102 protein-coding genes, 2 tRNA genes, 1 pseudogene and 1 riboswitch (2 of these 106 running past the window's edge) are annotated in these 115,343 nt (G+C 70.3%); of the genes and pseudogenes, 53 read left to right on the forward strand and 52 right to left on the reverse strand.

From position 1 onward, the window contains the following. Window positions 1-999: the 3' portion of a hypothetical protein gene (locus ACIQGQ_RS08510; protein WP_402392346.1), read on the forward strand. Its footprint begins 399 nt before the window's first position; the window shows 999 of its 1,398 coding nt (coding positions 400-1,398); its start codon lies off the left edge, out of view; its stop codon occupies window positions 997-999. Window positions 1,000-1,100: 101 nt separating this feature from the next. Here ACIQGQ_RS08510 and ACIQGQ_RS08515 read toward each other — a convergent pair. Then, a tRNA-Ser gene (locus ACIQGQ_RS08515) sits at window positions 1,101-1,191 on the reverse strand. Window positions 1,192-1,477: 286 nt separating this feature from the next. On the opposite strand from ACIQGQ_RS08515, the gene ACIQGQ_RS08520 reads away from it, so the two are divergent. Both ACIQGQ_RS08520 and ACIQGQ_RS08525 read left to right on the forward strand, forming a co-directional pair. After that, window positions 1,478-1,939: an SSI family serine proteinase inhibitor gene (locus tag ACIQGQ_RS08520; protein ID WP_402392348.1), complete on the forward strand. Its 462-nt coding sequence runs from the start codon at window positions 1,478-1,480 to the stop codon at window positions 1,937-1,939. 169 nt (window positions 1,940-2,108) lie between these two features. Further along, window positions 2,109-6,056 carry a PAS domain-containing protein gene (locus tag ACIQGQ_RS08525; RefSeq protein WP_402392350.1) on the forward strand — a complete coding sequence of 1,316 codons (3,948 nt, stop codon included), beginning with the start codon at window positions 2,109-2,111 and terminating at the stop codon, window positions 6,054-6,056. 114 nt (window positions 6,057-6,170) lie between these two features. Here the strand turns inward: ACIQGQ_RS08525 and ACIQGQ_RS08530 are convergent, their stop codons facing one another. From ACIQGQ_RS08530 to ACIQGQ_RS08570, 9 genes are all read right to left on the reverse strand, one after another. Next, window positions 6,171-7,817 (reverse strand): long-chain fatty acid--CoA ligase, encoded by a 1,647-nt coding sequence (locus ACIQGQ_RS08530; RefSeq protein WP_402392353.1) that lies wholly within the window; start codon window positions 7,815-7,817, stop codon window positions 6,171-6,173. A gap of 148 nt (window positions 7,818-7,965) precedes the next feature. Further along, entirely contained in the window at window positions 7,966-8,571 is a 606-nt protein-coding gene (locus ACIQGQ_RS08535) for a SigE family RNA polymerase sigma factor (protein WP_402392355.1), read from the reverse strand. 170 nt (window positions 8,572-8,741) lie between these two features. Further along, window positions 8,742-9,908, reverse strand: coding sequence for a lipid-transfer protein (locus ACIQGQ_RS08540; protein WP_402392358.1), 1,167 nt, complete (start codon window positions 9,906-9,908; stop codon window positions 8,742-8,744). Continuing rightward, complete coding sequence (locus ACIQGQ_RS08545; RefSeq protein ID WP_402392361.1) at window positions 9,905-10,336, reverse strand: MaoC family dehydratase; 432 nt, start codon at window positions 10,334-10,336, stop codon at window positions 9,905-9,907. Before ACIQGQ_RS08545 ends, ACIQGQ_RS08540 begins: the two co-directional genes overlap by 4 nt. Then, window positions 10,333-11,367, reverse strand: a complete 1,035-nt coding sequence (locus ACIQGQ_RS08550) for an acyl-CoA dehydrogenase family protein (RefSeq protein ID WP_402392364.1) — start codon at window positions 11,365-11,367, stop codon at window positions 10,333-10,335. The genes ACIQGQ_RS08545 and ACIQGQ_RS08550 overlap by 4 nt, the downstream gene beginning before the upstream one ends. A 1-nt stretch (window position 11,368) precedes the next feature. Next, on the reverse strand, window positions 11,369-12,343 hold the full coding sequence (locus ACIQGQ_RS08555; protein ID WP_402392366.1) for a bifunctional MaoC family dehydratase N-terminal/OB-fold nucleic acid binding domain-containing protein: 975 nt from the start codon (window positions 12,341-12,343) through the stop codon (window positions 11,369-11,371). Then, complete coding sequence (locus ACIQGQ_RS08560) at window positions 12,340-13,530, reverse strand: acyl-CoA dehydrogenase family protein (RefSeq protein ID WP_402393398.1); 1,191 nt, start codon at window positions 13,528-13,530, stop codon at window positions 12,340-12,342. The genes ACIQGQ_RS08555 and ACIQGQ_RS08560 overlap by 4 nt, the downstream gene beginning before the upstream one ends. A gap of 196 nt (window positions 13,531-13,726) precedes the next feature. Continuing rightward, window positions 13,727-15,322 (reverse strand): ABC transporter substrate-binding protein, encoded by a 1,596-nt coding sequence (locus ACIQGQ_RS08565; RefSeq protein WP_402392369.1) that lies wholly within the window; start codon window positions 15,320-15,322, stop codon window positions 13,727-13,729. Window positions 15,323-15,914: 592 nt separating this feature from the next. Next, window positions 15,915-16,217, reverse strand: a complete 303-nt coding sequence (locus tag ACIQGQ_RS08570) for an SCO4225 family membrane protein (protein WP_402392371.1) — start codon at window positions 16,215-16,217, stop codon at window positions 15,915-15,917. Window positions 16,218-16,373: 156 nt separating this feature from the next. Here ACIQGQ_RS08570 and ACIQGQ_RS08575 point away from each other — a divergent pair, with 156 nt between their 5' ends. After that, window positions 16,374-16,763, forward strand: coding sequence for a hypothetical protein (locus tag ACIQGQ_RS08575; RefSeq protein WP_402392373.1), 390 nt, complete (start codon window positions 16,374-16,376; stop codon window positions 16,761-16,763). Between the two features lie 238 nt (window positions 16,764-17,001). Here ACIQGQ_RS08575 and ACIQGQ_RS08580 read toward each other — a convergent pair. Both ACIQGQ_RS08580 and ACIQGQ_RS08585 read right to left on the reverse strand, forming a co-directional pair. Further along, window positions 17,002-17,088, reverse strand: a tRNA-Ser gene (locus tag ACIQGQ_RS08580). A 74-nt stretch (window positions 17,089-17,162) separates the two neighbouring features. After that, on the reverse strand, window positions 17,163-18,647 hold the full coding sequence (locus ACIQGQ_RS08585) for a S1C family serine protease (protein ID WP_402392375.1): 1,485 nt from the start codon (window positions 18,645-18,647) through the stop codon (window positions 17,163-17,165). A 279-nt stretch (window positions 18,648-18,926) separates the two neighbouring features. On the opposite strand from ACIQGQ_RS08585, the gene ACIQGQ_RS08590 reads away from it, so the two are divergent. The 3 genes from ACIQGQ_RS08590 to ACIQGQ_RS08600 all read left to right on the forward strand — a co-directional run bounded on the left by ACIQGQ_RS08590 (window position 18,927) and on the right by ACIQGQ_RS08600 (window position 21,706). After that, complete coding sequence (locus ACIQGQ_RS08590; protein WP_402392377.1) at window positions 18,927-19,775, forward strand: glycerophosphodiester phosphodiesterase; 849 nt, start codon at window positions 18,927-18,929, stop codon at window positions 19,773-19,775. Window positions 19,776-19,828: 53 nt separating this feature from the next. Further along, window positions 19,829-20,464 (forward strand): ATP-binding protein, encoded by a 636-nt coding sequence (locus ACIQGQ_RS08595; RefSeq protein WP_402392380.1) that lies wholly within the window; start codon window positions 19,829-19,831, stop codon window positions 20,462-20,464. A gap of 276 nt (window positions 20,465-20,740) precedes the next feature. Further along, on the forward strand, window positions 20,741-21,706 hold the full coding sequence (locus tag ACIQGQ_RS08600; protein WP_366288353.1) for a DUF5926 family protein: 966 nt from the start codon (window positions 20,741-20,743) through the stop codon (window positions 21,704-21,706). A gap of 840 nt (window positions 21,707-22,546) precedes the next feature. On the opposite strand, the gene ACIQGQ_RS08605 is transcribed toward ACIQGQ_RS08600, so the two are convergent. After that, complete coding sequence (locus ACIQGQ_RS08605; protein ID WP_402392383.1) at window positions 22,547-23,260, reverse strand: bifunctional DNA primase/polymerase; 714 nt, start codon at window positions 23,258-23,260, stop codon at window positions 22,547-22,549. Between the two features lie 646 nt (window positions 23,261-23,906). Between ACIQGQ_RS08605 and ACIQGQ_RS08610 the strand changes: the two genes are divergently transcribed. Together ACIQGQ_RS08610 and ACIQGQ_RS08615 are read left to right on the forward strand one after the other, a co-directional pair. After that, entirely contained in the window at window positions 23,907-25,253 is a 1,347-nt protein-coding gene (locus ACIQGQ_RS08610) for a PP2C family protein-serine/threonine phosphatase (protein WP_402392386.1), read from the forward strand. 112 nt (window positions 25,254-25,365) lie between these two features. Next, on the forward strand, window positions 25,366-26,829 hold the full coding sequence (locus tag ACIQGQ_RS08615; protein WP_366288359.1) for an aminopeptidase P family protein: 1,464 nt from the start codon (window positions 25,366-25,368) through the stop codon (window positions 26,827-26,829). Window positions 26,830-26,860: 31 nt separating this feature from the next. Here ACIQGQ_RS08615 and ACIQGQ_RS08620 read toward each other — a convergent pair whose 3' ends face one another. Continuing rightward, a complete protein-coding gene (locus ACIQGQ_RS08620) occupies window positions 26,861-27,400 on the reverse strand; it encodes an ATP-binding protein (protein WP_402392389.1) in 540 nt (179 codons plus the stop codon). Between the two features lie 503 nt (window positions 27,401-27,903). Between ACIQGQ_RS08620 and ACIQGQ_RS08625 the strand changes: the two genes are divergently transcribed. The 9 genes from ACIQGQ_RS08625 to ACIQGQ_RS08665 all read left to right on the forward strand — a co-directional run bounded on the left by ACIQGQ_RS08625 (window position 27,904) and on the right by ACIQGQ_RS08665 (window position 37,790). Continuing rightward, the gene (locus ACIQGQ_RS08625) at window positions 27,904-28,704 is read left to right on the forward strand and encodes a hypothetical protein (protein ID WP_402392391.1); all 801 of its coding nucleotides are present in this window, start codon (window positions 27,904-27,906) and stop codon (window positions 28,702-28,704) included. 166 nt (window positions 28,705-28,870) lie between these two features. Then, on the forward strand, window positions 28,871-29,596 hold the full coding sequence (locus ACIQGQ_RS08630; RefSeq protein WP_402392393.1) for a YcnI family protein: 726 nt from the start codon (window positions 28,871-28,873) through the stop codon (window positions 29,594-29,596). A gap of 44 nt (window positions 29,597-29,640) precedes the next feature. Further along, window positions 29,641-30,294, forward strand: coding sequence for an SCO family protein (locus ACIQGQ_RS08635; protein ID WP_402392396.1), 654 nt, complete (start codon window positions 29,641-29,643; stop codon window positions 30,292-30,294). After that, window positions 30,291-30,740 (forward strand): copper chaperone PCu(A)C, encoded by a 450-nt coding sequence (locus ACIQGQ_RS08640; RefSeq protein ID WP_402392399.1) that lies wholly within the window; start codon window positions 30,291-30,293, stop codon window positions 30,738-30,740. Before ACIQGQ_RS08635 ends, ACIQGQ_RS08640 begins: the two co-directional genes overlap by 4 nt. Before the next feature lie 14 nt (window positions 30,741-30,754). Continuing rightward, entirely contained in the window at window positions 30,755-32,740 is a 1,986-nt protein-coding gene (locus tag ACIQGQ_RS08645) for a copper resistance protein CopC (protein ID WP_402392402.1), read from the forward strand. 8 nt (window positions 32,741-32,748) lie between these two features. Continuing rightward, complete coding sequence (gene efeB, locus ACIQGQ_RS08650; RefSeq protein ID WP_402392404.1) at window positions 32,749-34,137, forward strand: iron uptake transporter deferrochelatase/peroxidase subunit; 1,389 nt, start codon at window positions 32,749-32,751, stop codon at window positions 34,135-34,137. Window positions 34,138-34,173: 36 nt separating this feature from the next. After that, on the forward strand, window positions 34,174-35,109 hold the full coding sequence (pheA, locus tag ACIQGQ_RS08655) for a prephenate dehydratase (protein WP_402392406.1): 936 nt from the start codon (window positions 34,174-34,176) through the stop codon (window positions 35,107-35,109). A gap of 588 nt (window positions 35,110-35,697) precedes the next feature. After that, on the forward strand, window positions 35,698-36,987 hold the full coding sequence (gene serS, locus ACIQGQ_RS08660; protein ID WP_402392408.1) for a serine--tRNA ligase: 1,290 nt from the start codon (window positions 35,698-35,700) through the stop codon (window positions 36,985-36,987). Then, entirely contained in the window at window positions 36,984-37,790 is an 807-nt protein-coding gene (locus ACIQGQ_RS08665) for an HAD family hydrolase (RefSeq protein WP_402392411.1), read from the forward strand. The genes serS and ACIQGQ_RS08665 overlap by 4 nt, the downstream gene beginning before the upstream one ends. Window positions 37,791-37,861: 71 nt before the next feature. Here ACIQGQ_RS08665 and ACIQGQ_RS08670 read toward each other — a convergent pair whose 3' ends face one another. The 5 genes and pseudogenes from ACIQGQ_RS08670 to ACIQGQ_RS08690 form a co-directional block, all read right to left on the reverse strand. Next, the gene (locus ACIQGQ_RS08670; RefSeq protein WP_402392413.1) at window positions 37,862-38,560 is read right to left on the reverse strand and encodes a hypothetical protein; all 699 of its coding nucleotides are present in this window, start codon (window positions 38,558-38,560) and stop codon (window positions 37,862-37,864) included. 298 nt (window positions 38,561-38,858) lie between these two features. Next, window positions 38,859-39,578, reverse strand: a complete 720-nt coding sequence (locus tag ACIQGQ_RS08675; protein WP_402392416.1) for an ABC transporter permease — start codon at window positions 39,576-39,578, stop codon at window positions 38,859-38,861. A gap of 30 nt (window positions 39,579-39,608) precedes the next feature. Further along, complete coding sequence (locus tag ACIQGQ_RS08680; RefSeq protein WP_402393401.1) at window positions 39,609-40,520, reverse strand: ABC transporter ATP-binding protein; 912 nt, start codon at window positions 40,518-40,520, stop codon at window positions 39,609-39,611. Continuing rightward, window positions 40,517-41,425, reverse strand: coding sequence for an ABC transporter permease (locus tag ACIQGQ_RS08685; protein ID WP_366288387.1), 909 nt, complete (start codon window positions 41,423-41,425; stop codon window positions 40,517-40,519). Before ACIQGQ_RS08685 ends, ACIQGQ_RS08680 begins: the two co-directional genes overlap by 4 nt. Beyond that, a pseudogene (locus ACIQGQ_RS08690) lies at window positions 41,421-42,417 on the reverse strand (ABC transporter ATP-binding protein); the annotation flags it as partial. The pseudogene ACIQGQ_RS08690 and the gene ACIQGQ_RS08685, both read right to left, overlap by 5 nt. Before the next feature lie 274 nt (window positions 42,418-42,691). Here ACIQGQ_RS08690 and ACIQGQ_RS08695 point away from each other — a divergent pair. The 5 genes from ACIQGQ_RS08695 (at window position 42,692) to ACIQGQ_RS08715 (ending at window position 47,486) form a co-directional block, all read left to right on the forward strand. Next, on the forward strand, window positions 42,692-43,543 hold the full coding sequence (locus ACIQGQ_RS08695) for a M24 family metallopeptidase (protein ID WP_402392419.1): 852 nt from the start codon (window positions 42,692-42,694) through the stop codon (window positions 43,541-43,543). After that, a complete protein-coding gene (locus ACIQGQ_RS08700) occupies window positions 43,540-45,318 on the forward strand; it encodes an SDR family oxidoreductase (RefSeq protein ID WP_402392422.1) in 1,779 nt (592 codons plus the stop codon). The genes ACIQGQ_RS08695 and ACIQGQ_RS08700 overlap by 4 nt, the downstream gene beginning before the upstream one ends. Continuing rightward, window positions 45,315-46,295: a MerR family transcriptional regulator gene (locus ACIQGQ_RS08705; RefSeq protein WP_402392424.1), complete on the forward strand. Its 981-nt coding sequence runs from the start codon at window positions 45,315-45,317 to the stop codon at window positions 46,293-46,295. The genes ACIQGQ_RS08700 and ACIQGQ_RS08705 overlap by 4 nt, the downstream gene beginning before the upstream one ends. Window positions 46,296-46,484: 189 nt before the next feature. Beyond that, a complete protein-coding gene (locus ACIQGQ_RS08710) occupies window positions 46,485-47,027 on the forward strand; it encodes an RNA 2'-phosphotransferase (RefSeq protein ID WP_402392427.1) in 543 nt (180 codons plus the stop codon). Window positions 47,028-47,240: 213 nt separating this feature from the next. Next, a complete protein-coding gene (locus ACIQGQ_RS08715) occupies window positions 47,241-47,486 on the forward strand; it encodes an LLM class flavin-dependent oxidoreductase (protein ID WP_402392430.1) in 246 nt (81 codons plus the stop codon). Between the two features lie 98 nt (window positions 47,487-47,584). On the opposite strand, the gene ACIQGQ_RS08720 is transcribed toward ACIQGQ_RS08715, so the two are convergent. After that, window positions 47,585-47,818 carry a hypothetical protein gene (locus tag ACIQGQ_RS08720; RefSeq protein WP_402392433.1) on the reverse strand — a complete coding sequence of 78 codons (234 nt, stop codon included), beginning with the start codon at window positions 47,816-47,818 and terminating at the stop codon, window positions 47,585-47,587. Then, window positions 47,818-48,204, reverse strand: a complete 387-nt coding sequence (locus tag ACIQGQ_RS08725) for a hypothetical protein (protein WP_402392436.1) — start codon at window positions 48,202-48,204, stop codon at window positions 47,818-47,820. Before ACIQGQ_RS08725 ends, ACIQGQ_RS08720 begins: the two co-directional genes overlap by 1 nt. 208 nt (window positions 48,205-48,412) lie before the next feature. Between ACIQGQ_RS08725 and ACIQGQ_RS08730 the strand changes: the two genes are divergently transcribed. Beyond that, window positions 48,413-49,321 carry an LLM class flavin-dependent oxidoreductase gene (locus ACIQGQ_RS08730; RefSeq protein ID WP_402392438.1) on the forward strand — a complete coding sequence of 303 codons (909 nt, stop codon included), beginning with the start codon at window positions 48,413-48,415 and terminating at the stop codon, window positions 49,319-49,321. Window positions 49,322-49,472: 151 nt separating this feature from the next. Next, a complete protein-coding gene (locus ACIQGQ_RS08735) occupies window positions 49,473-50,339 on the forward strand; it encodes a Cof-type HAD-IIB family hydrolase (RefSeq protein ID WP_402392441.1) in 867 nt (288 codons plus the stop codon). Between the two features lie 29 nt (window positions 50,340-50,368). Here ACIQGQ_RS08735 and ACIQGQ_RS08740 read toward each other — a convergent pair whose 3' ends face one another. From ACIQGQ_RS08740 to hisC, 5 genes are all read right to left on the reverse strand, one after another. Next, window positions 50,369-52,078, reverse strand: coding sequence for a GAF domain-containing sensor histidine kinase (locus tag ACIQGQ_RS08740; RefSeq protein WP_402392443.1), 1,710 nt, complete (start codon window positions 52,076-52,078; stop codon window positions 50,369-50,371). 52 nt (window positions 52,079-52,130) lie between these two features. After that, complete coding sequence (gene cydD / locus ACIQGQ_RS08745; RefSeq protein WP_402392445.1) at window positions 52,131-55,658, reverse strand: thiol reductant ABC exporter subunit CydD; 3,528 nt, start codon at window positions 55,656-55,658, stop codon at window positions 52,131-52,133. Between the two features lie 85 nt (window positions 55,659-55,743). Further along, on the reverse strand, window positions 55,744-56,745 hold the full coding sequence (gene cydB / locus ACIQGQ_RS08750; protein ID WP_402392447.1) for a cytochrome d ubiquinol oxidase subunit II: 1,002 nt from the start codon (window positions 56,743-56,745) through the stop codon (window positions 55,744-55,746). A gap of 17 nt (window positions 56,746-56,762) precedes the next feature. After that, entirely contained in the window at window positions 56,763-58,271 is a 1,509-nt protein-coding gene (locus tag ACIQGQ_RS08755) for a cytochrome ubiquinol oxidase subunit I (protein WP_402392450.1), read from the reverse strand. A 271-nt stretch (window positions 58,272-58,542) separates the two neighbouring features. After that, entirely contained in the window at window positions 58,543-59,622 is a 1,080-nt protein-coding gene (gene hisC, locus ACIQGQ_RS08760; protein ID WP_366288409.1) for a histidinol-phosphate transaminase, read from the reverse strand. A 371-nt stretch (window positions 59,623-59,993) separates the two neighbouring features. On the opposite strand from hisC, the gene ACIQGQ_RS08765 reads away from it, so the two are divergent. The 3 genes from ACIQGQ_RS08765 (at window position 59,994) to ACIQGQ_RS08775 (ending at window position 63,350) form a co-directional block, all read left to right on the forward strand. Continuing rightward, window positions 59,994-61,106: a LacI family DNA-binding transcriptional regulator gene (locus ACIQGQ_RS08765; RefSeq protein ID WP_352274006.1), complete on the forward strand. Its 1,113-nt coding sequence runs from the start codon at window positions 59,994-59,996 to the stop codon at window positions 61,104-61,106. Window positions 61,107-61,263: 157 nt separating this feature from the next. Then, a complete protein-coding gene (locus tag ACIQGQ_RS08770; protein ID WP_402393403.1) occupies window positions 61,264-62,346 on the forward strand; it encodes a metallophosphoesterase in 1,083 nt (360 codons plus the stop codon). A gap of 182 nt (window positions 62,347-62,528) precedes the next feature. After that, window positions 62,529-63,350, forward strand: coding sequence for a hypothetical protein (locus tag ACIQGQ_RS08775; RefSeq protein WP_402392454.1), 822 nt, complete (start codon window positions 62,529-62,531; stop codon window positions 63,348-63,350). A 161-nt stretch (window positions 63,351-63,511) separates the two neighbouring features. Here the strand turns inward: ACIQGQ_RS08775 and thiC are convergent, their stop codons facing one another. Next, entirely contained in the window at window positions 63,512-65,287 is a 1,776-nt protein-coding gene (gene thiC / locus ACIQGQ_RS08780; protein WP_402392456.1) for a phosphomethylpyrimidine synthase ThiC, read from the reverse strand. Next, window positions 65,280-65,413, reverse strand: a riboswitch (TPP riboswitch). It overlaps the preceding gene by 8 nt. A 31-nt stretch (window positions 65,414-65,444) precedes the next feature. Here thiC and ACIQGQ_RS08785 point away from each other — a divergent pair. Then, the gene (locus tag ACIQGQ_RS08785; RefSeq protein WP_402392458.1) at window positions 65,445-66,884 is read left to right on the forward strand and encodes a YibE/F family protein; all 1,440 of its coding nucleotides are present in this window, start codon (window positions 65,445-65,447) and stop codon (window positions 66,882-66,884) included. A gap of 80 nt (window positions 66,885-66,964) precedes the next feature. Here the strand turns inward: ACIQGQ_RS08785 and ACIQGQ_RS08790 are convergent, their stop codons facing one another. From ACIQGQ_RS08790 to ACIQGQ_RS08805, 4 genes are all read right to left on the reverse strand, one after another. Next, a complete protein-coding gene (locus ACIQGQ_RS08790) occupies window positions 66,965-67,402 on the reverse strand; it encodes an SsgA family sporulation/cell division regulator (RefSeq protein ID WP_366288420.1) in 438 nt (145 codons plus the stop codon). A gap of 101 nt (window positions 67,403-67,503) precedes the next feature. Then, entirely contained in the window at window positions 67,504-68,274 is a 771-nt protein-coding gene (locus ACIQGQ_RS08795) for a helix-turn-helix domain-containing protein (RefSeq protein ID WP_366288422.1), read from the reverse strand. A gap of 247 nt (window positions 68,275-68,521) precedes the next feature. Next, on the reverse strand, window positions 68,522-68,731 hold the full coding sequence (locus tag ACIQGQ_RS08800; protein WP_366288424.1) for a DUF5326 family protein: 210 nt from the start codon (window positions 68,729-68,731) through the stop codon (window positions 68,522-68,524). A gap of 222 nt (window positions 68,732-68,953) precedes the next feature. Continuing rightward, complete coding sequence (locus tag ACIQGQ_RS08805; RefSeq protein ID WP_352274014.1) at window positions 68,954-69,271, reverse strand: cupin domain-containing protein; 318 nt, start codon at window positions 69,269-69,271, stop codon at window positions 68,954-68,956. Between the two features lie 68 nt (window positions 69,272-69,339). Here ACIQGQ_RS08805 and ACIQGQ_RS08810 point away from each other — a divergent pair, with 68 nt between their 5' ends. The 6 genes from ACIQGQ_RS08810 to ACIQGQ_RS08835 all read left to right on the forward strand — a co-directional run bounded on the left by ACIQGQ_RS08810 (window position 69,340) and on the right by ACIQGQ_RS08835 (window position 74,426). After that, window positions 69,340-69,717 carry a phage holin family protein gene (locus ACIQGQ_RS08810; RefSeq protein WP_352274015.1) on the forward strand — a complete coding sequence of 126 codons (378 nt, stop codon included), beginning with the start codon at window positions 69,340-69,342 and terminating at the stop codon, window positions 69,715-69,717. Between the two features lie 72 nt (window positions 69,718-69,789). Further along, entirely contained in the window at window positions 69,790-70,914 is a 1,125-nt protein-coding gene (locus ACIQGQ_RS08815; protein WP_402392463.1) for a cystathionine gamma-lyase, read from the forward strand. A gap of 179 nt (window positions 70,915-71,093) precedes the next feature. Continuing rightward, window positions 71,094-71,573, forward strand: a complete 480-nt coding sequence (locus ACIQGQ_RS08820; protein ID WP_402392465.1) for an NUDIX domain-containing protein — start codon at window positions 71,094-71,096, stop codon at window positions 71,571-71,573. A 269-nt stretch (window positions 71,574-71,842) separates the two neighbouring features. Next, a complete protein-coding gene (locus ACIQGQ_RS08825) occupies window positions 71,843-72,712 on the forward strand; it encodes a GNAT family N-acetyltransferase (RefSeq protein ID WP_402392468.1) in 870 nt (289 codons plus the stop codon). A gap of 69 nt (window positions 72,713-72,781) precedes the next feature. Further along, window positions 72,782-73,234: a GNAT family N-acetyltransferase gene (locus ACIQGQ_RS08830; RefSeq protein WP_402392470.1), complete on the forward strand. Its 453-nt coding sequence runs from the start codon at window positions 72,782-72,784 to the stop codon at window positions 73,232-73,234. 28 nt (window positions 73,235-73,262) lie between these two features. Further along, complete coding sequence (locus ACIQGQ_RS08835; protein WP_402392473.1) at window positions 73,263-74,426, forward strand: winged helix DNA-binding domain-containing protein; 1,164 nt, start codon at window positions 73,263-73,265, stop codon at window positions 74,424-74,426. A 115-nt stretch (window positions 74,427-74,541) separates the two neighbouring features. Here the strand turns inward: ACIQGQ_RS08835 and ACIQGQ_RS08840 are convergent, their stop codons facing one another. After that, window positions 74,542-75,930: a serine hydrolase domain-containing protein gene (locus ACIQGQ_RS08840; protein WP_402392476.1), complete on the reverse strand. Its 1,389-nt coding sequence runs from the start codon at window positions 75,928-75,930 to the stop codon at window positions 74,542-74,544. A gap of 165 nt (window positions 75,931-76,095) precedes the next feature. Beyond that, window positions 76,096-77,118 carry a hypothetical protein gene (locus ACIQGQ_RS08845; RefSeq protein WP_402392478.1) on the reverse strand — a complete coding sequence of 341 codons (1,023 nt, stop codon included), beginning with the start codon at window positions 77,116-77,118 and terminating at the stop codon, window positions 76,096-76,098. A 198-nt stretch (window positions 77,119-77,316) separates the two neighbouring features. On the opposite strand from ACIQGQ_RS08845, the gene ACIQGQ_RS08850 reads away from it, so the two are divergent. After that, a complete protein-coding gene (locus tag ACIQGQ_RS08850) occupies window positions 77,317-77,862 on the forward strand; it encodes a DUF2087 domain-containing protein (protein ID WP_402392481.1) in 546 nt (181 codons plus the stop codon). Between the two features lie 43 nt (window positions 77,863-77,905). On the opposite strand, the gene ACIQGQ_RS08855 is transcribed toward ACIQGQ_RS08850, so the two are convergent. Together ACIQGQ_RS08855 and ACIQGQ_RS08860 are read right to left on the reverse strand one after the other, a co-directional pair. After that, on the reverse strand, window positions 77,906-78,334 hold the full coding sequence (locus ACIQGQ_RS08855) for an SgcJ/EcaC family oxidoreductase (RefSeq protein ID WP_402392482.1): 429 nt from the start codon (window positions 78,332-78,334) through the stop codon (window positions 77,906-77,908). Window positions 78,335-78,498: 164 nt separating this feature from the next. Further along, window positions 78,499-78,912 carry a DUF4345 domain-containing protein gene (locus ACIQGQ_RS08860; protein ID WP_402392485.1) on the reverse strand — a complete coding sequence of 138 codons (414 nt, stop codon included), beginning with the start codon at window positions 78,910-78,912 and terminating at the stop codon, window positions 78,499-78,501. Between the two features lie 105 nt (window positions 78,913-79,017). On the opposite strand from ACIQGQ_RS08860, the gene ACIQGQ_RS08865 reads away from it, so the two are divergent. Together ACIQGQ_RS08865 and ACIQGQ_RS08870 are read left to right on the forward strand one after the other, a co-directional pair. After that, window positions 79,018-79,638 carry a TetR/AcrR family transcriptional regulator gene (locus ACIQGQ_RS08865; protein WP_402392488.1) on the forward strand — a complete coding sequence of 207 codons (621 nt, stop codon included), beginning with the start codon at window positions 79,018-79,020 and terminating at the stop codon, window positions 79,636-79,638. Window positions 79,639-79,825: 187 nt separating this feature from the next. Then, the gene (locus ACIQGQ_RS08870) at window positions 79,826-80,392 is read left to right on the forward strand and encodes a dihydrofolate reductase family protein (RefSeq protein ID WP_402392491.1); all 567 of its coding nucleotides are present in this window, start codon (window positions 79,826-79,828) and stop codon (window positions 80,390-80,392) included. 225 nt (window positions 80,393-80,617) lie between these two features. Here ACIQGQ_RS08870 and ACIQGQ_RS08875 read toward each other — a convergent pair whose 3' ends face one another. Continuing rightward, window positions 80,618-81,124: a cyclic-phosphate processing receiver domain-containing protein gene (locus ACIQGQ_RS08875; RefSeq protein WP_402392493.1), complete on the reverse strand. Its 507-nt coding sequence runs from the start codon at window positions 81,122-81,124 to the stop codon at window positions 80,618-80,620. Here ACIQGQ_RS08875 and ACIQGQ_RS08880 point away from each other — a divergent pair. After that, window positions 81,040-81,417, forward strand: a complete 378-nt coding sequence (locus tag ACIQGQ_RS08880) for a hypothetical protein (protein WP_402392496.1) — start codon at window positions 81,040-81,042, stop codon at window positions 81,415-81,417. The two genes, ACIQGQ_RS08875 and ACIQGQ_RS08880, sit on opposite strands and share 85 nt — an antisense overlap. Window positions 81,418-81,427: 10 nt before the next feature. On the opposite strand, the gene ACIQGQ_RS08885 is transcribed toward ACIQGQ_RS08880, so the two are convergent. Further along, window positions 81,428-81,691, reverse strand: coding sequence for a LysR family transcriptional regulator (locus ACIQGQ_RS08885; protein ID WP_402393406.1), 264 nt, complete (start codon window positions 81,689-81,691; stop codon window positions 81,428-81,430). An 84-nt stretch (window positions 81,692-81,775) separates the two neighbouring features. Continuing rightward, window positions 81,776-83,254: a replicative DNA helicase gene (gene dnaB / locus ACIQGQ_RS08890; RefSeq protein WP_402392498.1), complete on the reverse strand. Its 1,479-nt coding sequence runs from the start codon at window positions 83,252-83,254 to the stop codon at window positions 81,776-81,778. Between the two features lie 458 nt (window positions 83,255-83,712). On the opposite strand from dnaB, the gene ACIQGQ_RS08895 reads away from it, so the two are divergent. Beyond that, on the forward strand, window positions 83,713-85,050 hold the full coding sequence (locus ACIQGQ_RS08895; protein WP_402392501.1) for an MATE family efflux transporter: 1,338 nt from the start codon (window positions 83,713-83,715) through the stop codon (window positions 85,048-85,050). A gap of 133 nt (window positions 85,051-85,183) precedes the next feature. Here ACIQGQ_RS08895 and rplI read toward each other — a convergent pair whose 3' ends face one another. The 4 genes from rplI to rpsF form a co-directional block, all read right to left on the reverse strand. After that, a complete protein-coding gene (gene rplI / locus ACIQGQ_RS08900) occupies window positions 85,184-85,630 on the reverse strand; it encodes a 50S ribosomal protein L9 (protein ID WP_352274030.1) in 447 nt (148 codons plus the stop codon). Window positions 85,631-85,648: 18 nt separating this feature from the next. Next, the gene (gene rpsR, locus ACIQGQ_RS08905) at window positions 85,649-85,885 is read right to left on the reverse strand and encodes a 30S ribosomal protein S18 (RefSeq protein ID WP_003967857.1); all 237 of its coding nucleotides are present in this window, start codon (window positions 85,883-85,885) and stop codon (window positions 85,649-85,651) included. A gap of 43 nt (window positions 85,886-85,928) precedes the next feature. Next, window positions 85,929-86,522, reverse strand: coding sequence for a single-stranded DNA-binding protein (locus ACIQGQ_RS08910; RefSeq protein WP_366288456.1), 594 nt, complete (start codon window positions 86,520-86,522; stop codon window positions 85,929-85,931). Window positions 86,523-86,598: 76 nt separating this feature from the next. Continuing rightward, window positions 86,599-86,889 carry a 30S ribosomal protein S6 gene (gene rpsF / locus ACIQGQ_RS08915; RefSeq protein WP_030115097.1) on the reverse strand — a complete coding sequence of 97 codons (291 nt, stop codon included), beginning with the start codon at window positions 86,887-86,889 and terminating at the stop codon, window positions 86,599-86,601. Window positions 86,890-87,165: 276 nt separating this feature from the next. Here rpsF and ACIQGQ_RS08920 point away from each other — a divergent pair, with 276 nt between their 5' ends. The 3 genes from ACIQGQ_RS08920 to ACIQGQ_RS08930 all read left to right on the forward strand — a co-directional run bounded on the left by ACIQGQ_RS08920 (window position 87,166) and on the right by ACIQGQ_RS08930 (window position 90,025). Beyond that, window positions 87,166-87,480 (forward strand): hypothetical protein, encoded by a 315-nt coding sequence (locus ACIQGQ_RS08920; RefSeq protein WP_402392506.1) that lies wholly within the window; start codon window positions 87,166-87,168, stop codon window positions 87,478-87,480. A 204-nt stretch (window positions 87,481-87,684) separates the two neighbouring features. Further along, complete coding sequence (locus ACIQGQ_RS08925; protein ID WP_352274033.1) at window positions 87,685-88,803, forward strand: peptidoglycan bridge formation glycyltransferase FemA/FemB family protein; 1,119 nt, start codon at window positions 87,685-87,687, stop codon at window positions 88,801-88,803. A 190-nt stretch (window positions 88,804-88,993) separates the two neighbouring features. Further along, the gene (locus tag ACIQGQ_RS08930) at window positions 88,994-90,025 is read left to right on the forward strand and encodes an alanine racemase (protein WP_352274034.1); all 1,032 of its coding nucleotides are present in this window, start codon (window positions 88,994-88,996) and stop codon (window positions 90,023-90,025) included. 60 nt (window positions 90,026-90,085) lie between these two features. Here the strand turns inward: ACIQGQ_RS08930 and ACIQGQ_RS08935 are convergent, their stop codons facing one another. Further along, window positions 90,086-91,576 carry a glycosyltransferase family 87 protein gene (locus tag ACIQGQ_RS08935; protein ID WP_402392511.1) on the reverse strand — a complete coding sequence of 497 codons (1,491 nt, stop codon included), beginning with the start codon at window positions 91,574-91,576 and terminating at the stop codon, window positions 90,086-90,088. A gap of 96 nt (window positions 91,577-91,672) precedes the next feature. After that, on the reverse strand, window positions 91,673-94,381 hold the full coding sequence (locus tag ACIQGQ_RS08940) for a transglycosylase domain-containing protein (RefSeq protein WP_402392513.1): 2,709 nt from the start codon (window positions 94,379-94,381) through the stop codon (window positions 91,673-91,675). A 417-nt stretch (window positions 94,382-94,798) separates the two neighbouring features. Between ACIQGQ_RS08940 and ACIQGQ_RS08945 the strand changes: the two genes are divergently transcribed. The 3 genes from ACIQGQ_RS08945 (at window position 94,799) to ACIQGQ_RS08955 (ending at window position 98,065) form a co-directional block, all read left to right on the forward strand. Continuing rightward, window positions 94,799-95,506 (forward strand): helix-turn-helix transcriptional regulator, encoded by a 708-nt coding sequence (locus tag ACIQGQ_RS08945; protein WP_352274037.1) that lies wholly within the window; start codon window positions 94,799-94,801, stop codon window positions 95,504-95,506. A 61-nt stretch (window positions 95,507-95,567) separates the two neighbouring features. Further along, window positions 95,568-96,650: an inositol-3-phosphate synthase gene (locus ACIQGQ_RS08950; RefSeq protein ID WP_402392517.1), complete on the forward strand. Its 1,083-nt coding sequence runs from the start codon at window positions 95,568-95,570 to the stop codon at window positions 96,648-96,650. Between the two features lie 125 nt (window positions 96,651-96,775). Then, window positions 96,776-98,065, forward strand: coding sequence for an MFS transporter (locus tag ACIQGQ_RS08955; RefSeq protein ID WP_402392519.1), 1,290 nt, complete (start codon window positions 96,776-96,778; stop codon window positions 98,063-98,065). A gap of 72 nt (window positions 98,066-98,137) precedes the next feature. Here ACIQGQ_RS08955 and ACIQGQ_RS08960 read toward each other — a convergent pair whose 3' ends face one another. After that, complete coding sequence (locus ACIQGQ_RS08960) at window positions 98,138-99,580, reverse strand: CCA tRNA nucleotidyltransferase (RefSeq protein WP_402392522.1); 1,443 nt, start codon at window positions 99,578-99,580, stop codon at window positions 98,138-98,140. 183 nt (window positions 99,581-99,763) lie between these two features. Here ACIQGQ_RS08960 and ACIQGQ_RS08965 point away from each other — a divergent pair, with 183 nt between their 5' ends. The 7 genes from ACIQGQ_RS08965 (at window position 99,764) to trxA (ending at window position 109,367) form a co-directional block, all read left to right on the forward strand. Continuing rightward, entirely contained in the window at window positions 99,764-102,061 is a 2,298-nt protein-coding gene (locus ACIQGQ_RS08965; RefSeq protein WP_402392524.1) for a DUF6049 family protein, read from the forward strand. A gap of 49 nt (window positions 102,062-102,110) precedes the next feature. After that, window positions 102,111-104,270: a murein biosynthesis integral membrane protein MurJ gene (gene murJ / locus ACIQGQ_RS08970; RefSeq protein ID WP_402392527.1), complete on the forward strand. Its 2,160-nt coding sequence runs from the start codon at window positions 102,111-102,113 to the stop codon at window positions 104,268-104,270. A gap of 128 nt (window positions 104,271-104,398) precedes the next feature. Further along, the gene (locus ACIQGQ_RS08975; RefSeq protein ID WP_402392530.1) at window positions 104,399-106,111 is read left to right on the forward strand and encodes a protein kinase family protein; all 1,713 of its coding nucleotides are present in this window, start codon (window positions 104,399-104,401) and stop codon (window positions 106,109-106,111) included. A 163-nt stretch (window positions 106,112-106,274) separates the two neighbouring features. Continuing rightward, window positions 106,275-106,979, forward strand: coding sequence for an RNA polymerase sigma factor SigM (gene sigM, locus ACIQGQ_RS08980; protein WP_402392533.1), 705 nt, complete (start codon window positions 106,275-106,277; stop codon window positions 106,977-106,979). Beyond that, window positions 106,976-107,893 carry a hypothetical protein gene (locus ACIQGQ_RS08985; protein WP_402392536.1) on the forward strand — a complete coding sequence of 306 codons (918 nt, stop codon included), beginning with the start codon at window positions 106,976-106,978 and terminating at the stop codon, window positions 107,891-107,893. The genes sigM and ACIQGQ_RS08985 overlap by 4 nt, the downstream gene beginning before the upstream one ends. 132 nt (window positions 107,894-108,025) lie before the next feature. Next, window positions 108,026-108,988, forward strand: a complete 963-nt coding sequence (gene trxB, locus ACIQGQ_RS08990; protein ID WP_402392539.1) for a thioredoxin-disulfide reductase — start codon at window positions 108,026-108,028, stop codon at window positions 108,986-108,988. Window positions 108,989-109,034: 46 nt separating this feature from the next. After that, window positions 109,035-109,367 (forward strand): thioredoxin, encoded by a 333-nt coding sequence (trxA, locus tag ACIQGQ_RS08995; RefSeq protein ID WP_352274046.1) that lies wholly within the window; start codon window positions 109,035-109,037, stop codon window positions 109,365-109,367. A gap of 75 nt (window positions 109,368-109,442) precedes the next feature. Here trxA and ACIQGQ_RS09000 read toward each other — a convergent pair whose 3' ends face one another. The 7 genes from ACIQGQ_RS09000 to yidD form a co-directional block, all read right to left on the reverse strand. Further along, the gene (locus tag ACIQGQ_RS09000) at window positions 109,443-110,060 is read right to left on the reverse strand and encodes a GNAT family N-acetyltransferase (RefSeq protein WP_402392542.1); all 618 of its coding nucleotides are present in this window, start codon (window positions 110,058-110,060) and stop codon (window positions 109,443-109,445) included. Window positions 110,061-110,291: 231 nt separating this feature from the next. Next, window positions 110,292-111,443 (reverse strand): ParB/RepB/Spo0J family partition protein, encoded by a 1,152-nt coding sequence (locus ACIQGQ_RS09005; RefSeq protein WP_402392545.1) that lies wholly within the window; start codon window positions 111,441-111,443, stop codon window positions 110,292-110,294. After that, the gene (locus ACIQGQ_RS09010) at window positions 111,440-112,516 is read right to left on the reverse strand and encodes a ParA family protein (protein WP_402393409.1); all 1,077 of its coding nucleotides are present in this window, start codon (window positions 112,514-112,516) and stop codon (window positions 111,440-111,442) included. The genes ACIQGQ_RS09005 and ACIQGQ_RS09010 overlap by 4 nt, the downstream gene beginning before the upstream one ends. Before the next feature lie 209 nt (window positions 112,517-112,725). Further along, on the reverse strand, window positions 112,726-113,442 hold the full coding sequence (gene rsmG, locus ACIQGQ_RS09015; protein WP_402392547.1) for a 16S rRNA (guanine(527)-N(7))-methyltransferase RsmG: 717 nt from the start codon (window positions 113,440-113,442) through the stop codon (window positions 112,726-112,728). Window positions 113,443-113,550: 108 nt separating this feature from the next. Further along, on the reverse strand, window positions 113,551-114,060 hold the full coding sequence (locus ACIQGQ_RS09020) for a R3H domain-containing nucleic acid-binding protein (protein ID WP_352274050.1): 510 nt from the start codon (window positions 114,058-114,060) through the stop codon (window positions 113,551-113,553). Window positions 114,061-114,074: 14 nt separating this feature from the next. Continuing rightward, a complete protein-coding gene (gene yidC, locus ACIQGQ_RS09025) occupies window positions 114,075-115,334 on the reverse strand; it encodes a membrane protein insertase YidC (protein WP_402392551.1) in 1,260 nt (419 codons plus the stop codon). Between the two features lie 3 nt (window positions 115,335-115,337). Beyond that, window positions 115,338-115,343: the 3' portion of a membrane protein insertion efficiency factor YidD gene (gene yidD, locus ACIQGQ_RS09030; protein WP_402392553.1), read on the reverse strand. It continues 354 nt past the right edge of the window; the window shows 6 of its 360 coding nt (coding positions 355-360); the start codon falls outside the window, past its right edge; it ends in the stop codon at window positions 115,338-115,340.

Here is a 115,343-nt window from a genome sequence, read left to right on the forward strand (position 1 = left end):
TACACCGGCACATACACCGTCCCGGCCGGACAGACCCTGACGCGCTTCGCCTTCCGGTCCGTCTCCGCGGCCGGCGGCAACCAGAGCATCGGGAACTTCCTGGACGGCATCTTCTTCGGCACCGCCCCGTACGTCGTCCTCACCAAGGACGCCTCCCCGACCGGGCCGCTGGACGTGGGCGACGTCATCACCTACCGGATCAACGCCCGGAACGAGGGCGGCGGCGCGGCCGAGAACCTCGTGCTGACCGACGCCGTCCCGCCGGGGACGACATACGTGCCCGGGTCGCTGCGCATCGTCGACGGGCCGAACGCCGGGGCGAAGACGGACGCGCACGACGGCGACCAGGCGTACTACGACGCCCGGGGCGGCAAGGTCGTCTTCGGGCTCGGCAACGGCGCCACGGCCGGGGAGGGCGGCAGCCTGCCCAACACCGAGACCCTGCCCACCGGCACCACGGCCGAGTACCGGGTCACCATCGACCGCGCCTCCGGCGGCCGGCAGATCGCGAACACCGCCACCGCCACGTACGAGAACCGGCTCGGCGACACCCCGGAACCACTGACCGCCAACTCCAACGACCGGGTCACACAGGTCAACCCGGCCGCCGATCTGAGCGTGGTCAAGGCGGCCGACGCGACCACCGTCACCGTGGGCCAGACCGTGACGTACCGGATCACCGTGCAAAACGCCGGACCGAACCGGGCCACCGGCGTCACCGTCACCGACCGGCTCCCGGACACCCTCGCCCTCCTCTCCGCCGAGGGCCCCGGTGACTACGACCCGGCCACCGGGCGGTGGACCGTGGGTGTCCTGGACGACGGCGCCCGGGCCACTCTCGTCCTGCGTGCCAAGGCCACCGCGCCCGGCCGGATCACCAACTCGGCCACGGTCCGGGGCAACGAGAAGGACCCCGATCCCGGGAACAACACCGACTCCGTCACCATCTGCGTCGAGCCGGCCCCGAACTGCTGCGACCCCTGCGCCACTCGTCCGTAGTCCCCGCAGTCCCCGCAGTCCCCGTAGTCCCCGAAGGAGAAAGATCCCGGAAACGACTCAGGGAGTTCAGCCGCTGTGGGCCGAACTCCCTGATCGAAGGGCGGAGGCGGAGGGATTTGAACCCTCGATGGGCTTTAAGACCCAAACCGCATTAGCAGTGCGGCGCCATAGACCGGACTAGGCGACGCCTCCATGCACGCTTCGCGCGAGCGCGAATGGTGCGTGCAGATGATGACACAGCCAAGCGGTGCGTCACCAATCGGTGCCCACGGTACTAGGCAGTCGGGTGCGAGGGCAAAGCGCTTCCCGACGCGCAACGCCACGGCGTGCGGAGCGTTAGGGAGAGAGGGCAAGAAAACGGGCGAAACGGGAAGCCGGCTTCCCGTGCCCTGTGTCCCCCTGCCCCCGTCCCGTGCCCCGTGTCCCGTTCATCCTGTCCGTCGGCAGCTCGCCGACGGGCCTGAGCCCAGGAGCCCGCATGTCCCACGCGTCCAGCGCGTCCCACGCGTCCCGTATGGCGCGCCGCCTCGCCCCCGCCGCCCTCGTGTCCCTCGTCGCCGTCACGGCCCTCGCCGCTCCGGCGAGCGGTACGGAGGGCGCCCACGCTCATGCCCGCACCCTGTTGACGATCACGGTCTCCGGCTCGGGACACGCCGGGGCCGACGGCGTTTTCCGGCTCCGTTGCGCCCCGTCGGGCGGCAGTCATCCGGCGGCCCGGGCGGCCTGCGACCGGCTGGACGAGCTGGCGGGCAGAGGAGTGGATCCGTTCGCCCCGGTGCCCCGGGACGCGCTGTGCACCATGCAGTTCGGCGGCTCGGCCACCGCCCGGATCACCGGAACCTGGCGCGGACGGGGCGTCGACGCGGCGTTCGACCGGAGCGACGGCTGCGAGATCTCGCGCTGGAACACGCTGCGGCCGGTGCTCCCCGAGGCCGGATGAGGGACGGGTTCGTACACCGTATGCACAGGACCTTGGTGAGAGCTCCCCCTCATCCACAGCCCCGCGGCGCCGCTCTGCCCTTAGAATCCCTCAGTGACAGGCTGCGGCCCGAGGGGCAAGATGGGGCCCGCTGTCAGCAAGGTGCGGTAATCAGGGAGGAAGCGTCGTCGTGAGCAGCAGGCCATCCCGGGGCGCTGCTCGCCTCGCAGCCATACTCGATGCACTCCCCGACGGGCTGCTGCTCGTCAACTGCAACGGCACGGTCGTCAACGCCAACACGATCGCGCTCGGCATGTTCGAGGCGCCGGGCACCGCGCTCGTCGGGCGCGGGCTCCTGGATCTGCTGCCGGAGTTCGACTCCAAGCTGATCCCGGGTTCGATGCGGCGCCCCGAGGAAGCCGACGAGCGGGGCCGTACGAAGCCGAAGCGGATGACCGCGCGGCGGACCGACGGCACCGAGTACCCCGCCGAGGTCACCAGCGCCAGCCTGGAGGACGGGCAGGCCGCGTACACCGACCTCCAGGGCGGCTACGGCGGCGGGTACACCGGCGACGAGCTGCTGATGCTCGTCGTGCGGGATCTGTCGGGCACCGTGGACACCGAGGCCGAGCTGGCCCGTTCGCAGCGGCAGACCGAGATGATCCTGCGGGCCGCGGCCGAGGGTGTGGTCGGCACGGACACGGACGGCCGGGTCGTGCTGGTCAACCCCGCCGCCGCGCAGATCCTCGGTTTCCGGGCCAGCGACCTGGGCGGTCAGGAGCTGCATCCGCTGATCCTGCACTCGCGGTCGGAGGGCGAGCCGTTCCCGTACGAGGAGTCGCCGCTCGCCGACACGCTCCGCTCCGGGCGCAAGCACCGGGTGCGCGGCCAGGTCCTGTGGTCCAAGAGCGGTGCGCAGGTGCCGGTCGACCTGACCACCGCGCCGGTCCGGGAAGGGGACCAGCTGGTCGGTGCCGTCATGACGTTCACCGACCGCAGGCCCTACGAGGAGCTGTCCTCGCGCCATCGTGACGAGCTCGCCGAGCTGACCGAGAGCCACACCGCGGAGCTGGCCGAGCTGACGGAGCGGCACAGCGCGGAGCTGGCCGACCGGTCCGAGCGGTACGCGGTCGAGCTGGAGGAGCAGGGCGACCGGCTGGCGGCGGTGACCGCCCGGCACGGCCAGCTCACCGCCGTGCTCGGTGAGTCGCTGCGCGGTCCGCTGGAGGAGCTGCGCGGCGAACTGGCCACGCTCGCCGCCGACCCGGCGGGCCAGCTGTGGCCGGAGGCGAACCAGATCCTGCACCACCTGGCCGCGGGCTACGCCCGGATGACCACCCTGGTCGACAACGTGCTCGGCTACCAGCGTCTGGACGCCGGTTCCGAGAAGCTGGTCAAGACGAACGTGCTGCTCGACTCGGTCGTGACGGCCGGTATCGACGCGGCCGTCGAGCTGATCGGCCCCGGGCGCGCGCAGTTCGCGGTGCACGCGCCGCCGATCGAGGCGGAGGTGGACGCGGACCGGCTGGTGACCGCGCTCGCCCATCTCGTCGCGGACGTCGCCGGCGTCGACTCGACGGGCAAGGCCCGGCCGGTGCCCGGCGGCGGGTACGTCGACTCCACGGTCGTCGTCGCGGCGGCGCAGCGCGGCGAGGTCGTCCGCATCGAGGTGCGCGGTCCGTACGCCGGGGGCGACCCGGTGCACGAGCCGATCGTGCGCGGGATCGTGCGGGCCCACGGCGGTGTGCTCCAGACGCACGAGGTGCCGGGCATGAGCGGCAGCGCGTATGTGCTGGAGGTGCCGCTGGGTACGGGGTCGGGGACCGTGTCGGCCGCCGCGCCCGAGCAGGTGCCCCTTCCCGCTCCCGCTCCCGTTCCCGTTCCCGTTCCCGAGCAGGGTTCCGAGGCCGGTGCGGAGCCTGTGCCGTCGTCGGTCGACGAGGGCGCGCAGGCGCCCGTCGCCGGGGCTCTGCCGGAGCCGGAGGGCGCCGGGTCGCAGCCGGGGAGCGGGCGGCGGCGGGCGCGCCGGTCGTCCACCGACGCGTTCCTGGAGAGCCCGGTGGGCGGTTCCGGGGCGGGTGGCGAGCAGGCGGCGGCCGAGCCGCCGACCGGGCGGCGGCGGGCGCGCCGTGAGCCCGACCAGGACGAACAAGCGCTCCAGGCGGCGGCCGGGGCGCAGGACACGCAGGGTGGTTCGGGGCGTCGGCGGGGACGGCCGAGCCCGGCCGAGGCCGGTGTCCAGCCCGGTGCGCGGCCGCAGTCGGCCGGACAGGCGCTGGCCCTGCCCGCCGCCGCTTCCGCGCCCGCTCCTGCCGAGGGTGCCGTGGTGACGGCGGCCGAGGGGGCGCAGGGCGGGGGTCGGCCGCAGCTCGGCCGGGCCGTGCCGCCGCAGGGCGTTCCGGCCGGCGACCCTCGCGGACCGGGTACGGCCGAGGGTCCGGGCGGCCATCGCGCGTCGCAGGGCGCCGAGGGCCAGTTGGCGCTGCCCGCCGCGCCGTCGGCCCCCGTAGCGGCTCCGGTGCCCGCTCAGGGACCGGGCGCCGACAGCTCCGCGCCCCATCCGAATCAGGCGCCCCAGGGCCCGCAGACACCTCAGGCGTCCCAGGCGGCCGCGCAAGCGCCGCAGGGGCGTCGGGCCCGGCGGGCGCTCGCCGCGGACCGGGAGCGGGCCGCCCAGGCCGAACCCACCGGACCCCGTACCGCGTTCGCGCTGCCGCCCGCCGAGGCCGACCGGTCGCCCGTCGCGGCCGGTGCCACCGACACCCCGCACCCGGCCCGTCACGACGCGGTGCGCACCGCGCCCGGCGACGACCACACGCCGCCGCAGCCGCACCCCGTGCCCGCCGCGCCGAGCGGCCGCCGCCGGGCCCGCCCCGCCGAGGCGCCCGCTCCGGTGACCGGCGAGGGGGCGGAGGAGCCGTCCGCCGGGCCGACCGCGCACGCCACCGGCACCGCCCCCGTCCCGGCCCCCGAGCCCGCCGCCCTCCCGCAGGACGCCGCGCCGCTGCCGGACGCGCGTAGCCGGCCGCTGCCCGCGGAGACCCCGGCGCCGGGCGTGTCCCCGGACTCGACGCAGGGGCGCGCGTTCAGCGTGCGGACGCTCGGGCAGGGCGTGCCCTTCGCCCAGCACATCGCGCACCAGCAGAACCAGACGCTCGGCGGTGCCGGTCGGCGCCGCAAGCTCGCCGCCCCGCCCGAGGAGGAGCACGCCCCGCAGACCGCCCCGTCGGCGTCCGCGTTGGCCGTCCCGGCGCAGTCGCGTACCGCGCCGGAGGCCGAGGCCGAGGCCGAGGGCCGGGCGTACGCGATAGGCGCGCCCGACGAGGGCGCCGAGGGGCCGGAGCCGCTGGACGGTCCGGGTGGCGCGGTCGAGGTCGCCAACCGTCCCTCGCCGCTCCCGGTCGACGACGAGCTGCCCCCGGAGCCGCTGGACAACCCGCGTCGGCTGCTGGTCTGGCCCGCGCCCGACGTCTCCACCCAGCAGGCGTTGAGCGACCGGGGCTACCGGCCGGTGATCGTGCACTCCCGCGAGGAGGTGGACGCCCAGATCGCGGCGTTCCCCGCCGCGCTCTTCGTCGATCCGCTGACCGGCCCCATCACCCGCAAGGCCCTCCAGTCGCTGCGCCAGGCCGCGGTGGCGGCGGAGGTTCCGGTGCTGGTGACGGCCGGTCTGGGGCAGGCCTCGCGGGAGGCGGCGTACGGGGCCGACCCGGCCGTTCTCCTCAAGGCGCTCGCCCCGCGCGACAGCGAGCAGCATCCGCCCCGGGTGCTGCTGATCGAGGAGCACGAGGAGATCGCGCTGGCGCTGACGGAGACCCTGGAGCGCCGCGGCATGCAGGTGGCGCGGGCGGCCACCGACAGCGAGGCGGTGGCGCTCGCCGGGCGGACGCGGCCCAACCTGGTGGTGATGGACCTGATGCAGGTGCGCCGCCGCCGGGCCGGGATCGTCGACTGGCTGCGGGCGAACGGCCAGTTGAACCGCACCCCGCTGGTCGTCTACACCTCCGCCGACATGAGCGGGGCCGAGCTGCCGAGGCTCGGCTCGGGCGAGACGGTCCTCTTCCTGGCCGAACGGTCCACGAGCGACGAGGTCCAGTCGCGCATCGTCGACCTGCTGGCGAAGATCGGCACGAACTGAGGCGGTCGTTCCCGAACGACCGGGGGCGGTACGGGAATCCCCGTACCGCCCTCGTCGTTCCCGCACTCCCAGTAGTTCCAGCCGGTTAAGCCGGTCCTGCCGTTCCCGGGCGGCTCAGAGCCGGGTGATGTCCAGCTCGCCCTCCGCGTACTGCCTGCGGATCACCTTCTTGTCGAACTTGCCGACGCTGGTCTTCGGCACGGACGGGATGATCGTCCAGCGCTCCGGGAGCTGCCACTTGGCGATGCCGGACGCCGCGAGGAACTCCCGCAGCGCGGTGTAGTCGACGGCCGCGCCGTCCTTGAGGACCACGGTCGCCAGCGGGCGCTCGCCCCACTTCTCGTCCGGGACGGCGACGACCGCGGCCTCGGCCACGTCCGGGTGGGCCATCAGCGCGTTCTCCAGCTCGACGCTGGAGATCCACTCGCCGCCGGACTTGATGACGTCCTTGGCCCGGTCGGTGAGGGTGAGGAAGCCGTCCTCGCTGATCACTCCGACATCGCCGGTTTTCAGCCACCCGTCCGCGCTGAACTTGTCCTCGGGGCGCAGCGGTTCCTCGTCCGGGCCGCCGTGGTACGCGCCGGCGATCCAGTTGCCGCGCACCTCCAGCTCACCGGCGGACTTGTTGTCCCAGGGCAGGTGCTCGCCGCCGGGGCCGACCAGCCGCGCCTCGACACCGGCCGGGAAGCGCCCCTGGGTGACGCGGTAGGGCCACTCCTCCTCCGCGGTCAGCCCGGCGGGCGGGTGGGCCATGGTGCCGAGCGGCGAGGTCTCCGTCATGCCCCAGGCGTGGCAGAGGCGGACGCCCAGCTTGTCGTACGCCTCCATGAGGGAGGGCGGGCAGGCGGCGCCGCCGATGGTGACCTGGGCCATGGAGGTCAGGTCGCGGGGGCGGGCGGTGACCTCGGCGAGCAGTCCCTGCCAGATGGTGGGGACGGCGGCGGCGTGGGTCGGCCGCTCGCTCTCGATCATCTCGGCGAGCGGGGCGGGCTGGAGGAACCGGTCCGGCATGAGCATGCTGATGCCGGACATGAACGTGGCGTGCGGCAGACCCCACGCGTTCACATGGAACTGGGGCACGACGACCAGCGTGGTGTCCTGGTCGGTCAGCCCCATCGACTCGGCCATGTTGACCTGCATGGAGTGCAGGTAGATGGAGCGGTGGGAGTAGACGACACCCTTGGGGTCGCCGGTGGTGCCGGAGGTGTAGCAGAGGGCGGCGGCCTGGCGTTCGTCCAGTTCGGGCCAGTCGTAGTGGTCGGGCCGGCCGGCGATCAGCTCCTCGTAGTCGTGCACCCGGGGCGTGGCCCCGTCGAGGAGGGAGAGGTCGCCCGGACCGGCGACGACCACGTGCTCGACCGAGGGCATCTGCGGCAGGAGCGGGGCGAGGAGCGGCAGCAGGGAGCCGTTGACGATGACGACCTTGTCGTCGGCGTGCGCGACGATCCAGACCAGTTGTTCGGCGGGAAGCCGCAGGTTGAGCGTGTGCAGCACCGCACCCATGGACGGAATCGCCAGGTATGCCTCGACATGTTCCGCGTTGTTCCACATGAGCGTGGCCACACGCTGGTCGGCGTCGATGCCGAGGTCGTCGTGGAGCGCGTGCGCGAGCCGCGTCGCCCGCCGGCCGGTCTCCGCGAAGCTGCGACGCCGCGGCCCGGCCTCGGTCCAGGTCGTGACCTGCGACTTCCCGTGAATGGTCATCCCGTGGTGGAGGATGCGGGTGACGGTCAGCGGTACGTCCTGCATGGTGCTCAGCACGGCGTCCTCCCGGTGGGCGCTACGCGGCAGTAGGGTTGGCCTGATTCTGCGCACATACCACTCGGTATGTCACTACTTCCGGGAGTACGAATCAGTTTCGTTCGACTTTTTCGTTCGATTCACCCACCCGCTGGTCCCGCGTGTGCCGTCACCGCACCGGAGCCAGCTCCGGGTCCTCCCTGAGCTTGCCGAGCGCCCGCGAGACCGCGCTCTTGACCGTACCGACGGAGACGCCGAGGACCTCGGCAGTCTGGGCCTCGCTCAGGTCCTCGTAGTAGCGCAGCACCACCATCGCGCGCTGGCGGTCCGGCAGCCTGAGCACGGCGCGCCACATCGCGTCACGCAGCACCTGGTGCTCGGCCGGGTCCGGACCCTGGGCGGTCTCCGGCTCGGGCAGCTCCTCGCAGGCGAACTCGTCGACCTTCCGCTTGCGCCACTGCGAGGTCCGGGTGTTCACCAGCGCCCGGCGGACGTATCCGTCGAGCGCCCGGTGGTCCTCGATCCGGTCCCAGGCCACGTAGGTCTTGGTGAGCGCGGTCTGCAGCAGGTCCTCGGCGTCGCTCGGGTTGGCGGTGAGCGAGCGCGCGGCGCGCAGCAGCACCGGCCCCCGCGCCCGGACGAAGGAGGTGAACGACGGATACGGGGCCCGCGAGGCGTGCGCGGGCCGTGCGGCACGCGGTACGTGCCCGGAGTACGGGCGGTGCCCGGTGGTGACGGCTCCCCCGGAGCCGCCCGTGCAGACTGGCGTGGTCATGCCTTCCACGCTATGAGCGGGCGCCGCCACGGGGATCGGCCCCAGGTCCCGAAAACGCGTCCGACTCAGGACGTAGGGGTGGGGACTGCCCCACCTCCTGTAGGTGGAGTCCGCGCTGGCCCGGATCAGGGGGCGCCGTCGGGGTCCGGAGGGCACGGGCGGGCCCGGGATCAGCCGTCCGCGCCCAGGACCAGACCGGACGTGGGGACGCCGGTGCCCGCGGTGACCAGGGTTCTCGCGGCGCCCGGGACCTGGTTCACCGACGTTCCGCGGATCTGCCGGACCGCCTCCGCGATCCCGTTCATCCCGTGGAGGTACGCCTCCCCGAGCTGGCCCCCGTGCGTGTTCAGGGGCAGCGCGTCCGCCGCGACGAAGTCGGCCGCCTCGCCCGGCCCGCAGAAGCCGAACTCCTCCAGCTGCATCAGGACGAACGGGGTGAAGTGGTCGTAGAGGATGCCCACGTCGATCTCGGCGGGGGAGAGGCCGGAGGTGCGCCAGAGCTGCCGGGCGACCACGCCCATCTCCGGCAGCCCGGCCAGGTCGTCGCGGTAGAAGCTGGTCATCTGCTCCTGCGCACGCCCGGCGCCCTGCGCGGCGGCCACGACCACGGCGGGCGGCCGGCGCAGGTCCCGGGCCCGTTCGGTGCTGGTGACGACGATCGCCTGCCCGCCGTCGGTCTCCTGGCAGCAGTCCAGCAGCCGCAGCGGTTCGACGATCCACCGCGAGGCGGCGTGGTCGGCCAGGGTGATCGGCTTCCCGTAGAAGTACGCGGCCGGGTTCCGGGCGGCGTGGCGCCGGTCGGTGACCGCGACCTGGCCGAAGGCCTCCGGCGTCAGCCCGTAGGTGTGCAGGTAGCGCTGGGCGGCCATGGAGACCCAGGAGGCCGGGGTGAGCAGCCCGAAGGGCAGGTTCCAGCCGAGCGCGGTGCCTTCGGCGGTGGGCTCCCGCCGCTGCACGCCGGAGCCGAAGCGGCGCCCGGAACGCTCGTTGAACGCGCGGTAGCAGACGACGACGTCGGCCACCCCGCACGCCACGGCCATCGCCGCCTGCTGCACGGTGGCGCAGGCCGCGCCGCCGCCGTAGTGGACGCGGGAGAAGAACGACAGCTCGCCGATCCCGGCCGCCTGGGCGACGGTGATCTCCGGGCTGGTGTCCATGGTGAAGGTGACCAGCCCGTCGACGTCGGCGGGGGTCAGCCCGGCGTCGTCCAGGGCGGCCCGGACCGCCTCGACGGCCAGTTTCAGCTCGCTGCGCCCGGAGTCCTTGGAGAACTCCGTCGCGCCGATCCCGACGACGGCGGCCCGGCCGCCCAGCCGGTCGGCCCCGCGTACGCTCATGCCGCCGCCCGCCCCTCGTCCATGCCGTCCGTGTCCATGCCGTCCGGATCCAGCTCCACCGTCACGGTTCCGGTGACGTGGCGGCCGATCCCGTTGGTGCCGACGACGGCGATCTCGGCCGTCCCGTCGCCGCCCACGGCGGTGACCGTGCCGCTCAGCACCATCGTGTCGCCCGGGTAGTTGGGCGCGCCCAGCCGGATCGCGACCCTGCGGAGCACCGTCCGGGGCCCGAGCCGGTCGGTGATGTACCGGCCGACCAGGCCGTTGGTCGTCAGGATGTTCATGAAGATGTCCGGGGAACCCTTCTCCCGGGCGAGTTCCGCGTCGTGGTGCACGTCCTGGTAGTCGCGGGAGGCGATCGCACCCGCCACGACCAGGGTGCGGGTCACCGCGATCTCCAGCGGTGCGAGCTCGTCACCGGCCTTCACTCCATGCCCTCCTTCACCAGCGCGTCACCGAGTTCCTGGAGCACCGCGCCGCCGCACCCGAGATACGCGTCGAGCTGGCGCCCCCAGAGGAAGTGGCGGTGCACGGGGTGGTCGAGGTCCGCGCCGGTGCCGCCGTGCAGATGCTGTCCGGCGTGCACCACCCGCTTCCCCGCCTCCGACGCCCACCAGGCCGCGGTCAGCGCCCGGTGGGCGTGGGGCAGTCCGGCGTCGTGGCGCCAGGCCGCCTCGTACGCGGTGACCCGGATGGCCTCGGTGTCCATATGGGCGTCGGCGGCCCGCAGCAGCACCCCCTGCTTGGTGGCCAGCGGACGCCCGAACTGCTCCCGGGTGTTCACATGCGCCACGGCACGGGCCAGCGAGCCGGCGCACACCCCCGCCTGCACCCCGGCGAACGCCGTCCGCGCCATCGCCAGCACGCCCGCGTACGCCCCCTCGCCGCCGAGCCGCTCCCCTGCCGCCCCGTCCAGCACCAGCCGCGCCGCCGACCACGGCGCGGTCGTCTCCACCGGCTCGGCCAGCACCCCGGGCCCGCCGGCCGGGACGAGCCAGAGCCGCCGCTCCCGGTCCGGGACGAGCACCAGCGTCGCGTCCCGCAGCCACGGCACGTACGGCACGCTCCCGGTCAGCCGCCCGTCGCCGTCGGACCGTACGCCGCCGCGCTCGGGGAAGGCCCCGGTGGCGACGGCCGTGCCGTCCCGGAGCGCGGGCAGCAGCCGCTCCCGCTGCTCGTCGCTGCCGTGCGCGGCGACCGCCAGCAGCCCGTGGACGCAGCTCGCCGCGAACGGCACCTGCGCCGTCGTGCGCCCCTGCTCCTCCAGCAGCAGTACCAGGCCCAGCAGCCCGATCTCCTCGACGGCCGCGGTCAGTCCGGCCGCGCACAGCTCCTTCCACAGCTCGGCGTCCGTGCCGGTGCCCGCGACCGCCAGCCGCTCGGGCGTCGACAGGTCGCCGAAGATCCGGGCCGCCAGCCGTCGCGCCTCGGACTGCTCCTCGGTGGGTGCGAAATCCATCTCAGCCCTCACCTCCCCGGAACACCGGAAGCTCCAGCTCCGGGTCCGTACGCAGGAATTCGAGCCGCACCGGCATACCGATGCGGACCTTGTCGTACGGCACCCCGACGACGTTGCTGACCATCCGCACCCCTTCGGCCAGCTCGATCAGCGCGACCGCGTACGGACCGCCCCCACCGTCCGGGGCGAAGGCGGGGAACGGCGGATGGTGCATCACCACATGGCTGTGGACGGTGCCCTCGCCGCTCGCCTCGACCGTGTCCCACTCCTGGCCGCCGCAGGCGTTGCAGCCGGGCAACCAGGGGAAGCGGAGCGTGCCGCAGCCGCCGCAGCGCTGGATCAGCAGCCGGTGCTCGGCCACACCCTGCCAGAACCCCGCGTTGTCGCGGTTGACCACGGGCCGGGGGCGCACCGCCTTCTTCGCGGGCTCCGGTCTCCCCCTCTCCGGGGATTGCGGTTTCGCGGCGGGCGCGTACTTGAGGATGCGGAAGCGGTGCGTGCCCGCGAGTTCCCCGTCCGCCCGGACGTCCATGCGCGTGGTGACGAAGTGGCCGGTGCCCAGCTTCGTCGTCTTCCGCTCCGAGACGGCCTCGATCACCGCGTCGAAGGAGATCCGGTCCCCGGGCCGCAGCGGCCGCAGGTACTCCTGCTCGCAGTCGGTCGCGACCACCGAGGTGTATCCGGCCCCGTCGAGCAGCCCGAACAGCTCCTCGTACGCCGCCGAGCGGTCGGTGTGGCCGGAAAGTCCGCCCATCGTCCACGCCTGGAGCATCGTCGGCGGGGCGATCGCGTCCGGCCCGGTGTACGCCGGGTTCCCGTCGCCCATCGCCTCGCACCAGTGCCTGATCATCGGTGCGTTGACCGGGTCCTTGCCGGTGCCGGCGGTCGCCGCGGGCCGCCCCTCGAAGGCCTTGAGCCGCCCGTACAGCTCGTCGTTCCCCGGGCCCGCCTCGTTCCCCTCGCGCACCACCGTCACCGCCTACCCCTCGTCATGCCGAGCCGCATCGTGGCGACGATCTCCCGCTGCACCTCGCTCACCCCGCCCCCGAAGGTGTTGATCTGCGCCGCCCGGTTCATCCGCTCCAGCTCCCCGTCCCCGAAGGCCCCGGGCGAGCCGCCCCTCAGCAGCCCGGCCTCCCCGACGATCTCCTGGCACATCCGGTACACCTCCACGGCGCTCTCGGTCCCGGCGAACTTCACCCCGCTCGCCTCGCCCGGCGCCGGCGACCCCGCCCCGACCTCCGCCACCAGCCGCCAGTTGAGCAGCCGGGTCGCCGCCAGCCGGGCGTACGCCTCGGCCAGCCGGGCCCGCACCCACGGCTCGTCGGCCGGACGCCGGCCGGTCTCCGGGTCCGGGGTACGGGCATGGGCGAGCGCCGCCTCGTAGAAGTCCTCGGCCTGCATCCCGATCGCCGCGAGCGCCACCCGCTCGTGGTTCAGCTGGTTGGTGATCAGCCCCCAGCCCCCGTTCTCCGGCCCGACGAGATGGGTGGCGGGCACCCGGATCCCGTCGTAGTAGGTGGCGGTCGTGGTCAGTCCGCCCACGGTCTCGATCGGGGTCCAGGAGAAGCCGGAGGCGTCGGTCGGGACGAGCACGATCGAGATGCCGCGGTGCTTGGGCGCCTCGGGATCGGTACGGCAGGCGAGCCAGATCCAGTCGGCGTTCTGGGCGTTGCTGGTGAAGATCTTCTGCCCGTCGATCACCCAGTGGCCGCTCCCGTCGGCGTCCTGCCCGCGCACCGCCCTGGTGCGCATCGAGGCGAGGTCCGTCCCGGCCTCCGGCTCGCTGTAGCCGATGGCGAAGACGAGCTCGCCACTGAGGATCCGGGGCAGGAAGTACGCCTTCTGCTCCTCGGTCCCGTACTTCATCAGCGTCGGGCCGACGGTGTTGAGGGTGACCATCGAGACGGGGGCGCCCGCCCGGTACGCCTCGTCGAAGAAGATGAACTGCTCGTCCGCGCCACGCCCCTGGCCGCCGTACTCGACCGGCCAGCCGAGCCCGAGCATCCCGTCGGCGCCGATCGCGCGCAGGACGCGCCGCTGCTCGTCGGGGTCCGCCGCTCCCGGGGCCGTACCCGCACTCCTCGCGGGCATCACCTCACGGAAGTACGCGCGGAGTTCGGCGCGCAGCCGCAGCTGGCGCTCCGTCGGGGCGAGGTGCACGGCGGCCGCCTCCCGGATCAGGGTGCTCACGGATCAGGGTTTCTGACTGTCCGTCAGATACGTGGTTCCTGTCAAGGTCACCGACGCCCGGCGCCCCTTCCATGGGGCGGGAACGACGAACGGCCCGCACACGGTGCCGAAGCACTCGCGCACGGGCCGTTCCACGACGTCCCGGCAGAACCCCGAGGAGACGGGCCTACCCCGCCGAGCTGAGCTCCCAGAACCGGAAGACCGTCGACGTGTCCAGGCAGTTCTGCAGCCCCCGGACGTTGTCCTTGGCGACGGCGTACTGCTTCCCCTGCCAGAGCGGCAGGAGCGGCAGATCGCGGGCCACGGTGTCCTGGAGCTTGATGAACGCCGACCGGGCGCTCGACCGGTCGGTCATCGACGAGGTCTGCGGAATGATCTCCTTGGTGATGTCGCTGTTGTCGTAGTTGTTCGACAGGACGTTTCCCTCACCGAAGAACGGCTGGGTGAAGTTGTCGGGGTCGGGATAGTCCGGCACCCAGCCCTTCACGTAGACGCCGTACTTTCCTTCGGCGATCCCCTTCTCGTACTCACCGAAGGGGACGGACCTCATATTGGCGTCGAAGAGCCCGCTGGCGTTGAGCTGATCGGCGATGGTCTGGAATTCGTCGTCGGTGGCCGGGCCGTACCGGCTGGGCGTGGACCAGAGGACCAGCCGCACCTTCCCGGTAATTCCGGCGTCCCGCAGAACCTCTTTCGCCTTCTGCGGCTGCGGCTTGTCCCCGTACACGTTGAAGAAGGAGTTGCCGTGCCCGGTGATGCCGACCGGGACGATCGAGTACAGCGGGGTCGCCGTGGACTCGTACACCTTGCTGACCAGGGCGTACCGGTCGATGAGGTAGGCGATGGCCTTGCGCACGGCGAGCTTGCCGATCACCGGGTCGTCGACGTTGAAGACCATGTGCTGGACTTCCGCGCTGCTGCCCTGGACGACGTCGAGACCGTCCTTGTCGGCAGTGGGCGAGGTGTCCAGGTCGGCTATCGTCTTGGCGGTGAGACCGCGGTACGCGATATCGACATCGCCCTTCTCCAGGGCGGACTTGAGTGCCTGCTGATTTCCCCGGTAGAGCTTCATCGTCACGCCGGAGTTCTTCATCTGGGCGGTTCCGTGATAGCCGGAGTAGACCGAGAAGTCGGCCTGCTCCTTGTCTATGGAATCCAGCTTGTACGGCCCGGACCCGACCGTCTTCCCGCTCGTGAGCAGAGCGTTCTTGGGATACACCCGGCTGTCCACGATGGAGCCGGCGCCCGAGGCGATCTTGCTGGGGAACGTGGCGTCGGGCACCTTGAGCCGGAACACGACGGTCTTGTCGTCCGGAGTGCTGATCGAGGCGATGGTGGAGAGCAGCGGCGCCGGTCCCGCCGGGTGGTTGATCTTGATGGCCCGGTCGAAGGAGTACTTGACGTCCGCCGAGGTGAGGCTGTGGCCGTTGCTGAACTTCAGTCCGTCGCGCAGCGTGCAGGTGTACGTCTTGCTGCCGTCCGAGAACCCGCACTCGTCGGCGGCTTCCGGCACCGGGGTGGAGCTTCCGGGCGGGAAGCTCAGCAGCGACTGGAAGACGTTGTTGAAGAGCAGCCAGGAGCCGGGGTCGTACCCCGCGGCCGGGTCCGTCGACAGAATGCCGTCGGACATCCCGACCACCATCCGGTCCTTGCCGCTCTCGAACGGCCAGATCTGGTTCTCCGAGCCGCACCCCGTCAGCAGCAGCACCGCCGCCAGTCCGCCGGACATCAACGCGGCCGATCGTCTCGTACGAACCTTCACAGAACGTGCCTCATACTCTCGGCCGGAGGTGTGGGGACCCCGGACAACCGGATCAGGTCAGAACTACTGCTAACGTCGCGACCATCCAGCTCTGTCAGCCCGGCCGTGCGCGGCGGTACAGGTGCACAGCCTGCCCGGACATGGTGTTCACCAGGACTCTCTCTAGTGACGGGCCGCCAAATGACAGCTGATGAACGGCGGGATGCGGAACATGATCGGTCGCGTGGCGCTTTGACAATCTAGTAGGAGGTGGCGTCATGTCGCGCCCCCTCTTTCAACAAGACCGATCACTTCCGACCGGCTCGATCGCACCAGATGGCTGATATCGAACGGTCCCCGCCGCAACTTCCCCCGTCCGGCGGCCCCCACACCGCTGGTCAGCGAAGACTCCTCCGCCAAACGTGATATAGGCCTCCCCGCCGTAGCACCTTCGACGGCCCCCACTCCGTCCGGAATCCACCCCTCCCCCGCACCCGCCCGCCCCGGCGGCACATTCCACGAAACAGCGGGCTATCAGACCATCCGGAACCCTTTCCCGCCACGCCCGCACAGCCAACTCACAGACTCTGCACGGGCGTTGACGACCTCCGGTTCAGCCCTGAGCCGGGCGCACCCGCCCCGGCCGACCACGCAGCGCACTCCACAGCGCCCCCAGCGCGAACGACTGGACCAGAGCACCCACGACGGGCGCGACGAACAGGGGCCAGGCCGACGAATCCGCCCCCCAGACCGCTTCCGTAGCCCCCACGACCACCAGCGAGGTGGGCGCGGTGAGCAGCACGGGCCACACGCCGACCATCCCCGGATCCCCGAACAGCACGACGGCAAGCTCGAACAAGAAGGCCGCGCCGACGATCCCCAGATAGACGGCCGAAGCGGCATTGCAGAAGGTCATACGGACCAGAGCACGAACGTTCATCGGTTTCCCCCGAAGTTGTTGGTGCCTCCATGCTCGCGACGGACCCGAACTCCCGTCCCGAGTACCCGTACTCACGTTCTACTCAACTCGCCCCCATGAGCACACCGGACAACACCCCAGCAGGAGGAACCAGTGCCGCACCCGCGACCTCTGACCCCCGAGGAGGAACTCGCCGACGCGAAGAGGCTGTTGAACCTCCCGCGTATCGTCGTGGTCTGCGGCTCCACCCGTTTCATGGCCGCGATGACCGAGGCCGATCTACGGGAGACCATGGCCGGAAGGATCGTCGTCAAGCCTGGCTGCGACATGAAGTCGCCGCACGAGCTCTGGTCCGATCCTGTCGAGGCCGCGGCGCTGAAGGTTCGACTCGACGATCTGCACCGGGCGAAGATCCGGCTCGCCGATGAGGTGCTCGTGGTCGGCGACTACATCGGAGACAGCACCCGGGCCGAAATCGCCTACGCCCGGTCGCTGGGCAAGCCCGTACGGTTCACACACCCCGAAGTCGACCCCGCCGCCTGACCGTCCGCCCCCGCCCCGGTCATGCCCCGCGCTGCGATGCTGGAGGCCGACCGGAAGGGGCCGGCCGCAGCGATGCGGCGGAAGAACCACGGGAGGCTCACCCCCGCGCGGCCCACGCCTCGCCCACACACAGGTCGGAGACGAGACGCGGGCAAGTACGGGAGAGACGACCTGAACGCGGAGGGCGGGCCCCGGAACCCGGAGCCCGCCCTCTGACCTGCTGCTTTCTGACCTGCGGCGGTGGGTGTGGGATTTGAACCCACGGTGACATCGCTGCCACGACGGTTTTCAAGACCGTTCCCTTAGGCCGCTCGGGCAACCCACCCCTCCCCACCCGTGGCGGGGGCCTACAGCGTACCGGCTGATCGAATGCGGCGGGGCATCACAGTCGGCCGGTCATCAGTTGTCGCCGCTGCGCTCTCCCAGGGTCACCTGGGCCGTTTCCGTGCGGCCGTCCCGCTTGTAGGTCAGGGTCACGCGGTCGCCGGGCTTGTGGGTCCAGATCTCGCCGATCAGGGTCGGGCCGCTGTCGATCACGGTGTCGTTGAACTTCGTGATGACGTCGCCCGCCTTGAGGCCGGCCCGGTCCGCGGGGCCGTCCTTCGCCACGGCCTCCGTGCCGCCCGCGCCCCGGTCGGAGATGACCGCGCCGCCGGTCTTCTCGGTCATGGTGACCGTGGCACCGATCACCGGGTAGACCGGCTTGCCGGTCTTGATCAGCTGCTGGGCGACGTTGGTCGCCTGGTTGATCGGGATCGCGAAGCCGAGGCCGATGGAGCCGGCCTGGCTCTGGCCCATGCTGCTGCCGGTCGACTGGATGGCCGAGTTGATCCCGATCACCGCTCCGCGCGCGTCGAGCAGCGGACCGCCGGAGTTGCCCGGGTTGATCGAGGCATCGGTCTGCAGGGCGCTCATGTACGAGTTGCTGCTGCCGGAGCCGTCGCCGGAGGCGACCGGGCGGTTCTTCGCGCTGATGATGCCCGTGGTGACCGTGTTGGACAGACCGAACGGGGCCCCGATCGCGATCGTGGAATCGCCCACCGCGACCTGGTCCGAGTTGCCGAGGGACAGCGGGGCGAGGCCCGACGGCGGGTTCTTGAGCTTCAGGACGGCGACGTCGTACCCCTGGGCCCGGCCGACCACTTCGGCGTCGTACTTCTTCCCGTCGGAGAACGTCGCCGTGAGCTGGCCGCTGTCCGCGGCGGAGGCCACCACGTGGTTGTTGGTGAGGATGTGGCCTTCCTTGTCGTACACGAAGCCGGTGCCCGTGCCGCCCTCGCCGTCACCGCTCTGGGCGTCGATGGTGACCACACTGGGCAGCGCCTTGGCCGCCACCCCGGCGACCGTGCCGGGGTCGCGCTTCAGGCTCTGCGGGTTGGACGAGGCCGCGACCGTCGTCGAACCGGATCCGCCGTTGCGGTCGGCCGCCCAGAAGCCGAGGGCGCCGCCGATGCCACCGGCGACCAGTGCCGCGACCACCACCGCCGCGACCAGGCCGCTCGACCCGCGCCGCTTGCGCGGGGCTTCCGGACCGTACGGCTCGGACGGGGCGCCCCAGACCGGGCCGCCACCCCCGGCACCACCCGCACCGGCACCGCCCGCACCGGCGGAGGCGTATGCCGGAACGGCGGGCGGCGGCCAGTTCGCCTCGGCGGCCGACAGAGGAGCGTGCGGCGCCTGGGGCGCGGGAGGCATCTGCGGCGGCGCCGCCGGGGCGGGCGGGGTGTCCGGCGTCGCCGCGGCGACGGGCGGAGCGTCCTGCGCCGCCGGGGCGGCGGCCGGTTCGGTCCCGGGCGGTCCCTGAGGAGCTTCGGCCGGCACGGGAGGTGCGGACGGAACGGCCTCGGCCGCAGTGCCCTCGTTGCCCTCGTTCTCTGTGCTCACAGCTCTTTACTCCTCGGGTTCCACATCAAAAGTTCGGCAAGGGATCCGCTGTGTAGGTGTCCGGTAACAGCTTTTCCCAAGACACGTCAGGCCACTGTAAACAGGACCTGTGCATCCGCACACCAATCTTTACATCGGGCAAAACGTGCACTGGGCGCATGACGCACCATGACCACACGTGCCCCGCGTACCCCCGCGCGCCCCGCCCGCCCCGCGGAGCGCCCCCGTCCGCCGTGCGGGGTGCGTACGGCGGCCTCCGCTCGGTGACACCATGACGCGGTGACCCACGCACGGCAGCAATCCGCCCACCAGTCCATCCAGGTGATCGCCCATCGGGGCGCCTCCGACGACGCCCCCGAGCACACCCTGGCCGCGTACCGGAAGGCGATCGAGGACGGCGCCGACGCCCTGGAGTGCGATGTGCGGCTCACCGCCGACGGGCACCTCGTGTGCGTGCACGACCGCCGGGTGAACCGCACGTCCAACGGCCGCGGCGCCGTCTCCGCGCTGGAGCTCGCCGAGCTCGCCGCCCTCGACTTCGGGTCCTGGAAGGCCCGCGAGGAGTCGGGGGCCCCGGTCGCGGAGTCCCCGGACTGGGATCCGGTGCCGGGGGAGCTCACCTCCGTACTCACCCTGGAACGGCTGCTCGAACTCGTCGTCGAGACCCGGGCCGCCGGACGCCCGCTCCAGCTGGCCGTCGAGACCAAGCACCCCACCCGCTGGGCGGGGCAGGTGGAGGAGCGGCTGCTGCACCTGCTGAAACGGTTCGGGCTCGATGCCCCGCCGGCCGAGGGTCCGTCCCCGGTGCGCGTGATGAGCTTCTCGGCGCGCTCGCTGCACCGCGTCCAGGCCGCGGCCCCCACCCTGCCCACCGTGTACCTGATGCAGTTCGTCTCGCCCCGCATGCGCGACGGACGACTGCCCGCCGGGGCCCGGATCGCCGGACCGGGGGTGCGGATCGTGCGCAACCACCCCGGCTACGTCGAACGGCTGCACCGGGCGGGGCACCGGGTGCACGTCTGGACGGTGAACGAGCCGGAGGACGTCGAGCTCTGCGTCGGCCTGGGCGTCGACGCAATCATCACGAACCGCCCGAAACAGGTCTTGTCACAACTGGGGCGCTCTTAACGCCAGTTACACGGAGTGCACCGGCGCATTCGAACTGTATTCGATCGTTACGAGTGCGTCACCGGCGGTCCATCGGCCGGTTTCCGGTCCAGCTCAGGGGGGCATCCACACCGTGGCGTGGGGCAAAGGAGGTCTCGGGGGTGGCGTTGGTGGTGGCACAGAAGGTGCCCACGTCGTCGAGCATGGCCGTACCCCATGGCCCTGCGGGCGTGGGCCAGGCGCGGCACCGGATGCGCGAGCAGTTGCGCAGTCACGGGGTGTCGGATTCGGTCGTCGACGATGCAGTACTGATTCTTTCCGAACTTCTCAGCAATGCCTGCCGGCACGGCAGACCGCTGGGGCGGCACGCAGAAGTGGGGGACGGCGACGTCCGCGCCGCATGGCATGTGGACCGGACCGGAGGGCTGACCGTCGAGGTGACGGACGGCGGCGGCCCGACGCGCCCCGTTCCGGCCACGCCGTCGGTGACGGCACGCGGCGGGCGGGGGCTCAACATCATCAGCGCGCTCGCCGAGGAGTGGGGCGTACGTGACAGCTCGTCCGGCGAGGTGACCGTCTGGGTGCTGGTCAACGAGGGGCACGGGCGGGCGTCCGGGCTGCGGGGCGGCCCTGCGGCGCCGATCGCCCCGGGGCCGGGCATGTCGCTCGACGGACTGGGCTTCCCGGACCTCCTCGACGACGTGGGCTGACCCTCCGACCCCCACGGGGGACGCACCGGCAGGGGAGCGGGGCGTCGCCCACACCGGTGCGGCCACGCATGCGGCGGGCGGCACTCGCACCCGTGCACCGCTACGGCTACGGCTACGGCTACGGCTACGAGTACGGCGGGCAGCGCCCGCGCCGGCCCGGGAGGCGCCGGTGCGGGGTGCGGCGAACACGGGAGCGGGCGCCTGTGTTCGGTATCCGCCGGGGGCGGCTAGGCTCGCGGCCCAGACCGCACTGTCGCACTCGGGAGAAAGCCCACCATGGCCAAGAAGCGCCCTCAGTCCAAGGCCGGGAAGCCGCAGCTCAAGGACGGCGAGATCCCGGTGGTCGGGGCCCGCGAGCCCTGCCCGTGCGGTTCGGGCCGCCGCTACAAGGCCTGTCATGGCCGCGCCGCCGCCCAGGCCGTGACCGAGCTCGTCCACCGCCCCTTCGAAGGGCTGTCCGGCGAGTGCGACTGGGTCGCGCTGCGCGAGCTGGTGCCCGCCGCGACGGTCGAGCTGACCCTCAAGGACGGGCTGCCCGAGGGCGTTCCCTCGGTGTCGCTCGCGACCGTCCTGCCGATGGCCTGGCCCGCGCTGCGCCGCGACGACGGCTCGGTGCTGCTCGCCCTGCAGAACGACACCCCCTCCGGTGACCTCAGCCGGGACCTCGCGGACACGCTGCGCCAGGCGCTGGACGCCGAGCCCGGTTCGCCGGTGACGGCGCGCCGCGCCCCGGCCGACGGCCCTCGGCTCCAGGACCTGCTCGACCCGGGCGCGGCGTTCGAGCCCGTCGTCCACAGCGGGTTCGAGTTCTGGGTCCCGGACGCGGAGAACGCCGCCCCCGAGGTGAGCGCATCCCTGGAACGCGCCAACGAGGCGGCGATCCCCACGACCCGGCTCGCCGGGGTGGACGCCGCGTACTGGTGCGAGACGCCGGAGAAGAACCACCTGCGCTGGGTCATGCCGCACGCCGAGGAGCAGCTGCTCGACGCGCTGGCCCGGCTGCACGCCGCCGGGACCTCCTCGCTGGGCGAGGGAACCAGGCTGGTCGGCTCCTTCCGGGCGCACGGCCTGATGGTTCCCGTCTGGGACCTGCCGAGCTCGATGGGGGCCGAGGAGTGCGAGAAGCCCGCGGCCGAGTTCGCCGAGCGGCTGGCCGGGGCGCTCGCCTCGGACGCGCCGCTCAGCGCCGAGGAACGCCGGGCCCGCGGCGGGCTCACCAACCGCCAGGTGACCCTCAACTGACGGCGGTTGCCCCCGGCCCCACCGGGGGCAACCGAGTGACTCGCGTCACAAACACCCGTACCCACAGGTAAATCCCTGTCCGAATACGCGAGATCGAATTTGCGAACGGCAGATCTCTTGTTACCGTTCTAGAAGCCCGGTCGCTGGTGCATCCCCCGTCGCCAGCGATCGGGCATCCTTATTTCCGGGTACGGCGCACAGCGCGCGATGCCGGAGCACGGGCCCGCGCGCAATCCCTTCCCACGCGCCCCCGAACGCCCTTCGGGCCCCGCGATCACCGCGCGCCACATCCCGGACCGACGCCGCCCCGGACTCTTCACTCTCTCCGTCCGGATGTCCGGCAGCAGTCTCCGCTCAGCTCCAACACCCCTGCCGTCCAGGGACGATGCCCGCACGGCGCGCACCAGCCGTCCGCACCCGTCGGCCACCCGGACAGCGGATGACCGACGTCGAATATCGGACAGCGGGTATTCGGCGATAGAGAGACAAGAGCACATACCCGTACCCCGGAGGGGCTTCCGCAATCCGATCCGAGAGCCTTTCCCTGCCCGGAATACTCGAATGATCATTCGATCAAATCCGAGTGGCGCATTGCGGGATGATCTACGGAAAGCCCATCAGACACACTTCCGAAGCCGGGCTTTGCAGCGGCAGACTTTGCGCAGTGCGTTCGAGGCCGGGATTCATCCAGGATTCGGCCGGGATTCGAGCCGGAGTCATGATTCCGGGCGGGCTCCCCGGGCGGACTTCCCCGCCGCGTCTCCGGCCGGGAAGTCCGCCCGGAGGCATGAAGCGCGAATCCGGGCCGGAAAACGGAACGGAATCGCGGCGGCACGGCCGTCAGTACGCGAGCCTGCTGCCCCCGTCGGGCGCTTCCGTGCTCGCCTCGACCAGCGCGTCCAGCACCGTCCCGACATCCGGCAGCCACGGGGCGGCGGCGGCCGCGCCCCCGTCCCGGCCCCATACCCGCGGCGACCGGGCGCGCGGGGCGGGAGGCCGCTCCCAGCGGACCTGCCCCGCGCCCACCGCGGACGGCGGCAGGACGACGTAGCCGCCCTCGCCGTGGAACCGCAGCGAACTGGGCACCCAGTCCTGGGCGTACAGCAGCTCCCCCAGCCGTTCGAGGTCGTACGGGGCGACCAGGATCGACCACCGCGTCGGCGTCGCCACCACGGGGCCGAGCCGGACGCCCATCCGGTCGAGTGCCGCCAGCGCCCGGACGGCGGCCACGGCCGGCAGGCTCAGCGCGCACGGGGCGCGCCCGCCGGTGGCCAGGACGATCGGGGCACCCGGCCGGTTCGTCCACCACCAGCGCACCATGCGCTCGTCGGTGGTAGCCGCGAGGAGGCCGGGGTCGAAGGGGTGCGCGCCGGGGACGGCGCACTCGGGGTCGGGGCAGCCGCAGCCGCCGTCGCTCCGGCCGCCGCCCGCTCGCGGCCCCACTCCGGGCAGTACGGGCCACCGCCATGCGGTGGCGCAGGTCAGGGCCGCGTCGAGCGGGGCGGTCCTTCCCCCGCGCCGGAGCCTGCGTCGCCTTCCGAGGATCTCGCGCATGAGCGCTCGTTCCTTTCCGTTGAACGCCGAGGGTCCACATCACACCACGTGCGCATTGCTGTACGTATGCCTTGCTTCACTGTGCGTACATGCTCTTCGGGTCTGCGGTACAGGTGGTTCGTCGATACCGAGCATGGGCCGAGCAGGTGCGGGACGGGCCCGGACGGACGGTCCGGACACGCATGGCGAGGAGCGGCGCATCTGTCGCGCCCGCGGTCCAAGGTGCGAACCCCGCCACTCGGGGGTGGGGGCGTGGCCGTCATCAGAGAGGACGCCCGAGCCGCCTGCCGGGTTCCGGGGCGGTCGGAACTGCCCCTGGCCTTCGTCGGTTACGTACCCAGCATGCCCGAAATGACGCTCTCTCCGGGACTTCACCCGAGTAACACCTCTTGGTCGAGCACGCCCAGTCGACCGCAATTGACGGTCGTAAGCTGCAATTTTTAGCCAACTTGACGCTCCCTTGGACACCATATTTCCCGTGGGGACAATGCTGGACATCGCCTTACATGTACGTGTACATGTGGTGCTGCGTGTCCGTCTGGACGCACAGATAGCGGCGCAGAATGACATGGGGGTTTGCGATGCTATTCCATAGAAAGCGCTGGTCGGAAAGCCGGAAGCCATGAGTGCCCCGCACCTTCCGAAAGTGGCTGGAATCGATCCTGATGTTTCGGTTTCAGCGCACACTGCCGGGCCCCTGCCCGATGTTCCGTCCGCTCCGGGGACCTTCCTCCAGGACCGGCTCGCCGGCTGGATCTCCGATCTCACCGCGCTGCACGAGCTCACCGAGCGGCTGGCCGGGACCGCCACCCTCGACGACGCCCTGCACGAACTGCTGGACGCCGGGGCCACCCTGGTCGGGGCCCGCCGCGGCCTGGTCGTCCTCGAACCCTCCGACCGCCGCGGCCCGGTGCGCACCGTCGGCCTCGGGCTCAGCCACGCCGAGCTGGGGCTGATCGAGACGGTGCCACGCGCCGCCACCTCGTACGGGCGCATCCTGGAGGGGTTCCCGGACACCGAGGCCGCGCCGGCCACCCCCGATCTGCTCGGCGACACCGGCCTCGACCCCCGCCGCCGCGAGGTCGCCGCCCTGCTCGGCTACGCCGCGAGCTACGCCGTACCGCTCGCCACCGGGGCGACCGGTCCGCTCGGTGCCGCGGTCTGGCTGTACGACGAACCCGCCGAACCGCTGGAGCGCCGCCGCCATCTCGTCGGCCTCTACGCCCGGTACGCCGGTGAGCACCTGGCCCGACTGGTGGAGCTGGAGCGGGCCCGGGCCGATGTCGCCACCGTCACCGAGGAGCTGCTGCCCAGCAGGCTCCCCCGGGTACCGGGCGTGCAGCTGGCGGCCCGGCACCACCGCGGACCGCAGGGCGGCGGCGACTGGTACGACGCGCTGGCGCTGCCGGAGGGCGCGCTCGGTCTCGCCGTGGGCTCGGTGGAGGGCTCCGGGCCGGGCGCGCTGGCCGCCATGGGCCGGCTGCGGGCCGGGCTGCGGGCGTACGCGGTGATGGAGGGCGAGGACCCGGTCGCCGTCCTCTCCGATCTGGAACTGCTGCTCCGGCTCACCGAACCGGCCCGGACCGCGACCGCGCTGTTCGCCCACTGCGAACCGGCCGGGCGCCGGATCCTGCTGGCGGGCGCGGGCCACACCCCGCCCCTGGTCATCGGCGAGCGGCGCACCGAGTTCGTCGAGACCTCGGTCTCCGCGCCGCTGGGCATGCTGGCCTGCTGGGAGGCGCCCAGCGTGGAGATCGCCCCGGCACCAGGAGAAACCGTCCTGCTCTGCACCGACGGGCTGCTGCGCCGCACCGGCGAGCCGACGGACCGGGCCTTCGCCCGGCTCCACGCGGCGGCCGCGTCCGTGCCGGGGGCGGTGCGCCACGACGCCGGGGCCGTCGCCGACCACGTCCTGCACGCCATGCTGCCGGACGGGCCCGACCACGGCGACGCCACCCAGGACGTGGTCGTCCTGGCCGCCCGCTTCGACTGACCGGCGGTTCGGTAGCGGGGTGTTCGCGTAACAGGTCCTCCGGCCCTGTGCCCCCTATCCGCACGCCCGTACGATGGACGGGGTCCAGTGTCGTATCAAGGAGAGACAAATCGTGGCTGAGGAGCTCACCCCGGAGAACCCGGAGACCGAGGAAGAAGAAACGGTCAAGCAGCGGAAGAACGGCCTGTACCCGGGCGTCTCCGACGAACTCGCCGCGAACATGAAGTCGGGTTGGGCCGACACCGAGCTGCACGGGCTCGAACCGATCGCCCAGGCCGCGCACACGGCCGACCGCCGTGCCGCGCTGTCCGCGCGGTTCCCCGGTGAGCGGCTGGTCATCCCCGCGGGCAACCTGCGGACCCGCTCCAATGACACCGAGTACGCCTTCCGTGCCTCCACCGAGTACGCGTACCTGACCGGCGACCAGACCCAGGACGGCGTCCTCGTCCTGGAGCCGACCGCCGACGGCCACGAGGCCACCATCCACCTGCTGCCGCGCTCCAACCGCGAGAACGGCGAGTTCTGGCTCGACGGCCAGGGCGAGCTGTGGGTCGGCCGCCGCCACTCGCTGACCGAGGCCGAGCAGCTGCTGGGCATCCCGGCGAAGGACGTGCGCGAGCTGCCCGCCGCGCTGACCGAGGCCACCGGCCCGGTCCGCAACGTGCGCGGCCACGACGCCGGCATCGAGGCCGCGCTGACCGACAAGGTCACCGCGGAGCGCGACGAGGAGCTGCGCGTCTACCTCTCCGAGGCCCGGCTGGTGAAGGACGCCTTCGAGATCGCCGAGCTGGAGAAGGCCTGCGACGCCACCGCGCGCGGCTTCGAGGACGTCGTGAAGGTCCTGGACAGGGCCGAGGCGACGAGCGAGCGCTACATCGAGGGCACCTTCTTCCTGCGCGCCCGCATCGAGGGCAACGACATCGGCTACGGCTCGATCTGCGCGGCCGGTCCGCACGCCACCACCCTGCACTGGGTGCGCAACGACGGTCCGGTGCGCTCCGGCGAGTTGCTGCTGCTCGACGCCGGGGTGGAGACCAACGACCTCTACACCGCCGACGTGACCCGCACCCTCCCGATCAACGGCACGTTCACCCCGCTCCAGCGGAAGATCTACGACGCGGTGTACGAGGCCCAGGAGGCGGGCATCGCCGCCGTGAAGCCCGGCGCCGACTACCGCGACTTCCACGACGCCGCGCAGCGGGTCCTCACCGAGAAGCTCGTCGAGTGGGGGCTGCTGGGCGACCTCTCCGTGGAGAAGGTCCTGGAGCTGGGCCTCCAGCGCCGCTGGACGCTGCACGGCACCGGCCACATGCTCGGCATGGACGTCCACGACTGCGCCGCCGCGCGCACCGAGACGTACGTCAACGGCACGCTGGAGCCCGGCGTCTGCCTCACGGTCGAGCCCGGTCTGTACTTCCAGGCCGACGACCTGACCGTGCCCGAGGAGTACCGGGGCATCGGCGTCCGGATCGAGGACGACATCCTCGTCACCGAGGACGGCAACCGGAACCTCTCCGACAAGCTGCCGCGCCGGGCCGACGAGGTCGAGGCGTGGATGGCCTCGCTCAAGGGCTGACCTCGTAGCACCGGCCGGAAGGGCGCCCCGCTCAGGACACCATGAGCAGGGCGTCCTTCCGCCATTTCAGGATCTTGTCGAAGCTGACGACGGCCCCGCTGCCGGGGCGGTTGCCGAAGTGCACATGGTCGGCGAGCTGCTCGATCAGACAGAGCCCCCGCCCGTCCTCGGCGTCGGGCGGGGGGCAGGGCCGGGGGGCGTACGGATCGCCGCCGGGCTGCTGGGCGGAGGCGGGCAGCGGGCTCCGGGCGGGGAAGCCGGGGCCGGAATCGGCGACCTCGATACGGCACCGCTCACCGTCCAGATAGGCGGTGACCCGGTACCGGCCGGGGACGGTCGCGGACCGGTCCGGCCGTTCCTCCCGCCCCTGAGCGCTCTCGGGGTCCGCCGCGGCCGGGTGGCCGCCGCCGTGCTCGACGGCGTTCGCACATGCCTCGCTGAGCGCGACCGACAGGTCGAAGGAGATGTCCGGGTCGACCCCCGCGGTCTCCATGGTGCCCAGCAGGAAGCGACGGGCGAGCGGAACGCTCGCGGCCTCGCGTCGCAGATGGAGGGACCACCAGATGCTCATGCTCCAGCCTCCTGGCTGCGGCTCGACATACCGATACGTATTACCGCGCGGCCTTCTCCGTAAGCGCACCCCCGATGTGACACCGCTCATTCGGCGGATAGCCAGCCGTCCGTGCGCCCGTGTATGCCGAGGCGGCCGGGCACGTCGGGCGGCCGGGGGCGCGTCGCATATGTGAGGGGGCGCGTCGCGTACGCGGAGGGCGTGCCGGGGCACGAGGGGGGTCCGGCGCCGGGGTGCGGGAGCGGAGGCGGCGCCCGGTGCGCGGGCGCACGGGCCCTTGGGAGGCGCCGCGCGCGGGCCGGCGAGCCCGACGTCCGGCGGGCAGCCGCCGGTGGGGGCGGGGCTCCGACCGCGCGGACGTGGCTGCCGCTCTCCTGGGGAAATCCGAGCGGGGAGCGCCTGCACCGGGGTGCCGATGGCGGGCCGGCCGCTCTCCGGGGGGAATCCGGCCTTCCGGACCTGCCGTTCCGGTGGCGGCGGGCCGGTGCGATGATGACCTCGCCATGTCTATGCCCGTCGCAAGCGCCGGGGCCGGTCTGCGGCTCCTGAGGACCGCGGTGTTCGCCGCGGTCTGCGTCGCGCTGTCCGCGGCCGGTCATGCCCTGGCCTCCTGTGCGGCGGTCCCCTGGTGGACCCTGCTCGCCGGATTCCTGGGGGTGTTCGCGGTGGCCGCGCCGCTCGCCGGGCGCGAGCGTACGTTGCCGTCCATCACCGCCGCGCTGGCGGGCGGGCAGCTCGCCCTGCACGCCCTGTTCGGCCTGGGCGCGCACGGTACGGCGGCGGACGCCGCCGCGACGGGCGACGACGCGCTGATCCGGTTCGCGGCGAGCCTGGTCTGCGGTGCCGGACCGGCCCAGCTGAACGCGGCCGACGCCCACCGCATCGTCACCACCGCGGGGATCGACCCGGCGGCCGTGGTGGCCGGTGTGCGGCCGGACGTCGCCGCCTCCGCGATGCCGGGCATGGGTTCCGGCGCCCTGCTGCCCGACCTGCCCATGCTCCTCGGCCATCTGCTGGCCGCGCTGGCCACCGGCTGGCTGCTGCGCCGCGGCGAGGTCGCCCTCTTCCGGCTGGTCCGGCTGTCCGCGTACGGCGTGCACCAGATCGCGGCCGGGGCCCGGCTGCGTGCGCTGCGCGCGGCGTTCGCCCTCGTCCACGCGGTGCGGTCCGGGCTGTCCGGTCCGACGACCGGGCCGAGGTTCGCCCGTACGGCGGTCGACGCCCCGGCACCCGCCACCGGGGACCCCTTGCAGCACCAGGTGATCAGGCGCGGCCCTCCGGCCGCCTACGCGCTCGCAGCCTGACGCGACACCCCCTCGGCCCGGTCCGCGGAACGTCCTGTTCCGTGCCGTGCCCGCCTTCCTGGCACACGCCTGCCGTCGGCGGGAAGAGGAGAGGTGTCGCGCACACCGCCGCGCATCCGCGCGCCGGACCACCGTTCGCCTCGTGCCTCATGGAGTGATTCCTGTCATGAACGTTTCCCGCATCGCCCTCACCGGCGGCCTCGCCGCGTCCACCGTCCTGCTCCTGGCCGGTACGGCCTCCGCGCACGTCAGCGTGCAGCCGGAGGGCGAGGCCGCCAAGGGCGGCTACGCCACTGTCAACGTGAAGGTCCCCAACGAGCGCGACGACGCCGCGACCACCAAGGTCGAGGTCAACTTCCCGACCGACCACCCGCTGGTCTCGGTCATGCCGCAGGCCATCCCCGGCTGGAGCGTCGAGGTCACCAGGAGCAAGCTGGCGAAGCCGCTGGAGATGCACGGCCAGAAGATCAACGAGGCCGTCTCCAAGGTGACCTGGACCGCCGAGGGCGCCAAGGACGAGCGCGGCATCCGCCCCGGCACCTTCCAGCAGTTCCCGCTCTCCCTCGGTCAGCTCCCCGAGAACACCGACCAGCTGGTCCTCAAGGCCGTCCAGACCTACGACAACAAGGAAGTCGTCCGCTGGATCGAGGAGCAGAAGCCCGGTGCCGAGGAGCCCGAGAGCCCGGCGCCCGTCCTCGCGCTGACCGACGCCAAGGACGACGCCCACGGCGGCGCCAAGGCCGATGACAAGGCCGGTGCCAAGGAGACGCCGGTCGCGTCCGCCGTCTCCTCCAGCGACACCACGGCCCGGGTCCTCGGCATCGTCGGCATCGTCGTCGGCGTGGCCGGAGTGGCCTTCGGCGCGCTCGCCGGCCGCCGCCGCGCTTCCTGATCCACTGCCACACCCGCCCCATCGATCACCAGGAATAGTGCTCCATGTACAAGAAAACGGTGCTGGCCGCGGCGTTCGTCGCCGCGGCCGCGCTCACCCTGTCCGCCTGTGGCAGCGGTGACGACAACGCCAAGAAGCCCATCGCCGACGTGTCGGTCCAGCCGAAGACGGGGGCCGCGACCGTCCTGGACCAGCCGTTCACCAAGCCGGACCTCGTCCTCACCGACACCCACGGCAAGAAGTTCGACCTCCGCGAGCGGACCAAGGGCAGGCCGACGCTGATCTACTTCGGCTACACCAACTGCCCGGACGTCTGCCCGCTCATCATGAGCAACATCGCCATCGCCAAGAAGGCGCTGCCCAAGGCCGACCAGGAGAAGCTCCAGGTCGTCATGGTGACCACCGACCCCGAGCGGGACACCCCGTCCTCGCTCGGCAAGTGGCTCAAGGCGCAGGACCCGTCCTTCATCGGCCTCACCGGCTCCTTCCCGGCCATCCAGGCGGGTGCGCGCCAGATCGGCATCGGCATCGACGCGCCGAAGAAGGAGAAGGACGGCACGGTCGTCTCGATGCACGGCTCGCAGGTCATCGCGTTCTCCCCGAAGACGGACAAGGGCTACCTCGTCTACAGCGAGGACACCTCGCCGGACGACTACACCAAGGACCTCCCGAAGATCATGACGGGGGCCAACCCGTGAACCGGCGCACCGCGCTCGCCGGCGTCGTCGCCCTCACCGCGGGGCTGACGCTGGCGGGCTGCTCGTCCTCGGACGGCGCGCCGGACCTGACGGTGAGCGGTGCGTTCATGCCGCAGCCCGTCGGCGACATGGCGGCCGGATTCCTCGTCGTGAAGAACAGCGGCGGGACCTCCGACCGGCTCACCTCCGTCACCAGCCCGCTCTCCGACGACGTCACGATCCACGAGACAAAAAACCAGGCCATGCGCATGGTGACGTCCTTCGACGTGCCTGCCGGTGGCGAGCTGGATCTGCGGCGCGGCGGCAACCACATCATGTTCATGAAGCTCAAGCAGCGGCCCGAGCAGGGCGACACGATCTCCGTGGAGCTGCACTTCGAGAAGGCCGATCCGATAAAGGTCGACCTTCCCGTGAAGGAAACCACCTACAACCCGAAGACGCAGTGAGGGACTGACTCGCCATGACAGCCACCGCCCCGCACTTCGGACCGGCCCGGCCCCACGGCCCGGCCATTCCCGCGCCACGCCGTCCGTTCGCCGTCGCCTCGCTGCTCGCCGTCCTCGTCGGCATGGTCCTCGGACTGCTGCTGACGGGCGCGGGCCCGGCGGCCGCGCACGCGGCGCTGACCGGGAGCGATCCGCAGGACGGGGCGGTGGTCACCACCGCCCCCAAGGAGGTCACGCTCTCCTTCTCCGAGCAGGTCGCCCTCGGCAAGGACTCCGTCCGCGTCCTCGCCCCGGACGGCAAACGCGCCGACACCGGAGCCGAGCCGCGCGACCTGACGGACAAATCCGCCGTGCGGTACGGCGTGGCACTGCGCACCGGGCTGGCCGACGGGACGTACACCGTCGCCTGGCAGGCCGTGTCCGCGGACAGCCACCCGATCTCCGGCGCCTTCACCTTCTCGATCGGCGCGCCCTCGCAGACGGACGTGGCGCTGCCGGACCAGGAGGCCGGCGGCGGGCTCGTCGGCGTCCTCTACAGCATCGCGCGCTACGCCGCGTACGCCGGGTTCATCCTGCTGGTCGGCGGCTCCGCCTTCGTGCTGGCCTGCTGGCAGCGCGGCGCGGGGGAGCGTCCGCTCCAGCGGCTGGTGGTGCGCGGATGGATGACCCTGACCGTCTCGACCCTGGCCATGCTGCTGCTGCGCAACCCGTACACCGGGTCGGGGAAGCTCGCGGACGCCTTCGACCTCGACGGTCTGAAGGCCGTGCTCGACACCAAGCCCGGTGCCGCGCTGGTCTCCCGGCTGCTGCTGCTCGGGGCCTCCGCACTCTTCATCGCCGTTCTCTTCGGCACCTACGCCAGACGTGAGGACCGGCGCGAGCAGAAGGACCTCGCCTTCGGACTGGCCATCGGCGGAACGGTGGTCGCCGCCGGGATCGCCGGTACGTGGGCGCTCGCCGAGCACGCCTCGGCCGGGCTCCAGCCGGGCATCGCCATGCCGGTCGACGTACTGCACCTGCTGGCCGTCGCCGCCTGGCTCGGCGGCCTCGTGGCGCTGCTGGTCGCCCTGCACCGCACCGACGGCCTCGACGCGGGGGCCGTACGGCGCTTCTCCGCCATGGCGTTCGGCAGCGTGGTCGTCCTCGTCGCGACCGGGATCTACCAGTCCTGGCGCCAGGTCGGCACCTGGTCCGCGCTGACCGGGACCGGGTACGGGCAGCTGCTGATCGCGAAGGTGGTGCTGGTCGCCGTCATGGTCGCGCTCGCCTGGACGTCCCGGCGCTGGACGGCCCGGCTGGGCACGGACCGGACCGGGGACTCCCCCGATGCCGGGGACTCCGCGGGTTCTTCGGATTCCGAGAGCTCCGCGGGTTCCGAGGCGCCGGCGGGGGAATCCGTGCGGGAGTCCGCGCGGGACGTCGATCCCGAGCGGGCGGCCCAGCTCGCCCGCCAGCGGGCCGCCGTGGCCACCGCCGAGAAGAAGCGGCTCCGCGACGCCGACCCCGGCCGGTCCGGGCTGCGCCGCTCGGTGCTGGCGGAGGTGGGCGTCGCCGTGGTCCTGCTGGCGGTGACGACGGTCCTGACCTCGACCGAGCCGGCCCGTACCGAGGAGGAGGCGTCCCGCGCGTCGGCGGCGGCGTCCACCCCGGTGACCGGCGGCCAGGCCACCATGGAGCTGCCCTTCGACACCGGCGGCGAGAAGGGCAGCGGAACGGTGCGGCTGGAGATCACCCCGGCCCGTACCGGCGCCAACGAGCTGCACCTGTGGGTCAACGACGCCGACGGGAAGCCGCTGGACGTCCCCGAGGTGAAGGTCTCCTTCACGCTGAAGTCCCAGAACCTCGGCCCGCTGCCGGCCGTTCCCACCAGGCTGGCCAAGGGGCACTGGACGGCGTCCGCCGTCCAGATCCCGGTGCCGGGCACCTGGAAGGTCGCCGTGACCGTCCGTACCTCGGACATCGATCAGACGACCGTCGACAAGACCACGAAGATCGGCTGAGCAGGATCGTGAGCACGGAGAGCAGCGGCAGCAGGACACGGAACCGTACGACCCCGGCGCAGGGAGGCCGTACGGCCTCCGCGAAGGGGAACCGTACGGCCGACGCGGGCGGGGTCACTCCCACCGACGGGGGCACGCCCACCGACACGGGCGTCTCCCGGCGGCGGCTGATCGGCGGCGTCGGCGCGGCCGGCGCGGCCGGACTCGTGCTGGGTGCGGCGGGCGGTGCGGCCGGTTACGCCGCGACCCGCCCCGACGAGCCCACCGCGCTGACCGCGGTCGGCGCGACGCGGGCGATGTTTCACGGGAAACATCAACCGGGGATCACCACTCCGCTTCAGGCCCGCGGCCATCTCGTCGCCTTCGACCTGGTGCCCGGCGCCGGCCGCAAGGAGGCCATCGTCCTGATGCGCCGCTGGTCGGAGCTGGCCGGGCGGCTGATGGCCGGGGAGTCCGCCGGGACCGGCGCGGCGGACGGCCCGGACCACGACACCGGGATCGCGCTGGACGCCGGGCCGTCTTCGCTGACCCTCACCTTCGGCTTCGGCCGGACCTTCTTCGGACGTACCGGGCTGGCCGACCGCCGTCCGCAGGGGCTCGACCCGCTGCCGCCCTTCTCCTCCGACCACCTCGACGCCAAGCGCTCCGAGGGCGACCTCTGGGTCCAGATCGGCTCGGACGACGCGCTCGTGGCCTTCCACGCGCTGCGGGCCGTGCAGCGTGCGGCCGCTCCGGCGGCCCGGGTCCGCTGGCAGATGAACGGCTTCAACCGGTCCCCCGGTGCCACGGCCGCGCCGATGACCGCGCGCAATCTGATGGGGCAGGTCGACGGCACCAACAACCCGAAGCCCACCGAGAGCGACTTCGACCGCCGCGTCTTCGTCCCCGCCGGGACCGGCACCGCGTACGAGTGGCTCGCGGGCGGCTCGTACGCGGTGGTGCGCCGGATCAGGATGCTGCTGGACGACTGGGAGAAGCTCCCGGTGGCCCGGCAGGAGCAGGTCATAGGGCGCCGGAAGAAGGACGGCGCCCCGCTGAGCGGTGGCACCGAGACCACACCGATGGACCTCGACCGGGCGGGCCCGGACGGCAAGCTCCTGATCCCGGACAACGCCCATGCCCGGATCTCCTCCCCCGGGAAGAACAGCGGCGCGGCCATGCTGCGGCGCCCCTTCTCGTACCACGACGGCATCGCGGCGGACGGCACCCCCGACGCCGGCCTGCTGTTCATCTGCTGGCAGGCGGACCCCCTGCGCGGCTTCGTTCCGGTGCAGCGGAAGCTGGACCGGGGCGATGCCCTGTCGCCGTTCATCCGGCACGAGGCGAGCGGGCTGTTCGCGGTGCCGGGCGGCGCGGCGGAGGGCGAGTACGTGGGGCAGCGGCTGCTCGAATCCTGAGCCCCGGGGAGCGGAAGGCCCATTAGGGTGACGGACATGTCCGCCACGCGCTACGCCTATCTCGGCCCCGAAGGCACCTTCACCGAGGTCGCCCTCCGTACGCTCCCGGAAGCCGCCACCCGCGAGCTCGTCCCGATGGTCTCCGTACCGGCCGCCCTCGACGCCGTACGGAGCGGGGCCGCCGCGGCGGCCCTGGTGCCGATCGAGAACTCGGTCGAGGGCGGCATCAACGCGACGCTCGACGAACTGACCAGCGGCGAACCGCTGATGATCTACCGCGAGGTGCTGCTCTCCATCAGCTTCGCGCTCCTGGTGCGGCCGGGCACCGAGCTGTCCGACATCAAGTCGGTCACCGCCCACCCGGCCGCACAGCCCCAGGTGCGCAACTGGATGGCCGCCCATCTCCCGGACGCCGTGTGGGAGTCGGCGGCCTCCAACGCGGACGGGGCCCGGCTGGTCCAGGAGGGCCGGTACGACGCCGCCTTCGCGGGCGAGTTCGCGGCGGCGACCTACGGCCTCGTCCCGCTGGTGACCGAGATCCACGACGCGGAGAACGCGCAGACCCGTTTCATCCTGGTGGGCCGTCCCGCCCGCCCGGCGGCCCCGACCGGTGCGGACAAGACCTCGGTGGTCATCTGGATGGGCGAGGACCGCCCCGGTGCCCTGCTCGAACTGCTCCAGGAGTTCGCGGTGCGCGGGGTGAACCTGATGCTGATCCAGTCACGCCCGACGGGAGCGGGCATCGGGAACTACTGCTTCGCGGTGGACGCCGAGGGCCACATCGCGGACCGCCGGGTCGGCGAGGCGCTGATGGGGCTGAAGCGGATCTGCCCGAAGGTACGGTTCCTGGGTTCGTATCCGCGGGCCGGGGTCGAGCCGGAGGACGTGGGCCCGCTGCGGCCCGGAACGTCGGACACGGAGTTCACCGAGGCCTCCGACTGGCTGGCCAGGAACCTGGACGGCCGGGGCTGACGGCATCGCACTATCCGAAGATTCCCGGCCCCAGAGTTATCCACCGAGTTATCCACAGGGGCGGCCGGGAACCTGGGGACAAGTCGACAGCCGGATACGACATGGTCGACAAATCACCCCTGGCGGGCACAGGTGCGTCCACAGACCGCCAGGGCACCCCAGGTGCCACACATCGGCCAATTCCGTTGATCAACTCGCGAAGACGGCCAATTCTCACCCGAACGAGCGCCCGAAGCGGGTTTGAAGCGGATTCGAGACGAGCCCGCAGCAGGAACCCGCACCCCTCCCCACCGCTCCCGGAATACCGCCCTCCGGAATCCACAGAACTTCCTCACAGCCTGTGGATAACTTCCGGGGATCTCGGAACCTGTGGACAAGCGAGGGCCAACTACCGCCCCGAGCAAGGGCGATGCGTCAAGAGAGTGAAGCCATCTGCCCCATTCGGGCGAATAGATGCTTCTTATTGACAGCCGGAATCCTCTCCGGCCACACAATCCCCCAGCATCACTAATTCCGGCAATCTGGGCAAAGTGACACGCTCGCCCATATCGGTTCGAGCGGGGGAAGGGCCACCGGTAGCCTGGAGGGGTGATTGACCTTCGCCTGCTCCGTGAGGACCCCGACCGTGTTCGCGCCTCCCAGCGCGCCCGTGGAGAGGACGTCGGCCTCGTCGACGCCCTGCTCTCCGCCGACGAGCTGCGCAGGTCGTCCGGTGTCCGCTTCGACGAACTCCGCTCCGAGCAGAAAGCGCTCGGCAAACTCATCCCCAAGGCCTCGCCCGAGGAGCGCGCCGAGCTGCTCAAGCGGGCCGAGCAGCTGAAGGCCGACGTCAAGGCCGCCGACGCGGCACAGGACGAGGCGGACGCCGAGGCCAAGAGCCTGATGCTGCAGATCGGCAACATCGTCCACGAGGACGTGCCGGTCGGCGGCGAGGAGGACTTCGTCGTCCTGGAGACGCACGGCACGATCCGTGACTTCGGGGCCGAGGGCTTCGAGCCCAGGGACCACCTGGAGCTCGGCGAGAAGCTCGGCGCCATCGACATGGAGCGGGGCGCCAAGGTCTCCGGCTCGCGCTTCTACTACCTGACGGGCGTCGGCGCGCTCCTGGAGCTGGCCCTGGTCAACGCGGCGATCGCGCAGGCCACCGAGGCCGGCTTCGTCCCGATGCTGACCCCCGCGCTGGTCCGCCCGCGCGCCATGGAGGGCACCGGCTTCCTCGGCCAGGCCGCGGAGAACGTGTACCACCTGGAGAAGGACGACTACTACCTGGTCGGCACCTCCGAGGTCCCGCTCGCCGCGTACCACATGGACGAGATCATCGACGCCGAGCAGCTCCCGCTGCGCTACGCCGGCTTCTCGCCCTGCTTCCGCCGCGAGGCCGGCACGTACGGCAAGGACACCCGCGGCATCTTCCGGGTGCACCAGTTCGACAAGGTCGAGATGTTCTCGTACGTCGACCCGGCCGACGCCGAGGCGGAGCACCGCAGGCTCCTGGACTGGGAGAAGCAGTGGCTGACCGGTCTTGAGCTGCCCTTCCAGGTGATCGACGTGGCCACCGGCGACCTGGGTGCCTCGGCCTCCCGGAAGTTCGACTGCGAGGCGTGGATCCCGACGCAGGGCAAGTACCGCGAGCTGACCTCCGCCTCGAACTGCAACAGCTTCCAGGCCCGCCGCCTCTCCGTCCGGATGCGCGACAACCGCGACGGCAAGAAGGTCCTCCAGCCGCTGGCGACGCTGAACGGCACGCTCTGCGCCGTGCCGCGCACCATCGTGGCGATCCTGGAGAACCACCAGCTGGCCGACGGTTCGGTCCGGGTGCCCGAGGTGCTCCGGCCCTACCTGGGCGGACGCGAGGTCCTGGAACCGGTCGCCAAGTGACCTTCCCGTACAAACTCGTCGCGACCGACCTCGACGGCACGCTGCTGCGCAACGACGAGACGGTCTCCGAGCGCACCCGTGAGGCACTGGTCGCGGCCGCCGCGGCCGGTGCCGCGCACATCGTGGTCACCGGCCGGTCGGTCCCCTGGACCCGCCACATCCTGGACGACCTGGGCTACGAGGGGCTCGCGGTCTGCGGCCAGGGCGCACAGGTGTACCACGCGGGCGAGCGCAGGCTGCTGACCTCGCTGACGCTGGACCGGCAGCTCGCCGGCCTGGCGCTGTCCAAGGTCGAGGCCGAGGTCGGCCCGCTGGCCATGGCGGCGAGCCGCGACGGTCTCGACGGCGAGGTCCTGGTCGGCCCCGGCTACCGCGTACAGGAAGGGCCGCTTCCGGCCGTCGTCGTGGACGATCCGGCCGAGCTGTGGGCCGCGCCGCTGAACAAGGTCTACATCCAGCACCACGCGCTGGACGACGACGCCCTGGCGGCGGCGGCACGTGCGGCCGCCGGCAGTCTCGTGGACGTGGTCATGGCCGGTCCGGGGATAGTGGAGATCCTTCCGCTCGGGCTGAGCAAGGCGACCGGGCTCTCCCTGGCCGCGCGCCGGCTGGGCGTGAAGGGGGCGGACACCCTGGCCTTCGGTGACATGCCGAACGACATCCCGATGTTCGCCTGGGCGCGGCACGGCGTGGCGATGGCCAACGCGCACAAGGAGCTGAAGGGCGTGGCCCAGGAGGTCACCACCTCCAACCAGGAGGACGGCATCGCCGTGGTCCTGGAGCGGCTCCTCCAGTCCTCGTAGTCTCTTTTCCCCGTAGCGGGAACGGCCGGGAGCGGGGGCGGACAGCCCCCGCTCCCGGCCTTCTCAGCGGGTCATCGCTGTCTGCGGACGCGGCGCCGCAGATCCTTCAGGTTGTGGGCGAGTTCGTCCGTCCTGGCGTCGATCCGGACGACGTTCTCCGAGACGTGCCCCAGCCGCACGCTCATCGCACCGACGACCTGATGTGTGGCATCCAGCCTCCGGTCGAGGCTGTCGAGGCGGTACGACATCCGGCCGAGGACCGGCCCCAGCTCCTGGAGCGCGGCCCCGACCCCGGCCAGACAGCTCTCCACCCGGGTAACGCGGTGTTCGAGAGCGGCATAGCCCGCCCGCAGGTCCCGCTCGGCGTCGAGCAGATACGTACGGACGCATCGGGCGATGTCGCTGTCGCGAAGGAGCATCGCGATGTTGAGGACGGTCCTGCGGGTGTAGAGAGTGAGTTGCGTGGCAGCCTGTGGATAACTTTCCACCCCCTGCCCGCTCCATAGGGACAACATGTCCCTATGGAATTTCCGCAGCTCATCGCCACGCATCAGGATGAGGCCGTTCTCCACCACCTCGTCCCGATGCCGCTGCGTGACCTTCTTGACGGCCTCTGTGGATACTTCGAAGTAACGCGCCACATCCTCTGTGCGAACGTGAATTCCGTCCGGGAGCATGACAAGGCTCTTCACCTTGTCGAGGACATCGACTCGCCCCATCTGTTCGACACGCAGCGCGCGTGATTCCAGCAGAGCGACTTCCGTGGGCATGGGCATGACTTTCTGTCGTGAAGCGGGTGACGGACAGCCCTGTCCCGGGCTCGAAGGGTGGAGGACGCTCACGGTTGCCACTCACTCGATGACCGGCCCGACGGCTACTGCCCCGCCGGCACCGGCATTCCCCTGATTCACGAAAGCCACGACGCCACGGATTCCAGTTGCCTCCACGCATCTCGACCAACGAACCGATAACCGCACAGTTACGCGGAAACCGGCCGGAAACGCGTCGGCCCCCGCCCCGGAGGGCGAGGGCCGACGGATGCCGGGGCGTACGGGGCCGAGGCCCCGCTCACTCCTCTCCGGCCAGTTTCAGCGTGCGCAGCTTCTGGCCCGCGTACCAGGTCGCCACGACCGTGACCGCCACCAGCAGGACCGTCGCGGTGGTCAGTCCGACGTCGGCGGTGATCAGGCCCTTCCCGCCGACCTTCTCGGCCACGGCCAGGGACCACTGCTGGACGCTGAGCGTGCGCGCCCCGGGGACCAGCGAGCCGAACAGGGCCTCCCACACCAGCGCGTAGACGAGCCCGAGGACGACCGCGTGCCGGCTGACCGTGCCCAGCAGCAGGAACAGCGCGCTGTACGCGATCGAGGCGACCAGTGCCGCGATGGTGTACGCCACCGCGATCTGCTGGCCGTTGCCGTTGAGGATCAGGCCCGCGGCCAGCGTCGGCAGCGCCGAGAAGACCATGGTCACGGCGATGGCGACAATCAGCTTGGTGAAGATGATCGTCGGCCGCTTCACCGGCTTGGACAGCAGATAGACGATCGAGCCGTCGTCGATCTCGGGACCGATGGCCCCGGTCCCGGCGATCACACCGATCAACGGCACCATCGTGGCGAGGGCGAAGCCGCCCAGCACGTCCGAGGCCACCTGGTCGTCGGAGCCGGCGAACATCCGTACCGCGACGGAAATCATCACCAGCAGCACCGGCAGGACGAACAGGATGGCGGCCCGGCGTCGGCCGAGCAGGGCCCGGTAGGTGAGCCGGGCGACTGTGGGTTCGTACATGACGCTTCACAGCTCCTTTCAGGCCACTACTCAGGCCGATACGAGATAGGAAAAGACCGATTCGAGGGACTCGTCGGACGGCGAAACGGTCAGAAGGCGAATTCCGTGTTCACGTGCGACCTTCGGCAACAGCTCGGTGAAGCGTCCGAAATCGACCGCCTGAATGCGCAGGGCCTGTTCCCCGAGGTCCACCTCGATCCCGGCCGTCGACGGGTCCGCGATCAGGGCGGCGGCGAGGGCGCGGTCGTCGCTGGAGCGTACGAGATAGCGGTGCGGGCGGTCCGTCATCAGCCGGCGGATCTTCCGGAAGTCGCCGGAGGCCGCGTGCCGTCCGGCCACGATCACCTCGATGTGCGAGGCGAGCTGCTCGACCTCTTCGAGGATGTGCGAGGAGAAGAGCACCGTGCGCCCCTCCGCCCCCATCCGTCGCAGCAGCTCCATCAGCTGCATCCGCTGCCGCGGGTCCATTCCGTTGAACGGCTCGTCGAGCAGCAGCACCGAGGGCTCGTGGACCAGCGCGGACGCCATCTTGACCCGCTGGCGCATGCCCTTGCTGTACGTCGAGATCCTGCGGTCCTGCGCGTACTCCATCTCGACCGTGGCGAGCGCCCGTCGCGCCTCCTCGTCGCCGAGCCCCTGGAGCTCGGCGTTGGCGACGACGAACTCGCGGCCGGTCAGGAAGTCGTACATCGCCTCCCGCTCCGGCACGATGCCGATCTCCCGGTACACGGCCTCGTTGCGCCAGATCGGCCGGCCGTCCAGGGTGACCGTGCCGGTCGACGGGGCGAGGAATCCGGCCATCATGTTGATCAGCGTGGACTTTCCCGCGCCGTTGGGTCCGAGCAGTCCGGTGACACCCGGCCCCACCGTCATGCTCACGTCGTTGACGGCGACCACATTGCCGAACCAGCGCGAGGTGTGGTCGATCTCGATGGTGGTCACAGCCCGACCCTCCGGTAGCGGCGCATCAGTACGGCGTAGCTGCCGGCGACGAGCGCGAGGAACACGATCAGATAGACCAGCCCGGCCCCGGCCCCCGGGCCTTCCCCTCCGGGGAAGGCCGAGTCGGCGCCGAGGAAGGCAGTCTGCAGGCCGCCGATCAGGGTGATCGGGGAGAACAGCCCCAGCCACTCGACGGCTCCCTCGGAGCCCGTGGTCCAGGCGATGGCCTGGACGGTGGAGACCGCGCCGTAGGTGATGGTCAGCACCGCGATCACGGCGGCGACGCCGAAGCCGCGGCGCGGGGTCAGCGCGGCCATCACCAGGCCGAGCGCGGCGAACAGCACGGAGAGCAGCGCGACCGAGACCATGCCTTGTCCGAACCCCTTGGTCTGCTCGGCGAAGTCGAACTTCGCGAGGAGCGCGCCCAGATAGAGGATGACGAGCGGCACGCCGGTGAGGATGAGGAGGGCGGAGGCCATGGCCGCAAGCTTGGCCACGACGTAGTCCACCCGTTCGATCGGCCGCGAGAAGTACAGCGGCACGCTCTTGAAGCGCAGGTCCCGGGAGACCGACTGCGGCGCCTGGGACGCGAGGAAGAGGCCGATCACGGCTTGGAGGAAGATCGCGAAGGCGGTGTACTTCAGCGGCAGCGCCTTCATGCCCGGGGTGGCGACCGCGACCGCGACGATGATCGCCGCGACCAGGCACATCACACCGAAGAGCAGCATCGGCAGCACCTTGGACTTGGCGGAACGGCCCAGTCCGAAGGCTCCGCGCAGGGACTGCGTGTAGAGCGAGCGCCGCGCGTAGCCCCGGCCCAGCCGGGGGCCGTCGTACGAGCGGTAGCCGATGTTGTGGATGCGGGAGGTCTCGCTCCCGGCCGTGGTTCCGGTCCCGTTGCTCATCACGACCGCTCCCCTTCTGCTGTACGGGCGGCCGACGCGGAGGCGCCGGGTGCCGGGGCGGTGGCGGCGTGGGCCTCCTCGGCGCGGAAGACCTCGGCGATGTGGTGGCGGCGCTGCTCCATCCGTACGAGGCCGAGGCCGAGCCCGGCGACGCTGTCGCGCACGGTGTCGTACGTCTCCTCGCCGACGGCCTCGATCAGCAGGATGTGGCCCGCGCCGGGCAGTCCCTGGGTGTCGAGCCCGTCGTGGCCGAGCAGCTTGACCCCGGCCTCGGTGAGGACACGGCGGAGCGCGTCGGTGCCGTCGGGGTGGGTGTCGCTGTCGGTGACCTCGACCGCGAGGGTGGCGGTGGTCTGGGTGAAGTCGCTGGTGGAGCTGGAGCGCAGCAGGGTGCCGCCGTCGATGACGACGACGTGGTCGCAGGTGCGTTCCAGCTCGCCCAGGAGGTGCGAGGTGACCAGGACCGAGATGCCGAAGTCGGTGTGGACACGGCGGATCAGGGCGAGCATCTCGTCGCGGCCGACCGGGTCCAGGCCGTTGGTCGGTTCGTCGAGCAGGACCAGACGGGGGTCGTGGACGAGCGCCTGCGCCAGCTTGACGCGCTGCTTCATGCCGGTCGAGTAGCCGCCGATGGGCCGGTAGCGCTCCTCGTAGAGGCCCACGTGCCGCAGGGTGTCCGCGGTGCGCTCGCGCGCGGCGGTCGGGGGCAGCCCGGACATCCGCGCCATGTGGACGACGAGCTCGGTGGCCGAGACGTCGGGCGGGAGGCAGTCGTGCTCGGGCATGTAGCCGACCCGTTCCCGAATGGCGGCGCCCTCGGTGGCGACGTCGAGGCCGAGCACGGAGGCCCGGCCCTCGGTGGCGGGGGACAGCCCCAGCAGGATCTTGATCAATGTGGACTTGCCGGCCCCGTTGGAACCCACCAGCCCCGTCACGCCGGGGCCGATGTCCAGGGAGAGCCGGTCAAGCGCGGTCACCCGGGGGAACCGCATAGTCAGGCGCTCAGTCGCGATCACAGTCACATATCGAACGTAGTGGCGCGGGTCACTGCGGTCATCAGCCCTGGCGGCTGGATCGGCGTCCGACTCCAGGTGTACGAACCCGTAGGGGAGCCGTCACGGCGGAGGACATCCCGGCACCGGGGCGGGCCCGGCCGGGTTTTCCACAGGCGCCCGCACACCCCTTGACGTAGCCGCCGGACATTGTCACATTCATCAGTGTCACGTTACGGGCACGTACCGCACACGGCAGGGAACGGACGGTGGCATGCATTCGGTGGTGAAGGACGCACAGGCCCCGGAGTTGCGGGGGTTCAGAGAGGTGCAGAGCCTCGCGTACGCCTGCGCGGAGGCGGTCGCGGCCCGGCTCGAACCGGGAGTGACCGAGCGCGAGGCGGCCCGGATGCAGCGCGACTGGCTGCGTGGGCGCGGGGTGCGGGACTGGTTCCACCTCCCGTTCGCCTGGTTCGGCGACCGTACGGCGTTCGCCGACTTCAAGGTGCCGCTGCAGTTCTTCCCGGGCAACCGGAAGCTGGAGCCGGGGATGCCGTTCATCCTCGACATGGCCCCCGTGTTCAAGGGCTACACGGCCGACATCGGCTACTCCGGCTGCCTCGGCCCCAACCCGCTCCACGACAAGCTCCTCGCCGACCTGGAGGCGCACCGCGCGCTGATACTGCGCGAGGTGCGCGAGCGGCGCTCGCTGCGCGAGATATACGAGGACGTGGACCGCCTGATGGTCCGGCAGGGATACGCCAACCGGCACCGCGCCTACCCCTTCGGGGTCATCGCGCACAAGGTCGACCGCGTCGCCGAACGGCGATGGTCCCCCCATGTGTTCGGCTTCGGCACCCAGTCCCTGAAGGGTCTGCTGGGCGACGCTCTGCACGGCCACCGGGACGGCTGGTCCCCGCTGTGGAGTCCCTACCGCTTCTCCGACCATCCGCCGCAGCCCGGGCTGTGGGCGGTCGAGCCCCATCTCGGATTCCGGGGCACGGGTGCCAAGTTCGAGGAGATCCTGGTGGTCACCGACTCCAAGGACCCCGAGCAGAGCGCCTTCTGGCTGGACGACGATCTGCCGCATGTGCGGCGCTGGGCCGAGGAAAGGGTGGCGGCATGAGCCTGCCGAGCCTGCCGGGTGCGCGTGAGCGCCGGGTGCGTACGGGTGGAATCGAGCTGTGTGTCGCGGAGTTGGGCGATGCCTCGCGGCCGACGATCGTCCTGGTCCACGGCTATCCGGACAGCAAGGAGGTCTGGGCCGAGGTGGCGGCGCAGCTGGCCGAGCAGTGGCACGTCGTGCTGTACGACGTGCGCGGGCACGGCCGGTCCAGCGCGCCGAAACCGCTGCGCGGCGGGTTCACCCTGGAGAAGCTGACGGACGACTTCCTGGCGGTCGCCGACGCGGTGAGCCCTGACCGGCCGGTGCACCTCGTGGGGCACGACTGGGGGTCGGTCCAGTCCTGGGAGTTCGCCACGGTCAAGCGGACCGAGGGCCGGATCGCTTCGTTCACCTCGATGTCCGGCCCTTCCCTGGACCACTTCGGGCACTGGATAAAGCAGCGGATGACCCGGCCGACCCCGCGCCGGGTGGGCCAACTGCTCGGCCAGGGCGCCAAGTCCTGGTACGTGTACATGCTGCACACGCCCGTCCTGCCGGAGCTGGCCTGGCGCGGGCCGCTCGGCAAGCGGTGGCCGCGCATCCTGGAGCGGCTGGAGAAGGTGCCCGCGGGCGACTACCCGACGGCCTCGCTGCCCAGCGACGCGGCGCACGGCGCCTGGCTCTACCGCGACAACGTCCGCGCCCGGCTGGGCCGGCCCCGCGACGACGCCTACGCGCATGTTCCGGTCCAGCTGATCACGCCGACCGGCGACGTCTTCCTCTCGGAGCACCTCTACGACCAGCTTGAGCTGTGGGCACCGCGGTTGGTGCGCCGGTCCCTCGAAGGAAAGCACTGGGTGCCGCGCACCAGGCCCGACCAACTCGCTTCTTGGATAGGCGAGTTCGTCGCCGCGAACGAGACGGACGGGGAGGTTGCCCCGGTCCGGGACACCGCTCCGACCGGGGCGTACGCGGACCGGTTCGGCGGCCGGCTGGTCCTCGTGACGGGGGCGGCCGGGGGCATCGGCCGAGCCATTTCCTTCGCGTTCGCCGAGGCGGGCGCCCGGGTGGTGGCCGTGGACCGGGACGCGGAGGGGGCGGCCCGGACCGCGGAGATGGCCCGGCTGATCGGCGCCCAGGACGCCTGGGGAGAAGTGGCCGACGTCAGCGACGAGCAGGCGATGGAGAAGCTCGCCGAGAAGGTGGCCGCCGAGTACGGCATCGTCGACGTCCTGGTCAACAACGCCGGGATCGGCCTGTCCGGCTCCTTCCTGGACACCACGAGCGAGGACTGGAAGAACGTTCTCGACGTCAACCTGTGGGGAGTCATCCACGGCTGCCGGATCTTCGGCAGGCAGATGGCCGAGCGCGGCCAGGGCGGCCACATCGTCAACACCGCTTCCGCCGCCGCCTACCAGCCGTCCAGGGCGCTGCCCGCGTACAGCACGTCCAAGGCGGCGGTGCTGATGCTCAGCGAATGCCTGCGGGCCGAATTCGCCGAGCGGTCGATCGGGGTCAGCGCCATCTGCCCCGGCATCGTCAACACGAACATCACGGCGACGACGCACTTCGCCGGGGCCGACGCCGCCGAGGAGACCAGGCTGCGGAAGCGGACCAGCAGACTGTACGGGCTCCGCAACTACCCGCCGGAGCGGGTCGCGGACGCGGTGCTCAAGGCGGTGGTGCGCAACCAGGCCGTCGTGCCGGTGACCCCGGAGGCCCGTGGCGCCCGGATCCTCTCCCGGTTCGGCCCCGGTGTGCTGCGCGGGATCGCCCGGCTGAAGCCGCCGCTGTGAGCGGCACCGCGCGACCGGCCCCGGCGGCGGACCGGCCGACCGCCGCCGAGTACCGGATCGAGGACCTGGCACACGCCAGCGGGGCCACGGTCCGGACCATCCGCGCCTACCAGGACCGCGGCCTGCTGCCGACGCCGGAGCGGCGCGGCCGGGCCAATGTGTACCGGGAGACCCATCTCGCCCGGCTCCGGCAGATCGCCGACCTGCTGGACCGGGGCTACACCCTGGCCAGCATCAAGGAGCTCCTGGACGCCTGGGACACCGGCCGCGGCCTCGGCGGGGTGCTCGGGCTCGTCGCCGAGGTGCACGGCCCCTGGACGGACGAACAGGCCGACCGGATCACCCTGGCCGAACTGATCGACGCGTTCGGTGGCGTTCCGGACGACGAGGCGGTGGCCGAGGCCGTGGAGCTGGGGGTGCTCGAACCGGTCCCGGGGAAGAACGACGAGTTCCTGGTGCCGAGCCCCCAGGAGCTGGCCGTGGCCGTGGAGTTGCACGCCGCGGGAGTCCCGCTCATCGCTATCTCCGGCCATCTCAGGGAACTTCGCGGACAGGTCGAGCAGATCGCCTCCCGATTCCTGGAGTTCACCACCGAGCACGTCTTCGCCCGCTATCTCGGCCATCGCCCGCCGACCGACTCGGACGCGACCGAGGCGGCCGCCATGGTGCGCCGGCTGCGGCCGCTCGCCCAGCAGACGGTCGACGCGGAACTGGCCCGCGCCATGCGCACGTTCGCAACCCGCCATCTGCACCACCACCTCGGTGCCGACACTCCGCTCGGCGGGGACGTCCCGCCGATCGCCGCGCTTCCGGTGGAGCTGCCGCCGCAGACGATCCGGGCCGTTCAGCGGCTGGTTGGCGAGGAGAACGTTGCGGCCTTCGTCGCGGCAGCCGCCGAACGGGAGGTACAGACAAGGACCTTGAACTCACTTGTTCCACCAGCCCCAGAAATGGACAAAGTTGAGCAAAACACTTAAATAGCACGGCAGTTGTCCACAGAATCACCAATTCACCTGTGGATAAGGAGTTCTGACTGTGGATCAAACCTATGGACGCACAGTTTCTCCGAAACGCCTCGGAACGCCTCGGGACGTCGCTGAGAAGTGCGTCGCGGTGCGGGCGAAACCCGGGTGCGTCGGAGGGAGCGCCGCGGGCACTCTGGCGGCATGGACGAAAGACGCACCGTCAAGGTGTCCAAATACCTCTCGAAACACCTACGCCATCAGCCGGAGCGCATCGGCGTCACCCTCGACGCCCAGGGCTGGGTGCCGATCGACACGCTGCTGCGCGCCCTGGCCCGGCACAACGTCCCTCTCACCCGGGCCGAGCTGGACCATGTCGTCGCCACCAACGACAAGCGGCGGTTCGCCGTGGAAGGTGACCGGATCCGGGCCAGCCAGGGCCATACCGTCCCGGTGGACCTCGGACTGCCGCCCGCCGAACCGCCCGCGTACCTGTACCACGGCACGGTGGGCCGGGTGCTGGACCAGATCCGGAGCGAGGGGCTGCGCCCCATGAACCGCACACACGTCCACCTCTCGCCCGACCGGGAGACGGCGACCAGGGTGGGCGCCCGGCGCGGCCGTCCCGTCGTGCTGTCGGTGGACGCGGGCGCGATGCACCGCGACGGCCACACCTTCCACGTCAGCGCCAACGGCGTCTGGCTGACCGACGCCGTGCCGCCGCAGTACCTCAGGCTGCGCGGCTGACCGGGGCACGGGCGCTCTGCGCGAAGCCGGGGTGATCGGCCCCGGCCGGACCGGTCGCGGTACGCCCCGGTGATCCTCTGTGCCCACTCGGGGAGCGGCGCCCCACCCGGTTCACCGACCACGTCACGGTGACCGCCCCGGCACGGCGCCCATGTCGCGCCCGTCCGTCAGCTTTCTCCGTAGGGCCGGGAGAGCCCACGTATCGTCGGGGACATGCGTCTGAGCACCGTGATCCTCCCCATCCATCGGTGGGCGGAAGGACAGAAGATCTGGCAGCGGGCCGAGGAACTCGGGTTCCATGCCGCGTACACGTACGACCACCTCGCCTGGCGGTCCTTCCGGGACGGACTCTGGTTCGGTGCCGTCCCGGCCCTCACCGCCGCCGCCACGGCGACGGAGCGCATCCGCCTGGGCACCCTCGTCACCTCAGTGAAGCCTTGTTCACCTATCGCAGCCTGACCTGTGATTTCAGCGTTATCCGCTCGTTCCGCCACGGCCCGGACGTCGGCAGCACCCTGGTCGACGAAGAACTGGGCTGAAGCCATGACGAAGTCCGGTCAGCTCACGCTCATGCCACGGTCCGGCCACTGACCGCGCTCCTCACGCATAGCGTTGATCTTTCGGGACGCCTTAAGGAACGAGTAGTCCGTCCGGTCGTCGTCGACCGACGACGTGCGGGATTCCTTGTCCATGGTCAGGTGTCGCGAAAAGCTGTCCGGATCATCCCCGAACTCGTAGCGGACCAGCTCCGCGTCCTCGGAGATCTTCCGGAAGTAGACGAGTGCGGCCACTACCACTCACCCTCAAAGTCTTCCCGCTTGTTCAGCGGTACGGAATCCTGCCAATTGTACGTTTCGTTGGCGACCCTATGCGCTTCCTGATAGGTCACTCCGGGGTTCTCGCGGAGGTAGGTGAGCTCAGCCAGCTCGTGCTCCAGCAGGAGTCTGTCCTCAGGCAGGGAGTTCCCGGCTCTCAAGCGAATCCACGCGTCTGCGATCTCCGCATCAGCGTCGAACTTGCGCACGACGACCTTCCCTGTTTCGTAGTCTTCGATGGGGTGTTCCGTGTCGAAGACATGCTTCTTGATCGCCGCGATCTCCTCCGATGAGAATCCCGTCGCTCCATTGTCGCGAGCCAGTACCTGCGCGTGATTGCTGATGGCGTCGATGTCCCGCATGAAGTCCGCGTACGCGTCCTCGGCCCAACGTGTCTGGGCGGGATCGTCCAGGATGTCCCTCGGGCGTCTGCGGGCACCTGTCAGCCACTCGTCGGAGTGCCGGATCCCGGATCGTGCCGCCCTGTTCGAGCCGAAGCACCTCGGACTCATCAGAATCCGGCCACAACGAGGCGTCGGCCGTCCGCTGAACGGACGTAGGCTCGTCGGCATGAGCCTGCGCCTGAGCACCGTGATCCTTCCCGTCGACCGATGGCACGCGGCCAGCCGCGCCAAGTGGCAGCGAGCGGAGGAACTCGGCTTCCACGCGGCGTACACCTATGACCACCTGTCCTGGCGGTCCTTCCGGGACGGCCCGTGGTTCGGCGCAGTGCCCACTCTCACCGCCGCCGCCACGGCCACCACGCGGCTCCGCCTGGGCACCCTCGTCACCTCCCCCAACTTCCGGCACCCCGTCACACTCGCCAAGGACCTCATCACGCTGGACGACGTCAGCGACGGCCGTATCACCCTGGGCATCGGCGCCGGGGGCAACGGATTCGACGCCACGACGCTGCGCCGGAGCGGCGAGGAGCCGTGGACCCCGCGCGAGCGGGCGGACCACTTCGACGAGTTCGTACCGCTGCTCGACCGGCTGCTGCGCGAGCCCTCGGTGACGTACGAGGGGACGTTCTACGCGGCGAACGAGGCCCGCAACGTGCCCGGCTGCGTCCAGCGGCCCCGGCTGCCGTTCGCGGTGGCCGCCACCGGCCCGCGCGGCATGAAGCTCGCCGCCCGGTACGGGCAGGCATGGGTCACCACCGGCGACCCGAAGCTGTACGAGACGGGTACCCCCGAGCAGTCCGTGGCGGCCATCCGCAAGCAGATCGCCAAGCTGGACGCGGCCTGCGAGGCCGTCGGCCGGGACGCCTCCGAGCTCGACCGGATCCTGCTCACCGGATTCACCCCGGACCGTCCCCTCCAGTCCTTCGACGCGTTCGTGGACTTCGCGGGCACCCACTTCGAACTGGGCTTCACAGAGATCGTCGTCCACGCCCCGATCCCCGATTCCGACTTCGCGGCGGACGAGAAGGTCTACGAACGCATCGCCACCGAAGGACTGGCCCAGCTCGGCCGCTGACCGGTCTCTCGCCGGCCCCGGCCACCGGAGTCCGGGGCGCGGCCGACACTGCTGGCATATGCCTCAGGCATGCCCACCTGGTCAGGGGCGTACATCCTCAGATGTGCGCCCCTGCGCACGCCCGTGCACGCTCGTACGGGAGAATGAACGGGTGACCTCAGCTTCCGATTCGCCCTCGCCCGCCGCTGTCCGGCTGATCGCCACCGACCTGGACGGAACCCTGCTCCGCGACGACAAGAGCGTCTCCGAGCGCACGGTCGCCGCGCTCGCCGCCGCCGAGGAGGAGGGCATCGAGGTCTTCTTCGTCACCGGGCGCCCGGCCCGCTGGATGACGGTCGTCAGCGACCATGTGCACGGTCACGGCCTGGCGATCTGCGCCAACGGCGCGGCGGTGGCGGATCTGCACGCGGGCGGCGAGCTGGTCAAGGTCCGTCCGCTGGAGCGCCCCGTCGCCCTGGACGTGGTCCGCGCGCTGCGGGCCGCCGCCCCCGGCGTCTCCTTCGCCGTGGAGCTGGCCTCCGGCATCCACTACGAGCCGGCGTACCCTCCCCTCCATCTGGACCCGAACGCCACGGTCGCCCCGGTCGAGAAGCTGCTGGACGAGGAGAGGCCCGGCGCCGGCATCCCGATGCTGAAGCTCCTCGCCCACCACACCGACCTGGACCCGGACGCGTTCCTCACCCTGGCCCTCGCGGCGGCCGGGGACCGGGCGGCCATCACCCGGTCCAGCCCGACGGCCCTGCTGGAGGTCAGCGCCACGGGGGTCTCCAAGGCCAGCACGCTGGAGCTGTGCTGCGCAGAGCGCGGCATCTCGCCCGCCGAGGTCGTCGCCTTCGGCGACATGCCCAACGACGTGGAGATGCTGCGCTGGGCGGGCACCTCGTACGCGATGGGCAACGCCCACCCGGCCGCGCTCGCCGCCGCCACCGGCCGCACCGCCACCAACGCCGAGGACGGCGTCGCCCTTGTCATCGAGCGGATCATCGCCGAGCGCCGGGCCCCGGGCCGGGTGCCCTGACGCCCGTCCCGGTCGCACCCCGGTCGCGCTCAGACCGGGACCTCCCACACCACCGTCGTCCCACCGCCGTCCTCCCCGATGCCGGGGCCGAACCAACTGGCCCCGCCCAGCGACTCCGCCCGGCGTGCCAGGTTCCGCAGCCCGCTGCGGCGGCCGCCCTCGGGAATGCCCACCCCGTCGTCGGCGACCGACAGCCGTACCGCCGCCCGCCCGTCCGGCAGCGTCGCCGTGGCATCGACCACCACGTCGATCACCGACGCGTCGGCGTGCCGGAAGGCGTTGGACAGCGCCTCCCGCAACGCCGCGATCAGGTTCTTGCCGGTCAGCTCACCGACCAGCGAGTCGACCGGGCCGAGGAAGCGGTGCGAGGGCTTGAAGCCCAGCGGGACCGCCGCCGTGTTGATCTCGCGCAGAACGCGGGTGCGCAGCCCCGACGGCGCCTCGGCGGGCTCCTGCTGGAGGGCGAAGATCGCGGTGCGGATCTCCTGGATGGTCACGTCCAGTTCGTCGACCGCCCGGCCGATCCCGTTCCGCTCCTCGGGCACGGACGAACGGCGCTGGGCGCTCTCCAGCATCATCCCGGTGGCGAACAGCCGCTGGATCACCAGGTCGTGCAGATCGCGGGCGATCCGGTCCCGGTCCTCGTAGACCGCCAGCCGCTCCCGGTCCCGCTGCGCCTCGGCCATCATCAGCGCGAGCGCGGCCTGCGAGGCGAACTGCGTGGCGAGGGTCCGCTCCGCCTCCGTGAACGGCCGGCCGCCCCGGGGTCTCGGCGTGGCGAGCGCGCCCAGCACCCGCCCTCCGCTCTTGAGGGGCAGCAGCATGCTCGGGCCGTACCGGGGTGCCAGTGAGGTGACCATCCGGGGGTCGGTGGCCGAGTCGTCCACGAAGACCGGCTCGCCCTCCAGCAGTCTCGCCGCGACCGGGCTCTCCGGCCCGATGACCACCCCGAGCGAGGAGGCGGGGTCGTCCGCGGAGACGGCGACGACTTCGAGACCGTCGTCCCCGGTCGGCAGCAGCACCACTCCTGCGGCGGCGTCGGCGAGGCGGCGGGCCTGTTCGGCGACGACGGAGAGCGCGCCGTCGGCGTCCCCGCCGGAGAGCAGGGCGGTCGTCACGGCCACCGAACCGTCGATCCAGCGCTCGCGCTGGCGCGCCGCCTCGTACAGCCGGGCGTTGCCGATGGCGATCCCGGCCTCCGTGGCGAGCACCCGCACCATGTGCAGGTCGTAGTCGTTGAACTCGCCGCCGCCCTCCTTCTCGGCCAGGTACAGATTGCCGAAGATCTCGCCCTGCACCCGGATCGGGACGCCGAGGAAGGTCCGCATCGGGGGATGGCCGGGCGGGAAGCCGGCGAACCTCGGATCGGCCGTCAGATCGGCGAGCCGCACCGGGACCGGATCGTGGATCAGCGCGCCCAGCAGCCCCCGGTACCCGTCCGGACGGCGCCCGATCCGGGCCACCGTCTCGTCCGGCACCCCGTACGTGACGAAGTCGGAGAGCCCCTCGCCCTCCGCGTCGACGACGCCGATCGCGGCGTAGCGGGAGTGGGCCAGCTCGGCGGCGGTCTCGCAGATCCGGTCGAGGGTGGAGTGCAGTTCCAGCCCCGCGCCGACGGACCGCATGGCCTCCAGCAACTGGGGGATGCGGGCGGTGATCTCGGCCGACAGTCCCTGGAGACTGCGAGTCGCCCGGGTGGCCGCTTCGAGTGAGTCGTTCGGGTCCTGCTCCTCCGGCATACCCCGAGCGTAGTTAGTACCTATTGACGAGGAAAGTCGGCTTTGCCAGGTCTCACGCCGGTACCCCGGCCGCCTCGTCCGGCATCCCCTCGGACTCCCGCTCGCGGTCCAGCATCCGGCGCAGCGGGCCTTCGACGGCGGCCAGCTCGGCGTACCGGCCGCGCTGCACGATCCGGCCCGCGTCCAGCACCAGCACCTCGTCCACGGCGTCCAGCCCCTTCAGCCGGTGGGTGATCAGTACGGTCGTACGCCCCTCGGTCGCCGCCAGCAGGTCAGCCGTCAGCGCGTCCGCCGTCGCCAGGTCGAGGTGCTCGGCCGGCTCGTCCAGGACCAGTACGGGGAAGTCGGCGAGGAGCGCCCTGGCCAGGGCGAGGCGGCGGTGCTGCCCTCCGGAGAGCCGGGCGCCGTGTTCGCCCACCAGGGTGTCGAGCCCGTCCGGCAGCGCGTCGGCCCAGTCGAGGAGCCGCGCCCGGTCGAGGGCGGCCCGCAGCTCCGCGTCCGTCGCGCCGGTACGGGCCAGCCGCAGGTTCTCCCGTACGGAGCTGTCGAAGACGTGGGCGTCCTGGGCGCACAGCCCTACGGATCGCCGCACCGTGTCCCCGTCCAGCGCACCGGCCTCGGCCCCGCCGATCCGGTACGTGCCGGCCCGGGCGTCCAGGAAGCGGACCAGGACCTGCGCGAGGGTGGTCTTCCCCGAGCCGGAGGGCCCGACGACGGCGATGCGCCGGCCGGCGGTCAGCGTCAGGTCGACGGCGTCGAGGGCGTCGCGGTCCGCCCCCGCGTACCGCGCCGACACCCCGCGCAGCTCCAGCGGGAAGGGCGAGGCGGGTGCCTCCGCCGGGTCGGCGGGCTCGCGCACCGGCAGCGGAGCGTCCAGCACCTCGAACACCCGCTCCGCGCTCCGCTCGACCCGGCGGCGGTACTGCACGGCGAGCGGCAGTCCGGCCACCGCTTCGAAGGCGGCCAGCGGGGTCAGCACCAGCACCGCGAGCTCCACCCCGGCGAGCCGGCCGTCCCGTACGGCGGGCAGCGCGACGAGCGCGGTGGCGACGACGGTGAGCCCGGTGATCAGCGTGGAGAGGCCGCCGCCGAGGGCGGTGGCGGTGGCGGCACGGGCCGCGATGCGGGTCAGCACGCCGTCGGCCTCCCGGGTCCGTTCCACCCGGGCGGGCAGGGCGCCCGCGACGGTCAGTTCGGCGGTCCCGCCGAGCAGGTCGGTGACCCGGGTGGCCAGTTCGGCGCGGGCCGGGGCGAGCCGGCGCTCCGCCTGCCGGGAGCAGGCGCCGCTGATCAGCGGTACGCCCACCCCGGCCAGCAGCAGCCCGGCGGCCAGCACGGCGCCCGCCGCCGGGAGCAGCCAGCCGACGAAGCTGGCCGTCGCCGTCCCGACGACCACGGCGGTCCCGGCCGGGAGCAGCCAGCGCAGCCAGTAGTCCTGGAGCGCGTCGACGTCCGCGACCAGCCGGGAGAGCAGGTCCCCGCGCCGGGTCCGGCGCAGCCCGGCGGGGGCGACGCGTTCCAGGCCCCGGTAGACGGCGACACGGAGTTCGGCGAGCATCGCGAGCACCGCGTCGTGCGAGACCAGGCGCTCGGCGTAGCGGAAGACGGCCCGGCCCAGGCCGAAGGCGCGGGTCGCCGTCACCGCGACCATGAGGTAGAGCACCGGGGGCTGTTCCGAGGCGCGCGCGATCAGCCAGCCGGAGACCGCCATGAGCCCGACGGCGGAGCCCACGGCGAGGCTCCCCAGCAGCAGTGCGAGCGTCAGTCGGCCGCGTCGTGCCCCCGCCGCCTCCCGGACCCGGCGCAGGACGTGCCCGGGGCGGGCCGGGGTGTCCAGCGGCGCTCCGGGATCCGGGGCGCCGGCAGCCGCGTTCTCCTCCGGACTCTGTGCGGTCCCGGCGGCCCGGGCGGTCCCGACGGCCCCGGTCCGCTCCGGAAGCGCCGTGGTGTCCGGGGCCAGGCGCACCACCCGGTCGGCCACCGCGAGCAGCGCCGGGCGGTGCACGACGAGCAGCACGGTCCGCCCCTCGGCCAGCCGCCGCACCGCCTCGACGATCCCCGCCTCCGTCTCGCCGTCCAGGCTCGCGGTGGGCTCGTCGAGCAGCAGCACCGGGCGGTCGGCGAGGAAGGCCCGGGCGAGCGCGAGCCGCTGCCGCTGTCCGGCGGAGAGTCCGGCCCCGTCCTCGCCGATCAGGGTCCGCGCCCCCTCGGGCAGCGCCGCGACGAAGTCCTGGGCCCCGGCGTCCCGCAGCGCGGCCGCCACCGCCCGGTCGTCGGCGTCCGGCCGGGCCAGCCGTACGTTCTCGGCGATGGTGCCCGCGAAGAGGTACGGGCGCTGCGGCACCCAGGCGATCCGTTCCCACCATCGCTCGGGCGCGAGCTCCGCCAGATCGACGCCGCCGACCCGTACCCGTCCCTCGTCCGGCCGGGTGAAGCCGAGGACCACGTCGAGCAGGGTGGACTTCCCGACGCCGCTGGGGCCGACCAGCGCCACGGTCTCCCCCTCGTCCACCACCAGCGAGGCCCGGTCCAGGGAGGGGGTGCCGCGGCCCTCGTGGCGTACGGTCACCTCCTCCAGCTCCAGCCGCAGCGAGCCGGGAACGTCCGCCGTACCGCTCGTGGGCGGCTCGGTCTCCAGCACCGCGAAGATCTCCTCCGCGGCGGAGAGCCCCTCGGCGGCGGCGTGGTACTGGGCGCCGACCTGGCGGATCGGCAGATAGGCCTCGGGGGCCAGGATCAGCACCACCAGCCCGGTGTAGAGGTCGAGTTCGCCGTGGACCAGCCGCATGCCGATGGTGACGGCCACCAGGGCCACCGAGAGCGTCGCCAGCAGTTCCAACGCGAAGGACGAGAGGAAGGCGATCCGCAGGGTCCTCAGGGTCGCCCGGCGGTACTGCGTGGTGATCGTGCGGATGGATTCGGCCTGTGCCTTGGCCCGGCCGAAGACCTTCAGGGTCGGCAGTCCGGCGACCACGTCGAGGAAGTGGCCGGAGAGCCGGGACAGCAGCCGCCACTGGCGGTCCATCCGCGACTGGGTGGCCCAGCCGATGAGGATCATGAAGAGCGGGATGAGCGGCAGCGTCACCACGATGATCGCGGCGGAGACCCAGTCCTCGGTGACGATCCGGGCGAGGACCGCCACCGGGACGACCACCGCGAGGCCGAGCTGCGGCAGATAGCGCGCGAAGTAGTCGTCGAGCGCGTCGACGCCCCGGGTCGCGAGCGCCACCAGGGAACCGGTGCGCTGACCGGTGAGCCAGCCGGGGCCGAGCGCGGCGGCCCGCTCCAGCAGCCGGCCGCGGAGCTCGGACTTGACCGCCGCGCTGGCCCGGTACGCGGCCAGTTCGGTCAGCCAGGAGACCAGCGCCCGGCCCAGCGCGACCCCGGCGAGCAGGATCAGCGGGGTCCGGAGCCCGGCGGCGGTGAGTCCGTCCTCGAACCCGCCGACCACGATCTCGGCGACGAGCATGGCCTGGGCGATGACCAGTGCCGCCCCGACCACACCCAGCGCCACCACGGCTGCCAGGAAGAGGCGGGTGGCGCGGGCGTGGTGGAGCAGCCGCGGGTCGATCGGTTTCACGTGAAACAGCCCCTAGCGAGCTCGGTCGGCGGACCGGGACCGGCGAGGTGCCCGGCCCGGTCCGCCGGATGGATCCCGGATGCGGTCAGTGCGCTTCGGCGATGTGCTGCGTACCGATGCGCTTGCGGAACACCCAGTACGTCCAGCCCTGGTACAGCAGGACGATCGGGGTCGCGATCCCCGCGCACCAGGTCATGATCTTCAGGGTGTACGGGGTGGACGAGGCGTTGGTGACCGTGAGGCTCCAGGCGTCGTTCAGCGAGGACGGCATGACGTTCGGGAAGAGCGTCAGGAAGAGCATCGCGACCACCGCCGCGACGGTCACCCCGGAGAAGGCGAACGACCAGCCCTCGCGCCCCGCCGCGATCAGCGCGATCGCGGCGACCAGCGCCACCACGGCAATGATCATCGCCAGCAGGCTCCAGCCGTCACCGTTGTCGACCTGGGTCCAGACCAGGAAGCCGAGCCCGAGCACCGCGGTGACGATCCCCAGCTTCAGCGCCAGCCGGCCCGCCCGCCGCCGGATGTCCCCCACCGTCTTGAGCCCCGCGAACACGGCGCCGTGGAAGGTGAAGAGCGCGAGCGTGACCAGTCCGCCGAGGATGGCGTACGGGTTGAGCAGGTCCCAGAAGTTACCGACGTACTCCATGTCGGCGTCGATCTTCACCCCGCGCACGATGTTCCCGAAGGCCACGCCCCAGAGCAGGGCCGGGATCAGCGAGGTCCAGAAGATGGCGTGCTCCCAGTTGGTCTGCCACCGCTCCCCGGACCGCTTGGCCCGGTACTCGAAGGCGACCCCGCGCACGATCAGGCAGACCAGGATGATCAGCAGCGGCAGGTAGAAGCCGGAGAACAGGGTGGCGTACCACTCGGGGAAGGCGGCGAAGGTCGCGCCGCCCGCAGTGAGCAGCCACACCTCGTTGCCGTCCCAGACGGGCCCGATGGTGTTGATCAGGACCCTCCGCTCCTTGCGGTCCCGGGCCAGCAGCTTGGTGAGGACACCGATCCCGAAGTCGAAACCCTCCAGGAAGAAGTAGCCGGTCCAGAGGACGGCGATGAGTACGAACCAGACGTCGTGGAGTTCCATCTCTCAGCTCCTCGGCCTCAGTAGGAGAAGGCCATCGGCCGGTCGGCGTCGTCGTGATCGCCGCCGATCCTGGTGGGCGGGTTGAGGTCGGCCTCCGTGAGCTCCGGCGGGCCTGCCTTGATGTACTTCACGAGCAGCTTGACCTCGACCACCGCGAGAATGGCGTAGAGCAGGGTGAAGCCGATCATCGAGGTGAGCACCTCGCCCTGCGAGACCCCGGGGGAGACCGCGTCGCGGGTCTGGAGCACGCCGAAGACGACCCAGGGCTGACGGCCCATCTCGGTGAAGATCCAGCCCCAGGAGTTGGCGATCAGCGGGAAGAGCATCGTCCAGAGCGCGAGGATCCAGTAGCACTTGGCGAACTTCGGGCTGAGCGCCTTGTTCCTGAAGAGGACCAGGTTGGGCACTTCGTCCTCACCGGTCCGCAGCGCCGGTGGCAGCATGAACTTCTTCCGGGTCAGCCACAGCCCAAGGATGCCGAGCGCGAAGGACGCCATCCCGAACCCGATCATCCAGCGGAAGCTCCAGAACGCGACCGGGATGTTGGGCCGGTAGTCGCCGGGGCCGAACTTCTCCTGCTGCTCCTTGTTGATGTCGTTGATGCCGGGGACGTACGAGGTGAAGGTGTTGTCGGCGAGGAAGGACAGTATCCCGGGGATCGAGATCTCCACGGTGTTGTGCCCCTTGGCCACGTCACCGACGGCGAAGAGCGAGAACGGCGCCCCCTCCTCGCCCTCCCAGAGAGCCTCGGCCGCGGCCATCTTCATCGGCTGCTGCTTGAACATCACCTTGCCGAGCTGGTCGCCGCTGACGGCGGTGAGCAGTCCGGCGACGACGACGGTGACCAGGCCGAGCCGCAGCGAGGTCCGCATCACCGGGATGTGCTTCTTGCGCGCCAGGTGGAAGGCGGCGATGCCGACCATGAACGCGCCGCCGACCAGGAAGGCCGCGGTGATGGTGTGGAAGAACTGGGTGAGCGCGGTGTTCTGGGTGAGCACGTGCCAGAAGTCGGTCAGCTCGGCCCGGCCGCGTTCCTCGTTGATCCGGTAGCCGACCGGGTGCTGCATCCAGGAGTTCGCCGCCAGGATGAAGTAGGCGGACAGGATGGTGCCGATGGAGACCATCCACATGCAGGCGAGGTGGATCTTCTTCGGCAGCTTGTCCCAGCCGAAGATCCACAGCCCGATGAAGGTGGACTCGAAGAAGAAGGCGATCAACGCCTCGAACGCGAGCGGGGCACCGAAGATGTCACCGACGAACCGCGAGTAGTCGGACCAGTTCATACCGAACTGGAACTCCTGCACGATGCCGGTGACCACGCCCATGGCGATGTTGATCAGGAAGAGCTTGCCCCAGAACTTCGTCGCTCTCAGGTACTTCTCGTTGTTCGTCCGGACCCATGCGGTCTGCAGGCCGGCGGTGAGCGCGGCCAGCGAGATCGTCAGGGGGACGAAAAGGAAGTGGTAGACGGTAGTGATACCGAACTGCCATCGCGCCAGTGTCTCCGGCGCCAGAGCCAGCTCCACGTCGTCTTCTCCTTACGTCGCCGTGACCACCCCGGCAGTTTGCCCTTTAAATTCGACTGATCACGGGAAGAACAGGACACGCTTGTGAACGCGTTCACATTCACAAGCATTATGGCGCACAGGCTTTCGGGACAACAGGGTGGGGTCCCCTTTACGGACGTTCCGATCAATCCCCCCGAAGCCAGACCCCCACCGCCCGGCAACGCACGGGGCCCGTACCCCTCACCGAAGAGAGGGGTACGGGCCCCGGAGCACTGCGCGTGCGCGCGGTCTACAGCTCCTTGCGGTACGACTCCGCCACCTTCAGGAACAGGTCGTTCGCCTCGTCCTCCCCGATCGTGACCCGCACGCCCTCACCCGCGAACGGCCGGACCACCACCCCGGCCCGCTCGCACACCGCGGCAAAGTCGGCGGTACGGTCCCCGAGCCGCAGCCAGACGAAGTTCGCCTGGGAGTCCGGGACGGTCCACCCCTGACCGGCCAGCGCCCGCAGCACCCGCTGCCGCTCGGACACCAACGAGCCCACCCGACCCAGGAGTTCGTCCTCGGCCCGCAGCGAGGCGACCGCCGCGTCCTGCGCGAGCTGGCTGACCCCGAAGGGCACCGCCGTCTTGCGCAGCGCGGCCGCCACCGGCTCGTGGGCCACCGCGAAACCGACCCGGAGCCCGGCCAGCCCGTACGCCTTGGAGAAGGTCCGCAGCACCGCGACATTGGGCCGGTCCCGGTAGATCTCGATGCCGTCCGGCACCTCCACGTCCCGGATGAACTCCCGGTACGCCTCGTCGAGCACCACCAGGACGTCGCCCGGCACCCGGTCCAGGAACCGCTCCAGCTGCTCCCGGCGCACCACGGTGCCGGTCGGGTTGTTCGGGTTGCAGACGAAGATCATCCGGGTGCGGTCCGTGATGGCGTCCGCCATCGCGTCGAGGTCGTGCACGTCTCCGTCGTTCAGCGGCACCTTCACCGAGGTCGCACCGCTGATCTGGGTGATGATCGGGTACGCCTCGAAGGACCGCCAGGCGTAGATGACCTCGTCGCCCGGACCCGAGGTGGCCTGGAGCAGCTGCTGCGCCACCCCGACCGAGCCGGTCCCGGTGGCGAGGTGCGAGAGCGGCACACCGAACCGCTCGGACAGCTCGTTCATCAGGCCGGTGCAGGCCATGTCCGGGTACCGGTTGAAATGCGCGGCCGCGGCCAGCGCCGACTCCATCACCCCGGGCAGCGGGGGATACGGGTTCTCGTTGGAGGAAAGCTTGAACGCGACCGGTCCGCCGGCCGCGGCCGGCTTGCCCGGTACATAGGCGGGAACGCCGTCCAGCTCGGCGCGCAGCTTGGGGCTCGTCTCGCTCACCGCAGGTCCTCCTCGACCGTCTGTACACATCAATACTGCTCACCTTATGAGGATTGGGCGCCGCTGCGAATGGCCGAAGCGCCTGATCGTCCGATACGGCCGGGAAGAGGGGGGAGCGCTCTTCATACCGGCGCGCGCCGGTGGCTCGCGCCGTGGCGCGCGTCCCCCGAAGTGGTGAGATGAGACGGCTTCGAGACTTCGACCATTTAGTAGGCCCAACGACCCCGGCATATGACACCCCATGGCCCGGACCAGCAACTACCTTTGCTTCCAAGGCATTTACTATCGGACGATCATGCAAAAACGTGCCCGTCAACGCGTGAATATGCGATCAGGTCGGGCTCCCGGTTGAGCCCTACTATCGGCACGCCATGACAGCAGCAGGGAAGCACCAGGTGAGCCGGACGGACACGCCCCGGCGCGGCGGCAGGCAGGGACGAGCGGGAATCCGCGACGTGGCCGCCGCCGCGGGGGTCTCCATCACGACCGTCTCCGACGCGCTCAACGGCAAGGGCAGGCTCCCGGACGCCACCCGACGCCATGTCCGCGAAGTCGCCGAGCGCCTGGGCTACCGCCCTTCCGCCGCGGCCCGCACCCTCCGTACCGGCAAGTCCGGCCTCATCGGCCTGACCGTGACGACCTACGGGGACGAACCCTTCACCTTCACCGAGTTCGCGTACTTCGCGGAGATGGCCAGAGCCGCCACCTCCGCCGCGCTCGCCCGCGGCTACGCCCTCGTCATCCTGCCCGCCACCTCACGCCACGACGTCTGGTCCAACGTCGCGCTCGACGGCACCGTCGTGATCGACCCCTCGGACCAGGATCCGGTCGTCACCGAGCTCGCCCGCCAGGGGCTGCCCGTCGTCTCGGACGGACGCCCGGCCGGCACGCTCCCGGTCACCGCCTGGGTCGACAACGACCACCGCGCAGCCGTGCTCGACCTGCTCGACCACCTGGCCGCCGCCGGGGCCCGCCGGATCGGCCTGCTCACCGGCACCACCACCGACACGTACACCCGCCTGTCCACCAGCGCGTACCTCCACTGGTGCGAGCGCGTGGGCCAGGATCCGGTGTACGAGTCGTACCCCGCCCACGACCCGTGCGCGGGCGCCGTCGCGGCCGACCGGCTGCTCGCCCGGCCGGACCGCCCCGACGCCGTCTACGGCCTCTTCGACCCCAACGGCACGGACCTGCTGGCCGCGGCGCGCCGGTACGGTCTGCGCGTCCCCGAGGACCTGCTGCTGGTCTGCTGCAGCGAATCCACCGTGTACGCGACGACCGAACCGCCCATCACCACCCTCTCGCTCAAGCCGCGCAGGATCGGTACGGCTGTGGTCCAGCTCCTGATCGACGCCATCGAGGGCGTGGCCCAGGACGGACCGGTGGAGCAGGTGATACCGACCGAGCTCATCGTGCGGACCTCCTCGCAACGCCGTCCACCCCGCACGACGGTCAGCGCGCCACGCTCACCGACAAGGGATTGATCCGGAGATTTCGGACCAATCGGCCGGTGAACCCGACGTGCGTCCGGATTCACCACCCCTGGTGCGTCACAGAGAACGATCCGCATTCCTATGATGGGCGCACGACACCGCGGACCGCCCGACCAGCAGGGCCCGTCAGGTGTACGGCGGCGCGACGGTGGTGGAGGGGTCGATGACACAGGGGGCCGGTCAGGAACCCGTGGTGCGGACTGCGACGTTGCGCGACTTCCGCGTACCGCCCTACGCCCAGACCCCGGTGCCGTCGCCGTCGCCGCATCCGGGCGACGCGGTGCCGGCCGACGAGCCGCCGGAGGGGTACACGCCCACCGAGCGCGATCTGCCCGTGATCAACCGCGGCGACACCCTCCAGGTGCCCGTCGCCGCACCCGAGCCCGCGCCGCGCCCCGCCCAGGAGCAGGGGCGCGGTCCGCTCTACGTCGTCGGTGACGTCCACGGCTACCTGGACGAGCTGCGGGCCGCCCTCACCGAGCAGGGCCTCATCGACGCCGACGGCACCTGGGCGGCGGGCAACGCCCGGCTCTGGTTCCTCGGCGACTTCACCGACCGGGGCCCCGACGGCATCGGGGTCATCGATCTCGTGATGCGCCTGTCCGCCGAGGCCGCGGCCGCCGGCGGCTACTGCAAGGCCCTCATGGGCAACCACGAACTGCTGCTCCTCGGCGCCAAGCGGTTCAACGACACCCCGGTCAACTCCGGCGCGGGCACCGCCACGTTCCAGGCCGCCTGGCTGCTCAACGGCGGCCAGAAGAACGACATGGAGCGGCTCCAGGACGTCCACCTCCAGTGGATGTCCCGGCTCGACGCGATCGTCGAGGAGGACGGGCATCTGCTGATGCACTCCGACACGACGGCCTACCTGGAGTACGGCGCCACCATCGAGGACGTCAATGAGAACGTCCACGCCATCCTCACCCGCAATGACGCGGACGAGTGCTGGGACCTCTTCCGGAAGTTCACCAAGCGGTTCGCCTTCCGCGACGAGTCGGGTCCGCAGGCCGTCCGGGAGCTGATGGCGGCCTACGGCGGGCAGCGCATCGTCCATGGTCACAGCCCCATTCCCTACCTCCTCGGCGAAGTCGGCTCGGAGGACGGCGAGGACGGCTCCGGCCCCGTGGTCGAAGGTCCGCACGTCTACGCGGACGGGCTCGCCATCGCCATGGACGGCGGAGTGACCATGGCCGGAAAGCTACTGGTCGTCCAACTGCCCCTGCATGACTGACGCTCTTCCGGGCAGACGCATCCACGACCTGACCACGCCGACCACCGGGCCTATTTACGGAAACCCCCTGTCACCCCGTGCCGTGGGCGCTCTACCATCGGCGTATCAGTAGCAGGCTCTCCTCCGTTTCCGCCCAACTGCCCGCGTCGAGCAGGCAGTCAGGCCTGACGGAGCATCGGGGGATGCAGATGACAAGCGCTCCGCACCTGCTGGCCGAGGACCGACCCGAGTACGAGCGGATCCTCGACGACGCACTGCGCCACGCCCACCAACGACCGGATCTGGCCGAGGTCGGTGAACTGCTCAACGCCGTCCAGCTGCGCACCATGGCGCTGGACGCCACGGAGATGATCACCGCCACCGCCGCCACCGAGTACGCGCACTACGTACGGGCCCGCGCCGAGCTGCGCGGCGACGACGACGAGCCGGTTCAGGGGGCGCCTCCGGCCGAGCAGGGGCGGCGCCCCGGCGCGGGCGCCGGAGTGGGCGCCGCCCTCACGGTCCTGGCGCCGGTCCTCGCCGGTACCGCCGCCCTCGTTCTCCTGCTGATCGGCTATCTGCTGCGGATGCTCGACAACCCGCCGCGGTTCGCCTCCACCCTGATCACGGCGGGGTGGTTCTTCGCGGTGCTGATGGCCGTCGCGATCGTGGTGGCCGCCATCGGGCTGATGGTCACCGCGCTGCGCGACGCGTCGGAGCCGCAGCCCGTCGAGGAGCTGGAGGAGGAGCTGCCGGAAGACGTGGCACGGGCCCGGGAGGCCTGGCGCCACGCCCTGCTGGAGCGGGGCATCCTGCCGTTCCTCCGGGACGCGCTCGCCGACCCGGAGGCCGGGCGCGCCCGGCGCACACCCCGGCGCTCGGCCAACCGCATCCCGAAGGTCGGCCACATCAGGCCGGGGTTCTCCAGCCCGGACGACGGCTCGACGACGAGCCCCCGCCCGAGCTTCACCTCGCCGGACTTCACCAGCCCCGACTTCGGCGGCCCCGAGCACGAGCTGGACTGATCGGCGCCCGCCGTCAGACGGGCGGCGATCACCCCGCGCTCTCCGGCCCGCCCGTCCCCCCGGGCCCGCACTGAGTCCCGCCACCGGGCGCGGGGAATTCCGGTGGGAACCCGTCGTGCTCCGGACGGCTGCCGCCCGGAGCACGACCGGTCAGCGGGCGGTCAGTCGGCGATCGGCAGGTACACCCGGTTCCCGCTCGCCGCGAACTCCTTGGACTTCTCCGCCATGCCCGCCTCGATCTCCTCCACCGTGCCTCCGTGCTCACGCCGGATGTCCTGGGAGATCTTCATCGAGCAGAACTTCGGCCCGCACATCGAGCAGAAGTGGGCCGTTTTCGCGGGCTCGGCCGGCAGCGTCTCGTCGTGGAACTCCCGTGCCGTGTCCGGATCGAGGGCCAGGTTGAACTGGTCCTCCCAGCGGAATTCGAAACGGGCGTCCGAGAGCGCGTCGTCCCAGTCCTGCGCCCCCGGGTGCCCCTTGGCGAGATCCGCCGCGTGCGCCGCGATCTTGTACGTGATGACGCCGGTCTTCACGTCGTCCCGGTTCGGCAGGCCCAGGTGCTCCTTCGGCGTGACGTAGCAGAGCATCGCCGTCCCCCACCACGCGATCATCGCCGCGCCGATGCCCGAGGTGATGTGGTCGTACGCCGGCGCGACATCGGTGGTCAGCGGGCCGAGCGTGTAGAACGGCGCCTCCTCGCAGATCTCCTGCTGGAGGTCGATGTTCTCCTTGATCTTGTGCATCGGGACATGGCCCGGCCCCTCGATCATGGTCTGTACGCCGAACCGCTTGGCCACGGCGTTCAGTTCGCCCAGCGTACGCAGCTCGGCGAACTGCGCCTCGTCGTTGGCGTCGGCGATCGAGCCGGGCCGCAGGCCGTCGCCCAGCGAGTACGTCACGTCGTAGCTCGCGAGGATCTCGCAGAGCTCCTCGAAGTGCTCGTAGAGGAAGGACTCCTTGTGGTGCGCGAGGCACCAGGCCGCCATGATCGAGCCGCCGCGGGAGACGATGCCGGTCTTGCGGCGCGCGGTCAGCGGTACGTACGGGAGGCGTACGCCGGCGTGGACGGTCATGTAGTCGACGCCCTGCTCGGCCTGTTCGACGACCGTGTCCTTGTAGATCTCCCAGGTCAGTTCCTCCGCCCGGCCGTCCACCTTTTCGAGTGCCTGGTAGAGCGGGACGGTGCCGATCGGAACGGGTGAATTGCGGAGAACCCACTCACGGGTGGTGTGAATGTTGCGACCGGTGGACAGATCCATGACGGTATCGGCGCCCCAGCGCGTTGCCCAGGTCATCTTTTCCACCTCCTCCTCGATGGAGGAAGTCACCGCGGAGTTGCCGATGTTGGCATTGACCTTCACCAGGAACCGCTTGCCGATGATCATCGGCTCGGTCTCGGGGTGGTTGACGTTGGCCGGCAGTACGGCCCGGCCGGCCGCGATCTCCTCGCGCACCACCTCGGGTTCGACGTTCTCCCGGATGGCCACGTACTCCATCTCCGGGGTGATCTCGCCCCGGCGGGCGTACGCGAGCTGGGTCACCGGCCGGCCGGTGCCGCTGCGGCGCGGCAGCCTCGGGCGGCCGGGGAAGACCGCGTCGAGGTTGCGCAGCCCTCCACGAGGCGAGGTGTGCTTGAGCCCGTCGTCCTCGGGACGGGCCGGGCGGCCGGGGTACTCCTCGGTGTCGCCGCGGGCGATGATCCAGTTCTCCCGCAGCGGTGCGAGTCCGCGACGGACCTCGGTGTCGACCGCGGGGTCGGTGTACGGGCCCGACGTGTCGTACAGCGTCACGGCCTTGCCGTTGCTGAGGTGCACCTGGCGGACCGGCACTCGGAGGTCCGGGCGCGAGCCCTGGACGTATCCCTTGTGCCAGCCGATGGACTTCCCGGCCTCGACGCTCTGGTCCGAGGCAGGCGTGCGTGCGTCCGATGTGGTCATGAGACCTACTCCCTACGCCGGCATTACCCGGTAACAGGTTCGGCGGTCGGCGCAGCCTGTCCCGTACGGACGTACGGATGTCAGCGCCCTCTCAGCCCGGTGCTCCGAGCTCCCGCGTGTGCAAAGGTTCCTCCACGCTAGCGCCCCGTCCGGCGCGATGAACAGAGGGCCCGGCCCTTCTTGCGATGATCGGCCGGTGACCTCTCCCCACACGGACCACGAACCACAGGCCCGGTCTCAGGGCGTACCCCACGACAGAACGCACGGCCGCACGAACGACCAGACGCCCGGATCCGCGTACGACCACTCCCACGGCCATTCCCACGGCCACGGCCCCGCCGCCCCCGGCTCCCGGCATCTGCGGAAGGTCATCGCGGCCGTACTGATCCCGTTCGCCACCGCCGTTCTCGTCGGTCTGGTGGCGCTCTGGCCGGGCGGCACGCCGCCGCACGAGCGGACCGGCGTCGGCTTCGACCGGCAGACCCAGCAGGGAAAGGTGGTGACCGTCACCAAGGTGGACTGCAAGGACGTGAACGCTGTTCAGACGCCGCTCGACGGCTCCACCGCGCCGGCCGGGGGGAAGGAGCGGGGGCTCTGCGAGAAGGCGACGATCGAGGTGACGACCGGCCGGGACAAGGGACGGACCTTCACCGAGATCGTCCAGCCCGACTCGCCGCGCAAACTGCGCGAGGGGCAGGGCGTGGTGACCGCGTACGCCCCCGACGCGCCCCGCGAGCTCCAGTACTCCGTGACGGATGTGGCCCGGAAGTTCCCGATGACCCTGCTGGCCGGGGTCTTCGCGCTGGTCGTGGTCGCGGTGGGGCGCATGCGCGGGGTGATGGCGCTGATCGCGCTGGCCGTGTCGTTCGCCGTGCTGACCCTCTTCATCCTCCCGGCCATACTCCAGGGCTCGAATCCGCTGCTCGTCGCGGTGGTCGGGTCCAGCGCGATCATGCTGATCGCGCTCTACATGTGCCACGGCCCGACCGCCCGCACCTCGGTCGCGGTGGTCGGCACGCTGGTCTCGTTGCTGCTGATCGGGCTGCTCGGGTCGCTCTTCATCGGCTGGGCGAGCCTGAGCGGCAACACCGATGACGACACCGGCCTCATCCACGGCCTCTACCCGCACATCGACATGAGCGGGCTGCTGCTGGCCGGTGTCATCATCGGTTCGCTCGGCGTACTCGACGATGTGACCGTCACCCAGACGTCGGCGGTCTGGGAACTCCACCAGGCCAACCCGACGTTGGGTGTGCGGGACCTCTACCGGGCGGGGATCAGGATCGGCCGCGACCACATCGCCTCGGTCGTCAACACCCTGGTGCTCGCCTACGCGGGCGCGGCCCTGCCGTTGCTGCTGCTGTTCTCCGTCGCGCAGAGCAGCATGGGGACGGTGGCCAACAGCGAGCTGGTGGCGGAGGAGATCGTACGGACGCTGGTCGGCTCGATCGGGCTGGTCGCCTCGGTTCCGGTGACGACGGCGCTCGCCGCGCTGGTCGTCTCGGCGGACCGTGCGGGGCACGGCGCGGAAGCCGGGGCTCCGACGCCCGCGTGGGCCGGGACGGGCAGGGGCCGTCGCCGAAGGGCGAAGCCGTGACCGCCCCTCGGGCGGGCGATTCACCCGTCCGGCGGGGGCCTGTGCCCGACCGGGGGACCGGTCCGCGTCGGTGCTCCTCGTCAGCCGGCGTTCTGCTCCTCGGCGAGGATCCGGCCCAGGGCGTCCTCCAGGCTGCCCTCGAAGTCACCGAGCGTGCACTCCTGCCCGAGCGGCACGAGCTTGTCGGTCCGGTCGAGAAAGGCCACAAGTGGTGCCGTCCCGGCCCGGAAGAGCGCCCGGTCCTCTCCGACCTGAAGACGGATGTGTACATCGGAGAGCCCCTCGGGCTCGGTGGGGCCGATGTGCACATCGCCGTCCCCACTGGGGCTGTTGAGGCCGTCGAGCAGCAGCTCACGGCCGAAAGCCCAGGTGACGGGGGCGTCACCGGGCAGATGGAAGGTCATCCGGATCGCGTATGGATCGCAGACCTCGTACCGGAGCTCCACCGGGATCCGGAAAGAGAGTTCCTCGGAGACGAGGAAACTCATCATGACCTCAGCTTGAACCGACTCGCGCATCGTTCAACCCCGCAGTAGATGAATCTGGCCAGGAATGATCCCCCGTGGCCCTCTTGACGCCATCGTGGTGCACGCGATAGCAGATCACAAGGAGTGATTTTTCAGATACTGATAGAGAACACGAACGAACGCAAGAGGTTGGCCACTTCGCCACGTAGTTGTTCGACTGCGGGGAGCAACCGGCTTTCCTGCTCCAGTGGTAACGAAATCGCCATCGCCGCAGCGGTGAATCCCGCGGCGATCGGGATCGCCGCGCAGACCGTCCCCAGCGCGTACTCCTGCCGTTCGATGACGGGCTCCATCCGTTCCAGCGACCGGAGCCGTTCCAGGAAGGACGCGCGGTCCCGCAACGAGTAGCGGGTCAGCGGACGCAGAGGGTGACGATCCAGGTAGTCCTCGCGGGTCTTCTCGTCGAGCCGGCTCAGCAGACACTGGCCGATCGCATGCGCATGGCCGGTCTCCCGGAAGGACCCCGAGGCGGCGATGGCGGGGGCGTCGGGGGAATCGGCGACCGCGACGAGATCGATCTCGCCCTCGCGGTAGACGGCGCAGTAGACCGGGGCTCCGATGATGTCGCGCCAACGTCCCAGCGCTTCGGCCATCTTGCCGCGACGGCCCTGCCGGGTCTCCACACCGATCAGCCGCTGGGCCGCGGTCCCGATGACGAAGACGCCGTTCTCCCGGCGTAAATAGCCTTCGTGCGTCAGGGTCCGCAGCAGGTGGTAGGCCGTGGGGAGGGGCAGTCCGGCCTCTCTGGCCAACTGCTTCGCGGGCGCCCCGCCGTGGTGGGCGACCACGGCTTCCAGCAGTCTCAGCGCTCGCTGCACCGATCCGATCAGCGTCGGGGCAGCAGCCCTCGATGCCGTGGTCAACAGTCACCCCCAGGCATGGTGACGGGGTGGTCATCCCGCCTGTGGGGGCCGCCCCCACGGGCTGCCGCACGGCTGGAGTCCGGGGGCCGAACGTCGTACGAACCCACTGATTCAGTGTGGTGACGGGCTGTTGACTCCCCGGTGGCGACAGCGAATTGTCACTGTATAGGCCGGGTCCGCGAGGGATGTTTCATTCACTCGCTACTTAGCTCACCTGGGCTAACGTCCCGGCCTGTCTCCGATCGTCCTACCAGTCACCACGCGAGGAGGACGACATGAACTTGCGTACGACGAAGATGAGCCCGCCGACCAGGATCACGAAGATCAGGATCTTGAAGAGCAGACCGATCACGAATCCGATCACGCTGGCGATCAGTCCGCCGAACACGACGATCGCGATCACCGGCACCGCGATCCACTTCACCCACCAGGGCATCCCCGTGAATATCTCCCGCATGGCCATCGTCCCTACCTCTTCTCCTCGGATTTCCTGCTTCCGATGCTAGAGGCGCGGAGAGGGCTGCCAGAGGGGCCGCGGCCCTTGAAGTCCCCTGATCGATCCCTGAGGGATCCCTGAGACCGGCCCCCGGGCCGTGACCTCCCCGTTCCGCCCCGGCCGGGTTCCGGAACCGCTTCCGGGCCGGGCTCCGGGCCCGGCCCTGCGGCTCGGCTCTCCGGCTCAGCTCTCCGGCGGGGAGAAGACCACCATCACGCGGAGGTCCTCGGTGATGTGGTGGAACTTGTGGGCGACTCCGGCCGGCACGTAGACCACGCTGCCCCGGCCCACCTGCGTGGTCTCCATGCCGACCGTGATCGAGGCACGGCCGCTGACGACGAGGTACACCTCGTCCTGCTGGTGCGGCAACTGCGGGTCGATCTCACCGGCGTTCAGCGCGTACAGGCCGACGGACATGTTGCGTTCCTTCACGAACTGCAGATACGCGCCGTCGTTCGCGGCGCGCTCCGCCTCCAGCTCGTCCAGTCTGAATGCCTTCATGGCCGCTGTGCCCCTTGCCTCTGTGCTGCCGGTGTCCGCCACCGATCTCGTCTGCCACGATCAGACACATGAAGAATTTCGTAGTCAAGACGATCGCCAACGCAGGGGCGCTGGCCGTGGCCATCTGGCTGCTCCAGGACATCACGCTGTCCGGGGGCAGCACCGGACGCAAGGCGCTGACCCTGATCCTGGTCGCGCTGCTCTTCGGCCTGGTGAACTTCGTGGTCAAGCCGATCGTGAAGCTGCTGACCCTGCCGCTGTTCATCCTCACGCTCGGGCTGATCACGCTGGTGGTCAACGCGTGCATGCTGCTGCTGACCTCGTGGCTGGCCGGGAAGCTCGACCTGAGTTTCCACGTCTCGGGATTCTGGACCGCCGTACTCGGCGGCCTGATCATCTCGATCGTCTCGTGGGCCCTGAACATGATCCTTCCCGACGACGACTGAGCCGGTCCCGTCCGACAGCGGGCGGCCACCGTGGCCCATCGGGGAGAAACGCACGAGGAGCGAGGAAGCGGAATGGACAGCACAGGCGACGGAACCAGAGCGGTACGGGCCGGTCTACCCGAACCGGAACAGTTCGAGCCCACCCTGCCCGGCCCGGTCTTCGCCGCGCACTTCCACCTCTCCGGTGAGCCCGTCGGCCCGTACACCTACGGCCGGGACACCAACCCGACCTGGACCCTTCTGGAGCGGGCCATCGGCGAACTGGAGGCGCCGGGGGAGTCCGTCGAGACCACGGTCTTCGCCTCCGGGATGGCCGCGATCTCGGCCGTACTGCTCTCCCAGGCACGTACCGGCGACGTGGTCGTGCTGCCGGACGACGGCTACCAGGCCCTGCCACTGGTACGGGAGCAACTGGAGGCGTACGGCGTCGAGGTGCGGACCGCGCCGACCGGCGGCGATGCCCAGTTGGCCGTTCTTGAGGGCGCGAAGCTGCTGTGGATCGAGACCCCGTCCAATCCGGGCCTCGATGTCTGCGATGTGCGCCGGCTCGTCGAAGCGGCGCATGCGGCCGGCACGCTGGTGGCGGTCGACAACACGCTCGCCACTCCGCTCGGTCAGCGCCCGCTGGAGCTGGGGGCGGACTTCTCGGTGGCCAGCGACACCAAGGGCCTGACCGGGCACGGGGACATCCTGCTCGGCCATGTGACCTGCCGCGATGCCGGTCTTGCGGCGGGGGTGCGGCGCTGGCGCAAGGTGGTCGGCGCGATCCCCGGCCCCATGGAAGCCTGGCTCGCGCACCGGTCGCTGGCCACGCTGGAGCTGCGCATCGACCGGCAGTGCGCCACCGCGCTGGCCCTGGCGAAGGCGCTGGGCGACCGGCCCGGCGTGACCGGGCTGCGGTATCCCGGGCTGCCCACCGACCCCTCGTATCCGAACGCGGTTCGGCAGATGCGGCGCTTCGGCTCCGTGGTGTCGTTCGTCCTGCCCGACCGCGAGCGGGCCGAGCGCTTCCTCGCCGAGCTGCGCCTGGTCGACGACGCGACGAGCTTCGGTGGCCTGCGCTCCACCGCCGAGCGCCGCGCCCGCTGGGGCGGTGACGCCGTACCCGAGGGCTTCATCCGCTTCTCGGTGGGTGCCGAGAACGCTCCGGACCTGGTCGCGGACGTACAGCGGGCGCTGGACGTCGCGCTGGGATAGGCGGGCACGGGCCGGTCCGAGCCTCCCCCCTCATCGCTCGGACCGCCCCCAGCTCCCCCGGGGAAGAGCCGTACGGACAAGGTTGATCGCCCCTCCGCCGGTGCCGTGCCGCACATCGGGCGGGCGGCACGGCACCACCACGGTGTTTCAGAACCGGTCGGGCGGGCCACTCTCTTGCCATGACCGAACGCCCTGTGGTCAAACGCACCGCACGCGCCATCCTGCTCGACGGCGATGACCTGATCCTGATCAAGCGCACCAAGCCGGGGGTCGATCCGTACTGGCTCACACCCGGCGGCGGGGTCGAGCCCGAGGACGCCACCGTGGTCGACGCCCTGCACCGTGAGGTGGACGAGGAGCTCGGCGCGAGGATCACCGATGTGGTCCCCTGCTTCGTCGACACGGTGGAGCACATCGAGGGCGGCGGGGTGAAGGGCGTCAAGGTCCAGCACTTCTTCGTCTGCCGGCTGGAGTCGATGGACCCGGCCCGGCGGCACGGCCCCGAGATCGAGGAGCCCTGCGGCGAGTACGACATCGTCCGGGTGCCGTTCAGCCGGGTGGGGATCGCCGCCGTCCACCTGGTGCCGCTGTCGCTGCGGCACTACCTGGACGGCAACATCGAGGGCGTACGCGCCATGCACGCGCCCGACCTGGGCTGATGCTTCCGCGGCCCGCTGGTTCGCCGTGGCGGTGGTGGCGGACGCTCCGGCCGTGACTCCGGTCACTGTCCGAAGCGCCCCGGCCGGAGTACACCGTGCGTCTGATCCTTTGAGGGAGGGCAAGGCAACACCGAGAAGTACGCACGACGACATCCGCCGACGGGTGCCCTCCCCTGCCCCAAGCTGCCTGTTTCACGTGAAACGACTCAATCACCAGGAACCGGTAAAGGGGTGGACGCGCGGATGCCACGTCGGTAAGCCTGGCCCTCATGCCCAGTTCACTGCCCCGCCCGCTCGCCGAACTCCCCGTCCGGCGCCTCACCCGGAGCGACCTGGTCGCCTGTGCCGATCTCTGCGAAGACCGCGGCTGGGCACGTGACGAGCGGAGGTGGGGGTTGCTCCTCGCCGCCGGAGCCGGTTACGGGATGGACGACCCCGGAGGCAAAGGGCTGATGGCCAGTTGCGTGGTGACCTCCTACGACCCGGATCTGGCCGCCGTCGGCATGCTGCTCGTGGCGAATCGGTACGCACGGCAGGGCATCGCCCGGCACTTGATGGAACGGGTGCTCGCCGAGCACGGAAGCACGCCGCTCAGCCTCTACGCGACCGCCGCGGGACAGCCGCTCTACGAACGGCTGGGCTTCGCGGTCGTGGGCAGCGCCCAGCGAGTGACCGGCCGCTATCTGCCGGGCGGTGAACAGCCCGGCGACGCGACCGTTCTCCCGGCCACGGCGGAGGACCTGCGGGCGATGATCGAGCTGGACTCGAAGGTCTTCGGCACCGACCGGACCCACCTCCTCGCCCGGCTCCCGGCCTTCGCCGACCACATCCGGGTCGCACGGGTCCGGGGGGAGATCGTCGGGTACGCGGCACTCTGGCCGAGCGGCCGGGCCCATGTGGTCGGCCCACTGATCGCCCCTGACACGGACACCGCCGAGGCGCTCGTCGCCGCACTCGCGGCAGCCACGGATCTGCCGCTGCGCGCGGACATCGACGCACGCCACAGCGAGCTGCTGGACCGACTGGAGCGGCGCGGACTGCTGCCCTCCTCCGCGACCACGGTGATGACGCTCGGAGCCCCGGATCTTCCGGGCGACTGGACCCGCCGCTACGCCCCGCTGACGGTGGCCACGGGCTGATGCCGCCGTCGAGGCCCGCGCGGGCGGTGCGTCCAGCCCCGCCCGCGTGACCTGCGTACCCTGCCGATCATGACCGAACTCGACATACGACCTGCCACATCCGACGACATTCCGGCGATCGTCGCCATGCTCGCCGAGGATCCGCTGGGCGAACAGCGTGAGTCACCGGACGACCTCGGCATCTATCTCGCCGCGTTCCAGCGGTTGGCGGACGATCCCAACCAGCGGCTCGTCGTCGCCGTACGCGAGGGTCGGGTGATCGGCACCCTGCAACTGACCCTGATTCCCGGGATCTCCCGGCGCGGCGCGACCCGCACGATCATCGAAGCCGTACGTATCCGCGTCGATGAGCGCGGCAGCGGCTTCGGTACCCTGCTGATCGAATGGGCAGTGGAGGAATCCCGGCGTCTGGGCTGCCAGTTGGTGCAGCTGACGTCCGACGCGAAGCGGACCGATGCCCATCGCTTCTACGAGCGGCTCGGCTTCACCGGCAGCCATGTGGGGTTCAAGCTCGCCCTCTGACTCCGTCCGTCGACCCGGGAGGCCGGCTGTGTACCGCATCAGCGACGAGCAACGCAGAGTCCGGCTCGGCCGACGCCACCTCCTGGCCACGTCCGCACGGGCCGTCTCCCCCGTGTCCGTGGCCAGGGCGGTCGTCGCACTGCACGCCACGGATGCTGCCACCGTCTACCTCTCCGCCTGCGCGCGGCTGGCCGAGGCGGGCACGGCCCCGGTGGAGCAGGCCCTCTACGAGGACGTCTCACTGGTCCGCCAGCTCTCCATGCGGAACACGCTCTTCGTCGTCGACCGGGAGCTCGCCCCCTGTGTCGACGCCACGAACGCCCGGACGGTGGCAGCGAAGGAACGCAGGACCTTGCTCAAGCACCTGGCGGACGACGGGAACGGGCTGGACGAGCGCTGGCTGGCCGAAGCCGAGCGGCAGACCCTCGCCGTACTCGCCGACCGGGGGACCGCCACCGGTTCCGAACTCTCCTCCGCCGTCACCGTGCTACGTACGAAGATCACTATCTTTCCGGGCAAGAGGGCGGAGACCGTACAGGGGGTCGCCTCCCGTGTCATCCGGGTCCTGGCAGCCGAGGGTCGCATCCGCCGGGATCGCCCACGCGGTTCCTGGACCTCCAGCCAGTTCCGCTGGGCGGTGTCCGAGCCCTGGCCCGTCGAGGAGCCCGCACGGTCGCGGGCGGAGCTGGCACGGCGCTGGCTCCGTTCCTACGGCCCGGCGACCGAGGCCGATCTCAAGTGGTGGACGGGCTGGTCCCTGGGGCAGGTGCGTACGGCCCTGGCAGCCGTCGATGCCGAGCAGGTTCTCCTGGACGGCGGGGCCACGGGATGGGTACTGCCGGAGGACCTGGACCCGGAACCGGCCACCGAGCCCTGGGCCGCACTGCTCCCGGCTCTCGACCCCAGCGCCATGGGCTGGGCCGACCGTGGATTCCATCTTCCGGCCGGGCACCGGGAAGCCCTCTTCGACCGGTCCGGCAATATCGGCCCGTCCGTGTGGTGGAACGGCCGGATCGTGGGCGGCTGGGCCCAGCGGGCCGACGGGGAACCTGTCTGGCGGCTGCTCTCCGATGTCGGCCGGGACGCTTCCGCCGCGATCGAGGCCGAAGCATCCCGGTTCTCCCGGTGGGTGGGCCCGGCGCGGATCACACCGCGCTTCCGTACCCCGCTGGAGCGGGAGCTGACCTCCTGAAACAGGCGGATCCGTCGTCGCGGAACGGCTGTGCCGGGCGCCGCGCCGTACGGCCGGGCCCGGCACAGGGCTGTCGTTTCACGTGAAACATGAGCGTTCCACGTGAAACACTCGATCAGTCGCCCAGGCCGCGCCATCCGCTCGCGTCCACGCCACCGGGAACGGCCGCAGCCGGGTCGTACGGCTCCCGGGTGAAGACGAAGGACCCCAGGTCGAGATGGTTGACGCTGCCGTCGTCGTTCCGGACCACCCGCAGGATCTCCCCCGCGTAGTAGCCGTCCAGCCCCGTCCAGGTGCCGTCGTCCCCGAGGACGAACCGGGCGCCGCGACCGGCACCGCTCATCGGTGCGATCTCCAGCCCGCCGCCCGGGGTCAGCCGCAACACGTTCGCGCGCGTGCCCCAGTACCAGGGGCCGGTGAGCGCCAGGAGGTCTGTGTCCACCTCGGACTCGGCCAGCGGACGCCAGGGCTCCGGGATACGGGGCTCGGCCTCGGCCACGATCCCGACGAGGTCGGCGGCCACCTCGCCGATCGCCGGCCCCGCCGTCGTGTTGGTGAGCGCGACGGCCGCCACATCGTCCTCGGCGCTGATCCACAACGTGGCCAGGAACCCCGGCAGTGATCCGGTGTGCCCGAAGAGCGTGCGGTCACCGTCCCTGGCCAGCTGGAGCCCCAGACCGTAGCTGGACTGCCAGTCACCTGGCCCGGTCGGCGCGGACGGCTTCCGCATCTCCTCCACGGAGTCGGCGCGGAGGACCCGGTCGTCCCCCTCCGTCAGGAAGGCCGCGAAACGCAGAAGATCGCTCGTGGTGGACCAGAGCTGCCCGGCCGGGGCCATCAGCCCGAGGTCCTCGGCCGGTTCCGGCAGCATGACATCGGCCCAGGGATGCACGGCCCAGCCGCCCGCGTGCGGGGCCTCCGGCCGGAGACTCGTGCGGTGCATGCCGAGCGGTTCCAGGATCTCGTCCCGCAGCGCCTGCTCCCAGCTCGTTCCGCGGACCTTCTCGACCAGGGAGCCCAGCAGCGTGTAGCCGGGGTTCGAGTAGTGGAACCGGTGGCCCGGGACGTGCATACGGGTCTGCTCGCCCAGCACATCGGGCAGTTCGGGGCGCAGGGCACCCGGCGTCCGCTCCCACCAGGGACCGGGGGACTCGGCAGCGAGCCCCGCGCTGTGGCCCAGCAGCTGATGGACCGTGACGTCAGCGACGCCGGTGCCCGGGAGGTGCTTCTCCAACGGGTCGTCCAGGTTGAGCAGACCTTCGTCGCGCAGCCGCAGCACGAGCACCGCGGTGAAGGTCTTGGTGAGGGAGCCGATTCTGAACTGGGTTTCGCCGTCCGGGGCATGCCCGTCCACGCAGCTTCGGGAGCCGCTCCAGACGACCTGCCCCTGCCGCTGCACGGCAGCGACGAGCGAGGGCGCGCGGCCCTCCGACTGCGCGACGGCGATGCGGTGCAGCAGGGCGCGGCGCGTACCGGGAAGCAACTGTTCGGGTTCGGAGATCATGGTCAAGAACTACCTGGAGAACCGGGCGGTGGCGACCTCATTTGCCGTTCCGGGCCCAGGGTCGGGACCGGCCCGGAATCGGCCGGGACCGGCCCCGGATCAGCCCCGGATCAGCCCCGGCCCGGGGAACGGCTTCCGAAGCGTCCCAGGCCCGGGCGGAGGCGCTCAGCCCTCCCAGTCCTCCCCGTCACCGCCACGCATGACGCGCCAGCTCTCGACGTCCGCGAGCGCGCTGCGCGCCAACTCCGCGTACTGCACCGGGCATTCCCACAGCTCACGGGGGGACAGCTCAGCCGGAACGGGAGTGTCCGGGTGCTCGTCCGGCGCGTACAGATGGAGCACCGCGCGGTACCGGCTCCGGGTGGTGCTGTCCACGGCGGACCAGGGGTGCTTCGGGTGGTCGCAGCTGACGTCCAGGTCGACGGTGGCGAGAGCGGCGGCCAGATCCCGGGCGTAGGACGGCGGCAGTCCCCCGTACGACTGGGCGACCCCCATCCACAGGCACAGGAACAGTCCGAGCCGCTCCGTGTCCCGCAGTTGTCCGGAGAGGAGGCGCCGGGCCGACCAGAGCGCGACCGGTCCGGTGTTCTCCTCCCATGTGCGTTGGATGGCTTCCTGCATGGCGACGACGTCGATACCGCCGTCCTCCCCGAGGAACCGCGCGTCGAGGGAGGAGACGTCTATGCCGCCGAAGACCTCCCGGTACGCCTCGCGCATCCGGCCCGCCGCCTGGTCGACGAGTTCCGCGAGGAAGCTCTCGCAGTCGAACGACGCCAGATCCTCGTCCTCGAGGTCGTAGTCCTCGGCGAGGACCGACCGTCCGGCCTCGCTCAGCAGACTGACTCCGGCCTCGACCCCGTACTCCGAATCCAGGCCGGTGGGGTGGGCCCCGGCCGGGCAGGAGCAGATCGTGGGGTCGAGCGTGGCGCGGAAGCCGTCCAGGGCCTCCGTGTACGACGTGAAGAGGGACTTGTTGAAGACACGCGACGAGGCGTACCAGCAAGTCGCGTAGAGGAGGATCACGTACCCGGTCCGTTCCCGGTGCCCCTCGGGGGTGTCCTGGCGGCCGACCGCCTCCGCCGCGTCTCCGGAGAGCGCGATGAGGGCCTCCTCCGGATCCACATAGGGATAGTCGCTGACGATCCCGGACAGGTCGGAGATCAGCTCACTATGGTCATCGGTCAGCACTGGCGTCGCTTCAGTCACATCTGAAACTGACGATCATGCAGTACGGGACGGTTCCCACCCCCTCCCGCCGCCGCATCGACCGGGCCGACGCGACGCACGAAAACGAGTACCCGCGCGTACTCCTCGTCGACAACACTGCACCCGATGGACGAGAACGACGAACGACGCGTCGGACGAACCGAATCGAGGAGCCGCACAGTGACAGCACAGGCTTTGGCGGGTCTGCTCGCGGACGAGACCCGGTTGCGGGTGTTCTCGGCGATCGTGCTGGGAGCGACGGCCCCCGCCGAGATCGCGTCCACGACCGGTGAACGGACCAGGAACGTGGCCCTCGCCCTGCGCAAGCTCACCTCCGGCGGCCTCGTGACCGACGACGACGGCCGTCTCACCGCAGCCACCGGCAGGTTCAGGGAAGTCCTGCGCACCGCCGCCCCGGCCGAACGGGCCGGCACCGGCGGCGACAGTACGGACTCCCTGCTGCGGACCTTCGTCGACGGCGACCGGCTGCTCGGGGTCCCCTCCCGGATCGGCCGCCGCCGCGCCGTTCTGGCCCACCTCGCCCAGCGGGCCTTCCGCCCCGGCGAGCGCTACCCCGAAAAGGCGGTCAACGACATCCTGCGCGACTGGAGCGAGGGCTCCGGCACCGACCATGTGGCCATCCGCCGCTACCTCGTCGAACTGGACATCGTCGACCGGGCGGATGGCCTCTACTGGCTGCGCACCGAGACGGGGACGGGCTCCTGAACCCTGTTTCCGGCTCCCCCGGAAAGCCGCCTCGGACCGGAGGTCACCGCGTACGGTCGACGGCCATGTTCTGGCCCGCCGCGATGTACCAGCCGTCGGCCCGCTTGGCTATCACGTAGAGCGCCGCTCCCCCGGGGCCGTCGACGACGCCGCCCGCGCTGTCGAGCGGAGTCTGCACCACGTTCACCGCGATCACGTCCGGGGCCACCTCCAGCATCTTGACCACGTCGTACCGGGCGAACGAGTCACTCAGGAAGTTCTTCAGCGCCACAGCACTGAACTCGGCGATCGCCTCCCTGCCGTCGAGGCGGGTGCCCTTCGCGTTGGTCCAGGACGTGTGCTCGGTGTACTGCCCGCTCAACGCGACCGGGTCCTTCGCGTTGAACGCTTCCTCCAGGCCCTTCACCACACCGATCACCGCGTCCTGGTCCTCGGTGGAAATCGTCCCCACTACAAGAATGCCGCTCGTCATGGCGGTGTCCTCTCCGTATCGACATCGTTCAGGTGGTGGCTGCGTCCGCCGCCATCACCCACCCAACAACCTCAACGATGCTTGAGGTCAAGCCCCGGGTCGGCCCCGCCGGATCGACGCGGCCACGCGACAGGGCCGGTCCGGCGGTCGCACGCGGACGCCGCTCACCGCCCGGCCGCCGCGGCCTCCGTCCCGCCGCGCCGGGGCCGCTCCTCCGCGTCGGCCAGCCAGAAGAAGACCGGGGGCAGGGCGAGTTCGAGCACGGTCAGCACGATCTGGAACCAGTGCGGCCGGCCGTGCTCGGCCAGCGAGAGCAGCCGCCCCACGCCACCCAGCAGGAAGATTCCCGCCAGCCACCGCACCGCCCGGGCCGGGACGGGCCGCTGCCGCGCGGCCCACAGCCACGCCAGCCCGTAGCCGACGAAACTGGCCCCCATGAACCGGCCCCAGCTGTCGATCGTCGGGCCCGCCGAACCGGCCCCGGGAATCGCCGCGTTCCCGAGGAGCACGTGGTACAGGCCGATCGCCACGCAGGCCCAGCCCATCACCCGCGTCAGCACGCGCAGAACATTCGCCATGACCCCTCCGAACTGTGCCGGCCCAGCCTGATCGGCATGCGTCTAGTTGACATGCGGCCACTAGACTGGGTGCGCTAGTAGACACATGTCAAGTAGCCTTCTTCCGTGCCTCCCCGCCAACGGCTCAACCCCGCCGACCGCCGTGCCCAGCTCCTCGGAGTCGGGGCACGGCTCTTCGCGACACATCCGTACGACGAAGTCCTGATGGAGGAGGTCGCTGAAGCGGCGGGCGTCTCCCGCGCCCTGCTGTACCGCCATTTCCCCAGCAAGCACGCCCTTTTCGCGGCCGTCTACCAGCAGGCCGCGGACCAACTGCTGGCCGAGACCCGGCTCGACCCCGCCGATTCCCTGGTGGAGCAGCTCGTCCAGGGCATGGAGGTCCATCTCGACTACTTCGTGGCGAACCGTCACGCCGTCCTCGCCGCGAACCGGGTCCTCGCGGGCGACCCCGTGATCCAGACGATCATGACGAACGAACTGGACGCGCTCCGCACCCGGCTGCTGGCCGTACTGCCCCTGGCGGACGAGGGCGCGCGCGAGGCGGTCTCGGGCGTCCTGAAAAGCTGGCTGGTCTTCGTCCAGGTCCTCTGCGTCGACTGGCTCACCCACGAGACCTGCACCCGCGCCCAGTTGCGCGACGTCTGCGTCGGCGCGGTTCTCGGCGCGCTCCGGCCCCTGCTCACCGAGGACCCGGCCGCTGGTTGGGCGCCGTCCCAGGACGGCTGAGCTCCGGGCCCTCGGGATCTTCCGACCGGCACCGAGCCGCCCCTTCCCGGTCCCCGCGAGGGCGAGCGGGCCGGTCGAGTACGCCACGCAGAGCACGAGGACCACCGGCGAGCCCGGATCGCGCACCGATGAGTTTCCCGCGCCACGCCAGTCCATACGCCGGACACCCCGGACGAGAGGCTGGACCATGCGAAAACTGATCTACGGCATGAACATGACCCTGGACGGCTACATCGCCGCCGCCGGCGACGACATCGGCTGGAGCGGACCGCCGAGCCAAGAGCTGTTCCGGTGGTGGCTCGAACACGAGCGGGCGAGCGAACTGTCCCTGTACGGGCGCAAGCTCTGGGAGACGATGAGCTCCTACTGGCCGACCGGCGACCAGCAACCCCACGCCACCCCGGCGGAGATCGAGTTCGCGCGGAACTGGCGGGACACACCGAAAGTCGTGTTCTCCTCGACGATCGACAAGGTCGACTGGAACAGCCGCCTGGTCACCGGCGACGCGGTCGCCGAGATCACCCGGCTCAAGGCCGAGGACGGCGGCCCGATGGACATCGGCGGCGCGACGCTCGCCGGGGCGGCCATGCGCGCCGGCCTGATCGACGAGTACGTGATCGCCACCCATCCGGTCCTGGTGGGCGGCGGCACACCGTTCTTCACCACTCTGGACAGCTGGATGAACCTGAACCTGGTGGAAACGCGCGCGTTTCCCGACGGCGTGATCCTGACCAGGTACGAGACGAGGCACTGAGCGGCTTCCCGTACGCCCCGCGTCCAGGTGCCCGGGGCGTACGGTGGGACGATCGCCGCGACGGCGAGAAACCCGTCCGGCGGCCCGGCCTGCCGGTCCCGGGTCCCTTGGCAACGGGATGTAGGGTCTCGCGGCTCGTGTCGGACGCTGCTTCTCTGATCTGCGGTTTCTATCGCAGTCTCACGACGTGTCGAACGCCGAGGTCTCAACCCGGTGTCGGATTCCCTAAGCCGTTGCCCGCCGGACTTGGTAGTTCCAGCGTGTGAGTGACCGGACGACGGTTTCGGCACCGATGGGGTTGGCGCTGTGAACGAAGACCGTTCCGATCCGGAAGGGCCGTCCGTTGAAGGCGGCTTCTTCCATGAAGGTCACCACGGGCATGATGGTGTCGTCGCCGCCGAGATCGTGGTCGAGCCAGAGTTCGTCAATGAAGCTGTCGCGGTGCTCTTGCAGGAGCTGGATGCCTTCTCGGCTGGTGCGGGCAATCCGCGTAACTCTGGGGAGTGGGCGGAGGTCGTCTATGCCAAGGATGACGGGCGTCGGTGCGGCTAGGTCTTCTTTCACCTGATCATCATCACAGTGAAGCCCGCGAGAACCGCGGGGGCTGCCTGTTGGATGGTCATCCGGACTGCTGGGAGGCTCCTGCTGTGACCACCACGACGAGCCAACTGCAGACCGACGCAGGATGGGACGGCCCCTACTACCGTACCCGCGCCGAAGGATTCGAGGCACTGTTCCTCCCGAGCCCTGATGAGGTGCTCGATGAAGTCTGCAACGTGGACGTCGAGGTCCGTCTCCCCGATGGCTCTCGCTGGAGTGCGACGATCTTCACCCTCGCCGAGGTGGACCGGCTGATGAAGAGGTGGGAGGAGACCGGAGAGGCGGCAGAGGGTCGGTGCTTCTGGTGCTCGGACGGGCTGATCATTCGAGGTCCCGGCATCCAAGGCATGGTGAGCGTGATCGCCGAGCTGCTTACGTCGGGAGAGTTCGACGGAGCGTTTCATCGCCTTTCCGACCCGGAGTGAACTTCGGATTTCATGACGCTGCACCATCTTGAGACGTGCGAATAGCTCTGAGCACCCTCCTCCCCAAGGGGGTCAGCGTCATGGGCCGGCCGCGTTCGGCTCTGACCAGCAGCGGCCCGCCGAGCTCTCGTTCGATCCGGTTGATCTGCGCGACGAGGGTGAACGTGTTGAGACCGAGGCCGCTCGCCGCCGCGCTGAGGCTGGGGTAGGCGGATGCGGCCGCGAATCGGCTCAGGCGTTCACTGGCACCCTGACCGCTGAGCGACCTGCGAATCTCAGTTCAACATCGGATCCGACTTCAGTCCGACATCGACCGTGAGATTCCGACACGAAATTTGAGATCCCACACGGGAGCCGGTCAGGTCTGTGCCATGTCCACGAAACGGGAGTAGTGGCCCTGGAAGGCGACGGTGATGGTGGCCGTGGGGCCGTTTCGGTGCTTGCCGACGATGATGTCCGCCTCGCCGGCCCGCGGGGACTCCTTCTCGTACGCGTCCTCGCGGTGCAGCAGGATCACCATGTCGGCGTCCTGCTCGATGGAGCCGGACTCACGCAGGTCGGACACCATCGGCTTCTTGTCCGTGCGCTGCTCGGGGCCACGGTTCAGCTGCGAGAGCGCGATCACCGGGACCTCCAGCTCCTTGGCCAGGAGCTTGAGGTTTCGGGACATGTCCGAGACCTCCTGCTGACGGCTCTCGGAGCGCTTGGAGCCACCGGCCTGCATCAGCTGGAGATAGTCGATGATCACGAGCTTGATGTCGTTGCGCTGCTTGAGCCGGCGGCACTTCGCCCGGATCTCCATCATCGACAGGTTGGGGGAGTCGTCGATGTAGAGCGGCGCGGTCGACACCTCGGGCATCCGGCGGGCCAGCCGCGTCCAGTCCTCGTCCGTCATCGTGCCGGACCGCATGTGGTGCAGGGCGACCCGGGCCTCCGCGGACAGCAGACGCATGGCGATCTCGTTGCGGCCCATTTCGAGGGAGAAGATGACGCTCGGCAGGTTGTTCTTGATCGACGCCGCTCGCGCGAAGTCCAGGGCGAGCGTCGACTTGCCCATGGCCGGACGGGCCGCGATGACGATCATCTGGCCGGGATGCAGGCCGTTGGTGAGAGCGTCGAGGTCGGTGAAGCCCGTGGGCACACCGGTCATCTCGCCACTGCGCGAACCGATCGCCTCGATCTCGTCGAGCGCGCCCTCCATGATGTCGCCCAGCGGCAGGTAGTCCTCGCTGGTGCGCTGCTCGGTGACGGCGTAGATCTCGGCCTGCGCGGAGTTCACGATGTCGTCGACATCGCCGTCGGCCGCGTATCCCATCTGCGTGATCTTCGTACCGGCCTCGACGAGCCGCCTCAGCACCGCCCGCTCGTGAACGATCTCCGCGTAGTACGAGGCGTTGGCCGCGGTCGGCACGGACTGGACCAGGGTGTGGAGGTACGGCGCGCCGCCCACCTTGGTGATCTCGCCGCGCTTGACCAGCTCGGCCGCGACCGTGATCGGGTCGGCCGGCTCGCCCTTGGCGTACAGGTCGAGGATGGCCTGGAAGACGGTCTCGTGCGCGGGACGATAGAAGTCGTGGCCCTTGATGACCTCCACGACCTCGGCGATGGCGTCCTTCGACAGGAGCATGCCGCCGAGAACGGACTGCTCCGCGTCGAGATCCTGCGGCGGAACCCGCTCGAAACCGGAGGAGCCGCCGTCCCAGCCGCCGCTCTCCCTCCCGCGTTCGTGCTGCTCGCCGCGGCTCTGGCCCTCGGCACGGCGCTGCCGGGAAACAGGCAGACGATCACTGGGGCCGGACTCGGCCCAGGGGTCGTCCAAGGGCTCGGGAACACTCACCGGGCCTCCTCCTCCCGTCCGCTCCGCGGACATCGCCATGCCACTCCTTCTTACGGCACAGCACCGACAAACAAGACGCCCGACTCCGGTTCCGGCGCGTCAAGTTCTGCGTGGTTCCAGGACCAGAACGGAGTGCGGGCGCCGGTCCACGGTAGGCCGCTCGGCACCGTCAGCCAATCTGGTTATCCACAGACCATGTGGACGACGGACCAGATGCTGTGGAGAACCCCGCAGAACCTGTGCACGGATCGGGGGACAGCACTGTGGACAAACTCATAGCCATTCCACCATCACCCCGTTGACCTGGACTTTTACCATCCACGGGCTGTGGGGGAGAAAAACTTTTCAGCTCGGCACAAGATCACGAGAGACACCATGGAGGAGAACACCAGGACTCAACAAATGTAAGGACTAATAGAGCATTGGATCTATTACCTGTGGAAGATTAGATTGACCCCATGACCCAGGTCCCGGCCCCCTCGTCGTCCAGCCGCCGTCGCCACGACCGCGAGATCATCTCGCTCGCCGTTCCGGCCTTCGGCGCGCTCGTGGCAGAGCCCCTCTTCGTCATGGTCGACAGTGCCATCGTCGGCCATCTCGGTACTCCGCAACTGGCCGGCCTGGCCGTCGCCGCCGCCCTGCTGACCACCGCCGTCAGCATTTTCGTCTTCCTCGCCTACGCCACCACAGCCGCAGTGGCACGGCGGGTCGGCGCGGGCGATCTCGCCTCGGCGATCCGCCAGGGCATGGACGGCATCTGGCTGGCGCTCCTGCTCGGCATCGCCGTCATCGCCGTCACCCTCCCCGCCGCCCCCTGGCTGGTGAACGTCTTCGGAGCCTCCGACACGGCCGCCCCCTACGCGACCACCTATCTGCGGATCTCCAGCCTCGGCATCCCGGCCATGCTCGTGGTGATGGCCGCTACCGGCGTGCTCCGCGGCCTGCAGGACACCAGGACCCCGCTCTACGTCGCCATCGGGGGCTTCGCCGCCAACGGCGCGCTCAACGCGGGGCTGGTCTACGGTGCCGGTCTCGGGATCGCCGGGTCGGCCTGGGGCACCGTGATCGCACAGGTCTCGATGGCCCTCGCCTATCTGGTCGTGGTGGTGCGCGGAGCACGACGCCACGGCGCCTCGCTCCGCCCGGACGCCGCCGGTATCAGGGCCAGTGCCCAGGCAGGCGTCCCGCTGCTGGTCCGTACGCTCTCGCTCCGCGCCGTCCTGATGATTGCCACGGCCGTCGCCGCCCGCCTCGGGGACACCGAGATAGCCGCGCACCAGATCATCCTCTCGCTCTGGAGCCTGATGGCCTTCGCTCTGGACGCCATCGCCATCGCGGGCCAAGCGATCATCGGCCGGTACCTGGGGGCCGACGACGCCAAGGGCGCGCGCGAGGCATGCCGTCGCATGGTGCAGTGGGGCGCCGTCTCCGGGGTGGTGTTCGGAGCACTGATCGTGCTGGCGCGGCCCTTGTTCGTCCCGCTGTTCACCAGTGACACCTCCGTCCAGGACGCCCTGGTCCCGGCGCTGCTGGTGGTGGCGCTCTCCCAGCCGATCGCCGGCGTGGTCTTCGTACTGGACGGGGTGCTGATGGGGGCCGGTGACGGCCGGTACCTCGCCTGGGCCATGCTCGCCACCCTCGCGGTCTTCGCTCCGTTCGCCCTGCTGGTACCGGCGGCAGGCGGTGGGCTGACGGCGCTGTGGTGGGCGATGACGCTGATGATGGCGGTCCGGCTGGCCACGCTCTGGCTCCGCGTCCGCTCCGGCAAGTGGGCCGTCACCGGGGCCACCCGCTGAGTCCTGGTTCACCAACCCGTCGTTTCACGTGAAACGGCGGGTTTCATGCGAAACAGTGGGTTTCACGTGAAACGACGAAGGGCCGCACCCCGAGAGGAGTGCGGCCCTTCATCTGCTCAAGTGAGCCGCGCCCTTAGGCAGCGACGACCTCGATGCCGAGGTTCGCAGCGACCTCGGGGTGCAGACGCACGGACACCTGGTGTCCGCCGAGCGTCTTGATCGGCGAGCCGAGCTCGACGCGACGCTTGTCGACGTCGGGGCCACCGGCGGCCTTGATCGCCGAGGCGACGTCGGCCGGGGTCACGGAGCCGAAGAGCCGACCGGCGTCGCCAGAGCGAACGGCCAGGCGAACCTTCACGCTCTCGAGCTTGGCCTTGATCTCGTTGGCCTGCTCGATCGTGGCGATCTCGTGGATCTTGCGGGCGCGGCGGATCTGCGCCACGTCCTTCTCGCCACCCTTGGTCCAGCGGATGGCAAAGCCACGCGGAACCAGGTAGTTACGGGCGTACCCGTCCTTGACGTCGACGACGTCGCCCGCAGCACCGAGGCCGGAGACCTCGTGGGTGAGGATGATCTTCATGTTTCGGTCACCCTTCCCTTATCGCGCGGTGGACGTGTAGGGCAGCAGCGCCATCTCACGGCTGTTCTTGACGGCCGTGGCGACGTCACGCTGGTGCTGCGTGCAGTTGCCGGTCACGCGGCGGGCACGGATCTTGCCGCGGTCGGAAATGAACTTCCGCAGCATGTTCGTGTCCTTGTAGTCCACGTACTGGGTCTTGTCCTTGCAGAACGCGCAGACCTTCTTCTTAGGCTTGCGCACAGGCGGCTTCGCCATGATGTTTCTCCTGTGTGATCAAGAAGTGGGGGTCGAGCCGCCCCTAGAAGGGGGGCTCGTCCGAGTAGCCGCCGCCGGAGCCGCCGGAGTTTCCACCCCAGCCGCCTCCGCCGCCACTCTGCTGGCCGCCGGACGGGCCGTTCGTGGCCCACGGGTCGTCGGCGGGAGCGCCGCCGCCGCCCTGCTGGCCACCGCCACCGGGACCGCCGCCCCAGTTGCCGCCGCCCTGCTGGCCGCCGCCGTATCCACCCTGGCCGCCCTGGCCACCGCGACCCGTGGTCTTGGTGACCTTGGCCGTGGCGTTCTTCAGGCTGGGGCCGACTTCCTCGACGTCCAGCTCGTAGACCGTGCGCTTGACGCCCTCGCGGTCTTCGTACGACCGCTGCTTCAGCCGGCCCTGCACGACGACACGCATGCCGCGCTGGAGCGACTCGGCGACGTTCTCCGCCGCCTGCCGCCAGACCGAGCAGGTCAGGAACAGGCCTTCGCCGTCCTTCCACTCGTTGGTCTGCCGGTCGAAGATGCGGGGAGTGGACGCGACACGGAACTTCGCGACCGCCGCACCGGACGGGGTGAAGCGCAGCTCGGGGTCGTCGACGAGATTGCCGACGACCGTGATGACGGTCTCGCCTGCCATGGATGAACCTCTCGGCGGGATTGCTTCTGGCTGCTTGCTGCTACTACTCGGACCCGATGACCACTGAGCCGGAAGCTCAGTGGGCCTCGGGGCGGAGGACCTTGGTCCGGAGGACCGACTCGTTCAGGTTCATCTGGCGGTCGAGCTCCTTGACGACCGCAGGCTCGGCCTGCAGGTCGATGACCGAGTAGATGCCCTCGGGCTTCTTCTTGATCTCGTAAGCGAGACGACGACGGCCCCAGGTGTCGACCTTCTCGACCTTTCCGTTGCCCTCACGGACGACGGAGAGGAAGTTCTCGATCAGGGGGGAGACAGCGCGCTCCTCCAGATCGGGGTCGAGGATGACCATCACCTCGTAGTGACGCATGTGGAACCCACCTCCTTTGGACTCAGCGGCCACGGTCGTTCCGTGGCAGGAGGGTCGTGATGCGTGAGCGCCGATGTCGCCGCGTCGAGCGGCCTGTGCCGACAACACCCTCCATGGAGAGGGGCCGCCGGGCTGGCCTGGGCAGACACCGGTGCAGACCGTACAGAGTACCCGCTCACCGGCTTCCGGTTGAAATCCGGTGGTCAGGAGACGCAATCTGGACACATCGGGTGTGAGCGGCGCCACGAAGCGCCCCGTTCGACCAGGAGGTACTCCATGGCACAGGCAATAGGACCCCGTCCTCCCGTCTCCCTGCTCGCCACGGACGGCAAGAGCCATCCCGCCCAGCAGGCCCTGGTGACGGTGACGCTGGTGCTCGGTGTGCTCGCCTTCGTGACGGCGATGTTCCACAACCTGCATCTGATCAGCTCGTGGGCCGGGCTCATCGGCATCCTCACGGGCGCGTACGGGCAGTACATCTCGGAAACGACGCGTGAACGGTTCCTGCTGGTCATCGGCATGGGCGCGGCCGGTCTCGGCCTGTTCCTGGGGGTGGCGCACGGCGGTCTCTTCGGCGGCATCGTGGGCTGAGGCGCAAAGAACCGCGGGCCGGCGCACGGCGGACCCACGAGAGCCGACGGAAACGGTGCGGGACTCCGCCCAGGGGTCCCGCACCGTCCCGTAGCAGGGACAGGTGCAAGGGGCCAGACAGCGTGAGCGGCGGTCACAGTAGGCTTCGGCGCGAGAGCCGGAGCCCCTGACCGATGGGGACACGCCTGCCGAGGAGCGCCCCGCATGAGCCTGACCCTGAGGACCATCAGCCGAGAGCAGCATCTGGCGTACATCCAGAACCTGCCCGCGGCGAGTCACATGCAGGTCCCGGCGTGGGCGGACGTGAAGGCCGAGTGGCGCTCGGAGAGCCTCGGCTGGTTCGACAAGGACGGGCAGCTCGTCGGGGTCGGCCTGGTGCTCTACCGCCAGCTCCCCAAGATCAAGCGGTACCTCGCCTACCTCCCCGAGGGCCCGGTCATCAACTGGTACGCGCCGAACCTGGACGACTGGCTGCGGCCGATGCTGGCGCACCTCAAGCAGCAGGGCGCCTTCTCCGTGAAGATGGGGCCGCCGGTCATCATCCGCCGGTGGGACGCACCCGCCATCAAGGCCGGGATCCAGGACCCCGAGGTCAAGCGGCTGCGCGACGTGGAGGCCACCCACATCGAGCCGCGCGCCTTCGAGGTGGCCGACCGGCTGCGGAAGATGGGCTGGCAGCAGGGCGAGGACGGCGGCGCCGGCTTCGGCGACGTGCAGCCCCGCTACGTCTACCAGGTGCCGCTGGCGAACCGTTCCCTCGAAGACGTCCACAAGGGCTTCAACCAGCTGTGGCGACGCAACATCAAGAAGGCCGAGAAGGCCGGCGTCGAGGTCGTCCAGGGCGGTTACACCGAGCTCGCCGAGTGGCAGCGGCTGTACGAGATCACCGCGGAGCGCGACCGCTTCCGGCCGCGTCCGCTGAGCTACTTCCAGCGCATGTGGACGGCGCTCAACACCGAGGACCCCAACCGGATGCGGCTCTACTTCGCCCGGCACGAGGGCGAGAACGTCGCGGCCGCGACGATGCTGATCGTCGGCGGACACGTCTGGTACTCGTACGGCGCCTCCGCGAACCACAAGCGCGAGGTCCGGCCGTCGAACGCGATGCAGTGGCGGATGCTGCGCGACGCGTACGCGATGGGCGCCACCGTCTACGACCTGCGCGGCATCTCCGACTCGCTGGACGAGACCGACCACCTCTTCGGGCTGATCCAGTTCAAGGTCGGCACCGGTGGGCAGGCGGCCGAGTACCTCGGCGAGTGGGACTTCCCGCTCAACAAGCTGCTGCACAAGGCGCTCGACATCTACATGTCGCGCCGCTGACGCGCGTCGGACGCGTCTGCCGGTACGCGTACGGGCCGCCTATGCGCCGCCCGTACGCCACTGGTACACCTCTGATCCGCTTCCGCCGACACCTCCCGCCCCGCTGACGAAACCGGCTTCATTGGTTTCAATGGGGCTTCGGCACCACACACCTCCCACACCGCCGCACCAGAAGGGTTCCGGACCGGCCATGGCGCTCTCCCTGTACGTCGACACCGCGCGCTGGCGGGCGCACCAGAAATCCGTCCTCGACCAGTTCCCCGGCCTCGTCCCGGTCTGCAAGGGCAACGGATACGGCTTCGGCCACGAACGGCTGGCCGACGAGGCCATCCGCTTCGGCTCCGACATGCTCGCCGTCGGCACCACCTACGAGGCGGCCCGCATCAAGGACTGGTTCAGCGGCGACCTCCTCGTCCTCACGCCGTTCCGCCGGGGCGAGGAACCGGTGCCGCTGCCCGACCGCGTCGTACGGTCCGTGTCCTCCGTGGACGGTGTGCACGCCCTGGTGGGCGCCCGGGTCGTCATCGAGTGCATGAGCTCGATGAAGCGCCACGGCGTCAAGGAGGAGGAGCTCGGGCAGCTGCACGCCGCCATCGAGGACGTGCGGCTGGAGGGCTTCGCCCTGCACCTGCCGCTGGACCGCACGGACGGCTCGGACGCGGTCGAGGAGGTCATCGCCTGGATGGACCGGCTGCGCGCGGCCCGGCTGCCGCTGCACACCATGTTCGTCAGCCATCTGCGCGCCGAGGAGCTGGGCCGTCTCCAGCAGCAGTTCCCGCAGACCCGCTTCCGTGCCCGCATCGGCACCCGTCTGTGGCTGGGCGACCACGAGGCGACGCAGTACCGCGGCTCCGTGCTGGACGTCACGCGCGTGACCAAGGGCGACCGGTTCGGCTACCGCCAGCAGAAGGCGGCGTCGGACGGCTGGCTGGTGGTCGTCGCCGGCGGGACCTCGCACGGGGTGGGGCTGGAGGCCCCGAAGGCCCTGCACGGCGTGATGCCGCGGGCCAAGGGGGTCGCCCGCGCGGGCCTGGCCACCGTCAACCGCAACCTGTCGCCGTTCGTCTGGGCGGGCAAGCAGCGCTGGTTCGCCGAGCCGCCGCACATGCAGGTGTCGATCCTGTTCGTCCCGTCGGACGCCCAGGAGCCGAAGGTGGGCGACGAGCTGGTGGCCCACCTGCGCCACACGACGACCCAGTTCGACCGTCTCGTCGACCACTGAGCCGTACGTCCACCGCGAAGACCGGGCCGCCACTCCGTACGGGGTGGCGGCCCGGTCCTTTCACTCCGCGGCCGGTTCCCGTCCCGCGCCCCATTCCACTTGCGGCCCCTCGACCGCGTGCTGCTCCGGCCGTGCCGTTCGCCTCAGCACGAACGCGTCCGGGGCCCCGTCGAGCACCCCGCCGGACGGATCGTCCGAGCCGTCGCGCCGCACCACGTCCCGCTCCGGGAGAAGCACGTCCCGTACGACCACGGCGCAGAGGTACAGCGTGCCCAGCAGATGCAGGGCGATCACCAGCTGGTACCCCTCCGTGGGCAGCCCCTGGTGCTTGTCGCCGCTCGTCGTGTACGCGAGGTACATCCAGATGCCCAGGAAGTACATGACCTCGCAGGCCTGCCAGATCAGGAAGTCCCGCCAGCGCGGCCTCGCGAGCGCGGCCAGCGGGATCAGCCACAGCACGTACTGCGGTGAGTAGACCTTGTTGACCAGGATGAACGCCGCGACGACGAGGAAGGCGAGCTGCGCGAAGCGCGGCCTGCGCGGTGCCATCAGGGTCAGCGCGCCGATGGCCGCGCACAGCGCGACGGTCGTCAGGGTCGAGACGGTGTTGACGGTCGCGACGTCGATGGCCTCGCCGGTGCGCTGGGTGATGATCAGCCAGAAGGAGCCGAAGTCGATGCCCCGCTCCTCGCTGAACGTGTAGAACTTCTTCCAGCCCTCCGGGGCCAGGAGCATCACCGGCAGGTTCACCACCAGCCAGGAGACCACCGCTCCGAGCGCGGCCGTACCGAACTCCCGCCACTTGCCCGCCCGCCAGCACAGGACGAACACCGGGCCCAGCAGGAACACGGGGTAGAGCTTGGCGGCCGTGGCGAGCCCGATGAGCACGCCGAAGGCGAGTGCCCGCCCGCGGGACCACATGAGCATCGCCGCGGCCGTCAGCGCGACGGCCAGCAGGTCCCAGTTGATCGTCGCGGTCAGCGCGAAGGCGGGGGCGAGGGCCACCAGCAGCCCGTCCCAGGGGCGGAACCGGTGCGTACGCGCGACGCAGACGGCGATGACCACGGCGCACACCATCAGCATGCCCGCGTTGACCATCCAGTACATCTGCTCGCGGAACTGGATCTCCCCGCCCGGCGTCAGCCAGGACGCCACCTGCATGAAGAGCCCCGTCAGGACGGGGTACTCCAGGTACTGCATGTCGCCGGGCAGCCGGTCGAAGTACGGCACCAGCCCGTCGGAGAAGCCGCGCGCCACGAAGAGGTGCGGGATGTCCGAGTAGCAGGCGTGCGTGTACTGCGAGCCCGCGCCCCTGAACCACGCCCAGTTGTAGCAGGGCAGCTTCTGCACCATGCCCAGCGCGAACGTCCCGAGGGCCACGAGGGCGACGACGGCCACCGGAGGGAGCGCCGCGCTGCCCGCGCGGGCCCAGCGCCCCGACGGTCCGCCGATCAGCTCGCTGCCGGCCGCGGCGACCTCGTCCTGGTGCGTGGGCCGCACGACGGACCGTTCCTGGTGCTGGTGCACGCTGGTGTCTTCTGCGCTTGGCATGCCGCACATCCTGCCGTACGGGGCTGTGGGGACGACGAGGGCCGCCGCACCCCGTGGGGTGCGGCGGCCCTCTTGGTCCGGCCCGTCGGACCGGCGCTATCCGGCCGGCCCGCCGAAGACGGCGCCGGTGCTGTTGGCCCCGTTGCCGTTCCCGCCGTTGCCGTTCCCGCCGTTCCAGTTCCCGCCGTTCGACGGGTTGGGAGTCGTCGACGGGCCACCACCGCCGGTGGCGTTACCACCGTTCGCGTCCCCGCCGGTGGCTCCGTCGCTGGTCCCGCCGTTGTTGTGCTGACAGTCCCAGTCCCATCGGCCACAGGTCTCGGTGGGGTCGGGCGACGCCGGGGGCGTGGTCTCCGGCGGCTCCTCGGTCTCCGAGGCGGTCGGGGACGGGTCCTCCGTCTCCGTGGGCGTCGGCGTCGGGCTCTGCGCACCGCCGCCGTAGACCGTGTCGCCGATCGGCTCCGGCTGGGGGAAGGCCAGGACCGGATTGCCCTCCAGCGCGCCCGCCATGTAGTCGTGCCAGATCTGGGCCGGGAACGACGCACCGTGGATGGTCTTCTCACCACCCGTGCCGTACATCTTCTCGAACTTGCGGTCCTTGTTCTTCTCGTCGTCGTCGAGCCGGTACATGCTGATGGCCGTGGAGAGCTGCGGCGTGTAGCCGACGAACCAGGCGGACTTGTTGTCGTCCGTCGTACCCGTCTTGCCCGCCACCTGGCGGCCCGGGAGCTGTGCGGGGGTACCCGTCCCCTTGTCGACGACGTTCTTCAGGACGTCGGTGACGTTGTCGGCGATCAAGGGGTCGAAGGCGCGCTTGGTGGTGACCTCGTGACGGTAGATCGTCTTGCCGCCGTGCTTCACCTCGGAGACCGAGTAGGGCTCGCGCTGCTGGCCGCTGGCCGCGAAGGTCGCGTACGCGCCGGCCATCCGGATCGCGCTGGGCGAGGAGGTGCCGATGGAGAACGACGGCACGCTCGCGTCCGCCAGACCGTCCTCCTTCAGCCCCGCGGCCAGGGCGACGTTCTTCACCTTGTCGGTTCCGACGTCCATGCCGAGCTGGACGTACGGGGAGTTGGCGGAGACCCGCATCGCCTCGCGCAGGGTGATGTCACCCTTCGACTCGTGGCCGTCGTTGGCCTGGCGCCACTCGTCGCCGTTCTCGTCCTTCCAGATCTCGCCGTTGTACTTCTTGATCCGCAGCAGGTCGTCACCGTTGTAGATGCTGAGCGGCGAGACCTTCGTACGGTCCGACGGCCCCTGGTCCGGCCCCAGCGCGGGGTTGCGCCTGCCGTACTCCATCGCCGCCGCCAGCACGAACGGCTTGAACGTCGAACCGACCTGGGCACCGGTGGGGTCTGCGTTGTTGGTGAAGTGCTTGGTCGCGTCCTCACCGCCGTAGATCGCCACGATGGCGCCGGTCTTGGGGTCGACCGAGCCACCGCCGAACTGGACGTGGGTGTCCGTCTCCGGGCGTGCCTTCGCGTCGATCTTGTTCTTGTAGACCTTCTTGACCGCGGCTTCGAGCTCGTTGACCTTCTTCCTGTTGAAGGTCGTGCGGATCTCGTAGCCGCCCCGGGCCAGCATCTCAGGCTTGACGTCGGGGTTGTTGTTGAGGAAGTTCTTCCGGGCCAGCTCGACCAGGTACCCGGTCTGGCCGCCCAGCTGGGCGTCCTTCCTCGGCGACTTCGGCATCGGGAACTTCGTGTACTTGGCACGCTCCGACTTCGAGAGACGGCCGTCCTTCACCTCTTCGTTGAGGATCCACTTCCAGCGCTTTCTCACCCGCTGGGTGTTCAGTTCCTTGGTGGCCCGCTTGGGGTCGACCTCGGGGGCACCTGCCGGGTCGTAGTACGAGGGACCCTTCAGCAGCGAGGCCATGAACGCGCACTCGCTCGGGTTCAGCTCGACGGCGTCCTTGCCGTAGTACGTACGGGCCGCCGCCTGGATGCCGGAGGCACCCCGGCCGTAGTACGCGACGTTCAGGTAGCCCGCGATGATCTCGCTCTTCTTCATGTCGTTGTTGACCTTGAGCGTGATGAAGAGTTCCTGGAACTTCCGGCTCAGGGTCTGTTCCTGCGACAGGCGCGAGTTCTTCACGTACTGCTGGGTGATGGTCGAGCCACCCTGGGTCTCACCACCGGTGGCCATGTTGAACAGGGCTCGGGCGATACCCATCGGGTCGATGCCGCTGTCGTGCTCGAACGACTTGTTCTCGGCCGAGATGACGGCGTTCCGCATCGCCTCGGGGATCTGCTCGTAGTCGATGATCTGGCGGTTGGCCACACCGCCGGTGGCGATCATCTGCGAGCCGTCGTCCCAGAGGTAGACGTTGTTCTGAGCCTCCGCCGCCTCGTTCACGTTCGGCTTGCCGACCATCGCGTACGCGATGGTGCCGATGCCCATGAGTACGCCGAGGAAGGCGATGCACAGACCCGTGACCAGCTTCCACGACGGGAGCCAGCGCCACAGGCCGTCCTTCTCCGCGCGCGGGTAGTCGATGAAACGCTTCTTGGCGGGACGCCGCGCATTACGACCCCGGCCCCTGCCGGGTTCTTCGTGGCCTCCTCCGCCCCCGCGGCGGCGTCCTCCACCACCGCCGCGGCCGGCGCCACCTCGCTGGGCCGCACGGCGCGCTTCGGCGCGTCCGCCCTGCGGAGCACCCCCGCTGTGCGACCCTGAATGTGACTCGGAAGTTACTCCGCGTGACGGTGCTGCGCGGCGTCCTGAGGACTGCTGGGCAGCTCGTCTGGCCGCTGCACGCCCGCCGCCTTGCGGCTGGGGCGGTTTGCGACGGTGCTCGCTCATCGAACGACTACTCCTCGGGCAGGCGAGAGCGCCTGGAAGCGGCAGTTGAGATCCGGTCCCCCGAATTGCGGACCAGCCTTCCGGCAGGCTTGTCCGCCATGCGTCATGCGTCCGGCTGGCCCGCGAAGACTGACGCGCGGGCGCGTCACACGGTTCCCGGTGGTCTGCATGCCGCACAGACTACGCACGGTCAAAACCCTCCTAGGGCCGAACTTCACCCCAAACAACGCAAGTCGGTGCCTACGAATTCACGATGTGACGCCGTTCACGATGCCCCCTCTTGTCGCATCGCGGGTACCGATCTATCGTCGGGATGTATCGAGTCGATACATCCGCTCGGCACATCAGCTCGATACACCCGCTCGGCACAGGGCTTCGCGGAGGTACCAGCAGCACCCGGAGATGGAGGAGGCGCAGGTGAGCAGACGCTCGGGCATCCTCGAATTCGCCGTTCTCGGTCTGCTCCGTGAGTCCCCGATGCACGGCTACGAGCTGCGCAAGCGCCTCAACACCTCGTTGGGAATCTTCCGCGCCTTCAGCTACGGAACTCTCTACCCCTGCCTCAAGGCGCTGGTCGCCAGCGGCTGGCTGGTCGAGGAGCCTGGTGCCGCCCCAGCCGCCGCACCGCCCGCCACCGGCCGTGCGGTCGCCCCCGCGTCGTCGCTGGCCGGCCGCCGCGCCAAGATCGTCTACCGGCTGACGGCGGAAGGTAAGGAGCACTTCGAGGAGCTGCTCTCGCACACCGGCCCCGACGCCTGGGAGGACGAGCATTTCGCGGCTCGTTTCGCCTTCTTCGGGCAGACGGAGCGCGAGGTGCGGATGCGGGTGCTGGAAGGCCGGCGCAGCCGGCTGGAGGAGCGGCTGGAGAAGATGCGGGCCTCGCTGGCCCGCACCCGCGAGCGCCTCGACGACTACACGCTTGAGCTGCAGCGGCACGGTATGGAGTCCGTGGAGCGCGAAGTGCGCTGGCTGAACGAGCTCATCGAGAGCGAGCGGTCGGGACGGGATCAGCGACGGTCCTCGCCCGGGAGCGAAGCTCAGCAGAACACCGCAGGAGAGACGGACGGCCTGCCCCGGCGCCGGGGTGACACCCCGCCGGATCCGTCCGACGACACCTCAAAGTGAGGCCCCCGCAGTTCCGCGGGTCCTCATCGGGAACATCCAAAACACACAGGGAGCAACCGGAATGGGTTCGGTTCGCGTAGCCATCGTCGGCGTGGGCAACTGCGCCGCCTCGCTGGTCCAGGGCGTCGAGTACTACAAGGACGCCGATCCGGCCGGCAAGGTGCCCGGTCTGATGCACGTCCAGTTCGGCGACTACCACGTGCGGGACGTCGAGTTCGTCGCCGCCTTCGACGTCGACGCGAAGAAGGTCGGTCTCGACCTCGCGGACGCCATCGGTGCCAGCGAGAACAACACCATCAAGCTCTGCGACGTGCCGAACTCCGGCGTCACCGTCCAGCGCGGCCACACCCACGACGGTCTCGGCAAGTACTACCGCCAGACCATCGAGGAGTCCACCGAGGCCCCGGTCGACATCGTCCAGATCCTCAAGGACCGCAAGGTCGACGTTCTGGTCTGCTACCTGCCCGTCGGTTCCGAGGTCGCCGCGAAGTTCTACGCGCAGTGCGCCATCGACGCCAAGGTCGCGTTCGTCAACGCCCTCCCGGTCTTCATCGCCGGCACCAAGGAGTGGGCGGACAAGTTCACCGAGGCCGGTGTCCCGATCGTCGGTGACGACATCAAGTCGCAGGTCGGCGCCACCATCACGCACCGCGTGATGGCGAAGCTCTTCGAGGACCGGGGCGTCATCCTGGACCGCACGATGCAGCTGAACGTCGGCGGCAACATGGACTTCAAGAACATGCTGGAGCGCGAGCGCCTGGAGTCCAAGAAGATCTCCAAGACGCAGGCCGTCACCTCCCAGATCCCCGACCGGGACCTCGGTGAGAAGAACGTCCACATCGGCCCGTCCGACTACGTGGCCTGGCTGGACGACCGAAAGTGGGCCTACGTCCGCCTGGAGGGCCGCGCGTTCGGTGACGTCCCGCTGAACCTGGAGTACAAGCTCGAGGTCTGGGACTCCCCGAACTCCGCCGGTGTCATCATCGACGCCCTGCGTGCCGCGAAGATCGCCAAGGACCGCGGCATCGGCGGCCCGATCCTCTCCGCGTCCTCCTACTTCATGAAGTCCCCGCCGGTTCAGTACTTCGACGACCAGGCCCGCGAGAACGTCGAGAAGTTCATCCGCGGCGAGGTCGCCAACTGACGCAGCCGGACATGGAGCGGACGCGCGGCACACCGCCGAGCGGCAACGCTCCCTGAGGCTCCGTACCGTTGAGGGTCCCCGGGCAATCTGCCCGGGGACCCTCAACGTATGTGACTCTTGGTCGCATGGCCGTCGTCGGTGATCTGCGTGTTCTTCTGCGCCTTCGGGACTTCCGCCGCCTGTTGACGGTACGTGTCCTCTCCCAGTCGGCCGACGGCGTCTTCCAGGTGGCGCTGGCCGCCCATGTCGTCTTCTCACCCGAGAAACAGGCTTCGGCGGGTGCCATCGCCTCCGCCATGGCGGTGCTGCTGCTGCCCTACTCGTTCATCGGCCCCTTCGCAGGCGTCCTGCTGGACCGATGGCCACGACGCCAGGTCTTCCTGTACGGGAATCTGCTGCGGGCCGCGCTCGCCTGCTGCACCGCGCTCCTCATACTCGGCTCCGTGCCCGACTGGCTCTTCTACGTCTCGGCGCTGTGCGTCACCGCGGTCAACCGCTTCGTCCTGGCCGGACTCTCGGCCGCGCTGCCGCGCGTCGTCGACCGCGACCGGCTGGTGCTGGCCAACTCGATCTCACCGACCACCGGTACGCTCGCGGCCACCGCGGGCGGCGGCCTCGCCTTCGTCGTACGACTGCTGCTCGCGGACTCCGACGCCGCGGTGGTCCTGCTGGGTGCGGTGCTCTACCTCGCTTCGGCACTGGCCTCCCTGACCCTGACGGCAGAACTGCTCGGACCTGACCGGCACGGACCACGGGCCGGGCTGGGCGAGGCTCTGGCCACCACCGCACGGGGGCTGGCCGCCGGCCTGCGCCACCTCGCGGAGCGGAAGCCGGCGAGCCGGGTGCTGGCCGCCATGACCGCGATGCGCTTCTGCTACGGCGCGCTGACCGTGACGGTGCTGATGCTGTGCCGACACGCCTGGACCGGGAGCGAGACCGAGGGCCTGGCCCTCCTCGGGCTGGCCGTAGGCGTCTCTGGGGCAGGATTCTTCGCGGCGGCCGTACTGACGCCCTGGGCCGCCGGGCGGCTCGGGCGGTTCCGCTGGATATCGATGTGCGCGGCTGGCGCAGCCGTCCTGGAGCCCGCGCTGGGGCTCTGGTTCGTTCCGCTGCCGATGCTGATCGCGGCCTTCGTCCTCGGACTGGTCACCCAGGGCGCGAAGATCGCGACGGACACCGTGGTGCAGACCTCGGTGGCGGACTCCTTCCGCGGACGCGTCTTCTCCCTCTACGACGTGCTGTTCAACGTCGCCTTCGTGGGCGCTGCCGCGGTGGCCGCCCTGCTGCTGCCGCCGGACGGGCGCTCGGCCCCGGTGGTCGTCGGCGTGGCGGTCATCTACGCGGTCGTCGCCGTACTGCTCTCGCGGTGGGCCCGGACCGAGGAGCCTACGCGTGAAGGCCGCTGTTTCACGTGAAACAGCGGCCTTGCCCTACGGATCACGGCCGTGTTTCACGTGAAACACGGCTCGCCAACCCCTACGGCCGTCTCAGCTCTGTGCGGCCCACCACTCCTTGAGCTTCTCAACCGCCGCGTCGCGCTCCAGCGGGCCGTGCTCCAGCCGCAGCTCCAGCAGGAACGCGTACGCCTTGCCGATCACCGGTCCGGGGCCGACGTCCAGGACCTTCATGATCTCGTTGCCGTTCAGGTCGGGGCGGATCGCGTCCAGCTCCTCCTGCTCCTGCAACTGCGCGATGCGCTCCTCCAGCCCGTCGTAGGTCCGGGAGAGCGCCGCGGCCTTGCGCTTGTTCCGCGTGGTGCAGTCCGAGCGGGTCAGCTTGTGCAGCCGGTCCAGCAACGGACCGGCGTCCCGTACGTACCGGCGGACCGCGGAGTCCGTCCACTCACCGTCGCCGTAGCCGTGGAAGCGCAGGTGCAGCTCCACCAGCTTCGAGACGTCCCTGACCAGGTCGTTGGAGTACTTGAGCGCGGTCATCCGCTTCTTGACCATCTTGGCCCCCACCACCTCGTGGTGATGGAACGAGACGCGTCCGTCCTTCTCGAAGCGCCGGGTCCGCGGCTTGCCGATGTCGTGGAGGAGCGCGGCCAGCCGCAGCGTCAGATCGGGGCCGTCCTGCTCCAGGTCGATCGCCTGCTCCAGGACGGTCAGCGAGTGCTCGTAGACGTCCTTGTGACGGTGATGCTCGTCACTTTCCAACCGCAGCGCGGGGAGTTCCGGCAGCACCTGCTGGGCCAGCCCCGTATCGACGAGCAGGGCCAGTCCCTTGCGCGGCTGCGGGGAGAGCAGCAGCTTGTTGAGCTCGTCGCGGACCCGCTCGGCGGAGACGATCTCGATGCGGCCGGCCATCTCCGTCATCGCGGCGACCACGTCGGGGGCGACGTCGAAGTCCAGCTGGGCCGCGAAGCGGGCGGCACGCAGCATCCGCAGCGGGTCGTCGGAGAACGACTCCTCGGGCGTTCCGGGGGTGCGCAGGACGCGTGCCGCCAGATCGTCGAGGCCGCCGTACGGATCGACGAACTCCTTCCGCGGAAGCGCGACGGCCATCGCGTTGACCGTGAAGTCCCGACGGACGAGGTCCTCCTCGATGGAGTCGCCGTAGGAGACCTCGGGCTTGCGCGAGGTCCGGTCGTACGCCTCCGACCGGTACGTGGTGACCTCGATCTGGTAGCCGTCCTTCTGGGCACCCACGGTGCCGAAGGCGATCCCGACCTCCCAGACCGCGTCGGCCCACGGCCGGACGATCCTCAGCACGTCCTCGGGTCGGGCGTCGGTCGTGAAGTCCAGGTCGTTCCCGAGCCTGCCGAGGAGTGCGTCCCGGACCGATCCGCCGACCAGCGCGAGACCGAACCCGGCGTCCTGGAAACGGCGAGCGAGGTCGTCGGCGACCGGGGACACCCGCAGCAGTTCGCTGACTGCGCGGTGCTGTACCTGGGTCAGGGCACGGGAGCTGTCTTCATTGGCGTTCGACACAACAGAAAAGGGTACGTGCCCGGACCGGCCCGGTCGCCCTGGTTACGGCCCGCCCTGCGAGACTCTTCCGATCATGTAGCGAACTCCCCAGCACTTGGCACCCCCGTACATCGTTACCATGCGTGGACGCAACAACCGACAAGCATCGACACCAGCTGACGACGACGAGGGACGGGTAGGCGCGTGGCCGAGGCGGCAGACAATCAGGGGATCGCTCCCTCTCCTGCTCGCCGGTGGCTGCGGCGCACAGCCGCCCTGGTCACCGGCGCACCTCTCATCGCGGCTCTGCTGGCCGGACCGACCGCGTCGGCCACGCCCGCCGGCAGCCCCACAAAGACTCCCAGCGGGTCCAGAACGGTGGACGTGTCCCTGGACACCCTGGCTCCGAGCGCGCCGGTCAAGGGGGACACCCTGACCGTCTCCGGCACCCTCACCAACCGGGGCAAGGACACGATCACGGACGCCGAGGTCGACCTGCGGGTGGGGCCGCGGCTTCTCGGCCGGACGGAGATCGACAACACCGCCGGACGCACCGGATTCACGTTCGGCGCCGATCCCGCCCCGCTCGGCGGCGCGTACACGGTGAAGGTCGCGAAACTCCGCTCCGGCATCAGCCAGGACTTCACGCTGTCCGTCCCCGTCGGCAAACTGGGGCTCGGTGACGACGGGGTCTACCAGCTCGGTGTGTCGCTGTCGGGCCAGACCTCCCAGGCTCCGTACCAGCAGGTGCTGGGGATCGAGCGCACCTTCCTGCCCTGGCAGGAGGAGGAGCGCGACTCCAGGACGAAGCTCACCTATCTCTGGCCGCTGATCGCCTCGGCCCATGTCACCGCCGAGACGGGCACGGACGATCAGCAGACACCGGTGTTCTCGGACGACGGACTGGCCGACGAGCTGGCCCCGGGCGGGCGGCTGCAGCAGATGGTCTCGCTGGGCAGCGAGCTGCCGGTGACCTGGGTCATCGATCCGGACCTGCTGGCCAGCGTCGACGCGATGACGGGGAACTACCGGGTCAAGGCCGGCGACACCACCGTCGCCGGGACCAACCAGGCCGTCGCCAAGAAGTGGCTCACCGCCCTGGAGGCCGCGGTGTCGGACGGAAAGGTCGTCGCGCTGCCGTTCGCCGACCCCGATCTGGCCTCCATCGCGCACCGCGCGAAGAACGTCTCCGGCACCTTGAGCCATCTGCAGACCGCCACCGAGGTGGCCGGGACGACCGTGCAGACCATCCTCCACGTGAAGCCGTCGACCGACTTCGCCTGGCCGGTCGACGGGGCCGTCGACCCGTCGATCGTCGATGTCGCCACCTCGGCCGGGGCCCACAAGGTGATCGCCCGCAGCGACAACTTCCGGGAGACCGACAACCTGCCGTACACGCCGACGGCCGCCCGGCCGATCGGCAACGGCACCACCGCGGTCGTCGCCGACGCCCGGCTCTCCACGGCCTTCCAGGGCGACATGGCGAAGGCCGGCAAGTCCACCCTCGCCGTGCAGAAGTTCCTCGCCCAGACGCTCGCGCTGACCGCTCAGGACACCGACGAGGAGCGGAGCATCGTCGTCGCGCCGCAGCGGACGCCCTCGGTGGCCCAGGCCCAGTCGATGGCCCGCGCACTCCGGGCGCTCGACGACGAGCGCTGGACCCAGCCGCTCGGCCTGGTCGACGCGGCCGACGCGACGCCCGACGCCGAGGCGACGACGAGCGTCCCCCGGGCGTCCCAGTACCCGAAGAAGCTCCGCCGCCAGGAGCTGCCCACCCAGGCCTTCCAGGACATCAAGTCCACGCAGACCTCGCTCAACAGCTTCCAGGTCATCCTGACGCAGCCCGAGCGGGTGGTGACCCCCTTCGGCAACGCGCTCAACCGCTCCATGTCGACGTCCTGGCGCGGCCGGCCGCTGGAGGCGCAGCTGTACCGGGACTCGGTGCGCGGCTACCTCCAGGATCTCGTCAACGAGGTGCAGCTCATCTCGAAGTCGGACGTCACCCTGTCCGGCCGCAGCGCCACGATCCCGGTGACCGTGCAGAACAGGCTGCTGCAGGGGGTGGACGGTCTCGTCCTGCGGCTCAAGTCGGAGAACGCGACACGGCTCCGGCTGAACGACGACGGAGCGGTGGCGGAGCAGCCGATCCGGATCGGCCCCGGCCACAGCCAGTCCGTGAAGTTCGACGCGGCGGCCAACGTCAACGGCCAGGTGCAGATGACGGCGCAGCTCTACACCGAGGACGGCACCCCGTACGGCAGCCCGATGACCTTCACCGTGAAGGTGTCCGAGCTCACCCCGACCGTGCTGCTGGTCATCGCGGGCGGGCTGCTGCTGCTGGTTCTCGCGGGCATCAGGATGTACGCCCACCGCAAGCGCGCCAACGCGGGCGGCGCGCCCGGTGACGACGGCGGCGAACCGGAGCAGCCGAGTGACCCGACTCCGGACACCGGTCCGGAAAGCGGGGAGCCGTCGTCCTCGGGTGAGAAAGTGGAACGTTGAGCGATGTCTGTCGTGGCCGGTCGGCCGGGGACGATGAGGTGGGGTTTCGATGAACGCGCCGTACGACGGTGACCGCGGTCAGGGTGCGGGCGGAGCCGGGGCTTCCGGCGGGCCCCCGGTGCCTCCTCCGGGCCCCGGCCAGGTCCCGCCGCCCGACCCGTACCTGCAGGACGCCTACGACCGCGACCCCTATCGTGCCCAGGACCTGACCGCCCAGGACCCGGTCGCCGAGGCGATGTACGACCGGGCCGCGCACCCCCCGCCGCCCCCCGGCACGTACCAGCAGCCCCACCCGCTCTACCAACAGCCGGCCGCGGCCCAGTACCCGCCCGACCCGCGGCTCTGGGCCCCGACGCCTCCTCCCGAGCCCGACGGTCCCTCGCGGCACCTGCCGTACGGCGACCGCCCGGCGTCCACCCAGTTCGTCGGGGTCGACGACCTGGTCAGCCAGGCCTCGCGGGACGACGAGCAGCCGGACGCCTTCGCCCACCTCTTCCGGGACCAGGAGGGGCCGTCCGGTCCCGCTCCCGTTCCTCAGGAACCCGAGCCCGCTCCGGCGCCCGCTCCGGCCAAGTCCGGCGGACGGGCCTCCGGGATACTGAAGTCGAGCGCCCTGATGGCGGCCGGCACGCTCGTCTCCCGCCTCACCGGATTCGTGCGCACCCTCGTCATGACCGCCGCGCTCGGTGCGGCCCTGCTCGGTGACAGCTTCACCATCGCCTACACCCTGCCCACGATGATCTACATCCTCACCGTGGGCGGCGGGCTGAACTCGGTCTTCGTGCCTCAGCTCGTGCGCTCGATGAAGGACGACGAGGACGGCGGTGAGGCCTACGCCAACCGCCTGCTGACCCTGGTCATGGTGGCGCTCGCGGTGATCGTCGGGATCGCCGTGCTCGCCTCGCCGTGGTTGATCCAGATGATGTCGCCGACGATCGCCAACGACGCCGCCGCCAACAGCGTGGCCGTGACCTTCGCCCGGTACTGCCTGCCGACGATCTTCTTCATGGGCGTGCACGTCGTCATGGGCCAGATCCTCAACGCCCGCGGCAAGTTCGGCGCGATGATGTGGACCCCGGTCCTCAACAACATCGTGATGATCTTCACGTTCGGCATGTTCATCTGGGTGTACGGCACGTCCGCCGAGTCCAGGATGGGCGTCCAGACCATTCCGCCGGAGGGCGTCCGGCTGCTGGGCATCGGCACCCTGCTGGGACTCGTCGTCCAGGCCCTGGCCATGGTTCCGTACCTGCGCGAGGCCGGCTTCCGGTTCCGTCCACGCTTCGACTGGAGGGGCCACGGGCTCGGCAAGACGGTCAAGCTGGCCAAGTGGACCGTTCTGTTCGTGCTGGCCAACCAGGCGGGCGTGATCGTCGTGACCCAGTTGGCGACGTCGGCCGGAAAGCTCTCCGGCAAGGACGGCACCGGCTTCCTCGCCTACTCGAACGCCCAGCTGATCTGGGGCATGCCGCAGGCGATCATCACCGTCTCGGTCATGGCCGCCCTGCTGCCCCGGATCTCCCGCGCCGCCCACGACGACGACCCGGGAGCCGTCCGGGACGACATCTCCCAGGGACTGCGGAACTCGGCCGTCGCGATCGTGCCGGTGGCCTTCTCGTTCCTCGCGCTCGGCCTGCCGATGTGCACGCTCATGTACTCCTCCGCAGGCACCGAGGCCGCCCGCTCCATGGGCTTCATCCTCATGGCCTTCGGCCTCGGCCTGATCCCGTACTCCGTGCAGTACGTGGTCCTGCGCGGCTTCTACGCGTACGAGGACACCCGCACGCCCTTCTACAACACGGTGATCGTGGCCGCGGTCAACGCCGCCGTCTCGGCCCTCTGCTACGTGGTCCTGCCGGCCCGCTGGGCAGTGGTCGGCATGGCCGGCGCATACGGGCTCGCCTACGCCGTCGGCGTGGGTGTCGCCTGGCGGCGGCTGCGCAACCGCCTGGGCGGGGACCTGGACGGCGCCCATGTCGTACGGACCTACGCCCGCCTGTGCCTGGCGGCGGTCCCGGCAGCGGTTCTCGGTGGCGGAGTGGGCTTCGCCGTCCTGACCGGGCTCGGCGACGGCGCCCTTGGTTCACTGGCCGCGCTGATCTGCGGCGGAGCCGTACTGCTCGGAGTCTTCTTCGTCGCCGCCAAGCGGATGCGGATCGAGGAGATCAACGGCATGGTCGGCATGGTCCGGGGACGGCTCGGCCGCTGAGTAGACACCGGCCGCACAACCATCACCGCCCCTGGCGTGTCGTGCATAGCGCCGGAGTGTGGGCACAATTGGCGTAACTGTGCAGAGCTGGCTGGCATCGCGCAACGGATGGGGAGGCAGGAACGACGGTGGCGGAACGTAGCACGGCTGCCGTCGACGTGGCCGACAACAGCGGCGATGAGCCGCTGGCCGCCAAGGCGGACGAAACCACGACCGACGGGACGACGGAAGCCCAGGACACCGCAGGCGCGAAGCCGCAGGACACGGATGGTGAACGAGTCGGTTCCGAGACCTCCCTGGACGCCCCCGATCTGCACAGCGGGCACAAGCTCGCCAAGCGCTACCGGCTGGAGGAGTGCGTCACCCGGCTGGACGGATTCAGCAGCTGGCGTGCCGTCGACGAGAAACTGCGTCGTGCGGTGGGCGTCCACCTGCTCCCCGCAGATCACTCACGCGCCCGCTCCGTGCTGGCCGCGGCCCGTTCCGCCGCGCTGCTCGGCGACCCGCGCTTCGTGCAGGTGCTGGACGCGGTCGAGGAGGACGACCTCGTCTACGTCGTCCACGAATGGCTGCCCGACGCCACCGAGCTCACCTCGCTGCTGGCTGCGGGCCCGATGGACGCGCACGACGCCTACCAGCTCGTCAGCCAGGTCTCCCAGGCCATGGCCGCGGCGCACCGCGAGGGCCTCTCCCATCTGAGGCTCACCCCCGGGGCGGTACTGCGGAGCTCGACCGGCCAGTACCGGATCCGTGGCCTCGCGGTGAACGCCGCCCTGCGCGGCATCACCGCCGAGCGCCCCCAGCGGACCGACACCGAGGCGATCGGCGCGCTGCTCTACGCCGCGCTGACCCACCGCTGGCCGTACGAGAACGACGCGTACGGCATGGCCGGGCTGCCCAAGGGCGTCGGTCTGCTCGCTCCCGACCAGGTACGGGCCGGTGTTCACCGCGGCCTCTCCGAGCTGGCGATGCGCGCACTCGCCAACGACGGCGCCACCGCCTCCCGGCAGGAGCAGCCCTGCACCACGCCGGACGAGCTGGCCAAGGCCGTGGCGGCGATGCCCCGCATCCGTCCGCCGGAGCCGGTCTTCACCGCGCCCCCGGAGTACCAGCGCACCGCCTACCAGCAGGGAGCCTACGGCCGTCCGCAGACCGGCCCCGCAGCCGTGACCGCGCCTGTCCCCGTGCCTCCCCCGCCGCTGCAGAGCCGCACCGGCAAGGTCCTCAAGTGGGCCGTGTCCGCGCTGCTCATCGCCGCGCTGGGCCTCGGCAGCTGGCAGCTCGCCGAAACGCTCATCAGCCGCATCAAGGGCTCGGGGGCCGACGAGACCACGCAGACCCCGCCCAAGGACGGCGGCGAGAAGGCCCCGGCCCCGCCCAAGCCGTTGCGGATCGCGAGCGCGACGGAGTTCATGCCCAACGGCTCGGGGATGAAGCAGGAGGATGCCCCGAAGGCCATCGACGGCGACGCCGGCACCGCGTGGGTGACCTATCGCTACCAGGGCTTCGCGAACTTCGGGAACCTTCCGGCCCGCAAGGACGGCAGTGGCATAGTCGTCGACCTCGGCAGCGTCCAGGACGTCTCCGCCGTCAAGGTCCGGATGTACCGCAGCGGGCAGAAGGCGGAGGTGCTCGCGGCCGGTGCCGACGCTTCAGCCCCCTCGGCCCTCGCGGACTTCCCCCAGCGCCTCACGCCGCTGGCATCCACGGGGAGCGAACTGAAGCAGACCTTGGACAAGCCGGTACGGACCCGCTACGTCCTGGTCCACATCACCGAGCTGCCGCCCGACGGCACGGGTGGTTACCGCGGCGGGATCTCGGAGATCTCCGTACTCAAGTGACACGAAGGCCGGTGAGCACACGCCTCACCGGCCTTTCGCACGTCAGGGCTTCCAGCAACACCGCGCTGCTCCGTACCGGTCGGTGTTCTTCCGCACCCTGCCCCGCCTTCTTGAATCGTGATAGACAGACGCACCGTGACGCAGTGAAAGGGAGGGAGGGGAGGTGGCCGCCGAGCCGTCGGAACCACTCAGCGACTCAGACCTCCTCGCTCGCCATGTGGCCGGAGAACCGGACGCTTTCGGCGAGCTCGTACGACGCCACCGTGATCGGCTGTGGGCCGTGGCGATACGGACCCTGGGTGACCGGGAGGAGGCCGCGGACGCCGTCCAGGACGCATTGGTCTCCGCCTTCCGGTCCGCCCACACCTTCCAGGGCCGGTCCGCCGTCACTACGTGGCTGCACCGCATCACCGTCAACGCCTGCCTCGACCGGGCCCGCAAGGCGGCCACCCGCCGGACCGCTCCGGTCGACGACGCCCAACGGTTCGAGCAGCTCCTCGAACCGCACGAATCCGCAGAGGCACCGGCTGAACGTCAGGACCTCCACCGTGAGCTGCTGGCCGCACTCGCCACTCTTCCCGCCGATCAGCGGGCCGCGCTCGTCCTGGTCGACATGCAGGGCTATCCGGTGGCCGAGGCGGCGCGCATCCTCGACGTTCCGACGGGCACCGTGAAGAGCCGCTGCGCCCGTGGTCGGGCCCGGCTGGCCCCGCTCCTGTCCCACCTGCGCAGTGAGATTTCGGGAAGCGACGGAACAGCGACGAGAAGGAACCGGACGGCGCGCGGCGCCGTCCCACCGCCATCGGGGCCGAGGGACGCGGACACAAGCGATCCCGCTGTAGTGAAGGGCGGAGGTGGGCGAACATGACATCAACGACCGGCACGACCCAGCATCCGGATGTCACGGAGATCTCCGACCTGGCCGAGGGGCTGCTCCCTCAGCCACGCGCGGTGGAGGTGCGCAACCACGTCGACGGCTGCGAGCTGTGCGGCGAGGTCCATACCTCTCTCAACGAAATCCGTGAGCTGCTCGGCGCCGTCTCGGCGCCGCGGCGCATGCCGGATGATGTCGCCGCCCGTATCGATGCTGCGCTCGCCGCCGAAGCGACACATGTTTCACGTGAAACGAAGCCCTCTGTTTCACGTGAAACAGAACTGCCGACGGGACAGAAGCCGAAGGGGGAGACAGCCTCCCCGGACCGTCCCGCAGGCCGCCCCCGGGCCACCACCGGCCCCGGCCGCCGCCCCGTGCAGCGCCATCGCCGTGCCGTACTCGGCGCCGCGCTCGGGGCGGCCGTGGTCGGCGTGAGTGTCCTGATACTGCAGAGCGTCCAGTCGTCCCCTGACTCCTCGGCGGTCAAAGCCGCCGACCACCGGACCGAACCCGGAAATGCCGACAGCGGTGACTTCTCGGAGTCCACGCTCGAAGGCCGGGTCCAGTCGCTGCTGCGGAGCTCCGCCGCAGAGCGACCGAAGTCGGCGGAGGGTTCGGACTCCGGGAAGAAGGCACCGTCCGGCGAATCCCGGGCAACGACCCAGACGCCGCTGCGCGCTCCTACCGTCCCCGTGCCTCCCTGCGTGGAGCAGGGCACCGGGCGCAATGCCCCGGCCCTGGCCCTGGAGCAAGGAACCTACGAAGGAACGGCCGCCTTCCTGGTGGTCCTGCCTCATCCGTCCGACGCCGGTCGAGTGCAGGCGTACGTGGTCGACGCCTCCTGTGTCCACGACGAGCCCACGCGCAGGGGCACACTCCTGCTGACCCATACATACGCGCGCCCCTGAACATCGCGTGGACGCCACCTCGGCACGGTGGGAATGCATCCCCCGTAGGATCCGTTGGGTGGGGTGAGAGTCGTTGAACCGGCCCCAGTAGGCGTGGACAGTAGGCAGTCTGCAGAGACGAGGAAGAAACCCGTGAGCGACGTCCGTAACGTGATCATCATCGGCTCCGGCCCCGCGGGCTACACGGCCGCCCTTTACACCGCCCGCGCCTCGCTGAAGCCGCTGGTCTTCGAGGGTGCCGTCACCGCCGGTGGCGCCCTGATGAACACCACCGACGTGGAGAACTTCCCGGGCTTCCAGGACGGGATCATGGGCCCCGAGCTCATGGACAACATGCGCGCCCAGGCCGAGCGCTTCGGCGCCGAGCTCGTCCCCGACGATGTCGTCGCCGTGGACCTCACGGGTGACATCAAGACGGTCACCGACACGGCCGGCACGGTCCACCGCGCCAAGGCCGTCATCGTGACGACCGGTTCCCAGCACCGCAAGCTCGGCCTGCCCAACGAGGACGCTCTCTCCGGACGCGGTGTCTCCTGGTGCGCCACCTGCGACGGCTTCTTCTTCAAGGACCAGGACATCGCTGTGGTCGGTGGCGGGGACACGGCGATGGAGGAGGCGACCTTCCTCTCCCGCTTCGCCAAGTCGGTCACGATCGTCCACCGTCGTGACACGCTGCGCGCCTCGAAGGCGATGCAGGAGCGCGCCTTCGCCGACCCGAAGATCAAGTTCGCCTGGGACAGCGAGGTGGCCGAGGTACACGGCGACCAGAAGCTCTCCGGCCTGACCCTCCGGAACACCAAGACCGGGGAGACCTCCGAGCTCGCGGTGACCGGACTGTTCATCGCCGTGGGCCACGACCCGCGCACCGAGCTCTTCAAGGGCCAGCTCGACCTCGACGAGGAGGGCTACCTCAAGGTCGACGCCCCCTCGACGCGCACCAACCTGACCGGTGTCTTCGGCGCCGGTGACGTCGTCGACCACACCTACCGGCAGGCCATCACCGCTGCCGGCACGGGCTGCTCCGCCGCTCTTGACTCCGAGCGCTTCCTCGCCGCGCTCGCCGACGACGAGAAGGCCGCTGCGGCCACCGCCTGAACCACGCCTCTTACCCCACACACCCCAAGCAGTTAAGGAGGTCGCCGTGGCCGGCGCCCTGAAGAACGTGACCGACGATTCCTTCGACGAGGACGTCCTCAACAGCAAGAAGCCCGTGCTGGTGGACTTCTGGGCCGCCTGGTGCGGACCGTGCCGTCAGATCGCGCCTTCCCTGGAGGCCATCGCCGCCGAGTACGGCGACCAGATCGAGATCGTCAAGCTCAACATCGATGAGAACCCGGCCACGGCTGCCAAGTACGGCGTGATGTCCATCCCGACCCTGAACGTCTACCAGGGCGGCGAGGTCGCGAAGACCATCGTGGGTGCCAAGCCGAAGGCCGCGATCCTCCGCGACCTTGAGAGCTTCATCGGCCAGTAGCCGCGATGTTTCACGTGAAACGGGTCCACCCCTTCGCTGGGGTGGACCCGTTTCACGTTTCCTCGTTCTTCCCGATCACAGCGGTCTCAGCGCTGGTTCCTTCTGCACTGCGCCCAGGAGCCGGTCCAGGGCCAGCTCGACGTCTTCCTTCCAGGACAACGTGGTCCGCAGCTCCAGCCGCAGCCTCGGATGAACAGGGTGCGGCCGCACGGTCTTGAAACCGACCGCCAGCAGATAGTCCGCAGGAAGCAGGCAGACCGGCTTCTCCCACCGGGCATCGCCGAAGGCCTCGATCGCTTTGAACCCCCGCCGCAACAGGTCCTTGGCGACGGACTGCACCATCACCCGGCCCAGCCCCTGCCCCTGATAGCCCGGGACGATCCAGGCGGTCATCAGCTGGACCGCATCGGGGGAGACGGGACTGGTGGGAAACGCGGTCGACCGTGGCACATAGGCCGGTGGCGCATAGAGAACGAAGCCGACCGGGACGTCGTCGACGTAGACGACGCGGCCGCACGACCCCCACTCCAGGAGAACGGCCGAGATCCAGGCTTCCTTCGCCAGTTCCGGAGTGCCGGCCTTCACCGCGGCTTCCCCGCTGACCGGATCCAGCTCCCAGAACACGCAGGAACGACAGCGTCTGGGGAGGTCGGAGAGTTTGTCCAGTGTGAGCGGTACGAGTCGGCGCCCCATGAAGGCTGTTCCTCGCTTCCGTCGCCCGCCGCGTCGCGTGCGACCATCGGTGCACTCCGTTCACTGCGTGCACGGCCCCTGCCGAGGTGTATCAACTCGGATGGGCCATACCAGAACGCATCGTATCCACCCACGGATGCCATCAACACCGAGACAGAGCAAAGGGCGGGCCGCAGTCCGATATCCACCGGCGCACAGCCCGCCCCACAGCTCATAGCTCACCGGCCGGGATCAGCCCTCGTCCTCCGCAGTGAGGTTCGCGTCGGATTCCTTGGCCTTCTCTGCAACGGCTTCCTCGACGGACTCCTCCGAGAGACTCCGTTCCAGAACCCGCCCTTCGCCCGGTGCAAGGCTGCCGAGGATGCGGTCCAGGTCCTCCATGGAGGCGAACTCGACGACGATCTTCCCCTTCTTCTGACCGAGGTCGACCTTCACCCTCGTCTCGAAGCGGTCCGACAGTCGCGTGGCCAGCTCGGAGAGCGCGGGCGAAACCCGGCCGCCGGCCCGCGGCCCCTTCGGCTTCGCCTGGCTCTTGTCGGGGCTGGAGCCCATGAGCGTCACGATCTCTTCGACCGAGCGCACCGAAAGTCCCTCGGCCACAATGCGATGGGCCAGCCGGTCCTGCTCCTCCAAATCGGCAACGGGCAGCAGAGCCCGCGCATGACCGGCGGACAGAACCCCGGCCGCTACCCTCCGCTGCACCGGCACGGCCAGCTTCAGCAGACGCAGCGTGTTCGACACCTGCGGACGGGAGCGTCCGATCCGGTCGGCCAGCTGGTCATGGGTGCACTTGAAGTCCTTGAGCAGCTGGTCGTACGCGGCCGCCTCCTCCAAGGGGTTCAGCTGGGCCCGGTGCAGGTTCTCCAGGAGAGCGTCCAGGAGAAGCTTCTCGTCGTCAGTGGCCCGGACGATCGCCGGAATCCGCTTCAGCTGCGCCGCCTGGCAGGCCCGCCAACGCCGCTCGCCCATGATGAGCTCGTAGCGGTCCGGCCCCACCTTCCGTACGACGACGGGCTGGAGGAGGCCCACCTCCTTGATGGAGGTCACCAGCTCCGCCAGCGCGTCCTCGTCGAACACCTCGCGGGGCTGCCGGGGGTTCGGGCTGATGGAATCCACCGGAATCTCGGCGAAGTACGCCCCGGCCGGTCCCACCGTTTCGGCAGCCGCCTCGGAATCCAGAACCGGGGCGCTCGGTTCCGGCACCACCGGAGCGGCGCCGAGCGCGGCCAGCTTCGCCGCGGCCACTCCCCGTTCCTCCGTGATCGTGGACCCCGTGCCCGCAGCGCTCTGTCCCACTCCCGTGGACGACACCTGGTTTCCCTGCGGAGCGGCGGGGATCAGAGCACCCAGCCCACGCCCCAGCCCTCTTCGACGCTCGCTCACTGAATCCCCTCCGAAATGCTCTGCTGGCTGTTTCCGCTGCCCGGCTGGACATGCTGGGCCTCGTAATGGATACCGACACCCCGCAGGGCGATCTCACGTGCCGCTTCGAGGTACGACAGCGATCCGCTGGAACCCGGGTCGTAGGTCAGCACGGTCTGCCCGTAGCTGGGTGCCTCCGAGATCCGCACCGACCGCGGAATGTTGGTACGGAGCACCTCCTTACCGAAGTGGCTGCGCACCTCCTCCGCGACCTGGGAGGCGAGCCTGGTCCGGCCGTCGTACATGGTGAGCAGGATCGTCGACACATGGAGGTCGGGGTTGAGGTGCCCCCGGACCAGATCCACGTTGCGCAGCAGCTGCCCGAGACCTTCCAGCGCGTAGTACTCGCACTGGATGGGGATCAGCACCTCGGCACCGGCGACCAGAGCGTTGACGGTCAGCAGCCCGAGCGACGGCGGGCAGTCGATGAGGATGTAGTCCAGCGGCTGCTCGTACGCCTGGATCGCCCGCTGGAGCCTGCTCTCCCGCGCCACCAGGGACACCAGCTCGATCTCCGCGCCGGCGAGATCGATGGTGGCAGGCGCACAGAAGAGGCCCTCGACGTCCGGAACCGGCTGGACCACCTCGGAGAGCGGCCTGCTGTCCACCAGCACGTCATAGATGGAGGGGACCTCGGCATGGTGGTCGATTCCCAGCGCCGTAGAGGCGTTCCCCTGCGGGTCGAGGTCGACCACCAGAACGCGGGCGCCGTGCAGCGCGAGCGAAGCGGCAAGGTTGACCGTCGTGGTCGTCTTGCCGACTCCGCCCTTCTGGTTGGCCACCACCATGACTCGCGTCCGGTCAGGGCGGGGCAGCCCCGCACCGGCGCGGCCAAGGGCCTCGACCGCCAGCTGGGCCGCTCGACCGATGGGTGTGTCGTCCATCGGCGGCGGTGTTTCACGTGAAACACCGTCCCCCGCCGATTCGGTTCGGGGACCGGGGACCGGATCGGTCATCGGTCCCGCGATGTTGGCGTCGGACCGCAAGGATTCACTCTCCTCGACTTCAGGCTCGCAATGAACAGAGCCTGCCATGCTTTCGGGGCCGTGAACCAGCGAGGCCCGCTCTTCTGTGGATGAATCCACTTCTGTGGACAACTCCGTAGCCCTAACGGGTCTGCGATGTCTCGGCGCGGCAGTCTCGCCACCGCGGCTGATGATCCCTTGCAGCAGAGAGCGACGTTTCACGTGAAACACGATGCCCCTGCGGTCAGACCGCAGGGGCACGACACTCCGCATCCGGTTCAGCGACGGCGCCTCGCGCGGCTCGTCCTCGCCGCCTTGGCCCGCTTCGCCGCGAACCGCACACCGCCGGGGCTCTCTCCGACGACCACTCGCACCACCGTGGACATCGGATCGACCACGCCCTCTCCGACGTGCAGCACCTCGGTCTCCTCCACGCCGAGCTTGCTCAGGGCGGCACGCGCTCCGTTGATCTCCTCCTCCGCGGTGTCCCCCTTGAGCGCCAGCATCTCCCCGTACGGGCGCAGCAGCGGAACACCCCAGCCGGCCAGCCGGTCGAGCGGGGCGACGGCGCGGGCCGTCACCACATGCACCGGCTGGAGCGAGCCCAGAACCTCTTCGGCCCGACCACGTACCACCGTCACATGGTCCAGGCCGAGCAGCTCCACGACCTCCTGGAGGAAGTTGGTGCGCCGGAGCAAGGGCTCCAGCAGGGTGATCTTGAGGTCCGGGCGCACCAGAGCGAGCGGGATGCCAGGAAGGCCCGCTCCGGAGCCCACGTCGCAAACCGTGACCCCTTCGGGCACGACCTCGGAGAGCACCGCGCAGTTCAACAGGTGCCGCTCCCACAACCTCGGCACCTCACGCGGGCCGATCAGCCCCCGTTTCACCCCGGCATCGGCCAGCAGCTCGGCGTATCGAACGGCCTCCGGGAAGAACTCGCCGAAAACCGCCCGCGCCGCTGGGGGTGCCTCGGGAAGCTCTACTTCCGTCGTCACGGGGACCGTCCTTCCATACGCACTACCGCACTGTGGGTGGCTGACTATCAGGCTGACAAAGATCGGCCCCGCCTGCGAACAGACGGGGCCGACGGAACTGGGGTCCGGTCAGGCCGGGAGGACGACGACGAAGCGCTCCGGCTCCTCGCCCTCGGACTCGCTGCGCAGACCGGCGGCCGCGACCGCGTCGTGGACGACCTTGCGCTCGAACGGTGTCATCGGGTCGAGCTTGACCGGCTGACCGGTGCTCTTGACCTCGTCCGCGGCCTTGGCACCCAGCGCGGCGAGCTCCGCCCGCTTCTTGGCCCGGAAGCCCGCGATGTCCAGCATCAGTCGGCTGCGGTCCCCGGTCTCCCGGTGGACGGCCAGCCGCGTCAGCTCCTGGAGCGCCTCCAGCACCTCACCGTCGCGGCCCACGAGCTTCTGCAGTTCACGTGCCGAATCGCTGATGATCGAGACCGCGGCCCGGTCCGCCTCAACGTCCATGTCGATGTCGCCGTCGAGATCGGCGATGTCGAGCAGGCCCTCAAGGTAGTCCGCTGCGATCTCACCCTCCTGCTCAAGGCGGGTCAGGGTGTCGCTGCCCTCAGCGGCCGTGGAGGTGGTGCCTTCCGTCACGGATGGACTCCTTCTTACTTCTTGGACGGGTGCTTGGGCCGCTGCGGGCCCTTGCGCTGTCCGGACTTGGCTTGGCGTGAGGAGCCGGACGAAGCCCTGCTCGGCGTCTTGGGCTTCTCGTCCTGCTGGGACTTCTCGTCCTGCTTCTGGAGGGAAGTCTTGGACGTGGCGGAACCCGCGTCCTTGGCACCCTGCTGTACGGCACCGGTCTGGCGCTGGGACTTGGACTGGCGCTTGGGCTGCTGGCGCCGCTGTGCCCCGCTCTCGGCCTCGGCGGCAGCGGTGTCGCTCTTGGCCACCGTGCCGTCCTCCTGGGCGGCGAGGCCCAGCTTGGCCAGCCCGGTGACGAACTTCCGCTCGATGTCGTTGCGGTCCGGTCCCTTGGCCACGATCCGCTTGACGGTGTTGCGCCGGGTCCGGCCGCGGACCTCTCCGTGCGCGGTGACGCTCTTCAGCAGACGGGTCAGGTACTGGTCCTGCGCCTTGCTTCCCGGGGTCGGGTTCTGGTTGATCACGTACATCTGCTGACCCATGGTCCAGACGTTGGTGGTCAGCCAGTAGACGAGGACGCCGACGGGGAAGTTGATGCCCATGACGGCGAAGATCACCGGGAAGATGTACATCAGCATCTTCTGCTGGCTCATGTACGGCGTCTTGACCGTCAGGTCGACGTTCTTCGTCATCAGCTGGCGCTGGGTGAAGAACTGCGAGGCCGACATCATCACGATCATGATCGCGGTGACGACCCGGACATCGGTCAGGGAGGCACCGAGAGCGGCGACGTCCTCAGCGCTGTTCATGAACTTGGCGGCGAGCGGGGCACCGAAGATGTGGGCCTGCCGGGCACTGTCGAGCAGCGTCTGGTCGATGACGCCGATCTTCTTGTTCGAGGCGATGGCCGACAGCACGTGGTACAGCGCGAAGAAGAAGGGCGACTGCGCCAGGATGGGAAGGCACGAGGAGAGCGGGTTGGTGCCCGTCTCCTTGTACAGCTTCATCATCTCTTCGGACTGACGCTGCTTGTCGCTCTTGTAGCGCTCCTGGATCGCCTTCATCTTCGGCTGGAGCACCTGCATGTTGCGGGTCGACTTGATCTGCTTGACGAACAGCGGGATCAGGCAGATCCGGATCAGCACCACCAGGGACACGATGGACAGGCCCCAGGCCCACCCGGTGTCAGGGCCGAAGATCGCCCCGTACAACTTGTGGAACTGAACGATGACCCATGAGACGGGCCAGGTGATAAAGCTGAACAGACTGGCAATCGTGTCCACTAATCAGGC

The organism is Streptomyces sp. NPDC092952 (genome assembly GCF_044754785.1).
Classification (GTDB): Bacteria; Actinomycetota; Actinomycetes; order Streptomycetales; family Streptomycetaceae; genus Streptomyces.

Bases quoted from the DNA above. Each gene is read 5' to 3' on its own strand.
- ACIQGQ_RS08920 (WP_402392506.1), top strand. From the start codon at position 87,166: ATGGCACAGGCAATAGGACCCCGTCCTCCCGTCTCCCTGCTCGCCACG.
- ACIQGQ_RS08715 (WP_402392430.1), top strand. From the start codon at position 47,241: ATGCGTCTGAGCACCGTGATCCTCCCCATCCATCGGTGGGCGGAAGGA.
- ACIQGQ_RS09010 (WP_402393409.1), bottom strand. From the start codon at position 112,516: ATGGCAGGCTCTGTTCATTGCGAGCCTGAAGTCGAGGAGAGTGAATCC.
- ACIQGQ_RS08740 (WP_402392443.1), bottom strand. From the start codon at position 52,078: ATGCCGGAGGAGCAGGACCCGAACGACTCACTCGAAGCGGCCACCCGG.
- cydB (WP_402392447.1), bottom strand. From the start codon at position 56,745: ATGGAACTCCACGACGTCTGGTTCGTACTCATCGCCGTCCTCTGGACC.
- ACIQGQ_RS08955 (WP_402392519.1), top strand. From the start codon at position 96,776: ATGGCCGTCGTCGGTGATCTGCGTGTTCTTCTGCGCCTTCGGGACTTC.
- ACIQGQ_RS08535 (WP_402392355.1), bottom strand. From the start codon at position 8,571: ATGACCACGCCAGTCTGCACGGGCGGCTCCGGGGGAGCCGTCACCACC.
- ACIQGQ_RS08540 (WP_402392358.1), bottom strand. From the start codon at position 9,908: ATGAGCGTACGCGGGGCCGACCGGCTGGGCGGCCGGGCCGCCGTCGTC.
- ACIQGQ_RS08635 (WP_402392396.1), top strand. From the start codon at position 29,641: ATGTACAAGAAAACGGTGCTGGCCGCGGCGTTCGTCGCCGCGGCCGCG.
- ACIQGQ_RS08935 (WP_402392511.1), bottom strand. From the start codon at position 91,576: ATGCCAAGCGCAGAAGACACCAGCGTGCACCAGCACCAGGAACGGTCC.
- ACIQGQ_RS08925 (WP_352274033.1), top strand. From the start codon at position 87,685: ATGAGCCTGACCCTGAGGACCATCAGCCGAGAGCAGCATCTGGCGTAC.
- ACIQGQ_RS08570 (WP_402392371.1), bottom strand. From the start codon at position 16,217: ATGACCTTCTGCAATGCCGCTTCGGCCGTCTATCTGGGGATCGTCGGC.
- rpsF (WP_030115097.1), bottom strand. From the start codon at position 86,889: ATGCGTCACTACGAGGTGATGGTCATCCTCGACCCCGATCTGGAGGAG.
- ACIQGQ_RS08630 (WP_402392393.1), top strand. From the start codon at position 28,871: ATGAACGTTTCCCGCATCGCCCTCACCGGCGGCCTCGCCGCGTCCACC.
- ACIQGQ_RS08815 (WP_402392463.1), top strand. From the start codon at position 69,790: ATGGACAGCACAGGCGACGGAACCAGAGCGGTACGGGCCGGTCTACCC.
- ACIQGQ_RS08805 (WP_352274014.1), bottom strand. From the start codon at position 69,271: ATGAAGGCATTCAGACTGGACGAGCTGGAGGCGGAGCGCGCCGCGAAC.
- ACIQGQ_RS08725 (WP_402392436.1), bottom strand. From the start codon at position 48,204: ATGCGGGACATCGACGCCATCAGCAATCACGCGCAGGTACTGGCTCGC.
- ACIQGQ_RS09000 (WP_402392542.1), bottom strand. From the start codon at position 110,060: ATGGGGCGCCGACTCGTACCGCTCACACTGGACAAACTCTCCGACCTC.
- ACIQGQ_RS08855 (WP_402392482.1), bottom strand. From the start codon at position 78,334: ATGACGAGCGGCATTCTTGTAGTGGGGACGATTTCCACCGAGGACCAG.
- ACIQGQ_RS08810 (WP_352274015.1), top strand. From the start codon at position 69,340: ATGAAGAATTTCGTAGTCAAGACGATCGCCAACGCAGGGGCGCTGGCC.
- ACIQGQ_RS08950 (WP_402392517.1), top strand. From the start codon at position 95,568: ATGGGTTCGGTTCGCGTAGCCATCGTCGGCGTGGGCAACTGCGCCGCC.
- ACIQGQ_RS08860 (WP_402392485.1), bottom strand. From the start codon at position 78,912: ATGGCGAATGTTCTGCGCGTGCTGACGCGGGTGATGGGCTGGGCCTGC.
- ACIQGQ_RS08940 (WP_402392513.1), bottom strand. From the start codon at position 94,381: ATGAGCGAGCACCGTCGCAAACCGCCCCAGCCGCAAGGCGGCGGGCGT.
- ACIQGQ_RS08645 (WP_402392402.1), top strand. From the start codon at position 30,755: ATGACAGCCACCGCCCCGCACTTCGGACCGGCCCGGCCCCACGGCCCG.
- thiC (WP_402392456.1), bottom strand. From the start codon at position 65,287: ATGACCACATCGGACGCACGCACGCCTGCCTCGGACCAGAGCGTCGAG.
- ACIQGQ_RS08910 (WP_366288456.1), bottom strand. From the start codon at position 86,522: ATGGCAGGCGAGACCGTCATCACGGTCGTCGGCAATCTCGTCGACGAC.
- ACIQGQ_RS08675 (WP_402392416.1), bottom strand. From the start codon at position 39,578: ATGTACGAACCCACAGTCGCCCGGCTCACCTACCGGGCCCTGCTCGGC.
- ACIQGQ_RS08695 (WP_402392419.1), top strand. From the start codon at position 42,692: ATGCATTCGGTGGTGAAGGACGCACAGGCCCCGGAGTTGCGGGGGTTC.
- ACIQGQ_RS08840 (WP_402392476.1), bottom strand. From the start codon at position 75,930: ATGATCTCCGAACCCGAACAGTTGCTTCCCGGTACGCGCCGCGCCCTG.
- ACIQGQ_RS08625 (WP_402392391.1), top strand. From the start codon at position 27,904: ATGTCTATGCCCGTCGCAAGCGCCGGGGCCGGTCTGCGGCTCCTGAGG.
- ACIQGQ_RS08985 (WP_402392536.1), top strand. From the start codon at position 106,976: ATGACATCAACGACCGGCACGACCCAGCATCCGGATGTCACGGAGATC.
- ACIQGQ_RS08550 (WP_402392364.1), bottom strand. From the start codon at position 11,367: ATGGATTTCGCACCCACCGAGGAGCAGTCCGAGGCGCGACGGCTGGCG.
- ACIQGQ_RS08685 (WP_366288387.1), bottom strand. From the start codon at position 41,425: ATGAGCAACGGGACCGGAACCACGGCCGGGAGCGAGACCTCCCGCATC.
- ACIQGQ_RS08785 (WP_402392458.1), top strand. From the start codon at position 65,445: ATGAACAGAGGGCCCGGCCCTTCTTGCGATGATCGGCCGGTGACCTCT.
- ACIQGQ_RS08800 (WP_366288424.1), bottom strand. From the start codon at position 68,731: ATGCGGGAGATATTCACGGGGATGCCCTGGTGGGTGAAGTGGATCGCG.
- rplI (WP_352274030.1), bottom strand. From the start codon at position 85,630: ATGAAGATCATCCTCACCCACGAGGTCTCCGGCCTCGGTGCTGCGGGC.
- ACIQGQ_RS08820 (WP_402392465.1), top strand. From the start codon at position 71,094: ATGACCGAACGCCCTGTGGTCAAACGCACCGCACGCGCCATCCTGCTC.
- ACIQGQ_RS08830 (WP_402392470.1), top strand. From the start codon at position 72,782: ATGACCGAACTCGACATACGACCTGCCACATCCGACGACATTCCGGCG.
- ACIQGQ_RS08520 (WP_402392348.1), top strand. From the start codon at position 1,478: ATGTCCCACGCGTCCAGCGCGTCCCACGCGTCCCGTATGGCGCGCCGC.
- ACIQGQ_RS08825 (WP_402392468.1), top strand. From the start codon at position 71,843: ATGCCCAGTTCACTGCCCCGCCCGCTCGCCGAACTCCCCGTCCGGCGC.
- ACIQGQ_RS08775 (WP_402392454.1), top strand. From the start codon at position 62,529: ATGCAGATGACAAGCGCTCCGCACCTGCTGGCCGAGGACCGACCCGAG.
- murJ (WP_402392527.1), top strand. From the start codon at position 102,111: ATGAACGCGCCGTACGACGGTGACCGCGGTCAGGGTGCGGGCGGAGCC.
- ACIQGQ_RS08870 (WP_402392491.1), top strand. From the start codon at position 79,826: ATGCGAAAACTGATCTACGGCATGAACATGACCCTGGACGGCTACATC.
- ACIQGQ_RS08930 (WP_352274034.1), top strand. From the start codon at position 88,994: ATGGCGCTCTCCCTGTACGTCGACACCGCGCGCTGGCGGGCGCACCAG.
- ACIQGQ_RS08895 (WP_402392501.1), top strand. From the start codon at position 83,713: ATGACCCAGGTCCCGGCCCCCTCGTCGTCCAGCCGCCGTCGCCACGAC.
- pheA (WP_402392406.1), top strand. From the start codon at position 34,174: ATGTCCGCCACGCGCTACGCCTATCTCGGCCCCGAAGGCACCTTCACC.
- ACIQGQ_RS08790 (WP_366288420.1), bottom strand. From the start codon at position 67,402: ATGCGCGAGTCGGTTCAAGCTGAGGTCATGATGAGTTTCCTCGTCTCC.
- ACIQGQ_RS08765 (WP_352274006.1), top strand. From the start codon at position 59,994: ATGACAGCAGCAGGGAAGCACCAGGTGAGCCGGACGGACACGCCCCGG.
- ACIQGQ_RS08700 (WP_402392422.1), top strand. From the start codon at position 43,540: ATGAGCCTGCCGAGCCTGCCGGGTGCGCGTGAGCGCCGGGTGCGTACG.
- ACIQGQ_RS08620 (WP_402392389.1), bottom strand. From the start codon at position 27,400: ATGAGCATCTGGTGGTCCCTCCATCTGCGACGCGAGGCCGCGAGCGTT.
- ACIQGQ_RS08670 (WP_402392413.1), bottom strand. From the start codon at position 38,560: ATGCCCACGGAAGTCGCTCTGCTGGAATCACGCGCGCTGCGTGTCGAA.
- ACIQGQ_RS08730 (WP_402392438.1), top strand. From the start codon at position 48,413: ATGAGCCTGCGCCTGAGCACCGTGATCCTTCCCGTCGACCGATGGCAC.
- ACIQGQ_RS08605 (WP_402392383.1), bottom strand. From the start codon at position 23,260: ATGCGCGAGATCCTCGGAAGGCGACGCAGGCTCCGGCGCGGGGGAAGG.
- ACIQGQ_RS08600 (WP_366288353.1), top strand. From the start codon at position 20,741: ATGGCCAAGAAGCGCCCTCAGTCCAAGGCCGGGAAGCCGCAGCTCAAG.
- ACIQGQ_RS08710 (WP_402392427.1), top strand. From the start codon at position 46,485: ATGGACGAAAGACGCACCGTCAAGGTGTCCAAATACCTCTCGAAACAC.
- rpsR (WP_003967857.1), bottom strand. From the start codon at position 85,885: ATGGCGAAGCCGCCTGTGCGCAAGCCTAAGAAGAAGGTCTGCGCGTTC.